Here is a 112,447-nt window from a genome sequence, read left to right on the forward strand (position 1 = left end):
CAACACAGGGAAGCGATGAAAGTAGTATACCGTCTCTCATTCGACCTGTCAAGGGGTGTAGACAAAAGTAATTCCAATACACATGGGGTGTTGGCAGGCAAGATGTGTCACTTGTAGCGCCGCCTTCCAGGCGGCTCAACGCTGGGCTGCTGGAACGTGGCAATGGAGGGCGGACGCTCGCTCTGGCGAATCGTTGGCCGCCAGGGACGGCGGTACACGCGGCAGCGGGGCTTTCAAGAAACCAGGAAAGCGCCGATGCAGATGATACACCCGATGAGCAGCGCAAACCCGCCGACAAGCGGGTCGCCCTGAGCCAGCGCAACGATGCCGATCAGCATCACCAGCGCGCCTCCCATGAAATAGCGCAGCGAGCCTTTCCCCAGGATGGACCCTTCGCGCCGGGGTCTTGGATGAGGCGGCAGTTGAGCTGGCGGTTGAGTAAGCGGTCGAGGGGCGGGAGGCGGGGTATCTGGTGGGGGAGGTTCGGCCAGGGCTGGCACTGCGGCAGGCAGCCTTGGCGGCAGGATAGCCTCTTCCAGCGCGGCAGCAAACGCCTGCACGCTGGGAAAGCGCGCGTGCGGATTTTTCTCCAGCGCCCGCAGAACGGCCCGCTCCACCTCTGGAGCCAGCGTCGGAACCCTGTCCCGTAAAGGCGGCGGTGGAGCCTGAATATGCTGGAGAGCGACGCTGAACGGATCATCCCCTGGAAAGGGCGGTTCGCCGCTGAGCCATTCATAGACCACCACCGCCAGCGAATATTGATCGCTCTCCTGGCACGCTCTCCCCTCACACTGTTCTGGAGCCATGTAGCGCGCGGTGCCGCTGATCCTCTGTGGTGTCCGCGAGACGGAACGATGGGATCTGACGGCGATACCAAAATCACTCAGCAAGATTTGCTGGCTATCCCCCACCAGCAAGTTCTCCGGCTTGATGTCTCGATGAATGACTCTGGCCTCGTGGGCATACTGCAATGCCTCGGCAACCTGCTTCACATAGCGCAAGATAGCCTCCAGCGGCGCTTGCGTCCCTTCCACGTGGCGCTGACGCAGCGTCCCGTTGGAAGCATAGTCCATAACCAGAAAGGGCGTGCGCCCTTCGACCCCAAAATCCAGCACGCGCACAATCAATGGGTGAACCAGGTGGAAAATCGTGCTGACCTCGTTACAGAAGCGTTCAAGCTCAACATCACTATATCGTTCGCTCAGCACTTTGATAGCAGCTTGTCTGCGCGGGACATATAAGTGTTCGCCTAGATAGACCTGGGCAAAGCCGCCTTGCCCTAACAAACGGACCAGCCGATAGTTCCCCATTCGCTGACCATCGAGATGAGTCATACCAAGTCTCCCTTCCTCTGGTGGCCTGGGTATGCCTGATTGTTCCCGCTCTGCCTGATTGTCCCCAAAGAGTGTACTCTTAAAGCAAGTGTTCGTCAAGTGGTACTTGCAAGGGTTACAATGGGCGCCACTTGTAGCGCCGCCATCTTGGCGGCCAACGTTGGCCTGCTGGTCCGCTGGCCTGGAGGGCGCACGCTCGCGCTGGCGCAGCGTTGGCCGCCTGGAAGGCGGCGCTACAAGTAACACGCTGCGCTGGCGCAGGGCCTCGGCTGTTGCCCCGTCCTCCCGCTCCCGTTGGTCGCTCGCGCGTCCCTCCTGGCGGCTCAACGTTGGCCTGCTGGTCCGCTGGCCTGGAGGGCGCACGCTCGCGCTGGCGCAGCGTTGGCCGCCAAGATGGCGGCGCTACAAGTAACACGCTGCGCTGGCGCAGGGCCGCTCACTCTGGTAGAATACGGGGGAGAGGAGGGAGCCAATGGAAACCAGCGAACCAACCAACCTGGAGATCACCCTGCGCCCCGCGACGGTTGATGACGCGCTGACCATCCTTGCCATTACCCGCGCTGCCTTCGAGCAGTTTCTTGATCGGCTGGACCCGCCCAGCGGCGCGCTCAAAGAGACCCTGGAAACTCTGGTGGGAAGCGCCTTTCAGCCCGATCACGGCGTCACCCTGGCCTTTGTGGATGGCAAGCCAGCAGGCGCGCTGCGCTGGTCCATCCATCCGCAGCGCGCCCATCTGTACGTCGGGCGCGTGGCCGTCCCGCCCCCCTATCGCCGCCAGGGCATTGCCTCGGCGCTGATGCATTGGGCCGATGACCACGCGCGCATCCTTGGGCTGCCCGCCGTCCAGTTTGGGGTGCGCCTGCAAGCTCCCGAAAACATCCGCTTCTATCAGCGCCTGGGCTATCAGATCATCGAGTACGCGCAGCACGCGGGCTACGACCATCCCACCTTCGTCTGGATGCGCAAAGACCTGCAATCTTCCTCGTAGCTCGTGCCGGACCCATCCTATGCAGCACATATTCCGCGATCCCTTGACGCTGGCCGTCCTGGCGCTGCTCGTCGGGCAAAGCCTGGTGTATATCGTCGGGGGCATCAACAAACAGCGACAACAGCGCCTCAGCGAGAGCGCGCGAGCGCCGCTCCGCCAGGAACTTGTCGCCTGGGGCGTCCTGTCCCCTGGGCAGGGCGTCAGCGCGCCCGCCGCCTCCCTCTTGCGCAGTTGGCAGGGCATCACTGCCTGGAGCCGCATCGGCATGGGCGTGGGCATACTGTTCGCCGCTGGCGCAATGCTCGTCGTCCTGGCGCTGCTCAGCGCCAGCGCGCAGTCCGGCCAGATCACGCCGCCGACCATCCAGGCGGTGACGCTGCTCCTGCAAGGCTATGCCTTTGGCATGTGCTGCGGGGCCATCCTGGGCCTGCTCATCGGAGCGCCCAGGGTTGGCGCGGCGTCTGCCCGGCAAACCGCGCCAGCGCAGGCGCCCCCTCGCCTGGCCGAGTACCGCGTTCGTCAGGTCGCTCTGCTGCCTGGCGCGCTCCTGTTGATCAATGTCGCGCTGGTTGGCGGCCTCGATCTGCTTTTCCTTCAGCAGTTCACCCAGGCGGAACTCTGGACCCTGGCGGTCTTTCCTGGCCTGATGCTGCTGATCTGCCTGCTGGGGGAATGGTTCACGCGCCGCCTGGCGCAGCTTCCCCTGCGCCCGACAGACGATCCACCGCTGGTCGCGCGCGCCAGCATCAGGTTCCGCGCGCGCCTGGTGGGGATGCTGCTGGAGCTAGAAATCTTCGCCCTCTTTATTCTGGTAATCTGCCAGTGGCTGCTCCAGACCTACTCGTCGGCGCATCCCGGCGGCTTCATCTACAATGGCGCGCTGCTCGTCTATGCCGTCGTTCTGCTCTCCATGCGTGGGCTGTTGGAGCGCGCCCAGCGGCAAATGGGCGATCAGCGCGCCGACCACAGCGCGCCTCTCCCGCAGCCAGCGCCAGAGGCTGAGGCATAACGCTACTGCCTGGCAACCGACTTCGCCATCAGAATATCTGGCTTGCCCAGGCCGTCGGCATCGGGTACCACACCCACGATCACGTAGCCCTGCTTTTGATAGAACTCGTAGGGATGATGGCCCGGATTCTGGATGCGCGCGATATGCTCCCAGACGTTCGGATACAGGTTGACGCCGGAGAGCGTCGTTCGATCAGCCTCATCATCGGTTCCCAGCGTAATCGTCAGCCCGCCGCGCGCCCGCACCTGCGTCTCAAAATCCGCCACCAGGGCGCGCCCGATGCCCTGCCCCTGAAGCGCGCCCGCGACTACCAGAGGATGCAGTTCCCAGACCCTTCCCCTGTACCGGCTGATACCGCCAATCCAGCCGATAGCCGCGCCGCGCGCATCAACAGCGACGCGGCTGATGCGCCCCTTGCCAAACGACTCGCGCACCTCTTCCAGCGCCGCTTCCAGGGTGGGCCAGGCTTCCGGCGCATGGGTCGCAAATCCCGCCACCAGCAGCGCCGCCACCTGCCGAATGGTCGGCTCATCATCGGGTTGAAGATCAAGAATCCGCATATTCATAACTTCGCTTCTCCTTGGAATGCCTCACAAAACCGACGGTTGGCCCCACCCCTGCCGCCTGGAAGGACGGCGCTACACCCCCGCCCCTGCCGCCTGGAAGGACGGCGCTACACCCCCGCCCCTGCTCGTGCGGAGGGTGTGTGAGGCGCTCTTAGAATCAGACTTACTTGTACCGCCGCCCGTAGCGCCGCCGTCTCGGCGGCCAGCCGCTGCGCCAGTGCCAACGTCCGTCCTCCAGCGCGAACGTTCCGGCGGTCCAACGTCGAGCCGCCTTCCAGGCGGCGCTACAAGTAAAAATACATGAATCGCCAGCGGGCTGTTTGCCAGCGAACGCCCCACTTGCTACAATACGCGCAGATGTAAAGCACAAGCCTGGCAGGGCAAACGCTCTGCGGCGGCAGTTGAACCAGTACAGGAAAGAGGTACAGAGGTATGGGCGCTGCTATCAGCACAGTCGAAGAACTCAAAGCACTGGTCGGCCAGGAAGTCAACCTCGGCCCCTGGTACGAAGTCACACAGGAGCGCGTCAACGCTTTTGCCGACGCCACCGGCGATCATCAATTTATCCACGTTGACCCTGAGCGCGCTGCGCAAACGCCTTTTGGCGGAACCATCGCGCATGGCTTCTTCACCCTCTCGTTGATCGTTTCGCTGGGGCAGGGCGGCGAAGGCGTGCGGATGCAGTTGCCGCTGCGCATGGGCGTCAACTACGGGCTGAATCGCGTGCGCTTTCCGGCGCCTGTGCACGTGGGCAAGCGCATCCGCCTGCATTCCAAACTGCAAAGCGTCGAGGAAGTCGCGCCGCAGATTCTCCAGTTGATTTACGAGCAGACGGTGGAGATTGAGGGCGAATCCAAGCCCGGCTGCGCCGCCGAATCTATCGTGCGGCTCTACCTGGCCTAGCAGCGCCCCTGGCGGCTGACCGCCTGCCACGTGTACGGTTCCACCACCTATCAGGGGGCCACTTGTAGCGCCGCCACCCCTTCGGGAAGGGCTTCGCCAGAGCCGCTTGACCGCGCTGGGCGCGGCCATGCTCGCTCGGCTGCGCCTCGCTCGCGCGTCTCTGCCGCTTGCGGAAACTGGGTTTCCGCACTCTCGCTCCCGTTGGTCGCTCGTGCGTCCCTCCAGGCGGCTGGCCGCTGGCCGCTGGTACGATGGCCTGGAGGGCGAACGCTCGCCCTGGCGGACGGCTGGCCGCCAGGATGGCGGCGCTACAGGTACCACGCCCCCGCAGCCCCCCTGCCGCCTGGAAGGCGGCGCTACAAGTACAGTCCTCAGCCTCTGCCTGTACCGCCGCCGTCCCTGGCGGCGCCGCTCTGGTATTAAATCGTGCTGACCACGCTGGCCTGGCGGCGCAGCCCCCAGACTGACAGCAGGAAGATCAGCAGCGTGCTGCCGACCACGATGCCAGCATCCAGCAGAATGCTTTCCAGCGTGGTCTGACTCCGCAGCGCCCTTGCAATTCCCTCCCCCAGCCAGTAGGTTGGCAAGACCTTGATCATCTGTGATACCAGATTGTTCCCCACCAACTCGATCTGATCTGAGAAAAAAATGGGTACAATAAAGAGAATCATCGCAATGCCGCTGAAGCCGCCCAACGCGCCTTGCGATTTGAAGATGCAGCCAGCCAGCGCGCCCAGCGCGACGCTGAAGAGCGAACCCAGCAGCACAAAGACCAGCAGCAGCGGTATCTGCCCCATAAATCCCCTGGCAATCCCCAGCGCAATAAGCGACAGCAGCAGTTGATAGCCGAGCGCCACCAGCAGCTTGGCCGAAATCACGTCCACCCAGGAGGCCGGAGAGACCATCAGCATGCGCAGCGTCTTCTTCTCTTTCTCCTCAATGATCAATCCTGGCACGACAGCCATCCCAACGAAGAAAGAAGAAAGCAGGGACGCCAGCGCATAAAACCCCACCAGAAAGTCGGCAATACTATGTGTGCTGGGCGGATTGATCGTGCTGGCGCTCAGGGTAATTGGCGCTGGACTGACCACCGCGCGGCTGTAATTGGCAAGCGCGCTCTGCAACAGTTGGCTCTGCTGGTTGTTAATATCATCCCCGTTGAGATAGAGGTGCAGCGCGGGCCGCTGCTCTGCGCGCAGGCTGGCCTCAAAGTCAGGTGGCACGACCAATCCCACCGCATACGACGCTTTCTTCTTAGCGCCGTTGGCCCCAAAAGCATCGGCCACCTGCTGCGCCGAACTGGCCTGCGTGATGTGAGAATTGGAAAAAGCCCCGGTCAATACCTGCTCTACGCCCCGGTTTGGCTGATAGCCAGGGTCATAGACCAGAATCTCGGTCGTGCTGGTGCCCAGCAAAATCCCAAACACCAGAAACAGGACGGCCAACATGATGGGTGACAGCAGCGTGAACAGGCTTTGCTTATTCAAGAGCAGGTCCAGCGCGTCTTTGCGCGCAATGGCGCGAATGATTCGTAGGCGCATGATACGTACTCCTCTAGAGAACCAGGACTATGCCGGGCGCACGCCCGCGACTTCAATAAAAACTTCCTCCAGCGTCGCCTCGCGCGAATGCACCGCCCGCACCCGGCCCGCCGCCATCCACCCCGCCAGCCGGGCCTGGTCGGCGGGGTTATCCATGCTCAGCGTCACCTCGTTCAGCGAATCGCCCCCACGCTCGCCCGGCTGCCCATCATCCAGCGTCACCACCAGCGCGCGCTGCCCATGCGTCAGCTTCAGCGTGCGCGGCGTGTCGTTGGCGACCAGACGCCCATTGACGATGAAGGCCACCTGCTGGCAAAGCTGATCGGCCTCTTCCATCAGATGCGTCGTCAGCAGAATCGTTGTCCCTTCCTGGCAAAGCTGCGCCACCGTCTCGCGCACCTCGCGCGCCGAGATGGGGTCCAGCCCCCGGCTCGGCTCATCCAGAAACAGCACCTGGGGCCGATGCAGCAGTGCGCGTGCAATCATCAGCCGCTGCTTCATGCCATTGGAAAACGTGCGCACTGGCTCTCTGGCCCTATCGCGCAAGTGTACCAGATTCAGCACCTCGTCTACCCGATTGGTCTGCACGCCATAGAGCCAGCAGGCGAACTCCAGGTTGAGCCGCGCCGACAGCCGCTCGTACAGATTCTGCTCCTCGAAAACCACGCCGATGCGCTCTTTCAACCGGGCGCGCTCTTTGATGACATCGCAGCCCGCCACGCGGGCGCTGCCGCCGTGAGGGTCGATCTGCCCGGTCAGCAGGCGAATCATCGTTGTCTTACCCGCGCCGTTGGGGCCGAGCAGCCCAAAGATTTCGCCGCGCCGGACGCTGAAACTGATGCCTGCTACCGCCTCATTCGCGCCAAAGCTGCGGCGCAGGTCGTTGGCCTCGATCATCACATCAGGTGTATCCATAAGCATCCTCTCTTTATTCAAGCTCCACAGAACGATGAGCGCCCTGTGTTGTTCTCATCTCAACTCTAACATCGGAAACAGCGGCTTTCTACAAAAATCGGCTGAGTGGAGCCAGGAGCGGGTCAAGAGGCGCAAATCGGGGAGTCACTGAACGGCCACTGCGCCGAATGGAGCAAAATCGCGGCTGAACGGCGCGGCGGAAACACAGCCATATGATGGGTAGCCCTGTGCTACAATACCCCTGGCATGGCAGGCACACTCACGTTCTGCTGAAACCGCTGGCTCCCTATGCTATATGAGGTTCCGGCAATGTTGCAGGTACGGCGGCTGGAAAAGATCATCGAACAACGCACTGTGCTTTCTATCGAGCAGCTTGATGTCGCGCCGGGCGAAGTCCTGGGCGTCATCGGCCCGGTGGGCAGTGGCAAAACGCTGCTCATCCGCCTGCTCTCTGGCATCGTCGTCCCCAGCGGCGGCAGCGTCATCTTCGATGGGCAGGATATTCACCACGCCCCGGCGCTGCGGGCGCGGATGGGCCTGCTCTTTGAGGAAGACCTGCTCTACGAGCGCCTTTCCGCGCAAACCAATCTGGAAACCTACTGCCAGTTACACGGCCTGCCAGGCAGCCGCGCCAGAGAGGCGCTGGCCCTGGTTGGGCTGAGCGACCAGATGAAGACCAGGGCAAACAAGCTCCCATCCCCCGCGCAGCGCCGCCTCGCCTTTGCGCGCGCCTTGCTGGCACAACCCGCCATCTTACTGCTTGATCAGCCTACGCTGCGCGTGGACCTGGATACCCAGGCACTCTTCGCCCGATTAATTACCCAGGCAGCCAGCGATGGCGCGATGGTGGTCCTGACCGACGAAGACCTCTCCTGGGCCGGAAAGTGCTGCACCCGTATAGTCGAACTGGAAGGCGGGCGCGCCACCAACAGCTACCAGATCGAAGCGGAACACGGACCAGCCGCGCCTGAGCGCCTCATCCCCTACAAAGTACCGGCCCGCAAAGATGACCGCATCGTCCTCTATGACCCTGGCGATCTGCTCTATGCCACCAGCCGCGACGGCAAAACGATCCTGCGCACCGCCAATGAAGAAGCCACGACCAACCTGACGCTCCAGGAACTGGAAAACCGCCTGGTTGGTCGTGGCTTCTTCAAGGCCCACCGCGCCTATCTCGTCAACCTGCAACACATCAAGTCCGTCATCCAATACACCCGCAACAGCTATACCCTGCAATTGGACGACAAGCAGGAAACGCTTGTCCCCCTGAGCAAACAATCCGAAAAAGAACTTCAGGAACTGCTCGGATATTAAGCCTCGCTCGCTTGCTCTGCGGCTGCATTGACCTCTTCAATGAACCCGGTGAGCAGCCCCGCGAAGCGATCTGGAATCTCAATCGGCCCCGAATGGCCTACCCCATGCCAGACCTCCAGCGCGCAGCGAGGGACGTTGGTAAAGACCTCCGCGACACCGGCAAAGGGGACCACCGTATCCTTGTCGCCCCAGGTAACGAGGGTGGGAACAGTGATCTCTGGCAGGCGCGCCGAAACGTTGAAGCGCGCCATGTCATCCATTGTGCCCAGATAGATGGCCTCATTCCAGCGGGCGGCGTCGTCTATAAGCTGCTCCAGGTACGTGCTGGTGGGCGGCGTGGCGAACGCGGCCAGCACAAGTGGGCGCAGCCCTTCGCGGTTGCCTTGCTGGGCGTTAATCATGGCGATAATGTCTGCCGGAAACTGCATGCCAAAGGGCGCGAGCGGATCGACCAACACCAGCGCCTTCAGTCGGTCTTGATGCCGCGTGGCATACTGCATAGCAACGCCGCCGCCCATCGAATGGCCCACCAGCGTAAAATGCTGCAAGCCCATCTGCTTCACAAACTCGTGGAGGTCATCGGCATACTGCGCCAGCGTATGGCCCGTCTCGATCTGCTCGGAGTCTCCGCAGGCGCGCAGATCAAGTGTGTAAGCATGGAAGCGCGGAGACAGCCGCTCCAGCGTTGGCAGCCACCAGCGGTGGGTACTGATGAAGCCATGTACAAAGACGATGGTTTCCGTACCAGTTCCCTGCTCCAGGTAGTGCATGCGGAAATCGGTCAGTTGCGCGTGTGCCATGAGAAGTCTCCTTGTGTAGAATAGTTGCTGTGCAGGACGATACGAAAAGAAGCCACTCCAGCGGCGGCGGTGGGCAGATGATACGCTCTTATCGCTTCTTTGGCAAGTCGGCTAACGCCCGCTCCCGTAGAGGACATCGTACAGCGCGTGCGCCTTGCTGATCGCCTGGCAAATGGCGAGGCGCGGGCCAAAGTTCGCTCGCGGCGTCCAGCGTTCCCTCTGTCCGTCGTGATAGAGCAGATCGAGCCAGACCTTCTTGCGAGCCGCGCTTTGATACTGGCCGGCAGCCTGATTTCTCCAGGTCTGCGTCTGGCCGCGTATCCTCAGATCGACCGTCGCAAGCTCAGCGTAAAGAATGCCGATGATGGGTTTGTGCCGACTCACATATTCCACAAAGCCGTTGGAAAGCAGCACAATCAGCGGGTCCGGGTCTCCGGCGTTTCTGATGGCAGCGGTCACGGTGACAACGATGCCCGCCAGCAAGGCGAGCGCCGCCACAGCGACTCCCACAACGATCAGCGCGGGATACCCGGCAATCTTCCCTGGGCCAGAAGCAAATACGCCGATCAGCATCGTGAACAGCGCCATACCAGCAAATGTCACTGCGGCGGCACTGACGCCAGCAGCGAAGGCCGAGCGCCGCTTGCCGCGAACGATCCTCCAGTCGGCAGGTACGATCCCCTGCCAGACCTGATTCACGATTGCCTCTGGACCGATCATCGAGGACACCTCCGTTCGCGCGCCTGGGTCTGCCTGGCTATTGTAGCCGGGCAGCATGCAACCGTCAAGCAGGGAAGAGAGACCTCGCGGAGTCTTTTCGCCCGCGACAACAAGAGCAGAAGTCGTATAATACCGAATCCGCGTGAAGAGGAGCGTTTTACTTGTAGCGCCGCCCCCTTCGGGAAGGGCCGCTTGCCTCGGCTGGGCCTCGGCACTCTCGCTCCCGTTGGTCGCTCGCGCGTCCCTTCCTGGCGGCCATCGCTGCGCCAGGGCGAACGCTCGCCCGCCAGGCCAGCGTAGCGGCGAGCCAACGTTGAGCCGCCTGGAAGGCGGCGCTACAAGTGGCGTTCGCCCTCCAGGCCAGCGGACCAGCAGGCCAGCGTCCAGCCGCCTGGAAGGCGGCGCTACAGGTAACACGCCACGCCCGCCAACACCTCCTGTGTGGTGGAAGTCAGGGCCGTTTCAGAGCCTTAGCTCGTTGTGCGACAATGGAGGCGCCAGGAGTCCGAGCACACCATAGAGAAAGCGAAGGCTGGATATGTCTGAAGCACGCGCCAGCGATCATAACACAATCCCTTCGGTTCATCACCCGTTCTTTAGCAGGTTCTTTCGCTGGTATGCCAGCACAGGTCCGGCGCGGCGATACCTGGAGCCAATGCGCAGTGAAGTGGCCGGGCTGGCGCGGGGCGTGACGCTGGAGATCGGCGTCGGGTCCGGGCTGAACTTTGCCCTGTATCCGCCGGGGCAGGTGGAGCGCGTCGAAGCGATTGAGCCTGACGCAACGATGCTGCGCTACGCGGAACAGAGCCGCCAGCGCGCGCCTGTCCCCATCACCCTGACCCAAGCCCCCGCCGAAGCGTTGCCCTTTGCCGATGAAACCTTCGACAGCGCCCTGGCAACGCTGGTCTTTTGCTCTGTCAGCGACCCGCAGCGCAGCCTCGCCGAAATCAAGCGCGTCCTCAAGCCAGGCGGCGCGCTGCTGCTTATGGAGCATGTACGCGCCGAAGGGGCCGTGACCGCGCGCGTTCAGGATATGCTGACGCCGTTCACGAAGCTTTTGTCTGGCGGCTGCCACTGGAACCGCGATACCGCGAAGGCGGTAGCCGAGGCTGGCTTTCGGATTACCAGCGTGCGCCGCATATGGGGCGGTTTGCAGCCTGGCATCATCATCCAGGCCGAGCGCCCATAAGCAGCGTCCGGCGCTGTTGTCGAGCCGCTATGACTCCCAGACGCCCAGCAGGTCCGTCACTTTCTGGTACGCCTGGTCGGCCTCAGCCGCGCGCCCCAGCGCCTGGAGCGCATTGCCTTTTTCCAGCCAGACTATGCCCCAGGCAGGGTCGCACTGAATCGCCTGCTCGTAGGCGGCCAGCGCCTCTTCGTAGCGCGCCAGACTCGCCAGCGTCTCGCCCTGCTTGAAATACGCCAGCTTATCATCCGGCCTGAGCGCCAGCGCCTGCTCGTAAGCGGCCAGCGCCTCTTCAGGGCGCGCCAGCCCCTTCAGCGCGTCACCCTTCCCGCGCCAGGCGTCGCCGCCAGCCGCGTCATAGGTAATCGCCTGCTCGCAGACGGCCAGCGCCTCCTCGTAACGATCCAGCGCAACCAGGGCCAGACCTTTCACCGTATAGCCGCCCGCCTTCATGGGATCCAGGCGCAGCGCCTCTTCAGCGGCGGCCAGCGCCTCTTCGGGGCGGTCCAGCGCCAGCAGGGTAATCCCCTGGCCCGCGTGACCTTCAGGCAGCGTGGGAACCAGTTGCAAGCTCTGCTCATAGGCGGCCAGCGCCTCTTCAGGGCGTTGCAGCTTCGTAAGCGCAAATGCCCTGGCAAGCCAACCGTTTACATCGGCTGGCTCCTGTTCACAGGCGCGCTCAGCGGCGGCCAGCGCCTCCTCAGCGCGCTGCAAGCCCCACAACGCTATCGCTTTGCGACCAGGGGCAAAGGTCAGCGGCGGATTCAGCGCCAGCGCCCGCTCGCAGGCTTCCAACGCCTCCTCGTAACGCTGAAGGACGAGCAGCATATCAATGGTATGACGCCAGGCCAGGCGGTGAGACCCGTCCAGCGCCAGCGCACGTTCGCAAGCTTCCAACGCCTCCTCGTAACGCTGAAGCTGCTCCAGCGCCATGCCCTTGTTACTCCAACACAGCGCCAGCTCCGGGTCGAGCGCCAGCGCCCGCTCGAACGCCGCCAGCGCCTCGTCGTAGCGTTGCAGCCCCATCAAGGCGCTGCCCTTGTTGTTCCAGGCAATCGCAAACTCGGTGTCCAGGGCCAGCGCGCGCTCCGAACAATCAAGGGCTTCAGCAAAGCGCCCCATCTCCACCAGCGCCTGGCTTTTGCTGTTCCAGGCAAACACAAAGTTGTCATCCAGGGCCAGCGCGCGATCATACGCCGCCAGCGCCTCTTCAGGCCGTTGGAGATTGGCGAGGGCCACGCCTTTGCCCGTCCAGAGTTCATAGTGATCGGGCGTCTCCTTCAGCGCCCGCTCGAAGACATCCAACGCTTCCTCATAGCGTTCATCCGCCAGGAGTTGCAGACCCTGATTCAGCCAGCGGTCAACGGCTTTTGCGCTCATACATATCCCCCTTTGGGAGCGCCGCCCTGCGCTCTCCGCAAAGATACTCTGCTACTTACAACGAGCGGTACGCCTATTTGGATCTGGCCGAAACTCGCTTCGGGGCGATGTGCAAACCGGCGGTTCATATTCTTTATACTTTTCACGGAGTACGCAAACCCGCCTGTAGCGGTACCCACTGGTAGCGCCGCCTTCCAGGCGGCTAGCGATTCGCCAGGGCGAGCGTGCGCCCGCCAGGCCAGCGTAGCGGCGGGCCAACGTTGAGCCGCCTGGAAGGCGGCGCTACAAGTGGCTGGCCGCCTGGAAGGCGGCGCTACAGGGAGAACACCCATTTACCGAACGAGAATAGTCGCCGTCTCCTTCCCCAGCGTGTACGTCCAGCGCACCGCGCCAGTGCTGGCGTCGCGGGCAGAGACAACGTTGTCGTTCGACCTGGGCGTGACGGGCGGCCCTACATCATCTGAACTGACATAGACCACGCCATTCACAACCCCATCTATAGAGAGCCGCTTACCAAGTGACTTCCACAGCGCCTTGCCGGTACTGGCTTTCAGCGCGTACAGGCCCACCCGCTTCACCGAGACTTGCTCACCCACATAAACCACCCCATCCGCCGCCATCTGGAGACTGGGGTTCTGTAGCTCTGTATTCCTCCAGAGGCGCGCGCCAGTGCTGGCGTTGTACGCGGCGAAGGGATCAATAAAGTTGCCCACATAGATTACCCCGCCGCTGAGCGCGGCAGCATCCCCGCCCAGGGAGATACTAATTTTCTCCCCAATGGGCAGCCGAATCGGCCCGGCTTGTATCTGTGTATGCCACTTGACTGAGCCATCGCTGGCGCTCAAAGCAGAGAGGGTATCGGGGCTTGACACTTGCTGCGGGCTGGTGAAAGGGACGAGTTCATTGTTGGAGAACAGATACACCAGGCCGTTCTCCACCCCTACCGGCGATAACTTGCTCGAAGGCTTCTTGGGATAGAACCAGTGCAGCTTGCCGGTGCTGGCATCCAGAACATACAGGGTAAAGTTTTGAGAGACGATGAAAACGCTTGTGGAGTTCGGTATCTGGTATCCGGTCACATAGACCTGGCCGTCGCCCACGCGCCAGGCCGAAAGGCTGCCCTGATGCTGGAAATGCCAGCGTTCCGCGCCAGTCCTGGCGTCCAGCGCGTAGACCGTTCCGGGCGACGACGCGGCTTCGCCGCGCGCGCTCACATTGGCGGCCAGCGCCGGAATCGTGCCAGGAAAGGGCGCAAAGCCGAAGTCGAAGCCGCCAGAACTGAGATAGACGGCGCCATCCGCGACCAGATCAAAGCTGGCTTTCTTCGTAAACTGCCAGAGCTGCTTGCCGCTCCTGGCATCCAGCGCGTAAAAACCCTGCGCTGACTTGCCCGTAGACGAAGCATAGACAATACCATCCGCCACCTGCTCAACCGTAGAGTATTGAAGCAGCTTGACGACCCAGAGCAGCGTGCCATCCCTCGTATCAAACGCAAAGATATTGCCATCGCTTGCGCCAACATAGAACACCGTATCCGCCACCACCTGCGACGTTCCAGCGCCGTCTGGAATCGTATATTGCCAGCGCACCGTTCCGTCTGCCGCGTTGAGCGCAAAGACCCTGCCCTTGTACTGTGGCCTGGGCGCGCTGGCGAATCCCTGTATGGGCGGCCCATCAAGCTCAAAACCGCCTGGCGGGGGGCTGACCTGCCGGGTGAACCCATAGACGCTCAGCACAGGCAGCGGCCTGGGGGTCGGCGTCGGGGTCGCATGCCTCTGGACCACCGGGCCAGCAGGAGATTGATGGCTGATAATCAGCGTCGTCGTAATCAACGCCACCACCAGTACAGCGGCAATCGCACCCCCCCAGGAAAAGAGGCGGCGCGATGGACCCCGGAACCGCCTCGCCGTCAGCGGCGCAGATGGGCTGTCGGAAGCAGAGCCAGACGCGGCGGCTTCTTCGGATGGAAGCGTCGCTTCTTGATCTTCATCAGGCGCAGGGATTCCCGAAGCAGAGCCAGCCGGTTCTTCTTCGGGCGGAAGCGTTGCTTCTTGATCTTCATCAGGCTTCATGGTGTCCTCCATGCCATTGACAACTCTACCATAGACTACACCTAATATACGGCATAGGGAGAGAAATCTTCTCTGAGGGTTTTCGGGCGTCACTTGTAGCGCCGCCATCCTGGCGGCTAGCGATTCGCCAGGGCGCGCGTTCGCCCTCCAGGCCACCGGACCAGCAGGCCAGCGTTGAGCCGCCTGGAAGGCGGCGCTACAGGTACCACACCCCCGCAGCCCCCCAGCCGCCAGGATGGCGGCGGTACTAGTAACACCTCTCGCTTGCCAACACCTCATGTTTGGGAGAACTGGTGTGCCGCCAGCCCCACTGTGCTATAATAGCCTGGCGCGCATGCCTGGTCTGTAAGCGCGCCGACGCGCATCAGAAGAGAGGAACAAGACACCGATGCCTCATCACACAGCACAGCTTGACCCCTTTGCCTCTGCGCGGGCCATGCTTGACGCGCTGGAAGTGCGCCAGATTTCCGCGACAGAACTGCTGGAGCAGCACCTGACGCGCATCGCGCGCCACAATCCGACGCTCAACGCCATCGTCATCCCCAACGAGGAGCAGGCGCGGCGGCAGGCGGCCCAGGCCGACGCAGCCTACGAGCGCGGGCAGTGGCTGGGGCCGCTGCATGGGCTGCCGCTGACCATCAAAGACTGTATCGAGGTCGCGGGCCTGCGCACCACAGCGGGCGCGCGGGAGTTTGCCGAAAACGTCTCCAAAGAGAGCGGGCCGGTAGCCCGGCGCGTGCTGGACGCTGGCGCGGTGCTGATCGGCAAGACCAACGTGCCACCCTATGCGGGCGACTGGCAGGCGAACAATCCCATCTTTGGGCGCACCAATAACCCCTGGGACTTGAGCCGCAGCCCCGGCGGCAGCACTGGCGGCGGCGCGGCGGCCCTGGCCGCTGGCCTGACCCCACTGGAGTTTGGCAGCGACATCGGCGGCTCCATTCGCGTGCCTGCTGCCTTCTGCGGCCTCTACGGCCACCGGCCCAGCGACAGCGCCGTCCCGCGCAATGGGCATATCCCCGGCTCGCCCATTCCGAATCCGGCGCTGGTAATGGCGGTGCAGGGGCCGCTGGCGCGCAGCGCCGCCGACCTGGAACTGGCGCTCGATGTGATTGCTGGCCCCGTCATCGGCGAGGATGTAGCCTGGCGGCTGGAACTGCCCCCGGCGCGGCATACCTCGCTGGCCGATTTTCGCGTGGCTGTCTTGCCGCGCGCCGACTGGTTGCCGGTGGATGGGGAGATCGGCGCGGCGCTGGATGACCTGGTCTCGCGGCTCAGCCGTCTGGGCGCAAAGGTTGGCGAGGCGCAGCCGGAGGGCTACGATCTGCGCAAGCACGAAGAAACCTATGCCGCGCTGCTGAGCCTGTATATCTTCTCCGACGTACCCGATGAGGCGCGCCCGCAGATCGCGGCGGGGCTGGAACGCTCGGCGGACCCGTTCGCCCAGGCGCAGCTTCTCGGCCTGACGGCCACCACGCCGCAGTTCCTGCGCCTGCTGCAACGCCGCGAGCGCGAGCGCGCCCAGTTCCGCGCCTTCTTCCGCGACTGGGACGTGCTGCTGACACCCGTGACGATCACGCCCGCCTTCGCGCACGTTGATCCCGACCTCTCGTTCCCGGCGCGCACGCTGACGATCAACGGGGAAACGGTCTCCTACCAGCGCATGCAGGTCTATCCAGGCGTGGCAACGCTCATCGGGCATCCTGCGACGGCTTTTCCCTGCGGGCGCACCAGAGGCGGCCTGCCCATTGGCTTGCAGGCTATCGGCCCCTATCTGGAAGACCGCACGCCCATCGCCTTTGCCGCGCTGCTGGAAAAAGCCTTCGGCGGTTTCACGCCGCCACCAGGCTATAGCGAATAAGTTCTTTTCATAGAAGTGAGGGTCGTTCACCTATGGCTCCCAAACTGAATCAGATTATCGCCGTTGAAAAGGGCATCAAGAGCCGGTCATTTCAAGACCTGACCGAAGCGCACCACCAGTTGCAAAAGCAGACGCTGCTGTCGGGCATCTCACGAACCTATAGGCCAAAAGATGAGGAAGGTGAGCAGCTTCCGCCCGAATCCACCAAAGTGCAGGTGAAAGCCCAGGACATCATCCGCCAGACGGTGGACGTGATGACCAAACTCTTTGACGCCACCGCCACCAAAGACTGGGCCAACTGCAAGGCCAAAGCGGATGTGGTCGTTGATGGGCAGACCTTGATAAGCCAGGTTCCGGCCACCTATCTGCTCTTTCTGGAAAAGCAATTGACCGATCTGCATACCTTCATCAAGAAGCTGCCCGTACTGGATGCTGCCGAGTCGTGGACGTTCGACGCTTCCGCCGACTGCTGGGCCACCGAGCCGGTGCAGACGCTGCGCACCAAAAAGGTGCCGCGCAACCATGTGAAGGCCGAAGCCACCGAAAAGCATCCGGCCCAGGTCGAAGTGTATTATGAGGACGTGACCGTCGGCTTCTGGCGCACCGTCAAGTTTTCCGGCGCGCTGCCCGCTCAGCGCGTCAACGAACTGCTGGAGCGCGTGGAGCGGCTGCAAGAAGCGGTGAAGTTCGCCCGCGAAGAAGCGAATAACCTGGAAGTCGAAGAACAAAAGGTGGGCGAAAAGTTCTTCAAGTACCTCTTCGGCTAGCCTTGACACGCGCCGCAGCGGCATGGTAGAGTTGGAGGGCGATAAACAACTACCCATCGAGGAAAGCAACGATGTCTGTGAGTATGGCGAGCGCCCTTGTCGAGCGGCTTCAGCAAAGCTGCCGCTTTTGCGCGCAGAAGCTTGGGAAAATTGCTCCTGATCACCAGGGCCATACTCTGCCCATTTTCAGGAGGGCTTCCTCAAGCTAAGACATCGCAGATGCGAGAGTAAGAAGATCAGCCGTGGGCAAAGATGGCCGTAAGGAGGCCAGACGCTCACGGCTTTTTTTTACCTGTTCCCATCCCTCTTCTCTGACACCGCGAGGCTGTCTGGCGCACCAGACGGCCTCTTCGTGTCCGCGAGTACTCCATTTGAGAACAGCGAAGGATGGAGACATATGGGAGAGCAGGTAATCCTCGAAGGACATATCTCGGTCAGCGCCGCGCTCAGGTCGGGCAATCGCCCCATTCAGATCATCTACGCGCAAAGAAACGTGGCCGACGAGGCGCTCCAGTCGCTGGCATCGCTCGCCAGAGCCGCCGGAGTCAAGATACAACTGGTTGGCAACGATAGGATTGAGGCGTATGCCACCGGCAGGAGTCACGGAGGTATCATTGCCCTGGCCGGGCCAAGAAGAATGCTCGCGCTGGAGGAATTATTGGGGAAGCAGGGCGCGCCGTTCATCGTCATGGTGGATGGTGTGGAAGACCCGTTTAACTTCGGGGCAGCCATCCGGTCCTTGTACGCGGCGGGCGCTGATGGGCTGGTCGTGCGCCCGCGCAACTGGACTTCGGCGGGAATCGTCGCCAGGGCGTCGGCTGGAGCCTCAGAACTTATCCCTACCGCCCTTGCCAGGACGCCGCACGAAGCCGCCGCCTTTTTCCGCCAACGCGGCCTGCTCATCGCCTGCGCTACCCATCATAACAACGCGGCGTCTCTCTATACTGCCGACCTTTCGGTCCCGCTCTTCTTACTGATCGGTGGGGAAAAACGCGGCATCACCCGTTCATTTGTGGAGCGCGCAGACCTGCATCTCTCCATCCCCTATACGCGAACCGATGCGCACTCCCTGGGCGCCGCCGCCGCCACGTCAATCATCGCCTTCGAGATCATGCGCCAGCGCCGCCAGGAGCGGGCAAGGGGGTAGGATGCATGGCATATGAAGGGTGCGCAAGCCCTGGGCGATGCTGGCCTATAACTTGCCGCGCCCACATAGCGAGAAGCGGAGAGACGCTCACACGTACCCTGGCAAGGAGCATAGTGATGCAACTCGTCTACCGTCTCATCGTCTGGGCGCTTGGTGTGATTGGCGCAGCAGCAGCCCTGGGGATCAACACCTTCTACTCCATCTCCACGCGGTTCCAGGATCTCGTAGGTCTTCACCCCGACGCTTCGCATGGCTGGCTCGGCCTGGGCTGTGCCATCCTGGGCTTTATGGGGGCGTGTTTCGTCTTGTTCAGAGTCAGCCTCCCGCTTGGCGCGATTCTGCTGATCATCGCGGGCATCGGGTTCTTTTTCGTCGTCAACTGGTGGGCGCTGCTGGCAAGCCCGCAGATGCTGCTCGCCGCCTTTTTCGCCATCTACTACTACCTGGACACCAGGCACGATCTCGCGCTCGAACGAGCCGCGCAGCAGGCCAGAGAGCAGCCCAGGCCGGAACGCCCTCCCCCGGAGAGCGGCACAGCAGCCGTGAGCTGACGACGCGCCCGCCTGTCCATTGCCCAGGTTTTCACAACGATGGCATAGAACTTGCCGCCTTCTCGGGCGTGCGCCTTCACGGCTTCGTCAGGCGCAGTCGAGCAAAGAGCCTTTGCGCTCTGTAGAAAGGGAAAACACCACCAATGAATGAACTGATTAACCAGATCACCCAGCGGGTCGGCATCTCACAGCAGCAGGCGCAGCAGACCGTCCAGGTCGTTATAGGCTTCTTGAAGCAGAAGCTGCCCGGACCAATGGCCTCCCAGTTGGATAACTTCGTCAGCCAGCAGGGGACGCCAGGCGGCCAGCAAAGCATGGGCGGCCAACCCCATCAGGACATTGGCGGCATGTTCGGAGGAGACCGGCCCTAAACGCATCTCAGCAGTGTTTGCAGCAACCATCGCCAGCAATGGCCGAGAGGAGATGGTATGGCACACAAAATAAGCGAGATTAAAGACCTTGACCCTGGCATTCAGGCCAGGTTAGAGCAGGGAAAGATTCACACCGTCGAAGATTTGCTGAACGCAACCAGCACTCCCCTGCAGCGCGCCGCGCTGGCAAAGCAGTTGAATGTCAACCCAAACCAACTGACCGAGTGGATCAACCGCGCCGACCTCATGCGGTTGAAAGGGGTTGGCAAGGAAATGGCGAATCTGCTTGAGGAGAGCGGCGTGGATTCCTGCAAAGAACTTCAGCACCGCAAATCCGACAAACTCCAGGCGAAGCTGAAGGAGATCAACGACAGCAAACATATCACGCACCACGCGCCAACTCTGGCGCAAGTGGAAGAGTGGATTACGGAGTCGTCGGCTTACGCGCAGCATGCGTAATCTCCCCCTGCATGTTCGTCAGCGATCAGGCTGCCGTCGGGCGTTCTCCCCGATGGTGGCCTGATCACTTGTGCAGTGGCTTGCAAAGTGCTCACCCGCCACAGCTTTGTCTCGCCGGTTCCACCCAACCTGAAGTGTTAGCAGGCGGGGCGTCTTACTTGTAGCGCCGCCTTCCAGGCGGCTAGCGATTCGCCAGGGCGAGCGTTCGTCCTCCAGGCTAACGGACCGGCAGGCCAGCGTTGAGCCGCCAGGATGGCGGCGCTACAGGTACCACCCCTCCGCAGCCCCCTGCCGCCGGGATGGCGGCGCTACAGGTACCACACCTCCGCAGCCCCCCTGCCGCCAGGATGGCGGTGCTACAAGTGGCCTCCCTACCCTTGACAAAAAACATACATGCGTGTTAGTATGTTTGTGGAGGAGGGGAGAGATGGCTCGCAAAACCAAAGAAGAGGCTGCCGCCACGCGCCAGGCGCTGCTGGACGCCGCGCTGATCGTCTTCAGCCAGAAAGGCTACGCGGCGGCGCGCCTGGAAGAGATAGCCGAAAACGCGGGTGTCTCGCGCGGCGCCATTTACTGGCACTTTGGCTCGAAGGCCGAACTCTATAGCATCCTGGTAGATGAGACGATGGGGCGCATTCAGGGTGTAGTGGATCGCGCCGTCAGCGGGGGAGGCAGTTGGCTGGATATTCAGCGCCGCGTGATGATCTACATTATTACCCTGCTCGAAGAGGATGAAACCTATCGCGCTGTGCAGGAACTGACCATACTCAAAACCGGCCTTGCTCCAGAGTTGGGTGAGGGCATGCGCAAAAAACAGGAAGCTATGCGCCAGCTTGAAGAAGAGATCGCTGGATACTATCGAGAGGGCATCGCGCTCGGCGAAGTGCGCGCCAACCTTGACCCGGTGATTGCCGCGCGCGCGATGCTCGCTTATCTCAACGGCGTCAGCCTGAACTGGCTGCTCGACCAGCAGGCATTCTCCCTGCGCGAGAGCGCCCCCGCGCTGGTAGATGTGTTCATGTACGATATTGCTGCCCGGCCAGCATAGCTGCTTTTTTTTGCAACTTTTTACAAACCAACACGTATGTATGTTTACCTCAACAAAAAGAACAAAGATCAGAACTTAATAATCTTAATATTACCTGATGGTACTATTGACTTTTTCAATGTCATCTGTTATAAGATTAAAGAGAGAGCGACAAACCCACCACAAGGACTGTGAAACGATAGACGGACAGGCACGTCACAACCAACAGAACGAACAGGAGGAACCATCTCTTATGGAGATGATCGAGACGCAGAAGCTGGCGAAGACCTTTAAGTCGCGCAAAGGCGCTGTCGAAGCGGTGCGCGGCGTGGATCTGCGCGTGAACCAGGGCGAAATCTTTGGCTTCCTGGGGCCAAACGGCGCGGGCAAGACCACCACCATGCGTATGCTCTCAACGCTGCTGGACCCAACGGGCGGGCAGGCGAAAGTCTGCGGCTATGACCTACGGCGCGAACCAAAGCGCGTGCGCATGCAGATCGGCTATGTCGGCCAGAAGGGCGGCGCGGAGCCAAAAGAAACCGGGCGCGAGAACATGGTGCTGCAAGCGCGGCTCTATGGCATGAGCAAAGCCAATGCCCGCCAGCGCGCCGCCGAACTGATTACCAGGCTCGATCTGGAGCCATACGCTGACCGGCTTGTCAGCACCTACTCTGGTGGGCAGCGCCGCCGCCTGGATATTGCTATGGGCATGATGCACCGGCCACGTCTGCTCATTCTGGATGAACCCACCACCGGCCTGGACCCACAGAGCCGCATGCGCATTTGGGACGAGATACGCAGCCTGCGCTCCGAGGGCATGACGATCTTCCTGACCACTCACTACATGGATGAAGCCGACATTCTCTGTGATCGCCTGGCAATTATTGACAACGGCAAGATCGTCGGCGAAGACACGCCCAACGCCCTCAAGCAGCAGATTGCCGGAGACATTATCTCGCTCGGCCTGAATATCCAGAACGGCGCCAGCGCGCAGGTGAAAGAGAAGTTGAGCGCCCAATCGTTCCTGCGCGAACTTCAGGAAACCGAAGTCGGCCTGCAACTCTACGTGGAGCGCGGCGAAGAGGTGCTGCCCGAAGTCCTGCGCCTGCTCGACCACAACGGTACGTCCATCCGCACGGTGACGCTGGCGCGTCCGACGCTGGAAGATGTCTTCCTGCGCCTGACCGGGCGCTCGCTGCGTGAAGAGCGAACCGCTTAAGAGAGAAGGAGAACCCCCGATGACAAAACTCATCCGCGATACCTGGCTGATCTTTGGCTCTGCGCTGCGCGTCATGCTGCGCAACCCGGCCTGGGTCTTTTTCGGCCTGTTTCAGCCCATCTGTTATATGCTCTTGTTCGCCCCGCTGCTCAAAAATCTGGTTGGCGTGCCGGGCTTTCCCAGCGGCGGCGCGTACAACGTCTTCACGCCTGGGCTGATGATGATGATGGCGATCTTCGGCACCGGCTTTGCTGGCTTCACCGTCATTGGGCAACTGCGCGAAGGCACCATCGAGCGCCTGCGCGTCACGCCGGTCAGCCGACTGTCGTTGATGCTCGGCATGATATTGGTTAGCCTGCTGAACCTGCTGGTCCAGACCGCCTTGCTGATCATCCTTGGGGTGATTCTAGGCTTCCGGCCCGACGCGGGCGGGCTGGCGCTGCTGGTTGCCCTGATATTGATCGGCGGCTTGATGATGGCCTCTTGCTCCTACGCGGTAGGCTTGCTGGTGAAAGACGAAGGGGCGCTGGCCGCCGCCGTCAATCTGGTCGCGCTGCCGCTCTTGCTGCTCTCCGGCATCATGCTGCCGCTCTCCTTTGCGCCCGACATTTTGCAGAAGATTGCCAAAGGCAACCCTTTCGCCTACGCGGTTGACGCCTCGCGGGCGCTGGTTGATGGCAGCCTGACCAACGTAGCCGTGATACAAGGCTTCATCATCTTTGGCGTGCTGGCGGTGCTGGGTGTGTATTGGGTCACGCGCTCCATTCGCAAAGCCGCCATGTGAACAGATTCACTCCCTCACCCCCCGACAACCCCCTCTGGCACGAGAGGCCAGGAGGGGGTTGTCACCTGTAGCTGGTGGAACTACCGCTCATCCTGGCGGCATACGAATTGCAACAGCGGCTCAAGCGCGGCTTACGTCGCTGTGCAAGGCATCGCATCCAGTTTCCGTTGCTCATGTCCCGATAGCCTATACCCTACAATGATCTAGAAAAGAGCCTCTGGCAATGAAGCCCCCCGTCTTCTCTCTAAAAAATGCCCCGCTCTCGGCAGCCTGGCGAACCTCCCAACGGCGCCTGGGCGTCCTTGGAGCCAGCCTGCTTCTGCTCCTGAGCGCCTGCGTCAGCAGCCAGCCGACAGCGCCAACCGTGATCAGCCCCAAGACGGTGCAGGCCAAGGCAACCAGCCAGGCGCTGCTGAACCAGTATGAGGTATCAATTTTCCAGGCCCAGGGATATGGCCTGGATCTGACCCCCTATCAGCAGCAGCTCAAGAAAGATCGCAAGAACTTCCAGCGCGCCCAAACCGAAAAGGCGTATAAAAACCTCGCGGCGACGCTTCAGGCGCAGGTGAGCACCTTGCAGCACATCGCTATAGTCACGAAGACCAGATACCACCTGCAACAACTACAGCTTTTGATAAACCAGACGGACAGTAACAACGACTACGAATATATCAACGCCGACGACGCCTATTTGCAAGAGCAGGCGCGCTTCGAGAAGGCGGTCACGATAGATGACTATCAGAAGATTGATACGCAGGCGCAGGTTCTGGTTACGAACCTGACCGCCCTGCTGGCGAACCTGAACGATCAGACACCACACGATCAGCCACACGCGGCGGACCTGCAACTGATTCAGACGTATCGGTTGACGGGCAAAGTCATCATCGTTTCGCTGACCGAACAGACTCTGCGCATGTACGAGAACGGCCTGCTAGCCGGATGGATGTATGTTGTGACCGGCCAGCGCGCCGCCCAAACGCCGCCCGGGTTGTGGCATGTCATGTCGAGGCAGACCCATATCGTCTTCAAGTCTTCCGAGCCGCCAGGCTCGCCGCTCTGGTATCCACCGACGCCCATCAACTACGCGATGGCCTATCATACCGGCGGCTACTACCTGCATGACGCAACGTGGCGCTCATACTTTGGGCCGGGCGCGAACCTGCCGCATCACGATTACACCTCTGGCAAATATTCCCTGAATGGCACGCATGGCTGCATCAACATGACCCTGAGAAACACCATCACCCTCTATGATTGGGCCAGAGTCGGCATCCCTGTGATCGTCTACTAAACTTGGACACAGCGAGAGGGCAGCAACGTGCTGCCCTCTCTGCTAAGGGAAAACGGCTGGTGGAGCTTACCCCTGCCAGAGCCGATCTCAAGCCGATGGCTTTTGCTCGACGATCTCACCCTCGATCAAGATTTGCACTTCGTCGGCGACGATCCATTTGCCATCAAACATCATGTTGAACGTCATGCCGAAGTCCTTGCGGTTGATCTGGCCCTCGGCGCTGTAGCCGATGCGATGGCCCATCCTGGGGTCATTGATTGCCCCATAGACCACCCCGTTGAGGGTGACTGGCCGGGTGTTGCCCTTGATGGTCAGGTCGCCGGTCAGGGCATAGCGATCCTCTCCAAGTGAATCAACCCTGGTGCTCTTGAAGGTAATCGTTGGGTAGTTCTCGGTGTCCAGAAAATTAGACGCCCGCAGATCGTCATCCCGTTTGGGGTGGTTGGTGTGGATACTTGCCGTCTGGATAGTGGCTTCAATCGCTAACGTTTCGGGGTGGTCGGGGTCAATGTGGCCGGTCACGCTGACCTCGGCAAAGTGGCCGCGCACCGTCATCATGCCCAGATGCTTGGCAGTGAACTCAACCTGCGTGTGGAACGGGTCAGCTTGCCAGAGGGTACCAGTTCCGGCTTCTGTCTTACCGGGGATAGTCATGTCATGTCCTCCATCAAAATGATGTGTACTGCACCGCACGAAAAGATGGATCAATTCTGATTGTTCCCTTCGTGCCGTTATTTTCCATACGGAAATAAATATACTCAAGAAAGCTCCTCTTGTCAAGGATGCGTTTGGAAGCAAAGTATGGTATACTTCTGATATGACTTCCTCAGATTACGCGCCGCCAACAGAGCAAGCAGCCATCTGCGCGACCCAGCCCCTGGGCCGCGCCCTGCGTTTGCTTGGCGACGTGTGGACCCTCATGATCATCCACACGCTGCTGGGGGGGACCAGGCGCTTTGGCGAACTGCTGGAGACGCTCGGCAATGTCAGCCCCAAAACGCTCTCGCATCGGCTCAAGATGCTGGAAGAGCTTGGCTTTGTGCAGCGTCACGCCTTCCTTGAGATTCCCCCAAGGGTCGAGTACTGCCTGACCGAGAAAGGGTTGGCGCTGGTTGACATCATGGAGGCGATCAAGCAGTTTGGCGAACGCTACCTTTCCGACGCGCCGCCTGCCCCGCTCGCTGCTTCTTCTGCCCTCCCAACCTTCGATTGACACTCTCCCGCCTTTTAAGCGGGAGATTCTTCCTTCATCCAGCCGACTTGGCTGGGAGCCAGCTTACCCCACCTATCGCTCCGGCCTGAGCCTCTAAACCAGACCCGTTAGATCACTTGTAGCGCCGCCTTCCAGGCGGCCAGACGATTAGCCGCCTGGAAGGCGGCGCTACAGGTAAAGCGCCTCTCCCCAAGCGGAGTTGGTATTACGGGCTTCCCAGGTTCAATCTCAGCGTATTCTAATCTCTGCCTGGTATACTAGCGGCACATGTAAGCATCTTTTTTTCAGGGAGCGCGAAATGGACGCACAAAGCCGCCTCTCTCCCCGGCCCTATCGAGCGCCGAAGCGCCGCTGGCGCGTGCGCCTGGGGGCCGGGCTGCTCAGCCTGGCCGGTTTGCTGGGGCTGTGGCAGATCGTGTCGCGCGCGCCAGCGGCAGCCGCGCAGCAAGCGCCGACCCTCCAGAACGCCGAGCAGCAATTGCAGCTTGGCAACGGCACACAGGGCTGGTTTTCGCCCGCAGGCGCGCCGCGCCCGCCAGATACCGTCAGCGGCGTCTCATGAAACATGGCTGTGCCAGAGCGCCGCTGCTCCTCGGCATCCTTCTCGGCTGTATCCTGACGCTGGGGATCGCGCTGCGCCCATCAACCGCGCTGGCGAGCGCCAACCCATCAACGGCGCCGGTGATCGCCTATCAGGCGCGGCTTGATGGGCAAATCCTCGACGATACAGCCCTGGGAACGGACAGTTCTGGCGCTTATCTCATTCACCATCTGCTGATAACGGCTTTGCTGCATCCCATCGGCGCTGGCCCGGCGCTGGCGCTGCGCCTCGATCTTTCGGAGGCGATTCTGCCCGACGCGGGCATTGTGCAGGGGCCGGATGTCTTCCCAGGCGGCGGTACCGTGAACGCTGCGGGGCTGCTGCGGGGCAGCGCCAGAGTCACGGACCCCGGCGGCACGATCAGCGTCTACGTGGCCGACGTGCGCGGCCTCTATCTGGCAGATGGCAGCAGCCATCTCGACCTGGAGGGGGCAGGCGTCGGCCAGGCGCAGGGCGGCACAGCGTCGTTATTCGTCACTATCGCGCCCCACCTGGGCAGCGCGATCAGCGGGCAGGTCTCCGGCTCGCTGAATCTGCCGCAGGCTGCGCTGGACCTGCTCAACGACAGCGGCCCGCTGGCCGGACCGACCCTCTGGTATCTGGTGCGCGCCTCCGGGCTGGCCTCGCTGGGGCTGCTCTGCGTCACGGTCCTGATCGGCCTGGCGCTGCGCGTGCGCCTCTGGCAGCCGACTCTGGAACGCTGGCGCGTCTACGACCTGCACCTCACCTGCTCCATCCTCACCGCCGTGTCGCTGGCGCTGCATCTGCTCGCCGTCTTCGTTGATCGCGTCGTGCCTTTCAGCCTGGCAGATATGCTCATCCCGCTGCACGCCAGCTATCAGCCGCTCTGGATCGCGGCGGGCATGTTCGGCTTGTATCTGCTGCTGATCGTCTGGGGCAGTTCGCTCATCCGCAGCCGCATCAGCTACAGCTTCTGGCGCAGGCTGCACCCGCTGGCGCTGGCCGCGCTGGGGCTGGTCATGCTCCACGCGCTTTTTGCCGGAACCGACGGCCTCGCGCTCTGGCTGCGCGCCGCGCTTGCCCTCATCGCCTTCGCCGTCATCTGGTTGTTCATCCTCTGGATGCGCCTCAAAGCCGCCGCGCCAAAGAAACCGCGCCACCCTATCTCCAGCCAGAGCTAGTTGAGGTTCCACCACCTGTACCGCCGCCGTCCCTGGCGGCCACCGCTGCGCCAGCGCAAGCGCCGCCCTTGCCACCAACGCCGCGCCTATTGGGCGGGGAGTCCACCTGTAGCGCCGCCGTCCCCGGCGGCTCACCGCTGCGCCAGGGCGCGCGTTCGCCCTCCAGGCCAACCTACCAGCAGACCAGCGTTGGCCGCCTGGAAGGCGGCGCTACAAGTAACATATCTCGCTTGCCAACACCTCATGATTCGCTGCGGTTTTCTGGCAAGGGTCTCTGGCATAGGAACTTTTTCCGTCATCGCATGGAATACTTGACTTTTTTGGTTTATAAGGGCTATACTTTAGCTAAATATTGCAGCAGAGGGACGGCAAGGCATGAAAACATTCAAGCGTCTGAGACAAGAAGCCATGCTAACGCAGGGTGGGCTTGCTGCTGCCTGTGGCGTGAGCAAGCAGGCTGTATGGGAATGGGAACATGCGTATGCCCGCCCTAACCCGGAAAACCTGAAGAAGCTGGTTGTTATTCTGGGAAAGGAGGTTTCAGAAATATTAGATGCGCTTGAGGCGACCGCAGAGCAATATAAAGAACGCGCCGCCGCCTAGAGAGTAACCAGGCAGCGGCAAGGTACCAGCCACAGGAACCGTCAAGAACCCACGCGCCGGTATGGCTATTGTACCCTATGGCGCGTGGGCATGGCAAGTCGGAAAGGAGCCATGTTCATGTCGTCCACCACGACGTTTGATTTCACCCTGCGCTACCAGCGCACGCCTGGCGCGAAGTATCACGTGCGTCCGTTCTCTCTCTTGCAGCAAGAGATCCTCTATCGCTGCGACGGCAAAGTCACCGTGGCTGATCTGGCCGACGCGACGCGCTGCACGCATCGGGAGATACGGGCAGCGTTAGTCTTCCTGAGCCAGCATGGCTGTGTCAGAACGCTGCTGCCAGACCCCGCGCTCCTGACGCCCAGGCCGCAAGCATCCGCTCAACACGCTTCATCGCCGGTACAGGGCGGCACGTGGCGCTGGTTTGCTGCCCTGAAGCGCAAGCGGATCAGCTATGAAGCCGCCAGGAGGTGATGTCTTGGCGCCGGGTGGCGCGCCCCACGACCAGCCCGGCGCAAAAAAAACGGGCATGACGGCTGCCCGCAGTCATCGCTCTTGCAGAAAAGGCCACCAGAGAAGATAATAGGTGGAGAGATACCATCACAGGAGGGTCTGATGATCGAGACACTTCAGCGCGTGCTTGAACAAGTTGAGCAGCTTCATCCCGACGACCAGGCCATTATTGCTGAGCGGCTTCAGCAGCTGTTAGAGGAACTGGCCGACGATCAGCGTTGGCATGCACTCTTTGCCGATCCTCGCAGCCCTGAGCTACTTGATCGCCTGGCCGATAAAGCCCAGGCCGAATACGACGCGGGCGAAACCGAAGAGGGCGGCTGGGGCGAGAAGTGAAATCTGCCCGCACTCGCCAGTTCAACAAGCTGTTTGACGCGCTGCCTCTCGATGTGCAGCGCGATGCCACCGAAGCCTACAAGCAGTTCGCCAGTGACCCCACGTACCCCGGCCTGCACCTGGAACCGGTACACGGCAAGCGGGGCCAAATCTACTACTCAGCGCGGGTCGGCTCCCATTACCGCGCCCTCGCCAAGCGTTTGCCGGATACCTGGCTCTGGTTCTGGATTGGCCCCCACGCCGAATACGACAAGTTGCTGCAATAAGCAGCCTACCTTGAAGCGCCACCCACAAGCGGAGGGAGTGTTATGGACATTCGCTTTATACAGTCTCAGCACCACCGTATTGCGACGGTGGTCACGCGCAAGGATGGCGTGCGCCTGAGTGTGCCGGTCTATGGACCGCTCGACCCCATCCCGCATGACCTGGCGCACTACGTTCTTGAGTTGGAACTGGGGCTTGAGGATGGCTTCTGGGGGAGCGTGGCCGCTGGCGCGCTATTTGAGGGCATACATATCCTTGCGGGCCGCCAGGGTCCACACGCGACGGATCGCTCGCGCGCGGTGCTGGCGGCGCATCGGCAGGGAATTGGGATTTCTGAGGTGCTGGTTGGCTGGATAATGGACGTAGTGAAGGGAACGAGCCTGGGCAACGAACCGCTGCCTATCGCCTCCCCACTCGTGCGCACACGGGCCGACCAGGCCGCCCTGCTCGCGCGGCTGCGTCCCGCCATCGAAGCGATGTGTACGCGCTGGGGCGCTGTTCCACCGGGCGGCACGCTCCTGGTCGTGTGGCCTGATCGCCCGGCGCGTCTTGAGCGAGCTTCACATAGGCGAGCCGCCCGCCAGCACTGAGAATCCAGGCAGCCAGCAGATACGAGCACTGCCGGGCTACCCCTCCTCCTCAGCCGAGCCAATGCCTGGCAGTGTGATGATCTCGGTTAGCGCCGCGTCGTCATACTGCCAGGGTGAATACCCTTTGCCGCGCCCAAAGTAGACAAAGAACTCCGAGACGCCAAGACGCGGGCGCAGGGCCAGCTTCGCCGTGCCCAGCGTGGTCAGGCCAGCCGCCGCGCCCGCCTCCAAGACCTGACGCAGCGCCTCCATCAACAGCGCCGGATCATCCACCTGCCCGCTGCGGCGCGCCTGGGCGCTCTCCACCTCGAAGAGGGGCTTCAACAGAGCCAGAACTTCACCCTCCGGCGCGAGCATCTTTGCGGCTATAGGAAGCGCCCTCGTGAGTGAGAGGTAGGAGAGATCGAGGGTGATGAGTGTGGGGCGCGGCTCCAGCGCCAGCAGAGAAGCATCGCCCAGGTTGGTGCGCTCCAGATTGCGTACCCTGGGGTGGGCGCGCAGACGGCCCACCAATTGACCGTACCCGGCCTCAACCGCGTAGACCAGCGCCGCGCCATGCTGCAATAAACAATCTGTGAAGCCGCCGGTTGACGCGCCGCTGTCCAGCGCCACGCGCCCGGCAGCGGAGACAGCAAAGTGATCGAGCGTGGCCTCCAGCTTCAAGCCGCCGCGACTGGCGTAGCGGCGGCGTCCGCGCACGCGCAAAAGGGCATCAGACGGCGCGGGCATGCCCGGCTTATCCATCGGCTGACCATTGACCAGCACCTGCCCGGCCATCACCCAGCGCCGCGCTTCCGCTTCGCTCTCAAAGATGCCACGTTCGACCAGCAGCGCCGCCAGCGGGCGCTTGCGCGCTGATCGTGCAACTCAAGCAATCTACGTCAAGAGAGACGCCGCTTTCTAGCATACGTTTTGAGGGATTCACGCACCAGCGCCTATGCTGGCGCTTCTGGAGCAAGTATAGCATAGCTTTTTCCTCTTCGCCGGGCGCGTGGTAGAATGTCATCGAGAGGCGTTTTCAACCCTGGAAAGGGGGCGCGCAATGGCAGCCACGCTGCACTATAAGATTATCAAAGAGCCTGGCATCCTGCTCAGCGCCGAAGAATATAGTCAGCTTCCCGATGCGCCCGGCTGGTACACGGAGCTTGACAAGGGGAGAGTGGTCTACATGCCCGCCGTCAAGGATCATCGGCATGGCTGGATTCTGGATAATCTGGTCGGCGAGTTTTCGCCGTATGTGAAGCGACAGCAGCTAGGGCGGCTCACCTACCAGCAAGAGGGCTACGATATTAGCCGGCCAGGCGATGAAGGCGAAACGGTCTGGATGCCTGATCTTGGCTTCGTCTCCAAAGAGCGGCTGCCCATCGTCGAAGCTGCAAGAGCGCAGAAGAAGTACGCGCCTCTCGCGCCCGATCTGGCCGTTGAGATCGTTTCACCGAGCCAGACGCGCTCTGAGCTTGCCGAGCGGGTGCAGCGATGGCTGGCCGCCGGGACGCGGCTGATGTGGGTGATCTGGCCCGACGAGCAGAAAGTGGACGTGTGGACCTCCGATGAAGCCCTGCGCACGCTCAATGCGAGCGATCTACTGGATGGGCTGGATGCAGCGCCGGGGTTCACAATGCCAGTAGCTGATTTGTTCGTGTTTGTATAGCCGTGTTTGTACCACCAGAAACGGCAAATCTTTTTCGCTACCTCGCCTGCGCGTAAGTCGCGTTTCCAACGTCCTGCACCATGCCTTTTAGCTGCATCAGCAGCAGCGCGCTGGTGACTTCCGCCGCAGGCATGCTGGAAGCCCGGCAGAGTTCGTCAATATGCAGAGGCTCTGGCGCGGCGGCCAGCAGCGCCAGCAGCGCGCCCTCCACGCCGGTAGCAGGCAGCAGCGCCCGCATCTCCTGCTGCGGAGCCTGCTGGAGCTTTAGCTCCTCCAGAATATCCTTGACGCTCATGACCAGCTTCGCGCCCGCCTGAATAAGCGCATTCGTCCCCTCGCTGGCCTTGCTGTAGATGTGGCCGGGAACAGCAAAGACCTGGCGATTCTGATCCAGCGCAAAGCGCGTCGTAATCAGCGCGCCGCTGGACCGGGGCGCTTCCACCACGACCACCCCCAGGGATAGCCCGCTGATCACCCGGTTGCGGATAGGGAAGTTCGTCGGTTCGGGCTGTGTACCCAGCGGAAACTCCGAAACCAGCGCGCCCTGCTCGCAGATGCGCGCCGCCAGTTTCGCGTTTTCGGGCGGATAGATCACGTCCAGGCCACAGCCCAGCACCGCGATAGTTCGCCCGTCAGTCGCAGCCAGCGCCGCCTTATGCGCGGCAGTATCAATACCGCGCGCCAGCCCGCTGATAACCGTCACTTTATTGCTGGCAAGCCCGCGCGCCAGATGCTCCGCCACCTGAAAGCCATAGGAGGTCGCCTTGCGCGTACCCACCATAGCAACTGCCCAGGCGTCTTCAGGGGCAAGCGTGCCGCGCACGTAGAGCAGGATCGGGGGCAGATAGATTTCGCGCAGCAGTTCGGGGTAATCCGGGTCGGCCTGCGAGACCGCCCGGATGCCGCGCCGGGCCAGCGCCTCCAGTTCGGCCTCTGGCGCTGGTCCCTTCGCCCGCTGCGCCAGCAGCGCCTCGGTGGCGCGGGCATCCAGCCTGGCGGCCAGCAGATCAGCGCGCCCGGCGCGCCAGGCAGCGGCGGCGGAGCCAAAGAAGCTGAGCAAATCGCCAAACCGCTTCGGCCCGATGCCGCGCACCCGTGTGAAAGCCACCCAGCAGGCCAGTTCCTCCGCGCTCAGCCCTCCTGCGCGGGTGGGCAGACCATCCGTTGGCGCGGCCTCATCCTCGCGCTCAGCCTCAGCCCCTGGCAGGGAAGGCTGGCGCGCGGGCGGCTCCGTTTCAGGCATTCCGGCTGGCTCCTTTAAGAGAGGGGATAGATCGTCAAGTTGCTGAACAGCACCGTGGCAGGCGGCAGGTCGTTCCTGACGACGCTGAAGAGGGCAAAAACCGACGCGTCGGAATAGTCAGGCGAAAAGGGCGCGATGGCGATGAAGGTGTGATCGAGAAAGATAGCAAACTGGTTGCCCTGAATGATGACTTCCAGGGCAGCGGGTGCATCAGGAGTCAGCGCCAGACGCGCGTCTGGCGTCTCATCCTGGGCCTGGCTCGTATTATTCGGGTCGGCCACCATCACCGCATAGCCTCCGGCAGCGTTGAGAAGCAAGGCGTATCCTGCGGCATTAGGGGGGAAAAAGCCCAGTCCATAGATCACGCTGGCGCTGCTGACACTAATCGTCACCTCCACAGCGCAAAAAGCCAGCCGCTGCTCAGTCGTCGCGGGCACGGTGTTATTATTGTTATCCCGCTTGAAAAGGGCGCGGGTAGGCAGGCGCAGGCCATCGTTCGCAAATGATCCCGGCGAAGAGACGTGCCAGCCTTTATGATCGTTTCTGTGCAGACTCTGCTGGAGGATGGGGTCGTTGCTCTCGGCAGCCGCCAACAGGCGGGTATATCGCTCGGCGTCGGTTGGCGTCGCCGTTGGTGTAGGCGATTGCGCCGTCGCGGTGTTCGTCTGGGAAATGCGGGTGTTGGCGCCCTGGCCCAGCCTGCTCAATCCGGCCAGCGCCACCACGCACACCAGCATCGCCACCAGCCCGATAAAGAGGGCGGGTATCCACCAGTTGCGGCGGCGCGGCGGGCCGGGCGGCTGATAGGGCGGCGCGCCCCATCCTCCAGGCGCGGCCCGCAGGATCGTCGCCGCCTGGGTTGGAAGCTCGCCGCGCAGATCATCAGCAAAGGGGTGATCGTCGTCCTGCTCATCGTCACGCTCGAAGGGCGGGGGCGGCGCAACCGGCAGCGTGACGCGCGCCCTGGCCGACCTGACGCTCTGCGCCGTTGGCGCTCCGCTCAGCGTTGCCTCGAACGCCTCAGCCAGCGCCCCCACCGTCGGGAAACGCTCTTCCGGCTGTTTCTCCAGCGCGCGCATCACCACCGCATCAACCCCACGCGGCAGGCCGGGCGCGTGTTCGCTCGGCAGCGGCGGTGTGGCGCTGACCTGCTGAATAATCAGCCCATAACTGTCCGACGCCTCGAAAGGCAGCGCGCCCACCAGCAGTTCATAGAGCAGCACACCCGCGCTGTATTGATCGCTGGCCGGAACCGCGTGCCCGTTGATCTGTTCCGGGGCCATATACGACAGGCTGCCCATCACAATGCCTGTGCGTGTCAGGTGGGCCGCCTCGCCCGACTCTGAACCCGCGACGACCCGCGCAATGCCGAAATCGGCCAGGCACAGCCGACCATCCTCGTGAAAGAGCAGGTTGCTGGGCTTCACATCGCGGTGAACAATCGGCTGAGGGCGCTGGTGCGCGAAATCCAGCGCGGCGGCGATCTGATGGAGCCAGGCAGCCGCCACGACAGGATCAGCGGGCTGCTTCGGGCGCATACGTCTGCCAAGCGTGCCACCCGTCAGCAGCGGCATCACCAGATAAGCCAGCGGGCCATCAATATCGAAGTGCAGCACCGGCACGATATTGGGGTGGTCAAGCTGGGCCGCCAGCCGCGCCTCGCGGAAGAAACGCGCGCGCAGTTCCTTCGGCGCGTCGCCCGCCAGCCCCGCGTTGGGGGCCAGCACCTTGAGCGCCACCAGACGCCCCAGCGCCAGATCGCTGGCGCGATACACCGCGCCCATGCCGCCGCGCCCCAGCAGCGCCTCTATGCGAAAACGCTCACTGAGCAGCGCGCCCTTCGGCAGCGCGCCACAGGTCAGGCATTGCTGCACAGGCGTGGCAAAGGTCGTCTGGCAAGCAGGATTACTGCATTGCCAGGCAGGCGCTTGAGGAGCGCCAGTCTGTTCTTGCTGATTCATAACGTGCAGAGCTTACCCCACAGCGCGGCAGGGCGTCAAGAGGACACTTCCTCTTAGTTCCACCAACTATCGGGGGGCGCCACTTGTAGCGCCGCCCCCCTTCGGGAAGGGCCGCTTGCCTCGCCTGGGCCTCGGCAGTCTCGCTCCCGTTGGTCGCTCGCGCGTCCCTCCTGGCGGCTCAACGCTGGCCTGCTGGTACGGTGGTCTGGAGGGCGAACGCTCGCCCTGGCGCAGCGTTGGCCGCCTGGAAGGCGGCGCTACCAGTACCATGCCTCGCTTGCCAACACCTCATTTTTGCTAGAACACTTCCTCTTCTTCGCCCGCCGAACCCTCCAGCACCTTCATGCTGACAAGTTGGATGCTGAATGGCCCCTCTTTTTGATACGCAGCAACGCCAAGCTCGATGACGCGCCGGGCAATCTCTGTCGCCAGCCTGGCATAGTCGTGGGCTGGCTCGTCTTCGCCTTCAATCGTGAGGCGCACAGCCACATCTGCCGCCTTCAGCATGACCCCTGGTCCTTTCCGGCTGGCTCACATGTCGTGAGCCTGAGCATCAGTTATCAACGCTAACCCAGTTTCCCCCGCCTTGATCGAGATCAATGTGCATAATCGGGTGAATCTCCCAGAGCGTCTTGCGCGTCTTGCCAAGCTGCTCCGGGTGTTCCTGATCAAACAGGAGCCAGCCGCTAATGCGCACATGCTGGCCCTTCAGATCCTTCAGAGCATCCACCCAGCCTGGGCGCTGCGCCTGCATACGCGGCGTAATTTCAATGACGATAGATTCCGCCCTCGAATCGGAGGCATTCACCGCCAGCCACATATGATAATCGCGGTAATCGGAGGCGTGGCAGTTCGTTGATTCCGTACCCTCGTGCTTATAATCCAGCAGATAGCCCGTCGTCTCGACTGGCGCGCCCTCGTATTTGGCAATTTCAGCCCGCTCGCTGTCGGACCAATTGCCATGCGACACCCGCTCCGTATCCTGCGGCCAGGTCAGGGCCAGCAGATCAGCGAGCGAGACGCTGACATAATTGCCCTCATCGGTGCGGTTCTTGAACGTATTTAAGATCGTATCGCCGCCATCGCCGGTCCCAGGGCAGCCATGAAAACTGGGATCGTCGGGAGTGATATTGGCGCTGGCAATGGGGCCGGTGGGCGCATTGCCTCCTGGCCCGGTCGAAATATCACAGGCCGCGAATACCAGCAGGGAGAGCGCCAGGAAGAAGGAAAATGCTCTGTTCCGCATAGCCAACACCATCCTTTTTGCTACAAGACACATCTGCATCGCCTGGAAGGTTTCTTACCTATGCCCGCCTGCATGCAGTGTAGCAATCTTAAGGCCAGTGCACAAGAAGCAGGCGGATTTAACTCTCACCTCATCGCTGGCCGCGCGCTTCCAGCGTGCCACACGGCCTCAATTCGATAGACGGTATAGACGGTAAGGAAGCCGCAAGAAGCACTCGCCTGGCAAGCGCATTGCTATACAGGTTTATCGGGTAGGACAAAAGGGCCAGTGTTGGTTGAGCAGATCACCAGCAAAGCTTGACAGCATCGCACGAGACAGGTATACTCCCAATCATGAACGAGCAAAGGCAGCAGCACGAGCCACGACCAGAGCCAGCGGACCCGAATCGAGGGAGAGCGCCTGGCGGCTCTCGCAGCAAAACCACCAAAGAGCTAGAAGCGGTCTTCCAGCGGCTCATAGCGAACGCCGTGACGTTGACCGGCGCGCGCGAGGGAACGATGACCGTTCTCTCTCCAACCAGCAAGAGGTTGATACCTCTGGTGGCCTATTGTCCTGAAGGCCCCCAGCCTTCCCAGCGCGAATACGCCTCGATTGCCCGCTGGGTCGCCGCGCATCGCGCTCCAGTGATTGTCGATCAGGCAGCCACCGATCCACGCATGCAGACGCCAGGGGCCGCCCCGTCTGGCTCGCTGGTGAGCGTGCCGGTGCTGGCCGGTCAGGAAGTGCTGGGAACCCTGATGCTCTCTAACTCCATCAGACCTCTCGCGTTCAACCGCGCGCACCTGAAGCTGCTGGAAGCTCTGGCAGACCTGGCAGCAGCCACGATCCTCCAGGCGCGGCAGCGAGAAGCCGCCTCCAAACAGGCGCAGATACTCACAACCGTGGTGGAAGTCGGGCGGGCGCTGAGCAATACCAACGATGGGCGTCAGATCCTCAGCCTCACCACCACAGGGATTCGGAAGCTCATCCGCTGCGAGGAAGCCGTTCTCTTCAGCTATGAGGTGGATACCAACGAACTCAGGGGGGTAGCCGGACTGGGTACGCTGAGCGCCCGCCTGGCGGAGCAGCGCATCCACATGGACGACCCTCAATCGGTCACGGCCTGGGTGGCGCGCCAGCGCCGCCCCCTGCTGCACTCCGCTGGCTCGCGGGCCTTTGTCGGCCCGGTCACAGATACCCTGCTGACCAGAGAAGACCTCGCGCTGATGGCCGTGCCGCTGGTCGCGCAGGACCAGCTTTGGGGAGTCATCACCCTGGCGCGCCCGGAAGCATTCGACAAACATGACCTGGGTACCATGCTCAACCTGGGCAACTTTGTCGCCCCCGCCCTGGCGCAAGCCAACCGCGACGGACCCATCCTTTGAGCCAGCCACCCGTACCGCCGCTCCCTGGCAGGGCGGCTGCCTGTACCGCCAGCCTCCGTGCTGGCCCGGGCGGGGCGGCGGCCTGTACCGCCAGCCTCCGTGCTGGCCCAACGTTGGCCTGCTGGTCCGTTGCTCTGGGGGCGAGCGTCCGCGCTTTCGAGCGGCTCGCCGCCAGGGACGGCGGCGGTACAGGCAGGAGGCCATCGCCTGTACCGCCAGCCTCCGTGCTGGCGCGGGCGGGGCGGGGTGTGGCGCGCCATCTCCTCAGTATGGCTCGCTATTGCAGGCAGGGATCAGCGCCGCTCTCATCGCCGAAGCAGTGGCCGTTCTGGAGGAGAATCACCACCTTTTTGATGCCCGCAAACTGCTTCAGGGTCGCTGTGATCTCCGCCTTCACCCGCGCATCCGCTCCAACACCAGGGCTGCTGGTTGGGCGGCAGAACTGCACCGTCGCCGTCCCCTGCTCCGCGCTGTTCCCCTTCATATTAAGCTTCAACTGAAAGTCTGGCCCGCCTGTCGGGTTGGGGGCCGCGCAAGCCGCGCTCGATGGCCCCGTGAACAGGCTGTTGAGTTCCGAGAAGTAGCCCTCGCTGCGCTCCTCCGGCGTCGGCCCCGCGATCAACAATTGGACGGAAAACGCCTCGATGTCTGTGGTTGATGCCGCGAAGCGATCAACAGCATACACGGCATCCGGTGTCGTGAGCGGGAACTTCGAGAAATAGACCGTGACGGGTATCCCGCCCGCAGGGATACTCGCGGTCCCTGAAGCCGTAGCGACCGGCGTCGTCGTCGTCCCGCCCGGCGTGGCGGTTTGCCCGTTGGACGAGTTATGTATGCGGCTTGCCAGCAGCGCGGCGCTCACCAGAGCGATCACCAGCACGGCAGCCACAGTCGTCAACACTGGGATCAGACGGCGCGTTGAGCGGCGCGGCTCCGGGCGCTCCGGGAAAATAGGCGTTGGCTCGGTATCGGCGGTGTACGACGGGCGCATAGGTAGCTCCCTTCTAGGGAGGGGAACGGGCGCGGCCTCGTTCCGCCTCTGGCGGTCCTCGGCGGCCCACAGGGCCAGCAGTTTTGGCGGTAAACCCTCCAGCGGCGCAGGGCCGGGTAAACGCTCAACAGCGGCGTCCAGGCGCGCATAAGCGGCATAGACCGCCGCGCACGCCGCGCACGTAGCAAGATGCGCTTCAAGGGCAGCACGCTCAGTTGGCTCCAGGTCGGCTGGGTGCGTGGCAGCCAGCTTCAGTCGCCATTGCTGGCAAGGCTGGGGCAGGGGCGGCGTCAACGTGCGAACCCTCCTTTCATGGGGTGAGAGGATTCATCCTCCAATCGCTGATAGGCCCGACGAAACTCCTCGCGGCCCCGGCTCACATAGACGCTGACGCTCTTTTCGGTCAGGTGCAGCAGGCGCGCGATCTCGCGCTGGCTAAAGCCGCCCTCCAACTGCAAGAGCAAACACATCCGATATTTCGGCGTTAGCTGCTCCAGGGCCGCCCTCACCTGCTGGGCCTCGCCCACCTGGGCCTCTGGTCCGGCAGTGGTCGGATAGTGGGCCGCCTGTGGATCGCCCGGTTCGGCCCAGGGCAGCCAGCGCGCCAGCCGTCCCTGGCGCAGATACGAGCGAGCCTGATTCGTGGCAATCCGATAGAGCCAGGGACCAAAACGACTGGGATCGCGGAGGTCTGGTAAGGAGCGCCAGGCTGCAAAGAACGTCTCCTGGGCCAGATCGCGCCCCGCTTCGTCGTTGCCCACCACATGCGCCAGATAGCGACAGATGGGAGCGTTATACAGATGAAAGAGCGCGGTAAAGGCAGCGCGATCTCCAACCCGCGCCCGCTCCACCATCGCCGTCACCGACGCATCAGGATCAGGCAGCGGGGGCGGGATCGCGCTCAGCGCGAACGGAAACATCTCGCTCCTCCCGCATCTATGCCTTCCGCATAGATGTCTTCTGGCTATTCTCCTTGACGCAAGAAAGCAACGAAACCCTACAAACCAACTGATACGCTACGTGCAGCGCCGCCGTCTCGGCGGCCAATCCGTAGCGCCGCCGTCTCGGCGGTGCTACAAGTGGCAGCCGCCTATACCGCCGCGTCTAGCGGCATCGCCGGAGGAGCATAGTGGAGGGGGAAGTTAGCTCGCCAGGAAAGCCAGCACATCGCGGTTATACTCGTCGGCGCGCTCGATAATGGGGATATGCCCCGTATCGGGATAGAGGATGAGCCGCGCGCCGGGGATATGCTGCGCCAGATACTTCCCGTTCTCCACCGGAACCAGCGGGTCCACTTCGCCATGCGCCACCAGCGTCGGGACGTGAATCTGGCCCAGCCGATCAGAGGCATTATGTGCCGTACACGCCTGTAACTGGCGCATATACGCCTCGGCGGGCTGCGGGCGATAGCGCGCGTTTTCGACAATGCGCTCCATGACCTCCGGGTGACTCTCGGCGTAGCCCGGAGCCATGATCATAGTATAGCTCTGGCGGCTCACTTCGCCAGGGTCCATCCCCCGCCGATCCCGCCCCAACATCGCCAGCATCTCCGGCCCAGGCTGCACATGGGTTGGCCCACCGGCAGAAGTAGCGGTCAGCACCAGCTTTTCCACCAGCGCCGGATGACGCAGCGTCAGTTCCAGCGAGATGAAGCCCCCCATCGAAATGCCCACGATATGGGCGCGCTCCACGCCCAGCGCCTTCAGCACCGCCGCAGCGTCATCCGCCTGATCCGCAGTGCTGTATGGGCCGGACGCCAGATCGCTATCACCAGTATCGCGGTGGTCCAGCGCAATCGTGCGGTACGTCTGCCCAAAGACCTTCAACTGCTTAAACCACCCCAGCCGCTTCGAGCCAAGGCCCGTCAGCAATAAGACCGTCCCTTTGGGGTCAGGCGGGCTGACCTCATCATAGGCCATCGCGCGCCCAGCAAGCATCACTTTCGAGGGGGTTTGGACCTGCATGGTTACTCCTTCTTGTGGAAACGCCCGGTCAACGTCCAGATTTTGGCGTCCGCGCGGGCAGCAGAGGACGCCGAATAAGGCTCGGAATGCTGGGAACATCTACATCGTCGGGAAGATTCCTGGCCTCTTCGGCGGCGCGCGCGCTCTCTTCGCCCGCCTGAATACATTGCTGCGCCAGTTCCAGCAAGCCGTTGGCAATCTCTTCCGCGCGGGATGCGGCCATGCCCAGCCGACGCGCCACGCGCTCGTGCGCCTGACCATCCAGCGGGCCTGACGATAGGTTCCCCGTTCCCGCCCTGGTTGCATCCGCCGATGCAGGCGCGGCGGCAGGCATCCTGGGCGTCGTATCGCCCGCGCGCAGCCCCGCGAGCCGCTCCAGCATCTGCAAGGCGCTCAGCCCCGTCTTCTGCTCCGCCGCTGGCTGAGGCGCAGCGGGCGGCTGGGGCGCAGCCGAAGCGGGCGCCTGGCCCGCGCCCTGGATTTCTGGCAGAGCAGCCGTCTCCTGAATGGTGCGCGCCAGGCGCTGAGCAACCTCAGCCGCCGTCTGGATCGTCGCCGCCGCTGTGTGCAGCCGCTCAGCCTGCCTGGTAAACTGGCTGATCAGCAGATCGCTGTGCTGGCGCACCTGGGCTAGCTGGGCCGGATCGGCCCTGGGCGCGCTGCGCAGCCGTTCCTCCAGCCCCTCGCGCTCGGCCTGCAAACGCTGCTCGTGCATCTGGCGCTCGGTGAGCAACCGCTGTTCGACGGTATGCAGCGCAGCCTCAGCCGCCGCCACACGCGCCTCAGCGGCTTGCGCCTGCTCCTGCAATCGCTGGCGTTCGCGCTTCCATTGTTCCTCAGTCGCCTGCGCCACCTGGCGCTCCGAGTGCAGGTGCCCTTCCAGCGTCTGCGTCATCTCCTGCGCGGCCTGGCGCTGCAACTGCGCCTCTTGCTCCAGTTCCTGGCGGGCAGCCTCCAACTGCTGCTGCGCCTGGTAATGTTCTTCCTCATATTGTTGGACCGTCATTTGCAAACCGATCAGCCGCGTGCGCACCTGCACGACGCTCATCATCAGCCCATCCAACGGAGAGCCGCCGGGCGTGGGCAGTTCCGGCAAATCGTGCATTTCGCCCAGCGCCAATCGCCCCAGCGCATCCGTCAAAACGCGAATCAGGCGCGTCTCGCGGCCACGATCACGGTCATTGAGTTGACGGTCCATTCCCTCCAGTAAGCCGTTCAGGCGATCAGCCAGCGGCGTCAGTTCGCGGTCCAAAGCGCCTACCCGCGCTTGATAGTCGCCGTAGCCAAAGCGCGCCAGCGTCTCCATCACGTAGTTCAGACTCTCCTGGCGCGCGCGCGCCTGAATAAGCTGACTGGAGCGCAGCTGATCGACTCGCTCCTCTGCCAGCGCCACATCGCGCTCCAGCGCGCGGCGCTGCTCTGCCACCTGGCGCGACTCAAAGAGGCTCACCAGATGGCGCGCGCCAATCAGCGCCACCAGCAGGCTGGCGCACACCAGCGCCACCAGCATCTCTGTGGGGCTGCTGGCCCTGGTCAGCGCGTGCGCCAGAATAACGCCCACCACCACAACGGTCAGCGCAAAAGGCAAGGCCATCCAGATGCCAGAGCCTTCCTCATCGAGCGCAGACTCCTCTTCATCGGCTGACTTGCGGCCCCCGCCGCGCAGACGCAGCAGCGCGCCCAGGCCAACAGCCAGGTAGCCAGCGTTCCAGACAGCCTGAAGGGGCGAGTTGGAAGGCGCGAGTTGACCAGGCGTCTGGACTATGCTGACAAAATCAGCGCCGACCAGCAGCAGCATCGCCAGCCCCAGGATACCCAGCGCGCTAGAGAGGGGGCTGTGTCCCGCGCCCACCGAGCGCAGGGCAAAGGTCAGCCCGCCCAGCAGGAGCAGGTCACTGACACAGATAGCCAGCGTCGTCAACTGCCCGGCGCTCAGCGGGCCATCCGTCACCAGAGCGAGCGGAACCAGCACAAAGTAGATTACCGCCGCCATCCCCGTGCCAACCACCAGCAGGCCATCGAAGAACCGCCCCAGCCGCGTCAGCGCCTTCGTACCCTGCGTGGGCGGGGGAAAGAGCAGAAATGCCAGGAAAAATCCGATGCTCTGGACGATCAGCGCCAGGCTCGCCACCGAAGGATAGCTTCCCGCCAGGCTTACGGGGAGATTGGTATTGGATGAAGCCGGAACAAAGCGGGTTCCTTGCGCCACCAGCACCCCCAGGCAGGCCAGGCCCAGCAGCACCCACGCGCCGCGCTCACGCCCCTGCAACGCCACGCTGACCAGTAAGCAGCTTCCCAGCGCAAAAAGCCCGCTAATCATGGGAACGCCTAGCTCCACCAGCCCTAAATGCGTGCCGCTGGAGAGCGCCAGGGCCAGCGCCAGAAAGCCTTCGGCCACCACAGCGAGCAGCACGCCTCCGGCCAGGGGCAGCCGACTGGCCGGAGAGGATACAGCGGAGGGCCGCGCATCATCGGGCGGTTCCCCTGTCTCAGCGAACATATCTGATCTACCAGGAAAAATAGACATGAGGTCGCCTCTTCTGAGTGCGGTATTCCCTTTCCATCTGAGCGGTTGGCGCTATTCTAGCTACTCAGCCCTCTTCCGTCAAGCATCTAGTACCTATCGGGGATTGCCACTTGTACCGCCGCCTTCCAGGCGGCTCAACGCTGCGCCAGGGCGAGCGTGCGCCCTCCAGGCCACCGTACCAGCAAGCCAGCGTCCAGCCGCCAGGATGGCGGCTGTCACTTGTAGCGCCGCCATCCTGGCGGCTAGTCGCTTACCGCCTATACCGCCAGCCCCCTGCGCTCAGGCGGCCCGTTCCGTCTGCACAGCCTGACGCCAGACCCGCGCCAGCGCCCCCTTGAAGCGCCGCTGCGCCGCCTCCACTCCCTCTCGCTGCTCCAGCGCGCCATACCCCTGCCCGATGCGCACCAGGCTCACCGCCAGCGCCCAGTAGCGCACCTCCCACGCCAGCCAGCCGGGCCGCCGCATTGCCGCCTCTGGCGCTGCGGTCAACTGCACCAGCCGCCGCAGTTCCCCCACCAGCAGCCACCCCAGCCAGGCGTCACTGCGCCACGCCTCCTGCCGCTCGAAGGGCTGCCTCCGCGTCTCGGCGGCGAACACCTCCGCCACTTCCTGCTCGTCCTCGGCGCTCAGCGCCGCCAGCCCGCGCCCCTGGCGCGCCGCCAGCAATGCCGCCAGCCAGGGGCCAAGCGCCTCTGCCACCTGCCGCGCCAGGGGCAGCATGGCCCACACCGGCCCCACCGTCCGCCGCACTTCCTCGGGCCGAATGCCCGACACGCCCGACCCCAGCCAGGCGACATACACCTGCCACCGCTCCCGAAAGGCTCCACGCCTGGGTCGTTCTCCTTCTGCCTTTGCCTACGCATCACCAACACACCGCCTCCCAGGCACAAGCGGCCACCCCCACACAGGCCCACGCCCGGCCAGCGCGCGGAGGGAAAGCGCCGCGTGGGAGCTTTGCCCCCACACAGCGCAGGCGCTGTGTGGGAGCTTTGCCCCCACACAGCGCCTGCGCTCGCACACCCGGCACCGTGGCGTCCCAACCCGCCAGGAGATGGCCGCTCAGGAAGATTGACCCATCATACCAGGATGGTACAATCCCACACAGCCCCATCTCCTGGTCTTCCCAGGTCTGGGGTATGATGCGGCAGCGATATGACGCTGACCGCATCAGCCGTTCTCATGCTGGAAATGTGCTGCAACGCTCCCATCAGGGAGCGTCTGCTGCTATCCTACCGTACCGCGTTCGCGCCTGTCAAGCGTTTAGGACGTTTGGGTTTCCACCACCTATCGGGGCCGCGCCTGTACCGCCGCCGTCCCGGCGGCCCACCGCTGCGCCAGGGCGAGCGTGCGCCCTCCAGGCCACCGTCACTTGTAGCGCCGCCGTCCCGGCGGCCACCGCTGCGCCAGGGCGAACGTGCGCCCTCCAGGCCACCGTCACTTGTACCGCCGCCATCCTGGCGGCTCAACGCTGCGCCAGGGCGAACATGCGCCCTCCAGGCCACCGTACCAGCAAGCCAGCGTCCAGCCGCCAGGATGGCGGCGCTACCAGTGAAGGCCGCGCGCGCTGCGGGCGGGGAGTCCCTGAAGAGGGACTTGGTGGCGGCGTGCCGCCTCCAGGCGCGGTTTTAACCGCCAGCCTCTTATCAGAGCAGCGTATCTAACCAGGCGGCAATGCCCGCGCCTACCTCCTGTTCATGCCCGCTGTACGGGTGATTCGCGCCCACGAACAGTCGGGTATCAACGCGGCTGGCAGCCGTCGCCTGGCTCCGAATGCGTTCTAGCTCTTGCGCGCCGCCAACATCTCCCCCGGTCCCATAGAACAGCAGCAGCGGGCAGCGAATCTGCCCAATCAGCGGCTCCGGTGTCGTCACGCCAAACATACCAAGCGCCGCGCGAGCTTCAGGGGTCCAATCGAGCAGCGTTCGGGCGCTGAGCGTGCCATCCGGGCCAAACGATCCCCAGGGCAGCAGTTCGCTGCCGCGCCCTTGCTCAACCAGCCGCTGCGCTGTCGCACGTACCTCAGCGGCGATAGGCGGGAATGTGATCGGCGCAGGTGAAGCGCAGACCAGCCCCGCAACCTGTGGATGCTGGCGCTGCGCTTGATAGGCGACGATTTTCGCGCTGCCCAGGCTATGCCCCAGCAGCGCGACACCCCGAAACCCAAGGCCCAGCGCGAAATCTACCCACGCCCCAATATCCAGCGGGCAATCTTGAAAGCGTTCCCAGCCAGCCCCAATGACCGTGTAGCCGCCGTGTTGCTCGACGATCTCGCCAAAGGCCCAGCCGCGATTATTGCCCGTCACAGACGCATAACCCTGACCAGCCAGCGCCCGGCTGACCAGCAGGTGCAGCGGATGCGCGAAACTGATGTCCCAGCCGGGGACATGCACCACCACGACAGGCTTGCTGGGTCCGATGGGCCGGATAACCGCCCCGTTGAGCCGTATGCCATCTTCACTCTGAATCCAGACTAACTCTTCGCTATAGGTCTTCTCCATAAATGGCCCCTTCTTATGGTACACTCTCTACTAGAGAGATAGAGGCGCAAACGCGCCAGCATGTTTGCCCATCCCCTTGCCCGAAGAGAGGAAGCAGGCGCCGCAATGTTCAATCACGCTTCAATCAGCGCCGTCAACGGTTCGACCTTCTCTGAACGATTTGTCAAACCCCTCTACGACTCCTATTGCTTCTCCAACCTGCCCGCAGCCATTGCCCGGCTCCTCACCGGCCAGGGGCCATCTCCTCTGCCGCCCGATGTTTTCGGTGATCTGCCCACCCGCTATGACACGGTGATTTTTCTCTTTGCTGACGCCTTTGGCTGGCGCTTCTTCGAGCGTTACGCCGACCAGTACAGCATCCTCAAGACGATGATCACAGACGGCGTGGTTTCCAAACTCACCTCCCAATTCCCCTCCACCACCTCCGCGCATATGACCACCATTCATACCGGCCTGAACGTGGGGCAGAGCGGAGTCTATGAATGGTACTATTACGAGCCGCTCGTTGATACGATCATTTCGCCGCTGCGCTTCGCCTATGGCAGCGATAGAAATACGCCCGACACCCTCCGGCGCTCTGCCGTCCCGCCGCCTGCTTTTTTCCCTGAGCAGACGCTGTACCAATCGCTCCAGGCGCAGGGGGTCGCCTCCCATGTCTTCCAATGGCATCACTACGCCCACTCGACCTACAGCGAGATCGTTGGCCGGGGCGCGGCGCTCCACGCCTACACGTCGCTTCAAGAAGCGTTCTCCAGCCTGGCCGAACTCGTAACGGCCAGAGTCGCAGGCCCGACCTATTATTTTCTCTACTTTGACCGCATTGACAGCATCGGCCACGCTGCCGGACCAACCTCAAAGCGTTTCGACGAAACCGTCGAAAGCTATCTCACCGCCCTTGACCAGTGCTTGTACCAGCGGGTGCGCGGCAAAGCGGGCAAAGCCCTGTTGATCCTGACCGCCGATCATGGGCAGGTGGATGTGGACCCGCTGGCAACCTGCTACCTCAATCTCCAGATCCCGGAACTGGCGCGCGCCTTCAGAACGAACGCGCAAGGCGCGCCAATCGTCCCGGCAGGCTCCCCACGCGACATGTTTCTCTATATACAGGAAGAGCAGCTTGCAGAATCGCTTGCCCTGCTCCAGCAGCGCCTGGCAGGCAAGGCCGAAGTCTATCCGGTTCAGGAATTGCTCGCGCAGGGCTTCTTCGGGCCACAGGCACCATCGCCAGCGTTGTCAGGCCGCCTGGGCAACGTCGTCATTCTGCCCTACGCGGGGGAAACGGTCTGGTGGTTGGAGCCAGGCGTCTATGACATGACCTTCTTTGGGCATCATGGCGGGCTGACGCCCCACGAAATGGAGATACCGCTGCTGCTCTTGCCGCTCTGACACGCGAGCATACGCGTGTAGCGCCGCCGTCCCTGGCGGCGAACAGCTACGCTCTAGTTCCCCCAAACATGCGGTGTTGCCAGGCGAGGCGTGGTACTTGTAGCGCCGCCTCCCTTCGGGAAGGGCCGCTTGCCTCGGCTGGGCCTCGGCAGTCTCGCTCCCGGTGGTCGCTCGCGCGTCCCTCCTGGCGGCTCAACGCTGGCCTACTGGTGTGTTGGCCCGCAGGGCGAAAGCTCGCCCTGGCGCAGCGGTGGCCTGCTGGTCCGGTGGCCTGGAGGGCGAACGCTCGCCAGGCGCAGCGTTGGCCGCCAAGATGGCGGCGCTACAAGTACCATGCCTCGCTTGCCAACACCTCAGATTTGGTAGAACCCCCTTACTCCTGCCTACTGGACAAGCACTCCCTGGCCCCCATATAATACTCTAAACAACATCAGCATTACGCGCGCAAAAGACCCTATGCCTATGGCCCCCTGCCAGCAACGCTGCTGCTGAATCTTGGTGAACTATGAAGACGCGACAAGCTACCCCAGGAGAATGTAATGAGCAACGCAACGCAGCCTGCTCCCGCGCTGAAGCGTACACCACTCTACGACCTGCACCTGGAATCGGGCGGGCGCATGGTCGAGTTCGGCGGCTGGGAAATGCCGGTACAGTATCGCGGCATTATCGAAGAACACCAGGCCGTTCGCACCCGCGCCGGGTTGTTCGATGTCAGCCACATGGGCGAGTTCCGCATCGAAGGGCCGGGCGCGCTGGACTTCTTGCAGCATCTCGTGCCGAACAACGTCGCAAGGCTGGCAATCAATCAGACGCTCTATACCCAGCTTTGCCTGCCCAGTGGTGGGACTATTGACGATTGCACCCTCTATCGCCTGGCTGAGCAGCGTTTTCTGCTCGTCGTCAACGCTTCCACCTGCGACAAAGACTGGGCCTGGGTCAACCAGCACGCCACCAGCTTTGATCTGACCACGCTGGAAAACGCCACCGACGAAATCGCCCTCTTTGCCTTCCAGGGACCGCAGGCCGAGGCCATCCTGCAACCTCTCGCAGACACCGACCTGGCTGCCATTCCGTATTATCATTGCCTCCCCGGAGCCATCGCTGGCATCCCCGCGCTGATCTCGCGCACCGGCTATACCGGCGAAGACGGCTTCGAGTTGTATCACCATGCCACAGATGCCCCGGAGCTATGGCGCGTCATTCTGGAGGCCGGACAGGCCAGCGGCGCGCTGCCGATTGGCCTGGGCGCGCGCGATACCCTGCGGCTGGAAGCGGGCTTTTGCCTTTATGGACACGAACTGACCGAAGAGATCACCCCGCTGGAGGCCGCGCTGGGCTGGAGCGTGAAGCTGGACAAAGGCGTTGATTTTATCGGGTGCGAAGCACTGGCACGCCAGAAGCAGGAAGGGCTGAAGCGCAAGAGGATCGGTATCGAGATGACGGATCGCAGCGTGCCACGCGCAGGCTATGCCCTGCTGGCAGACGGCCAGCCGGTGGGCGAACTGACCAGCGGCACACTTGGCCCCAGCCTGAATAAGACGATTGGCATGGGCTACGTCCCGCCTGACTATGCGAAAGCAGGAACGGCGCTGGAAGTCGAGATTCGCGGCAAGAGGGTCGGCGCAGCGGTCGTCTCCCTGCCATTTTATAAACGCCCTCGATAATCAGACCAAATGATACGCCTGTTTCTGACGGGCGAAAGGAGCGACAAGCAGCATGGCAAAACTCATCCATCCCGCTACCCTGCGCTACGCCGACACCCACGAATGGGTGCGTGTCGAAGGCGATGAGGCGGTGATCGGCATCTCGGATTACGCCCAGGACTCGCTGGGCGATGTCGTCTATCTGGACTTGCAGAGCAAAGTCGGCCAGCAGGTGAAGCAGAGCGGGCATTTCGGCGACATCGAGTCGGTGAAAGCAACCTCTGAACTCTTCGCCCCCGTCGGCGGCGAGGTCGTGCGCGTCAACGACAAGCTCTCTGAACAGTCCGAACTGGTGAATACGGACCCCTATGGCGACGGCTGGATGCTGGTCATCAAAATGAGCGATCCCGCCGAAGTGGACAGGCTCATGACCGCCGAGCAATACGAAGAATTTCTCAAGAGCGGGCATTAGGCTGGCGTGGGTTTCCGACGGAGTAGATCATATGAACACCTATGTTCCCAACACCACTGCCGATCAGCAGGTCATGTTACGCAGCCTGGGCGCAGACAGCATCGAAGACCTGCTGCAAAGCATCCCCAAAAGCCTGCGGCTCAACCGCCCGCTGAACCTGCCGCCGGGCGCGAGCGAACTGGAACTGCGCCGCATTCTTGGCAGGATGGCCGCCAAAAACAGCGACCTGGACCGCGCGCCCGGCTTCCTGGGCGCGGGCATCTACGACCACTACATCCCGGCGGTCGTCCCCCATCTGGTCAAACGCTCCGAGTTTTACACCTCCTACACGCCCTACCAACCGGAAGTTAGCCAGGGTATCCTCCAGGCTATCTACGAGTTCCAGACGTTGATGTGCCAGTTGACCGGCCTGGACATCGCCAACGCCTCCCTCTACGACGGCTCAACCGCCGTTGCCGAAGCTGCCCAGCTTGCTGTCGGCCCCACAGGCCGGGGTACGGTGGTTATCTCTCGCGCCGTTGATCCGCAGTATCGCGCCCTGGCGCACACCTACGCGCACGCGCGCGGCTACGAGATCAAAGAGGTTGGCTTCGATCAACAGACCGGCGCTACCGATCTGAAGGCGCTGGACGCTGCGGTCGAAAGAGACACCGCCGCCGTGATCATCCAGCAGCCCAACTTCTTTGGCGCGCTGGAAGACACACAGGCCATCGAAGCGATCACCCACAAAGGCAAGGCGCTCTTTGTCGTCGCCATCAGCGAGCCGTTCTCGCTGGGCGTGCTGGAAGCGCCGGGCCATTACGGCGCTGATCTGGCGGTGGGCGAAGGCATGGCGCTGGGCAATCCCGTCAGCTACGGCGGCCCCGGCGTGGGCTTCTTCGCCGCCAGGAACGAATATATGCGCCGCATGCCGGGCCGCCTGGCGGGCAAGACGGTTGATACTCACGGCCAGACCGGCTATGTCCTCACGCTTCAGACACGCGAGCAGCACATCCGCCGCGAGCGCGCCACATCGAATATCTGCACGAATCAGGCGCTGGTGGCGCTGGCCGCGACGGTCTATCTGGCCTCGGTGGGCAAAGCGGGCTTTCAGGACGCGGCCAGGCAATCGCTCCAGAAAGCGCACTACGCCTATCAGCGCATCAGCGAGGTTCCGGGGTTCCAACCGGCTTTTACCAGTCCTTTCTTCGATGAGTTTGCCATGCGCTGCCCGATGCCCGTCCGCGACCTGAATCGGCGGCTCATCGAGCAGGGCTTCATCGGCGGCTATGGGCTGGACAAAGCCTATCCAGAACTGGAGAACGTAGCCCTCTTCTGCGTGACCGAGACACGCACCAGAGACGAGATCGATCAATTTGTGGATGCCCTGGCGAGGATCACGCAGACGGCGGGGGTTGCTGGCGGTTAAAATCGCGCCTACGGGCGGCCAGCCACTTGTAGCGCCGCCTTCCAGGCGGCCAACGACTCGCCGCCAGGGACGGCGGCGGTACAGGCAGAGGTCGCCTGTACCGCCAGCCTCCGTGCTGGCGCGGGCGGGGGAGGGTGCGGCGCTGCACGCGAACGCCGCGCTCGCGCCTGTTATTGAGGGCTTGCTATTGCTTATTATCAAGGAGTCTCTCTCATGAGTACCGAACCGCTCATTTTCGAGATCGGCGCGCTGGGTCGGCGCGGCGCAACCCTGCCCGCCCTGGACGTACCCGAACAGCCCATAGATGATCTCATTCCGGCGGCCCTCCAGCGCAAGACGCCCGCCCCACTGCCCGAAGTCAGCGAGATCGAACTGGTGCGCCACTACACCCACCTCTCGCAGCGCAACGTCGGCGTAGACTCGATCTTCTATCCCCTCGGCTCCTGCACCATGAAATACAACCCCAAGATCAACGAAGAGATGCAGGCGCTGCCCGGCTTTGCCCGCATCCATCCTGCCCAGGATGAATCTACAGCGCAGGGAGCCATCCAACTGCTCTACGAGCTAGAACAGTACCTCTGCGAGATCGCGGGCATGACGCGCTTCACGCTCCAGCCCGCTGCCGGCGCGCATGGCGAAATCACCGGCCTGATGGTCATCAAAGCCTATCACCAGAGTCGCGGCGACACCAGGCGCAATATCATCCTCATTCCCGACAACGCGCATGGCACCAATCCCGCCAGCGCCACCCTGGCAGACTACCTGACCGTCGAAGTCCCCTCTGACCGGCGCGGCAATATGGACATAGCCGCGCTCAAAGCCGTCCTGGCCGAGCGCGGCAGCGAAGTGGCCGGCATCATGATGACCAACCCGAACACCCTGGGCGTCTTCGACGAGAACATCGAGACGATTGCTCGCATGGTGCATGAAGCGGGCGGTCAGCTCTATTATGACGGCGCGAACGCGAACGCCATCCTGGGCATCACGCGCCCCGGCGACATGGGCTTCGATGTCGTCCACCTCAACCTGCACAAGACGTGCAGCGTGCCGCATGGCGGCGGCGGCCCTGGCGCTGGCCCCATCGGCGTCAAAGCGCATCTCGTCCCCTTCCTGCCCGGCCCGCTGCCCGCAAAGAACGAACAGGGCTATTATTGGGAAGAAGCTGGCGCGCCATCCATTGGCCGCGTGCGCGCCAACTACGGCAACTTCCTGGCGCTCGTGCGCGCCTACACCTATATTCGCTTTCATGGCCCCGACGGCCTGCGGCATGTCAGCGACAGCGCCGTCCTCAACGCCAACTACATCATGCACGCGCTCAAGGATGTCTACGAACTGCCCTATGATCGCGCCTGCATGCACGAATGCGTGCTGTCGTCCCGCCGCCAGCGCGAGGAGTACGATGTCCACGCGACAGACGTTGCCAAGCGGCTCATAGACTTCAACATCCATCCGCCGACCATCTACTTCCCCCTGATCGTTCCCGAAGCCCTGATGATCGAGCCGACGGAGACAGAGACCAAAGAAACGCTGGACAACTTTATCGCGGTCATGCGCCAGATCGCAGAGGAGGCACAGACCAACCCCGCCATCCTCCGCGAAGCGCCGCACCACACCCCCGTTGGCCGTCTCGACCAAACGCAGGCCGCCCGCAAGCCCGACCTGTGCTGGCTAGGAGCCTGACATGCCACTGGTAGCGCCGCCTTCCAGGCGGCCTCTGCCTGTACCGCCGCCGTCCCTGGCGGCCAACCCGCTGCGCCAGGGCCAACGTTCGCCCTCCAGACCACCTGACCAGCCGGCCAACGTTGCGCCAGCACGGAGGCTGGCGGTACAGGCGCTCCCCACCCCGCCTGTACCGCCGCCGTCCCTGGCGGCGCTGCCAGTAAAACGCCCTTCTTCAAGGGGGTCCTGGATAACGGCCCTGAATCGGCACGAGAATTGCTGACGGACTCCCAGAGAAGCCATACTTCCAGGCAGGAGCCTGGAGGCATGCTGTACTGATGAGGCTGACCAGAAAAAAAGCTTCCGGGTTCTGGTCTTTGTCAACGCGCAGCGGAGACAGGACACCTCCGAGAGATTCTCATGAACATCGTGCGCCAATCCGAATCGAACTCCCCGCCTCCCCTGGACAACAAAAAGGGCATGCCAGACAAACCCACGCGGCGCTTTTGGCTGGCAGTGGCGCGCTGGTTCCGCGTGAACACCTTTGCCCCGGCCTGGCTGGGCGAACGCTGGGGGCATCCCCTTTGGGGCATCCTGGCGGCTCTTCTCTTGCAAGGGGCTGCCATTACCCTCACGCTGCTGCTGGAGAAAGTCTTCCCCGCCTATGTTTTCCAGAGCGTCCTCTCCATGCTGGGCGTTGCAGTGATCGCGCTTTCCTGGGGCGCGGGTCCAAGCGTGGTAGCAACCATCATTGGCGCTCTCCTCATAGAGTTCGTCGTTTTGCCTCCGTCGCTCAACTGGATTCTCCATACTGGCAGCGAAGTGATTGGCGTCGCGCTTTACCTCCTGGCCGGTTCGGTCATCAGCGCCCTGGCGAGCCAGACCGAACGGGCGCGCCGGAACGCGCAAACCCTGGCCGCCTCGCTGGAGAAAGAACGCGCCCGACTGGAGACGGTTCTGGAAGCCATGCCCGATGGGGTCTCCCTCCACGATGCGCAGGGAAACATCGTCTGGCTCAATCGCAAGGGGCGGCTGAATATTGGATCGGCGGACGAACAGCCTCCCATGGCGCACATGCCACAGGTCTACGCAGTACGTACCTCTTCAGGCGCCCCTTTAACCGTTGAAGAACTGCCTCTCGCCAGGGCGCTCAAGGGCGAAACCATCGAAAGCGTGGAATTGTCTTATCGCGGCAAGGGCCAAGAGCATCCGTGTACGATGAGCGCCGCGCCCTTATTCGACGACCAGGGCCGGGTGGAGAACGTCGTAATCGTTGTCCATGACATCTCTGCCCTGCGGCATGCCGAAAGCGAGGCGGCAAAACGGGCCAGCGAACTTGAAGCCATCTTCGAGGCTATTGCCGATGGCGTGATGGTTTACGACACCGAAGGGCGGATTCTGCGTATGAACCCGGCTGGACAGGCCATGCTCGCCCGCATCACGCCGCTTGATACAGCTACCCTGACCCTGCCGGAACGCCTCGAAAGGGCAGGCGGGCTGCGCGATGAGCGCGGCGCTCCGCTGCCCCAGGCTGACTGGCCCCAGTTCCGCGCCTTGCGCAGCGAGGTTTTGACCGGCTCCAATGCGCCCGACATCCTCGTGCGGCTGCTCGATGGAAATGAGATGGAACTCAATGTGAGTGGTGCGCCCATCCGCACGCAAAACGGGCAGGTGGCCGGAATCGTTTGCCTCTACAGCGACGTGACCGAGCGACGGCGGCTGGAACGACGGACACAAGAAGCATTGGAATCGCTGCTGCTCATGGCAGAGGCGCTGGCACAGGTTCCGCCTGCCTTCCTCCCTGGTGAACAAAACGCCACGCCGCCGCCCAACGAGGCAGCCCAACGCCTGGTTGAACTCACCCGTCGCGTCCTGGGCTGCCAGCGCGTGGGCATCCTGGCGATTGAACCGGAGACCGAACTCGAACGCCCTATTGCCGCTGTCGGGCTAAACCCGGAAGAGGAACTGCGCTTGTGGACCGAGCAGCAGAAAATACCGCTCAGCGCAGCCCGCGACCCAACCCCCTCGTCGCGCCTGCATGCCGGAGAGATCGTCATCGTCAATAGGTCGGAGCCTCCCTACCAGGGCAAGCCCAATCCTTACAACACCCAAACGGTGCTGGTCGCGCCAATACGCATCGGCGAGCGATTAATCGGCATCCTGGGTCTGGATTACGGCAGCGTCCCGCATTCCTTTACCAGCGAAGAGATCGCTCTGGCGGGCGCTGTCAGCCAACTGGGCGCGCTGGTTCTGGAGCGCGAGCGGCTGATGCGCGAGCGGGGAGAGGCGCAGGTGAAAGTGCTGGCCTTGCAAGAAGCAACCCAGCGGATGGACGAATTCCTCAGCGTCATCAGCCACGAACTCCGCACCCCCGTCACCTCCATTAAGATCGGCATCCAACTGCTGCTCAAGCGCATCGAGCGCCCGGCCTCCGACGACCAGATCAGCCCGGATCGCCTCCAGAGCCTCCTCCAGCGCCAGGAGCGCGGCCTCCAGGTCACTGATCAACAAATCCGGCGGCTGACTCACCTGCTCGATGACCTGATCGATCTGTCGCGCATTCGCACCGGCAAGCTGGAGATGCACGTCGAAGTGTGCAACCTGAGCGCGCTGGTGCGCGAGATGGTTGAGGAGGAGCAGCTAGCCCACCCGGACCGCATCATCAAGCTAGAGCTACCCCCGGACGCGCCTCTCCAGGCGCTGGCGGACCCGAACCGGATTGCGCAAGTCCTCACCAACTACCTGACCAATGCCCTGAAATACTCTCAATCTGACCAACCTGTCGAGGTTGGGCTGCGTATCGAAGGGCGGCAGGCATGCGTCTGGGTGCGTGACCACGGGCAAGGCATCTCTCCGGCGGAACAGGCGCGTGTCTGGGAACTCTTTCATCGCGTCCCCGGCATCGAGGTGAAAAGCGGATCGGGCATCGGGCTGGGGCTGGGGCTGTACATTAGTAAGATGATGATCGCGCGCCATCACGGAAAGGTGGGAGTCAAGAGCATCCCAGGCCAGGGGTCCACCTTCTGGTTTACCCTGCCGCTGGCGCCTGTGCCAGCACAGGCGCTGGGAGACGCCCCAACAGCCGTGAATCAACAGCCGTGAATATGATAAGCAATCTGCGCCGTTCCGTCTTTTCCAGAGGCGTTCGTCGTAATCGTGATCGTGCCATCAATATTGCCCACACTTGCCGTCACCTTGACAGTCACCTCATCTGTTCCGCTGTTCGGTGGCCCAAAGAGGCTGCCGTTGGAGTGGTCCAGCGACACTGGTTTCGCAGAATTGCCCACCGGATTCACCCTGGCCGACCAGGCAAGCGTCTTCCCGCCAACATTTTTGAGGATAAAGCCGCTGCTCCCCTTACCGGGGCAGGGAACGATGAGCGGGTTCCCTGTTACTCGTAATTGAGGAGGGTCGGCGCTGAGCGTCGCTGTGGGCTGCGGCGTGATCGTTGGCAGCGTAAGCGAAAACGTGGGAATAGCCGATGGCTCGATGCCAGAGCTTTCCTGTGGGCTGGAACTCAGCCCCAGATAAATGACCCCCCCCGCCATAATCCCCAGGATCACAAACACCATCACAAAGCTCACAACTACTCGTGGCCGAGGTGCTTCACCGTCCGACATCCGGCCCGGTCCATTGAGGCTGCCCAGGCCCAACTCGTCCAACAGCCGGTCCGCTACCCTCTGGCGCGCGGGCGGCGCTGATGGGCGTTCAACCGGCGCTCGCCCGCGCCCTGGCGGGTCCACAGCCATCTCCTGCTTTGGAGGCGGCAAACCCATCTCATCAAAAAAGTCGTTCCTCTCTGGCCTGGCCGCTTCCCTCCTTGGGGGCATCGCAACAGGGGTAGAAGCTACGGCGGGAGCAGCCTTAGCAGGAGCAGGCTGGCTTGGCGCTGAAGAGGCGATCTCCTGCCACTGGCGGCGAATGCTGGCGAGCGCGCTGTGCAGCCGGAAAAGACCGGCAACCGGGCTATCTGGTTCCGGTTTACTGGGCGGAGGCGCTCCACCCAGCAGCGCCCCGGCCAGCCCCTCTATCTGCCCAATATGATCGCCGCTGCTCAGCAGGTGGCTGAAGAACCGTTCCAGAAGCTCAGAACGCGGACCCTCCTCACGGTCAAACTCAGCCTCCAGTCCCGTCAAGTCTGACCAGACGACGCTCCGCAGGCTCTCCACCTCTTCCTGGCCCGCCGGATCGACTGCCTTTGCCGTATCGAGCGTGCGCAGCGCCTCTGTGACCGCCATCTGGACCTGTCGAGAAAGCTGCTGAACAGACACCTCTGACGCCCTGCCTGGCTGATTAGATCCCATCGCCCGATGTTCCTTTCCGCATCAGGGGTCTTTGCCAGACCTCTGATCTCCCCTGAAGAATGCTGCCCTATTTTATAACGACTGAGCAAAACAGGCAAGTCCGGCGGCGAACCTGATTCCACCAACTATCGGAGGGCGCCACTGGTAGCGCCGCCATCTTGGCGGCTCGCCACTGGTAGCGCCGCCGTCCCGGCGGCTCGCCACTGGCTTGCCTGTACATGGCGCTGGAGGGCAGACGCCACTTGTAGCGCCGCCATCCTGGCAGCTCAACGCTGGCCTGCTGGCACGTTGGCCTGAAAGGCGAGCGCTCGCCCTGGCGCAGCGGGGGCCGCCTGGAAGGCGGCGCTACAAGTACCATGCCTCGCTTGCCAACATCTCCTGTGTGGTGGAACCGGCGAAACTCTGCCCATTGCCCCACGTAGACAATATTGGTATGATGGGTTCAGGTCGTAGCACAACAGGAAGAGGCAGGTCAAACCTATGTCGCTCTTTAACAAAGAGACGCCGGAACAGCAAGCCGCACGCGAGGCTGCCGAAGCGCGCGACGCCGCCAGTGTCGCCTCGCTGGAACGCGGCGGGCTGCCCATCCGGGCGCAGGAACGGCTGAGGCAAGAGCGCGGGCCGGATGGTCGCCCTAAAATCTGGACCAGCGACCTGTCCGTCAGCGAATTGCTCGCCAGCCGCTCGGTCAACTTCGAGCCGATCAGCCAGGTCTTCGGCTCCTCCATCTACCGCATGGCTTATCAGGTCGGCTCGTGGTCCTATAACAGCACCGGCGAAATCACCTCCTTCTCGCAGGCGCTGTACCACGCCCGCAGCCTGGCGTTGGGGCGGCTCTTGCAGGAGGCCAGCGCCCTGGGCGCGCATGGCGTCATCGGCGTCCGGCTGGAACACAAAGAATACGAGTGGGGCGCGAACCTGCTGGAGTTTAGCGCGCTCGGCACAGCGGTGCGCCTGCGCAACTGGCAGGGCGAACTGCCCCTCCCCTTTACCAGCGACCTTTCCGGCCAGGAGTTCCTCAAGGTGCTGCACGCGGGCTATGTCCCGGTTACGCTGGCGATGGGCTGTGTCGCCTATTACATCGCCACCACCTGGAACGATGAATATGCCAAACGCAGTTGGACAAACCAGGAGATGGGAGCCTACACCCAGGGCGTCTATCGCGCCCGCCACCTGGCTTTTTCGCGCATGGCCGACGACGCGCGCCGGGTTCACGCCGATGGCGTCATCGGCTCCGATATTCACATGAAAGTGAAAGAAGTAACCGCCTATCGCAGAAGACCCTATAGCAACGAATCTGAGGCCATTGAAGATTACATTATCGAGTTCTTTGCCTTCGGCACCACTGTCGCCGCCATCAGCGAGCGCCACGAAGTCCCCAGGCCACGTCTGGTCGTTGATCTCGAAGATTATCCCCCAAGCATCGAATAAGGTACGGGATACGTAACGAAGGAGCAGCACTATGGCAGATGAGGTAGAAATACAGGCAGCGCAGCCCGGCGGTCCAATGGAGGGATTGCCCAAGCACGCGCTGGAACGCTTGCAGCGCATGCGCAGCGCCCCTGGTAAGGGCGGCCTCTTTACCAGCGACCTTTCGATCAACGAGTTTCTGCTGGTCAAGGCAGCGGGCTTCGATCCAGTGGGGCTGGTCGTCGGCTCCAGCATCTATCATATCGGCTATCAATTCGCCAACATGATGCGCAACCAGGAGATGACCGTGTTGTCGCAGGCCATGTACCACGCCCGCGAACTGGCGATGACGCGCATGGAGGAAGAGGCCAACACCCTGGGCGCGGATGGCATCGTGGGGGTGCGCCTGGAAGTGGGCCGCTACGAGTGGGGCCAGCACCTGGCCGAGTTCCTCGCCATTGGCACCGCGGTGCGCAGCCACGACGGCAAAAATCACCGCACCATCAAGGGCATGCCCTTCACCAGCGACCTGTCCGGCCAGGACTTTTACACGCTCATCCAGGCTGGCTATATGCCCGTCGGCCTCGTGATGGGATCATGCGTCTATCACGTCGCGCATCAGGGGCTGGGCCAGTGGTTCAAGACGGTGGGCAACAACGTCGAGATGACCAACTACACCCAGGCGCTCTACGACGCCCGCGAACTGGCAATGGAGCGCATGCAGGCCGAGGCCACCGCGCTGCGCGCCGAAGGCATCGTGGGCGCGCAGATTCACGAAAAGTCACACGGCTGGGGTAGCCATGTCATTGAATACTTCGCCGTCGGTACCGGCGTCATCCAGACCCGCGCCGATCACATCATCGCGCCACCGCAGCTCGTCCTCAGCCTGGACGATTAACGAAGGCGGACCCCTGGCATACACCCTGAAGGGAGCAACAAATGACCGCATCTACCGCTCCTGATCTGAAAGATCAGCTTGTTCAGGCAGCACGCCTGCTCTTCCAAACGGGGGTCATGTCGCACAGCGGGCATGGCAACATGAGCGCGCGCTTGCCAGGAACCGAGCAGATGCTGCTCACCTCGGGAGGCACGATTGCCCAGTTGACAGCGGAAGAGTTGGCGGTTGTCTCCTTCGATGGCGACGTGGTGGAAGGCGCGCTGCTTCCGGTCACGCGCGAGATCGTTGCCATGCACGCTGGCATTTACCGCGAGCGCCCCGATGCGCTCGCGGTCATCCACACCCATTCGCCCCATGTCACCAGCTTTGCTCTGGCGGCCAAACCGCTGCCCTGCGCCTACGAAGCGATGCTGCGCTTCGGCATTACCGAAGATATTCCGGTGGCCGACTGGGCGCCCAGGGGATCGCCTGAATCCGTCGCCAACATTGCCGAGCAGCTTCGGCGCCACCCAACCGTCTCAGCAGTGCTGCTCGCCAATCATGGCCTGCTGGCATTCAGCCGCGATCCCCTCGCGGCGGCGCAGCTCGTGGTGGTCATGGAAGAGGCGGCAGAAATGACCCTGCGCGCCCGCGCGCTTGGCGGCGAACATCCCTTTCCTGCCGACGCGCTGGATCAGGAACGGCAGCACATGCAGCGTTTCGGCTCGGCGCGCTAATAAATCAGCCCCCCTGCTGCCTGACGCCTCGTTTGGTCTCAGTATTGCTGACGAACAAAGCTGGCAAATGAGAAGCAATTCCGGCATCCTGTCAGGTTTTTGCCTTTTTGGTGGTCATAGCTTCAGAGAAGCTTCTTAACGGAGAGTGGTGAGCCGATGCCGTCTTACCGGACATGGGAGACCTCTTCATCTACATCAGGCGTCTCATCTGAAGAGAGCCGCCTTGTGGCGCGCGCCCAGGGTGGAAATCAGGCTGCCTTTGAGGCCCTCTATGAACACTATAATAACCAGATTTGTCGCTACTTAATCCGCATGGTCGGCAACGACGGCGTTGGCTGCGAACTGGCGCAGGAAACCTTCTTGAAGGCATGGGAAGCCCTGCCCGGCTTGCGCGAGCCAGCCCGTTTTGCAAGCTGGCTCTATCGTATCGCCACCAACTGCGCCTATACCTATCAACACCGCGCCGGGCGGCTGCACCTTGTCTCCTGGGATGTGTACGAAAGCGGCGGCGAAGAATTGAGTGTCGCCGGGCCAGAGAAACGAGTTGAGGAAACGGAACTGCTCAAACTCGCCCTGGCGCGCGTCTCGCCAACCTATCGCCCATGCCTCATCTTATACGTCGTCGAAGACCTGCCACAACGCAAGATCGCTGACCTGCTGAAGATAAAGGAATCATCCGTGAGCAAATATGTCAGCCGGGGAAAAGAGGAACTGCGCCAGATCTATCATCGCCTGCTGAGAGAGCAGCTTACCCCCGCGAAAGGAGGGCGGTAAGCGCCATGCTCCACCAGCCTCCCTGCATAGACTGGGCAGAAAAACTGACCCTCAGATACGAAGACCTGACGCCCGACGATCAAGTCGCCCTGGATGCCCATATCAAAAGCTGTTCCGTATGCCAGGCAGCCCAGGCCGACTATCATTTTCTTGACGCGCGCCTGCGCGCCTTACCACCCCCTGGCATCAAGCCGTTTCCGCGCCTTTCCTTTCCCGCCTCTCTGAAACAGGAAGCGAACGAAGCGGGCAGCCGCGTATTGCCTGCGCGCCAATCTTCCAGCGCCCGACAACACGCCCTGCACACCGGCCCGTTTATCGCCTTCATCAAAAGAGCCGGAACAGGCGCTTTGATCGCCAGCCTCGTGCTGACCCTGCTGATCCTGTTCAGCGGGCGCGGCGTCTTCAACCCCGCCGACGCCTATCCGCTGGGAGCTACGCTCTTCAGCTATCAACGACATACCTTTTTTGTCACTGCCGTCGCCTGGTCGCCTGATGGCCGCTATCTCGCCTCCGGCAGTTGGGACCACAGCGTCCAGGTCTGGAACGCCCGGACCGGCGCGCTCGTCTTTTCCTACCAGCAGAATGACAACGTGGATGCCCTTGCCTGGTCGCCCGATAGCCGCTATCTCGCCTCTGGCAGTTGGGATTTCAGCATCGAGGTGTGGAACATCGCAGAGCAGCGTCTCACCCAGGTGTATCAGGGGCATAACGGCATCGTCTCCGCCCTGGCCTGGTCGCCTGATGGTCGCTATCTCGCCTCTGGTAGTTGGGATGACACCATGCAGGTCTGGGATGCCAGAACGGGCGCCACCCTTTTTACCTATCAGTATAACGAGATCGTGGATACGGTGGCCTGGTCGCCCGATGGCCGCTATCTGGCTGTCGGCGGGAGAGATGATTACGTCCATATCTTGAGCGCCCAAAGACCCTGGCCCCAACTTTACGTCTACGCAGGCTATCCCTACCAATGCGCTGAATGCGTGGTAAATGCCGTGGCCTGGTCGCCAGACAGCCGCTATATCGCCTCTGGAGATAGGGCTGGCATCGTGCAGGTCTGGGACACGACAACCGGACGGCCTGTTATCACCTATAAAGGCCATACCGCTGACGTGTACGCGTTGGCCTGGTCGCCTGATGGCCGCTATATCGCTTCCGGCAGTGTAGACCGCACAGTCCAGGTCTGGCAGGCCATGACGGGCCTCTTGCTCGTCACCCACACCGGCCACAGCCAGACTGTCGCTGCCGTCGCCTGGTCGCCTGATGGCCGCTATATCGCTTCTGGCAGTTGGGACAACACCGTACAGGTATGGCAGGCAACCTACGATGGGTGAGCATGAAGCAAGAAAGGAGGGGTGAGATAGCTGTTATTTTTGTAGGCAAACCCCATCTTCTGTGTGTAGCGTGAACACATTCAGGAAGGTAGCGCACTCCTGAACGAGTCGGCTGACTGGGCAGCCGGAACCAAAGCCGCGAGACCCTTAAAACGCTGGCTGAAAGAGCCGCAACAGGGGTTCGCCCCTGCGGGTGCGTTCACACCCGATGAATCCATCTTTGGGACTCTGATTCGGAACCGTCCGGTCCCTTGCCCGGCTAGGGCCACACACTCAGGTGTGCTGAGTGCGGTGTGTTGCAGGAGGCTGTCTGGTCGTAAGACCACTGAGGTCTATCAGGCAGGCAAGTGCAAGAATCAACATGTATAATACATTTTGAAAGGCAGGGTATTATGCCAATCTATGAGCGCCAGCAGCGCGAAGAGCTGGATCAGTTAGTGGAGGGCTACACCAACGGCAGCCTCAGCCGCCGCGCCTTCTTGCAGCGGGCTACCGCGCTGGGCCTCTCGCTGAGCTTTGCTGGCTCGATCCTGGCCGCCTGCGGCCCCAGCTCCAGTCCTTCCAATCCCACATCGGTGGATGTCCTCAACGTCTGGAGCGGCCCGGAGCAGGAGTCATTCAAGGCGGTGGTCAAGCCCTTTACCGATCAATCTGGCATTACCGTCAAACTTGAGTCCACGCGCGACCTGAACGCCACGCTGACTACCCGCATTCAGGGCCGCAACCCGCCCGACATTGCCATCCTGCCCAACCCCGGCAAGATGCAGCAGTTAGCGGCTCAGGGCCATCTCATCTCCCTGGACAACTTCCTGGACATGGGCCAGATTCAGAGCCAGTATTCCCAAGGCTGGATTGACCTGGGCAGCTACAACAACAAGCTCTACGCCCTGTTCTACAAGGCCGCGAACAAAGGCACCGTCTGGTACAGCCCCAAGCAGTTCCAGGCCAACAATTATCAGATTCCCAAGACCTGGGACGAGATGATCGCTCTCTCCGATTCGATTGCCACCAGCGGTAAGTTCCCCTGGGCAATGGGCGTCTCCAGCGGCTCGGCCAGCGGCTGGCCCGCCACCGACTGGATCGCGGAGATTTATCTGAACACCAGCGGCCCGGACCTGTACGACCAGTGGGTCGCCCACAAGATTAGCTGGACCGACGACTCCATCAAGAACGCCTGGAAGATGTTCGGGCAGATCGCCGGCGGCAAGCACTACATCAACGGCGCGCCGCAGTCCATTCTGGCGACTGGCTTCCAGGAGGCCAGCTATAAGCCGTTCGATACGCCGCCCACCGCCTACATGTATTACCTGGGCGACTTCACCGAAACCTTCATCAAAGACCAGTTCAAGGACAAGGTAGTGGCCGGAACGGATTTCGACTTCTTCCCCTTCCCCACCATCAACCAGCAGTTTGCCAACTCGCTGACCGGCGGCGCCGATGTCGTCACGGCGCTGACCAATAACAGCGCCGTCAAACAACTGGTCCAGTACATGGCAACCCCCGCCGCCCAGGCCATCTGGGTCAAGCGCGGCGGCTTCACCGCCACCAACAAATCGGTGGACGCCAGTTCCTATCCCGATCAGGTAGCCGCGAAGTCGGCAAGCTCGCTGGCCTCGGCGGCCCACTTCCGCTTTGGCGCGGGCGATCTGATGCCATCTCAGGTACAGAACGCCTTCTGGGCGGGCGTTCTCAAGTTCATCGGCGACCAGAGCCAGCTTGACAGCGTCCTGGGCGAGATTGAAGGCATTGCGCAACAGGCGTATACTGGCTAGTAATCCATAGTTTCCCAGACAAGTGGTTTGGATGTGTCTCCAGGAGCCGGAGGCGTCGCGCAGACGCCCTCCGGCTCCTGGCTGGCTCACAAAAGGAGCAAGCTATGGCCGTAGCAGTCCCTCAGCCCGCCGCGCCGCCTGCGCAGAAAAGCGGCAGAAAACCCATCGCCAGGCAGGATAAGTTCATCGCCTGGTTTTGGATCGCCCCGGCGGTCGTGTTTGCCGCTATCTTTCTGGTCTACCCGGTGATCAACACCATCATAACCAGCTTCCAGGACGCCAACTCTATTAATTACGTCGGCTTCCAAAACTACCAACGCATCTTCACCAATTCCGTCCTGCTGAGCGTGGTACGCAATAACCTGCTGTGGCTGGTGCTGGCGACGGCAGGCACCGTGTTCCTGGGGCTGATCATCGCGGTGCTGGTGGATCGAGTGCGCATCGAAAGCTTTGCCAAATCCACCATCTTCATCCCTATGGCGCTCTCCATGACCGCCGCCGCTGTCATCTGGCGCTTCGTCTACGCCTATGCCGCGCCTGGGGAAAAGCAGATTGGTCTGCTCAACGCCATCTGGACCTCCTTTGGCGCGCAGCCCCAGGCATGGACAAATGACCCCAAGAACCTCTTGCTCAACAACGTCCTGCTCATCGTCGCCTACGTCTGGATGTGGACCGGCTTCTGCATGGTCATCCTCTCGGCAGCCCTCAAGGGCATCCCCACCGAAATCTTAGAGGCTGCCCGCGTTGATGGAGCCAGCGAACTCTCCATCTTCTTTCGCATCACCATGCCAATGATCAGCCCCACCATCGCTGTCGTGGCGACCACCATGCTCATCAACGTCCTCAAAATCTTCGACATCGTATACGTCATGACAGGCGGAACCGCTGGCACCAACGTCGTTGCCGTCAGCTACTACCAGCAGTTCTTCGACTTCAGCAACTTTGGCGTCGGCAGCGCGCTCGCCGTCGTGCTGCTCGTTGCGATCATTCCCATCATGATCTTCAACATTCGGCGCTTCCGCATTCAGGAGGCCCAGCGATGAGAACAACACCACAGACATCCTCTGGCGCCGACTCCAGCGCCGAACTGGCTTTACGGCCCTCTGGCGCAGCCCTGGCCGTTGGGCAGCGCCGCTCCCTGGGCGGCCACCTGGCCCATGCCTTCAGCGGCAGCGCCCTGACCATCATCGTCGTCCTGATCGCGCTGCTCTGGTCGGTGCCGACCATCGGCCTGCTCATCAGTTCGTTCCGCCCCCCAGCAGATATTCACAGCAGCGGCTGGTGGACTGGCCTGTTCCCCCCCTGGCACTTCACCATCGAAAACTATCAAAACGTGCTGCAATCGCAGGGCCTGGGAACCGCCTTTGTCAACAGCCTGTTTATCGCCATCCCTGGCACGATCCTGCCCGTCTTGATCGCTGCCTTCGCGGCCTACGCCTTCGCCTGGATGAAGTTTCCGGGGCGCGATTGGATCTTTCTCATCATCGTCGCTCTGCTGATCGTACCGGCTCAGACTATCCTGATCCCCATCCTCAATCTGCTCGCCAGCCTCACCGATTCTACGGGCGTGAAACTGACAGGCAACTATATAAGCGTCTGGCTGGTGCATACCGCGCTGGGGCTGCCGTTCGCCATCTATCTGCTGCGCAGCTTTTTCAGCGCCTTGCCCGGCGATCTGTTTGAGTCTGCCGCCATAGATGGCGCGTCACACATACGCGTCTTCTTCTCGATTCTCATGCCACTCTCAGTCCCATCGCTGGCGTCGCTGGTCATCTTCCAGTTCATGTGGGTCTGGAACGACCTGCTCGTCGCGCAGATTTTCCTGGGCGGCAACCCGGACAGAGCGCCAATGACCGTGACTATTTCCAATCTGGTCAACAGCTTCGGCACCAACTACGAAGTGTTGACCTCCGCCGCCTTCCTCTCGATGGCCTTGCCCCTGGCGATCTTCTTTGGCTTGCAACGCTATTTCGTGCGCGGTATTCTGGCCGGTTCGGTCAAGGGATAAAGGTCAAGGGATCAAGTCAAGGGACTTAATAAGGAGGACTCATGGCTTCAGTTCAATTCGAGCATGTCTACAAACGCTTCAACAAGGTGGAGGTGGTCCACGACATCACCTTCAAGATCAGGGACCAGGAGTTTCTGGTGCTGGTCGGTCCCTCCGGCTGCGGCAAATCCACCTGCCTGCGCATGATCGCCGGGCTGGAAGAGGCCAGCGAGGGCTTGATCCGTATTGGAGATCGCGTCGTCAACAACCTGCCGCCCAAGGACCGCGACATTGCGATGGTCTTCCAGAACTACGCGCTCTACCCCCACATGAACGTCTTCGACAACATGGCCTTTGGCCTCAAGCTGCGCAGCACCCCCAAAGCCGAGATCAGCCGCCGGGTGCAGACAGCCGCCGAGATTCTCGGCTTGCAGCCGCTCTTGAAACGCAAGCCCAAAGAGCTTTCCGGCGGCCAGCGCCAGCGCGTGGCCCTGGGACGCGCCATCGTGCGCGACCCGCAGGTCTTCCTCATGGACGAACCGCTCTCCAACCTCGACGCCAAGCTGCGCGTGCAGATGCGCGCGGAGATCGCCCGCATCCATCAGCGCGTGCAGACCACCTTCGTCTATGTGACCCACGACCAGACCGAGGCCATGACGATGGGGGACCGTATCGCCGTCCTCAATGCCGGGGTGATTCAACAGTTGGGCGCGCCCAGCGACCTATATGACTATCCGGCCAACCAGTTTGTGGCTGGCTTCATTGGCAGCCCCGCGATGAACTTCTTCGAGGGGGCCAGGTTGGAGCAGAACGGCGGCGTGATGCTGCATCTGGCCGAAGGCATGGCGCTGAAGGTGCCAGAGGACGTAGCGGTGCGCGCGGAAGGCTATATCGGGCGACAGGTCACGCTGGGCATTCGGCCTGAGCATCTGGAGGAGGCGCAGGCGGCCCGCAGACGACACGAAGGGCAGGCAGACCTGGCGGGGCAAACGGTTCCCGTCAAAGTGGAGGTGGTCGAGAACCTGGGCAATGAGCAGATGCTCTATGGGCTGCTCTCTGGCAAGCAGGTGCTGGCGCGGGTGGACGCGCGGGCCTCTGTGCGGCCTGGGGATGAGGTGGAACTGTCCTTTGACATGTCGCGCATCCATCTCTTTGACCCCACCGATCAGCACTGCATCACCTCGCGCCCGCCAGAAGCGGCCCCCGAACTGGTGATAGAAACCGAAGCAGCCTCGTCCGGCGAAGTGGTCAGTGAGGTAGTTGAGGAAACCATCACGGAAACTGAGATGGTGGAAGTCAAAGAAACCAGAAGCACGGAAGAAGAAGCGTAAAGCGCGCTGAATACCACTTGCAGCGCCGCCACTTGTAGCGCCGCCATCTTGGCGGCTCAACGCTGGCCTGCTGGTCCGTCGGCCTGGAGGGCGCACGCCACTTGTAGCGCCGCCATCTTGGCGGCTCAACGCTGGCCTGCTGGTCCGTCGGCCTGGAGGGCGAGCGTTCGCCCTGGCGAACTGCTGGCCGCCAGGGACGGCGGCGGTACAGGCCCCGCAGCCCCCTGCCGCCAAGATGGCGGCGCTACAAGTGGTAGCCGCAACCATGCGAGCGGCGCAGCCCCTAGCCGCGATTGTAATCGCCAGGGCGGGGCGCGCCGCGCCGCCCTACTTCTTGAGCAGCGGCAGCCCGTTGCTGTCTGTGAAACTGCCGGTAATGATCGTCACCAGATCAATGATCGTCCAGACACCGCAGCCGCCGATGGTCAGCAGCATAGCGACACCTGTGCCGGTCTTCCCCACGTAGAAACGGTGAACACCAAAAGAACCGACAAACAGGCAGAGCAGCAGGGTGGTCAACCAATCCTTCTGCATTCCCGCGTACTGCATCGGCACACCCGGCTGCTGATAGCCTGCCTGGGGCGGATAGGGCTGCTGGTAGGGTTGCGACGGCTGCTGGTAGGGCTGCGATGGCTGCTGATAAGGCCCCGACGGCTGTTGGTAGGGCGGTTGCTGCATTGGCTCTCTCCTTTATTTTTCAGGGCTAGCTTGGTGTGTCTGGCCGGCGCGTCTCGGCGCCAAATCTCGATACCAAAACCTCAATCTCACAAACAACCCCTGAGCCGGATACATCACTCACAAGCAGCCGGGCCTGTATGAAGATTGAGCCAGAGCTAGCTCCTATACTACGGGCAAAACCTCAGCTTGTCAAGCCCCCTACCAGCTTTGGTTCTAGCAAAAATGAGGTGTTGGCAAGCGAGGCATGGTACTGGTAGCGCCGCCTTCCAGGCGGCCAACGCTGCGCCAGGGCGAGCGTTCGCCCTACGGACCAGCACACCAGCAGGCCAGCGTCCAGCCGCCAAGATGGCGGCGCTACAAGTGGCAACCCCGATAGGTGGTGGAACTACCAGCTTTGACACAGACAGCAGAGCAGGCAGAAAAGCTTTTCTGCCTGCTCTGCTGTCTGTGTCCCTTACTTTTTGACGAGCGGGAAGCCATTGGCATCCCTATAGTTGTCGGTGACAATCATAATCAAATCAACAATCGTCCAGATGCCACAGCCGCCAAACGTCAGTAGCTGAATTACCCCGATGAGCATATGCCCCGTATAGAAGCGGTGGATGCCAAGCACACCCACGAACAGGCACAACAGCAGCGTCGTCAGCCAGTCTTTCCGCCCGGCCATTGGATACGCCCCCGCGTAGCCCGGAGGATACGCGGGCGCATAGGGCTGTTGATAGCCCGGCTGCGCTGGCTGGTATGGATAGGGCTGCTGATAGCCCGGCTGCGCTTGTTGGGGTGGCTGGTACGTCCCTTCTGGTGGCTGATACCCTCTGCCAGCCTGCTCTTGTGGCGCTTGAGATGGCCCCTGCGGTTGGTCCTGTGACCGCTGCTGAGACTCTGGATAGGACTGCATGGCTGCTATTCCTTTCATCGCTTGCGTTTCGGTGGTGGCGTCTACCCCGCCTGTTTCTGCACAAGCAATGCCAGCGCATCCGCTGATCTCGCCTGAGCGCCCTCTAGCCACGTTCCACCCAAAAAAATGAGTCTGGCAAGCGAGGCATGGTACTTGTAGCGCCGCCATCCTGGCGGCTCAACGCTGACCTGCTGGTCCGTCGGCCTGGAGGGCGCACGCTCGCCCTGGCGAAGCGTTGGCCGCCAGGATGGCGGCGCTACAAGTGACGCCCTCGATAGGTGGTGGAACCTTCTAGCCAGCAGGCATTGCCGCTGCAAGAGCAGGTATGATATGCTTGGAAGAGGAGGTAGCATAATGTCTTCAGCAGATGAACCACACACCCGCGAAGCGCCCGACACCCCTCTGGACGGGCGCTTCGCCTTTGCCGTCGGCACGATTGGCACAACCATCCTCAGCGATGGCAGCGCCCATATGGATGGCGGGGCCATCTTCGGGCGCGTCCCCCGCGTCCTCTGGGAGCGCCTGCTGCCACCCGATCACCTCAACCGCGTCCCCCTCTCGCTCAATTCCGTCCTGCTGGAGACCGAGGCCGGATTGATGCTCATCGAAACCGGCTATGGCAACAAGCTCAGCGAAAAAATGACGCGCAATGTCGCGCTGGAGCGCCCCAGCGGATCGCTGCTGGACCAACTGGCAGCACTGGGCATCGCGCCCGAAGACATCAAGATCGTCGTCAACACCCATCTGCACGCCGACCACTGCGGCTGGAACACGCGCCGCCTGGAGGATGGCCGCCACGCGCCCACCTTCCCCAACGCGCGCTACATCCTCCAGAAAACCGAGTGGGAAGCCGCCGTTCATCCCAACGAACTGGTCGCCGCGACCTACCTGGAGGAGAATATCCAGCCGCTCAAAGACGCGGGCGTGCTTGACTTGATTGATGGCGACCTGACCATCACCCCTCACGTGCGCGTCGTGCTGACGCCAGGCCACACTGCCGCGCACCAGAGCGTCTGGATTGAGTCCGGGCCGTCGGGGCGCGAAAGCGCCGCCCTCTTCAGCGGCGACGCCATCGTACACGGCATCCATCTGGAGCGCCTGGCCTGGATACCGGCGGTAGATGACCTGCCGCTCGTCTCGCTGCAAACCAAGAAGCAGATCATCGAAGAAAGCCTGCGCCGCCAGGCTGCCCTGATCGTCACCCATCATCCCTTCCCTGGCCTGGGCATTCTGGCCCGCGACGACCAGGGCAAGCTGCACTTTCACCCGCATCACGAGCATCAGTAAGGCCGTCCACGTAGCTGCATCAGCAGGCGAGCGCGCTCAAGCGCCTGGCCCCTGGCTGGCATGGTTCCTGCATCCTCTGGAATACTAGAGCCAGGCGTGGGCGTCAAGATCGCTCGCCAGACACCGCGCCGACCCGTCATGGAGGAGCTGATGTCGCTCTCACAACCGCGATCAAATCAACCTGGGCCGTCACGCTGGCAGAAGCGCCCCAGGGCCAGCCCCCAGGGCCAGAAGCCGGACCAGCAGACCAGGCCCCGCAAATGGGCGCCTGGGTTCAGGCAGGCGTTCAGAAAAATGTTCGCGGGTCTGCGCGCCTTCTGGACCAAACTCAACAACGATTGGGTGTTTAATCTGGCGGCCATGCTCGCCTATAACCTGCTGATGTCCATTGTCCCCATTCTGGCGATGCTGCTCAGCTTCCTGGGCCTCTTCCTGAGCGGGTTGGCCCCCGGAGCGGAACAGCGTTTCATCGATCAGATCACCAGCGCGCTCCCTGGAGCCAGGGATTTCATCGATCCAGCGTTGAAACGGCTGGCAGCCAGTTCAGGCGTGTTTGTCGTCCTCACCATCCTCCTGAGTATCTGGTTTGGTTCGCGGCTCTTCGTTGCCATCGAGCAATGTTTTGGCATCATCTACCGCCTGCCCTCGCGTGGCTTTCTGCTCCAGAACAGCATCGCCCTGCTCATGATGCTCATCTTCGCCGCCCTCATGCCTGTGCTGCTGGCCGTTTCGGCAGTGCCATCGTTTCTCACCACCACCATTGTTGATAAGTTTCTCGGCAATTCCCCAGCCACCCGTCTCTTGCTGACGATTGGAACGATCATCGCGGGCTTTCTTATCGCCACCATCCTCTTCCTGGTGATCTACATGGTCATCCCCAACCGGCCACTCCGCATAAAAGACGCGTGGAGGGGCGCGCTGATCGCCGGGGCGCTGCTGGAAGTCTACGTGATCGCCTTCCCTTTCTACGCAACGCTCCTGCTGAAACCCAGCAGCTACGGCTCAACCGCAGGCTTTGCCATACTGACGCTGGTCTTCTTCTACTACTTCGGCATCATCTTGCTCCTGGGGGCCGAATTCAACTCGTTTTGGGCAGGCCAGCGCCAGACGGCTGCCGGTCTGTCGGGCATCCTCTATCAACTTCAGGCGCGTAAAAGCGTGGAAGGCGCGGCTGGCCCCACCGCCGGGGAACGTCAGGAAGACTTGCAGGCGAATCGCGCCGGCCTGGGTATCACCATGACCCCGGCTTCAGCCACCATCAATCCGCCCTCAAACGAAGAAGAGTCGCCGCACACCCAACAGCGCGACGAGCAGGCGCCCGATGGCTCCTGAACGCAGCAAAAGCAGAGGGCGGCAGGCTGCGCTGCCGCCCTCCGTACTTACCGCTCCCTCCACCGATCTGCCGATGGCCTGTGCCGCTGTGAGCGGCGCGGCGGCATGAACGGCGTCGGAGCGCCAGGAGCCGCGCCGCTCTGTGGATACCCCGGCCCGCCCGGCCCCTGTTCTGGAGCGATCTCCTCATCCGGCTCTGGCTCCGGGGGAGCAGGCGGAACAACCCGTTCGTCCCAGGGGTAATCGTCGGCGCTGCTCAGTTTGGCCGACTGTCGCCCGCTGAGCGCAGGCAGCGGCTCCGCGCCTACTGGCCCCTCTTTGCCCTGATGGCCCTTTGGAAGCGTCAGCATCCCCTGCTGCGGGCGAGCGCCAGGGGCAGCAGCGCGCAGCGCGTACTGCCCTGCTCGCCCACTCTCTCCTGGTCGAGTGTCGGCTGGCTCGCCCTCTTTTCTCGCCCTGGCGGTGGTTGGCGCCTCCGCCCCATGTGAGCGCCCGATAAAGAACGCCAGACCGCCAACCAGCGCGAGCAGCGCCACCACCCCCAATACCGCCGCCAGCACGGCATCTTTGAGAGTGGATTTGGTCGCACCAAGCGAGGGAGTATTCGTCGTTGACGAATCACCCGAACCCTGCGTCGTGCGTGTGGCCGTCGTCGTCGGGCTAATGCCCGGCACAGGTGTCCCTGAAGACGCTGCCTGGGCGGTCACTGGGATCGGCCCGGCAGTGGCAGAAAGGGTGGTTGTAGAGTTCACCGCCTGGGCATAATAGTTCCCGCTTGCCGCCCCTCCTGAAATAGTCAACGTCTGGCGAAACGACCCATCCTTCTCCGTGACAACATCCGTCTGCGCTACCGGCGGCGCGTTGCAGACGGCGCTGCAAGGCACGATCACCAGATTCAGCGTCTGCGGTCCAGGCACCCAATTCGTGCCGATAATCGTCAAGGTCTCACCGGCAACGATAGTGTCCGGCGAAAAAGCCAGCGCAGCCGGTTGGCTGGTAAGCAGCGAAAAGCTGTTCGCCGAAAGAGCCGTTCCAAAGCCCGGCTGAACCACGCAGGCATAATACTTTCCAACCTTGTTCACTTCCAACGGCCACAAAAAACCGGCGACAAAATCGCCATACTGATCTGTCTGATAGGAGCCGAGCGTCTTTGCTCCACCGCAGCTCGTACTGGAGAGGCCCAGGCTCAACGTTACAGAAGAATAGGGCCGCCAGGAGGCGCCCTGGATACTCACCTGCGCGCCAGGCGGCCCGGCAATCACCCCCCGGTAATTCGGCGTCTTAAAACCGACAGACCCGCCGCTTGCAAACGCAGGAGCCGCTTCCCACGCCTGCGCGACACCTCCGGCCAGGCACAGCGCCAGCGCCAGCAGCAGCGCCCCAGCCGCCCGTCGCTGCCAGCCAGCCAGCCTCGCCGTCCGGCGCGGGCCGGTCCTTTTCCAGACAACCCTGAAGGTTCTCATCAACAACGCTCCAATTCTGGCCGCCAGGCACACGCGCCCAACCAGCGCAGCCAGCGTATCCGTTGCAAGATCAGCAGGCAATCCTTCTCAAAAAGAGCAGAGACTCACTCTATAATAACGCGCCAGCTATCCCCTCTATAACCCGAATTGCGCCGCCAGCTATTCTATCAAATCTTCTTGAATGCTTGCGGATGCTACTGGCAGTATCCCTCTTCCTTTCTGGCCCCCTTGCCAGCTTCCCCGCAAGCGGCTATAATTACGAAAAGGCGAGGAGGCAGCAAGCCCGATTCGCAAGGAGGCTTCGTCACACCATGCGCGTAACACCTGCCCGGCGATCTCTGCTCTTTGCGCTTGCCAGGCGCCTGAGCCTGGCTTTTGTGTTTGGGGCACTCATCAGCCTCCTCGGCGGGCTATGGCAAAGTTCTCTCAGCTATGCCGTCCTGGCGGATGCGCTGCTGCTGCGCTTCCTGCTGGACCGCCGAGAATGGGCGACCAAATCCTTTTGGGATCAAGCGCCCTGCCTCCTGTTTCTTCCTTTGTACGCCATTGTAGCCACATATAATCTGAATTTTGGCCTGAACAAAACGCTGGGGCTGACAGCCCCCTGCTTTAGCATCGCGCTGATCGCCGCGATGATCTTCTGGGCGAAAACGCCTTTGCCGCGCGCCTTTCCACTGTCGCCAGCCTATGGGCTGGCGGCTGCATCCGGCGCGCTCGTCATGTTCCAGATCGTCTTTCACTTTCGCGCGCTAGACAGCGGCATCGTCCTCCTCGCACTCCTTCTGGCCGTCATAGGGAGCCTGCTTGGCGGACTCTTACACGTCTTCGCCGCATTTATTCGCACACTTCCCAGGCACTACATCTGGAAATATCACTTCTGGAAATATTACTCCTGGGTGAGAAGTGTAAGAGGCGTTGCGACTCCAGCCCTGGAGAAGCCGACCCGGGAGGAGCCACCACCGCCCGCCAGAAGCACCCTATCGCGGCGCACCGTCCTGGCGGGCCTGGTCGGTGCAGGTGGATTACTCGCCACCGGAGCCGGAGTAGCCTGGCTGACGCGCTACGTTGCTCCTCATTCTCTTGCGCTCGTCACCTACAAGGGGCATGAAGATGGCGTCTTCATACTTGCCTGGTCGCCCGATGGCTCACGCATCGCCACCGCAGGCGGGGACATAGATAAAACCATCCAAATCTGGGAAGCCACCTCTGGCAAAACACTGCTGACGTATCGCGGGCATGCCGACGGCCTTCTTATATCAAGCCTCGCCTGGTCGCCGGATGGCCGTCAGATCGCCTCAGCAGATTTTAAGGAAAACCTCCATATCTGGGACACCGCTACTGGTGGTCATATGGTCACATATACCAAGCGCGGCTTCATTGCGCAGTGGTCGCCCGATGGCAGGCGCATCGCTTCGTCGGACTTCCACAGTATTCAGATTCGGGATGCCCTCACCGATACCCTGCTGCTTACCTATCAACCACAGCAGTTTGCGCCATGCGCTCTGGCCTGGTCCCCTGGTGGCACGCGCATTGTCGCTGGAAGTTCTGCTGGTGACGAGTTCCCGCCAGGCGTGCATGTTTTCAATGCTGTCACCGGCGAAACAATTGCTCTCTATAACAGCCATATCAGCAGCGTGAGAACAGCAATCTGGTCGCCCGATGGCAAGCGTATCGCCTCAGCCAGCATCGATCTTGTCATAGACACACCCCCGAACCAGATAGTCCAAAAAGACCCAACAGTCCACATCTGGGATGCCAGCACTGGCAAGCAGTTCTTCAGATACCGGGGACATACTGATACCGTCAATGGCGCGGCCTGGTCGCCTGATGGCAGGCGCATCGCCTCAGCCAGCGACGATGAAACTGTGCAGGTCTGGGACGCTGATACCGGCAGCCATGTCTTCACCTATCACAACAGTTTTCTGCCGGATATTCATCCGTCACAGGTCGCCTGGTCGCCCGATGGGCGATTGATCGCTTCGGCCAGCTACGACTTTGGTGGGGACGCGCAAGTCTGGGTACCAGAAAAGACATGAACCAGGCGAACCTATTCGCCCGGCTCATATCAAACGAGATTCGCCTGGAGCGCCGCCTCCCTGGCGGCGAATCGTCACACCTGAAGCACGTTGAACCACAGCCCCACACCAACCAGAATCACCAGAATCCAGACCACAACCGGCTCGGCCCAGCTTCCCGCGCGGAAGCGAAGCTGACGTATCGGCGGAAAACCCAGGTGAAAATGCAGCGGCCAGAAAATAGGAATGCCTTCTTCAGTCAGCGAATCGCCAAAGAGATGCAGGATATAGCCCAGCACGAGCGCCAGCCAGAGCGTCTCAGAGCCGTTGATAAAGTTGAGTTGCTGGCCGCCCATATGCCCCGCCAGCAAATGCACCGCCAGTTGCTGCGCCCCATAGCCCAGCGCCGCCCAGATACCAACCCCAAGCAAACTGTGCATAACCGTGCGGTGGCCGAAATGATGATTGATCTCGAAACTGAGAAAAGGAAACCACTGACCCATCGTGCTGGCCGTATTATCAATATCGGGGGCCAGTCCACCGATGGCAACCCCACCATAAAAGATACCTTTCACAGCCAGCATACTCAGGGTTGGCTCCTGGCTCCCCAGGATCAACGGCGGCCCGGAAAGATGCAGAAAACTATCAACAGCTACCGCGCCCGCCAGCGCAACAATAACGTGTGAATGACCTTCCAAAAAACGAACCCTCCTTCAGCGTCGGGTAGGCGCGCTCTACACCCCCGGCATGGCGCTTCCACTGCCCATTGTAGAGGCGGATGCCCCCGTCGTCAAGTCGGATAACGCTCAGAGTTCCACCCCCTATCGGGGGTTGCCACTTGTAGCGCCGCCATCTTGGCGGCTCAACGCTGGCCTGCCGGTCCGTTGGCCTGGTGGGCGAACGCTCGCCCTGGCGCAGCGTTGGCCGCCTGGAAGGCGGCGCTACAAGTACCATGCCTCGCTTGCCAACACCTCATGTTTGCTAGAACCAACGCTCAGGTCAGGGCTTCTCCTTCTGAGCAGGGATGCAGGCGGTCTTTCAGACGCTGACAGATACGTCGTATGAAGCGCGGCTTGATGGCTCTGCTGGACAACGGGCGGGGAGGTATGTGGCTCACCTGGGAACCTGTAGCGGGCTGAAACAACCAGGCTTCAGGCATCAAGGTTTTCACCAGGCCATGCTTGACGAGAAAGCACAGCACGCTGCGTATCTCAGGGTGGGTATACAGGGTCGCATCGGCCAGGTCGGCAATCGTGACCGTCCCGTCACAGCGATACAGCACATGTTGCTGCAAGAGCGAGAGGGGGCGCACATGGTACTTCGCACAGGGCGTGCGCTGATAGCGCAAAGTGACATCAAACGTGACAGCGGTCTGCATAGACATGGCTCCTTTCATCACTTGCCATGCCCACGCGCCAGCGAGTACAATAGCCTTACCGGCGCGTGGGTTCTTAATGGGGGCTTGCGAGTTGGTACTGCTGCCGTTGTAGGAATTGACTACGCGGCAGCCCGTTCTTTTTCTTCCTCTGCCGTTGCTTTGATAGCCGCTATAATTTCTTCTGGCTCCTTCTTGTAGATTTCAACGAGCTTACGACGGTACACTGGGCGTGGCCGGGCATGCGCATGTTCCCAATCTGATACTGTTTGTCGGCTCACCTGAAGCATAGCTGCCAATTCTTGTTGTGACAGCAGAGCTGCTTCTCGTAAATCTCTCAATGTCGGCATGTCCAGACGACTCCTTTATAGAACCTGATACCTCCATAGTGGATTGTAAACAATTGGCAGAAAAATGTCAAGTCTATGGCGTACCTAGGTCCACCAATGATCGGGGGTCACTTGTAGCGCCGCCATCTTGGCGGCCAACGCTGCGCCTTGGCGAGCGTTCGCCCTCCAGGCCAGCGGACCAGCAGGCCAACGCTGGCCGCCTGGAAGGCGGCGCTACAAGTAACAGGTCTCGCTTGCTAACACCTCATGTTTGGTGGAACCCACATCCTGTTGAATGCCCACAGTTTCGGCTTGTACCGCCTGCGGGGTGGGGCGACTTTTGCATAGCTCTGCATGGCTCCTTTCATCACTTGCCATGCCCACGCGCCAGCGAGTACAATAGCCTTACCGGCGCGTGGGTTCTTAACGGGGTTCACGGGTTGGTGTTTCTGAGTCCGCCGTCCTAGTGAGCATCTAGGCGGCGGGCCGTTCTATTTCTGTACTCCTTTCTTTTGTCTCCTTGATAGCCGCGAGAAGTTCATCTTGCTATAGTGCGCAAGCCCTCTATGCCTTTTGGTTTAGAGCGCCTCACACAACCTCCGCACGAGCAGGGGCGGGGTTGTAGCGCCGTCCTTCCAGGCGGCAGGGGTGGGGCCAACCGTCGGTTGTGTGAGGCATTCTTAGGAGAGAACCTTTTTGTCTTCATTCTGAGCCAGCGCGGCTAAGCCTGCCTGTAATAGCGCATCCTGTTGAATGCCCACGGTTTCAACTGGTACCGTCGCCCCCGCCAGGCTCCGCGCCCTCCGCGACTTTTCCCCGCAGGCTCACGACCACCACCAGCAGACCGCAGATCAGTTCCAGCGCCAGCAGGGGCGCCCACGCGCGCGGCAGCAAGCCCACGCCGCCGCTGGCGCGATACGCCACGATAAAGGCCGCCGGTCCCAGCAGCCCCAGCGCCAGACCATAGATCGCCTGAAGCGCGCGGAAGAACTTTTGCAGCGCCGGACCCGCGAGCAGCGCGAAATAGCTCAGGCCAATAATCGCCAGCGGCAGCAGCGGCTCGGCCAGCGTATTGCCCAGCCATTGCAGCGCGACGGCGCTGGCGCTGCTGAGCGCCGCCAGATTGATGTCTTCCAGCACCCGCGCCACCCCCAGCCCCAGCAGCCCCAGGGCAACCACCAGTTCGGCGCTGTGCGGGCGGGCGCGCGGCCCGGCCCCCACATGCTGATGAGCCGCCGCGCGTACACCGGGGCGTCCGCTGCCCTCCAGCCCCAGCGCCACCCCCCCCACGATCAGCAGCAGGCCAGCCAGCGCCTCCAGAAAGAAAAACGGCGCGCTCGGCGCAGCCCGAAAAGCATGGGGCCAATCGCGCAGGAAAGCGATCTCCCCATAGGCCACATTGAGCGCGCCCGCCAACCCCAGCAAGAACGCGCCGCCCACAAAAAGACGCCCGCGTTTCGGCCAGCGTATGCCCGCCAGCAGCAGGCCCAGCCCCAGCGTCAGCACGCAGAGCGCCGCCAGATCGAGTACCCCGCTGATCGCAAGGGGCTGGCGTCTGAACAAGGTGATGCCCACCTGCGCCACGATCAGCGCGGGCGTCAGTGGCAAAGCGGCCCAGGCCGCGACATCCACGCGCCGCGCCCCTGGCTCTGGTCCCTGGGCAGGCGCGGACGTATTCAGCAGCACCGCGCCCCCCGAACGGGGCAGCGGCAGCAGCCCGCGCTGCGCCCGCAAGAGCGACGCAGCCCACAGGCCCAGCAGCACCCGATGCAGCGAGATGGCTGGCTGCGCCGGTTTGGGAGTTCGCCTGCGCGGCGCTGTCTCCCCCGCGCTCAGGGGGAGAGAAGCGGCGTCCGGCCTGTCGGCTGCCGTCTCGAACCAGCCAGTTTCTAGCCGAAAGCAAGCCGAACCCTGGCGGCGCGTAAAAGGGGCCAGGCTGAACAGCCAGCTATAGCCCCTGTCGGGAAGGCGCGCGTAGCACGTAACGCGCAGCCGCAAGCGCGGCCCCGCCGCCCGCGCGCGCGCCTGGAACGGCGAACGAACCAACGGCCTGGCTTCAGACGATTGGGACAGCCCGCGACCATGCACGAACATCCGGCGCAAGCGCGCCCACCGTCGCCAGGCCACTGTGCGCAGACGCGCGCGTCTGCCGGTGCGCGGGCCGACAGTCACATCCGTAACCGCCGCGATATGCCCCCAGGGCAGCAAGAACCAGCGGCCCATCTGCCCCGGCAGAAAAAAGAGCAGCCCCTGGCGTCCAATTGCCAGGTGCAGATGGTTCTGGCGGCGCAGCCAGGTCGCCCGCCACAGCAGCGCGGGCAGCGCGATCAGCCCAAGCGCCAGCGCCAGCAGCGGCCCGCCAATGCCAAGCGCCAGCGCCACGCCCGCCCAGGCAGGCCGCTGCGGGACAGCTTGATGGCTCACAGCAGGCAATGGACGCGCGATGATAGCCGGAGGCGAAGTCAGCGACTGATGTACCGTCGGGATCAAGAGCAGAAAGCCCAGCGCCACACCCACCGCCAGCGCCCACAACACAACCCGCGCGCGCCGCCAGTTGAGGTCTTGCAGGACGGCCAGACGCTCCTGATCGATCCGAAAAATCGAAGCCGATCCGCTTCCCGCTTGCGCCGACTGGCGCGCCTCCGGCTCAGGCGCGGCTTCCGCCGCTGGCAGCGTCTGGGACACTGCGGGCGGCGCGAGGGACGGCATCGGCCCCGTACTCACCACCGACACATCCTGTCCCTGCGCCTGTGCGTCTGAGGATCGCTCCATAAAGCCTCCCTGGTGGGAACCGGCAAAGTCCATACGCGCCTCCCAGCGAACACCTGCGTTCAATCAGCTATCTCACCGATTCTAGCACAGATGAAATCCACTTGTAGCGCCGCCTTCCAGGCGGCTGATCGTTCGCCGCCAGGGACGGCGGCGCTACACGCAACAGACGCTGCGCCTGCGAAGGGTGGGGAGTCCGTGCAGACACGGGTGCGCGAGCGACCAACGGGAACGAGCATGCCGAGGCATAGCAGCGGCCCGCCGCTCCCCACAGGGGAAGGCAAGCGCCCGTCGCCGGAGGCGGACTTGGCGGCGCAGCCTCCAGGCACAGCTTTCAACCGTCATACCCCCGCCTCTTCTGGTGGTTCGGTATGAATCAAGACCGCGCCAAGGGGCGGCAGTTCTGCCCGCAGCGCCCGCTCAATCTCTTCCGCCTGCACATGCACCTGCTGAATGGGCGCGGCCCCCGAAAAAGTGCAGTGCAGCACCAGATCATAGAGCGGCGCTTCCGGCGTCGGCGGCTGCTCCTCCGCGTGATTCATCACCCGATAGACATGGACCTCGTGGCAGCTTCCCCGTCCGGCCACCTCATCGGCAATCCGGCGCACCCGCGACACCAGGGCTGGCTGCTCCGCCGAAACATCGCGCCGATGCTCCACACTCACATCTGGCGCTTCCAGGTGCGTCGTCACGCGGCGCACCGCCGGATACGCCCGATAGATCGCGCGCTCCAGACGAGTTGCCGCATCATGCGCCGCCCGCAGGTCCAGATCGGGGTCCACCTCCAGATGCAAATCCGCTTCCAGCGCGTCAGTCCCACGCTCTTCTTCCAGAACGCGCACGCGCACATCATGCGCCCGCAAGTCCAACTCCAGCGCCAGATAGTGAATACCCTGGGCCGTCGTTTCCGCCGCCGTTTCCGCCGGTTCCACATGCACCACCACATCCACATCCGCCTGGGGCGCATCGGCGCACACAGCCTCGCGCGCCGCGCGCTCCACCGCCTCCGTTACCGCGTGGGCATGCTCGAACGTCGCTGTGCGCGGCGCGCCCACGACCAGATCGGCAAAAAGCTTGTTGCCTGCCCGGCGCGTTCGCACCCGCCGCACATCCACCACGCCTTCTACGCCCTGCGCGGCGTGTTCCAGCGCCGAAGGGAGCGTATCTGGCGCTCGGTCCAGCAGGGCATCCAGCGTCTGGCGCACCAGCCGAAAGCTGACCCAGATCACAATCAGCGAAACGCCCAGCGCCGCCACCGCGTCGGCCTGTCCCAGCCAGGGCACAGCAACCGCCTGACCGATGCGCACCGCCACCAGCCCTAGAATCACCACCACCGAACTCCAGATGTCGGTGCGAAAATGCAGCGCGTCAGCCTCCAGCGCCTGGCTTCCCTGCTCCTTTGCCACGCGCATCAGCGCCCGCGAGCGCGTAGCGTCCACCGCAATGGAAACGGCCATCACCAGAAACGTCCAGATACTGGGGTCCACCTGACCTTCATGCAAGAGCAAACGCCGCAGCGCCTCATAGATGATCCAGCCCGCCGTCAGCAGCAGCAGCCCGGCCTCCAGAAACGCCGAAAGGTTCTCGAACTTGCCATGCCCATAGTTATGCGTCTCATCTGGCGGGCGATCCGCCACGCGCACCGCCACCAGCGTCATCAGCGCGGCCACCAGATCAAGCCCCGAATGCGCCGCCTCGGCCAGAACGCCCAGGCTGCCGCTGAGCAGGCCCACAATCAGCTTCAGGCTGGTCAGCCCGACAGCCGCCAGCACCGACGAAAAGGCCACCAGCCGCTTCTCTTGCGCCCCCGTTCGACCAGTTCGGCCTGCTGCTCTGGCGCTGGCGGAGCTTGCGGCCCCTGGCGTCCAGTTCCGACGCCGTTTTGAGTTTTCAGAAGGGTCAGTCGCTGGCGTCCTCTGCCTCGCTGGCGGGGCAGATGGCATAACAACCTGCCTCCTTTACCCATAGCTCATAGCTTATCCGACACCTATTCCATCATCCATTGTAAGCCATCAGGAAAAGAAGCGCAAAGCGCGGCACGTGGATGAGGTTCTACCACCTGGCGGGGCGCCACCCGTACCGCCGCCATCCTGGCGGCTCACCGCTGGCCCGCCGCTCCGCTGGATTGGAGGGCGCACGCCACTGGTACCGCCGCCATCCTGGCGGCTCACCGCTGGCCCGCCACTACGCTGACCTGGAGGGCGCACGCCACTGGTAGCGCCGCCTTCCAGGCGGCTCACCGCTGGCCCGCCACTCCGCTGACCTGGAGGGCGCACGCCACTGGTAGCGCCGCCATCCTGGCGGCTCAACGTTGGCCCGCCACTACGCTGACCTGGAGGGCCACCGCTCGCCCTGGCGCAGCGTTGGCCGCCGGGGACGGCGGCGCTACACGCGGCTGACGCCCGCTTCCCCCAAAAAGTCCTATTGCCGCAAAAATACGCGCCCGATGCTTGACATAGGCGCATCAAGCAGGTATACTTCCTGCATCTTCACTTGCAGGAGGTTCCCCCGCACTACAGATCAGCAACCCGTGATCATCAACTGAAGTATGGCTAGTACGGCCAGTGTTAGACCGCTGACCGTACCAATAACCCCAGTCCTGGAGGGTATTCAGGAATGAGGCTAGAGGGTATTGTACCATCGCCACCCTCCAGCGGCTCCTCCTGGACCCTGCTCGCCAGCCACGCTGGCGCCAGTCCACTGGGGGAGCCGCTTTGCTGCGTCGCTCGCAGGCGGCGCAGCAGAAGGAGGGTAGCTTCGATGGCCTTACCGTTTCGTCGTCACCTGCGTCCCTGCCCCTGGAACCCTGCTGCTTTCGCTGGTCCCAGCCCTTCCCTCACCCTGCGCGAATGGCAGGTCGGTGTCCTGCTCTCGCGGCTCTCCCCCGTCGTGCGCGCGGCGCTCTGTGCCTGGCTGCTCGCTCCCACCGACCTGAACCGCTGGCCGCCACCAGAGCATTTTCACCACCAGCGCCTGCCTTTGCGTCCCGAAGAGCAGCGCGGTCAGCCGCGCTCCACCGCCTGCTACCTGCTCTACCAGGAACTGAAAGTGATTCGCCAGACGCTGGATATGCCGCCGCAGGTCTTGAGCGTCATGACGCACAACGAGCTGCTGGCGGTGCATGCCATCCGGCTCCAGCAGTTGGAGCGGTGGCTCTGGCCGCCCGACGCCGCCCGACAGATCCACCGCCTGATCGCCTGACGCCTGCCCTCCAGCGCCGCCTTCCAGGCAGCCACTGGTAGCGCCGCCTTCCAGGCGGCCACCGCTGCGCCAGGGCGAGCGGTCGCCCACCAGGCCACCGTACCAACAGGCCAACGTTGAGCCGCCAGGATGGCGGCGCTACAAGTGGCGTGCGCCCTCCAGACCACCTTACCGGCGGCCCACCCGTACCGCCGCCGTCTCGGCGGCTCAACGTTGGCCCGCCACTCCGATGGATCGGAGGGCGACCGCTCGCCCTGGCGCAGCGGTGGCCGCCTGGAAGGCGGCGCTACAAGTGACGTGTGCCCTTCAGGTCAGCGTACCGGCAGGCCAGCGTTGCGCCGCCCAGGCGCGCCAGGGGTGGGGAGCCTGTGCAGACAGGCTTGGCGGCGCAGCCTCCAGGCGCGGTTTTAACCGCCAGCCCCCTAGCGCGGCACAAACGTCAGCAAATAATGCCACTCGTGCAGCGAGCGTTGCTCATCCAGCGCCAGCCCCGCAGCGGCAGCGTCGGCAATAATCTCTTCCGCCGTAATGCGCACATCAACAGGCGGCCCCACCGGCGTCTCTCTCTTCTCCCATTCCAGCACCGCAACGCGCCCATCCTCGCGCAGCAGACGTTTGGCCGCCAGCAAAAACGACGAACGCTGATCAACTTCGTGCAGCACAAACGCCACCAGCGCCAGGTCCACCGAGCGCGGCGGAATCGAAGGCTCCAGTTCGCTGGAGCGCCGCACCGCCACATTCGTAATCCCCTGCTGCGCCAGGCGCGCCCGCAGATCATCCACCATCTCCTGCTGCACATCCACCGCGTACACCTTGCCCGTAGGGCCAACCAGTTCCGACGCTGGCAGCGTAAAAAACCCTGGCCCACAGCCCAGATCAGCCACCATTTTGCCCTCGCCAACCCTCAGCGAGCGCAGAAACTCATAGCGGTCAATCCGCTCCAGGCGATCTTCCGCCAATAACAAATGCTTCATAGCCGGGTCAAACTTGCGGCCCATACACACTCCTTCTACAACCAGCGGGCGCGCGCCAAATTGACACGCTGCTCCTGGCTCACGCCCCACGAAGATGCAGCAATGAATCACTGCCGCATCCCTCCCAAAAGATACCTTCCATAATGGTATCACAGGAGTGGCACTGTTTGCCGAGATCATATCCTTGACAAAAGCAAATAAATGGTTCACAATAGCAAATAAAAAGCAGCCCTTCCCGAATGGGAGAACACGCATGCTCACTGAAACCATCGAAGCCAGAATTAGCGCCGTCCGACACTTCAACCGCTCCTTCACCCGGCAAATCGGCGTGCTGCGCGAAGGACTCTTGCACAGCCCCTATCCATTGACCGAAGCCCGCATCATCTTCGAGCTTGCCCAGCGCCAGGGACTCACCGCCTCTGACCTGGGCCGCGAACTGGGGCTGGACGCGGGCTACCTCAGCCGTCTCCTCTCCCGGCTCGAACAACAGGGGCTGCTGGAAAAAGTTCGCTCGGAAACCGACGGACGCCAGCGCCTGCTCAGCCTCACCACCCAGGGCCAGCAAGCCTTCGCCCTCCTTGACCAGCGTTCGCGCGACGAAATCGCCGAAATGCTCAACGACCTCAGCGAAGAGGACCAGCAGCAGTTGCTCAAAGCTATGGACACCATCGAGCGCGTCTTCAGCAAGAGCTTCAAATATGCCCAGCCGTTCATCCTGCGCTCCCACGAGCCAGGCGACATGGGCTGGGTCACGCACCGACACGGCGTCCTCTATGCCCAGGAATACGGCTGGGACGAGCATTTTGAGGCGCTGGTCGCTCAGATCGTCTCCGACTTCATCACCCACTACAACCCCGAACGCGAACGCTGCTGGATCGCCGAAATGAACGGCGAAATCGTCGGCTCCGTCTTTTGCGTGCAGGCCAGCGACACCGTTGCCAAACTGCGGCTGCTGCTCGTCGAACCCAGGGCGCGCGGCCTGGGGCTGGGCAATCGCCTCGTCGAAGAGTGCCTCCGCTTTGCGCGGCGGCGTGGCTACCAGAAAATGGTTCTCTGGACCAACAGCGTCCTGGTCGCTGCCCGCCACATCTACGAGCAAAAGGGATTCACCCTCGTCGCCCAGGAAGCCCACCACAGCTACGGCCACGACCTCATCGGCGAAACCTGGGAACTGACCTTGTAGTGTCGCTGAGTCGGCAGCCCAACTTGCAGCGCCGCCTTCCAGGCGGCTGGGGGCTGTGGGGACGTGGTACTGGTAGCGCCGCCGTCCCGGCGGCTGGGGGCTGGCCTGCTGGGACAGTGGCCTGGAGAGCGCACGCTCGCCCTGGCGCAGCGGTGAGCCGCCTGGAAGGCGGCGCTACAAGTGGCCTCCCCCCGATAGTCAGGTGGACCCAACCGTCAGCTTCTCTGGCATAAAAATTGGTAATATGATAAAGAAGAGCGAGGGTTTGCCCGCATCTCATCCATTTGGAGGCGAAAGACGGAAAGACAGTAATGGAACGGACTACTATGAAAATCGCCTTGCTCGGGCCGGTCTGCTGGCGCACGCCGCCCGTCCACTATGGCCCCTGGGAGCAGGTCGTCAGCAACATCGCAGAAGGACTCGTCGCGCGCGGCGTCAATGTCACCCTCTTCGCCAGCGGCGATTCCGAAACGGCGGGCAGGCTCGACGCCATCTGCCCCGGCTCCATCTACGAGCATCCCGAACTGGACGGCAAAGTCTACGAATACCTGCACATCGCCCACTGCTACGAGCGCGCCCGCGAGTTCGACCTGATCCACAACAATTATGACTATATGGGCCATGCCTGGGCGCGGCTGGTCCCCACGCCCGTACTCACCACCATTCACGGCTTCAGTTCGCCGCGCATCCATCCGGCCTACCGCGCGTACAATGGCTATGTGAAATACGTCAGCATCAGCGACGCAGATCGGCTCGATGGCCTGGACTACCTCGCCACCGTCTACAACGGCATTGACACCACCCGCTTCACCTTCAGCGAACGCCCCGGCGACTCTCTCCTCTTCCTGGGGCGCATCTCCCCCGAAAAGGGGACGCACCTCGCCATCGAGATCGCCCGGCAGAGCGGCATGCGGCTCATCATCGCCGGAATCATCCAAGACCAGGAATATTTTGACACCCTGGTGCAGCCCTTCGTGGACGGTCGGCAGATTGACTATATCGGCCCTGTCGGCCCCCAGGACCGCAACAAACTGCTCAGCAGCGCCTATGCCCTGCTGCACCTCGTCACCTTCCGCGAACCCTTTGGCCTCACCATGATCGAAGCGGGCGCGTGCGGCCTGCCGGTCATTGCCACGCCGCTGGGGTCCGTCCCCGAAATCATCAAGGATGACCTCAACGGCCTCATCGTTCCCGACGCCGAAACCGCCGTCGCCAGGCTGCCCGACATCCTGAAGATTGATCGCGCCACCTGTCGCCGCCACGTCGAGCAGCACTTCAGTCTGGACGCCATGATAGACGGCTATCTGAGCGTCTACGAGCGGATGCTCTCTGAGCGGGGGTAGCAGCCATTATCGGAACAAACGCGCCACCGGATACGTAAAGCCAGGCACAACATCCAACCCATCCAGCATATCGTTCACGCCCAGCGTCTGCACCGGCTTTTCCGCGCCGGGCCGCCAGACTTCAACCTGCTTCGATTTCGGCCAGATCAGCCAGACCAACGGCACCCCAACCGCCAGCCACTGGCGCGCCCGCGCCTCCATCTTTGGCCGCGACTCGCTGGGGGAAACCACCTCAACCACCAGATCAGGCGCAAGCTGCCAGAACTCATCCCAGGCCGCCGTTCCCGGCTGGGGCAGGCGATCCGTCCGCACAAACGCCAGATCAGGCGCAAGCACCGTGTCGCGCTTGCCAGGCGGGTTCACCTTGTAACCTGCCTGAGAAAGTGTACATTCACCCAGGTTATGCGCCTCTACAAAAGCCCCAAGCCCTACATGCAGCCGCGAGGCAATCGTATCATGGCCGCCTCCAGTCGGTGGCATCTTCGCCAATCTCCCTTCGACCAGCTCATATTTCCACCCGTCATTGGGCAGGCGTGCCAGATCCTCCGCTGTCATAAAGACCCCGGTTTCCGCGATAGTCTCTGAGTCTTGCGCCATAGGGAGCGCCTCCCTTCAGCCTTGCGTGCAGAGCAGACAGTACAGTCTACCACCAGCATATCACAACGTCCGCCGCGAGCGAAGCGCATCAACTAAAGAAGCGTCCTGGCAAGTTGCCTCAACAGTGCCGCCGGGAGGGCAGATCGCGCTTATCAGGCACATCATCAATGAAGGTCTGGGCAAACTCCATAAAGCGATAGACATCTGCAAACGTTGTCGCCAGCCCCAGCGAGACCCGCACCGCTCCACCGCTTTGCAGCCCCATCGCCGTCAGGAAATCATCATACGGTGGCCGCTCCTGGCGCGCGAAGTTTTGCACCACCGCATCTTTTGAGACGCCAAAGGCCATTTCCCCCGCCCCCGGATTACAGAAACAGCCGGTACGCAACGACAGGTGATAGCTGTTGGCCCGCCGATCCACCACGCGCTCATCCACCACCTTGCCGCTGGGGTCGAAGAAGTTCAGCGCAATCGTGCCGCCGCGCATCTGGCAATCACGCGGCCCGTAGACCTGCGCCAGCGGCGCGCCGTTGCTGTGGCGCAGCGCAAGCAGATGCTCGATCAGCCAGCCCGTCAGGCACAGCACGCGGGCATGAATCGTCTCGACGCCGATAGACTGAATGTGCTTCAGCCCGATCTCGATAGCCGGAAGACTGAGATAATTGATCGTACCATCCTCAAAAGCCGCCTCGTCATCCGCCATGAACAGCCGCTCGCTCTCCACCGAAACCGCCCAGATGCTGCCACCGGCAAACCAGGGGCGTTGCAGTTTCGCCACCGCCGCCTTGCGCGCAATCAAACAGCCAATGCCGGTAGGATAGCCAAAGATTTTATAGAAAGAGAGCGGCACAAAATCAGGATGGCGCCTGCTCAAATCAAACGTATTGGTCGGGACGAAAGCCGCGCCATCCACCAGTACATCCCAGCCGCGCTCATGCGCCCGCTCAATCCATTCCAGCGGATGCTGGACGCCAGAGAAATTGGACTGAGCCGGATACGCAAAGAGGCGCGGACCGCCGCCTGCGGGCTGGTCGAGCGCCGCAAAGAGTTCAGCCTCATCCACCCGCAGTTCCGGCGGCACAACCGACACATAGGTGACAGCCGCGCCGCGCGCCCGCGCAAACTCCCGAATGCCATTGACCGAATTATGGTTGTCGTAGGTGAGCAGGTACTGGCTCTCAGCCGTAAACGGGTAGGACTCGCCCACCAGCTTGAGCGCCCCGCTGGCGTTGGAAGTAAAGGCTACCAGATATTCTTCCGGCGAAGCGTGGAAATACTCCAGCACACAGGCGCGCGCCTGTTCGGCCAGTTCAGTCGCCGCGCGCGAGGTTGGATTATCCGAATGCGGGTTGCCAAAGACATGCTGGCTCAGCAACTCCAGATGCGCCCGCAGTTGGCGCTCAGCGTACAACCCACCGCCCGTATAGTCGAGGTAAATCTGCCCCTCTTTGTCCAGCCGGGCATACTCCGTCGCCCGCAGGTCATCCAGCAAGCGCGTGCTGTCATACGCCGGGTAGCGCCGACGGAACGCCTCCAGCGCAGCATCCATCTGCACCCTATTGGAGCGAAGTGAAGTCACGTTGCGAGCCATAGGCATCCTCCCATTCATCAAAAGTAGCTCTTTCCTCTAGTATGCCTGATAGCCGCCGTTTTGGCTAGGGGCAAGATGAGATGGAAGCTAAACTTAGGTTCTACCAAATCTGAGGTGTTGGCAAGCGAGGAGTGTTACTTGTAGCGCCGCCGTCCCTGGCGGCCACTTGTAGCGCCGCCATCTTGGCGGCCAGCGTTAGCCCGCCGGAACGCTGGCCCCAAGGGCGAACGCTCGCCCTGGCGCAGCGGTGGGCCGCCTGGAAGGCGGCGCTACAAGTGGGCGCTCGCCAGGGCGCAGCGGTGGCCGCCTGGAAGGCGGCGCTACAAGTGGCCCCGAACTTATAGATACTTGACGAAGTATCTGGTGAATGTTATAATCTCTCGTAGAATCATCCTAGCGAGGAGCCTTTCCGATGCCCACCTTACGAGACTTGCGTGAAGAAGCGTTTATGACGCAAGTAGACCTTGCGAAAGCGTGCGGCGTAAGCAGTGCCAGCATTAGCGACTGGGAAAATGCGAAGTCTGCCCCGTCCATGAAAAATCGTCGCAAGCTCATGGAGGCGCTGGGGAAGACGCCGCACGAGATTATGGAGGCAATCCGTGAAACCCAGAGAAAGGGGAGCCAAAGAGAAAGGCCCGCCGCCTAACTGAATCTTAGACGGCAGGCAAAAGTACCAGCCCGTAGGAAACCCGTTGAAAGGAACCCCATACGCCGGTAGGACCATTGTACTCGCTGGCGTATGGGCATGGCAAGTCACGAAAGGAGCCATGCTCATGTCGTCAACCACGCCCTTTGATGGCAGCCTCTTCGATTTCACCCTGCGCTATCAGCGCACCCCTGGCGCGCAATATCATGTACGCCCCCTCTCGCTCTTGCAGCAAGAAATGCTTTATCGCTGTGATGGGCGCGTCACCATCGCCGATTTGTCCGACGCGACGAAATACACCCACCCAGAAATCCGTAATATCCTCAGCTTTCTCAGCGCACACGGCCTCGTGCAAACCATCTTTGTGAAGCAGGATGCTTCACTCAAACCGGAAGCCTGGCTGTTCAAGCCGCCTGCTCAGCAGCAGATCGGTAACACGCCAACGCAGCCTCTCCCCCAACAACAGCCGCCTGCTCGCATCCGCGCTTCCTGAACAGCCTGAATTGGCAGCGCAAGCGCATACAGTAGCACAGGGCAAGATGGGTAATCTTGCGCATGACCACGCCGCGCCGATCAAGTATCATTGCTGCTGTGCGGCGACCACCACGGGCCGCGAGAGAGAAAGATAGGAAAGGAATACCTGTGCAGGAACAGCAACCACCAACCCAGACCTACGCCCTGGGACACGCCCCCAAAGAGATTCAGCGGTTACTCGTACAAGGTCAGATGATCAACCCATTCACACAGCACATGCTGAAAGAAGCTGGCATTACTACAGGGATGAACGTGCTGGACCTGGGCTGCGGCCCTGGCGAGGTCAGCCTGATCGCCGCTGAACTGGTAGGCGCAACCGGCAGCGTCCTGGGCATTGATACGAACCCTGACGTGCTGCAACTGGCACACGCCCGCGCTCAGGACGCTGGCTTCAAGCACGCCTCCTTCCTGGCCTCAGACATCCGCGAACTGGCCCTGGACCAGGAATATGATGCCATCGTGGGTCGGCTCATCTTGTTGTATCTGCCGGAACGTCTCGCCATCTTGCGCCGCCTCACGCAGCACCTGCGGCCCGGCGGAGTTGTCGCCTTCCAGGAATACGATATGGCTGGCGCCGCCGATACCACCCTGCCACACTCCCCCTTCTTTGAGCAAGTCTGGACCTGGATGACGCAAGCCTTCCAACGGGCTGGAGTAGAGATACGGATGGGGATGAAACTCCACAGCACATTCCTGGAGGCCGACTTACCTGCCCCACACCTGCGCCACGAGGCCGACATTGGCGCTGGACCAGACTGGCTGGGCTACGAGGTGCTCGCCAACGTGGTGCGCGCGCTCCTGCCGCTGATCGTGAAGTTTGGGATAGCGACCGCCGAGGAAGTGGACATCGAAACCCTGGCTGACCGCCTACGCGAGGAGATCGTCAGCCACAACGGCGTTGCCCGTTCCCCAGCCCTCATCTCGGCCTGGGTCCGCAAGAGCTAGCATGCCGCGCAACACCACTTGCCGCACCGCCTTCCTGGCGGCCACTTGTAGCGCCGCCATCCTGGCGGCTCAACGTTGGCCCGCCGGGACGCTGGCCTGGAGGGCGAACGCTCGCCAGGGCGCAGCGTTGGCCGCCAGGATGGCGGCGCTACAGGTGGGGTTTCAGTGTCTCCAAGTCGTCGCCTCAATCGCCGACATCTTGCCCTTATTCGCCAGCGCCAGCTTCAGCGCCGCCGCGTGCGCCGCCTCTTCGGCCTTGTTGTCCAGCGCGGACAGCGCGATTGGCCCGCCATAGCGATGCTCCAGCCCGACCTTGATCAGATAATCAGTAAACCAGGGGTTCTTCGGCAGCACCGGCCCATGCAGATACGTCCCATAAACGTGCTTATAGATCGCGCCCTCGTAGCCATCTCTGCCGTTATTCCCCCAGCCCGCCACCACCTTGCCCAGCGGCTTTGCGTCCGGCCCCAGGTACGTGCGCCCGCTGTGGTTCTCGAAGCCCACCATCACCTGCTGCTGCCCGCTGAAGTCGCACTCCATCGCCAGATGCGTCATAAATCGCTCGGAGCCGCCTTCCGTCTTCAGGTCCAGCAGACCAATCCCCGGCAGCGGATCGCCCCTGAACGGCCTGTACTCGTGGCCCAGCAATTGATAGGCGGCGCACACCGCCAGGAACACACTGCCAGCCTCAACTGCATCCTTCAGCGCCGCGCCCTTCTTCAGCAGATCGCGCGCAGCAAGCTGCATCTCGCGGTCAGCGCCGCCGTGTGACAGAATCAGATCATACTGGCTAAAATCGCTCATCTCACCCACCTCCACCTCGCGCACCTCCGTCTTGATGCCGCGCCAGTCGCAGCGCCGCTGAATCGAAAAGAGATTGCCGCGATCCCCCGCCACGCTCAGCAGCGACGGGTACAGATGGCAGATACGCAGCGTCATATCCTTGAGGTCGGCCATTCTTATTCCTTCCAGACGTGCGACACCCAGCCGCGCTCGGTCATCGCCCGTCGCAGTTCCAGCGTCGGCGTATAGCCAGCGAAGATAAAGAGCGAGCCTTGCGGCCCCGCCTTGCGCAAACCGGCCTTCAGCGCCGCCGGGCGATCATGAACCACCTCGATCTTCTCCTCCGGCACGCCCGCATACTTGAAGCGCATCGCCAGTTCCTCGCCCTTCGTGCCGCCGCATGTCACGCTCAGCAGATCGCGCGCGATCTCCTCAACCTCCACATCCCAGAACCAGGCAAAGTCCTCGCCATCCACCACTGTATTGCTCGCCGCCACCAGCACATGCTTCTGGCCCGGCCAGCCCTCAATCGTGCGCAGAATCGTATTATACGAAGTCGGATTCTTGACGAACGAAAGATAGACCGTCTGATCGCCCGCCTGAATCGGCTCCAGCCGCCCAAAGGCAGGCTTCACCTTTGCCAGCCCCAGCGCGGCCTTATTCAAATCCAGACTCAGCGCGTAGGCCCCGCCAATCGCGCCGGTCACGTTATAGACATTATGAATGCCCACCAGCGGCATCGTCAGCGCCGCCTCGCCCCCAGGCGTGCGAATGGTTACGGTCGTCGGCCCCTGCGGCCTCATCTCTGCCGCCGTCAGCGCCACATCCAGCCTGGGCCGCGCGTAGCCGCAGTTGGGGCAGCGATACGCCCCAAGGTGCGAAATATACACCGCCTCATACTCGAAATACTGCTGGCACTTCACACAGCGCACCGTATCCGCCGCGTGTTCGGGGACCGTCCCGCCCAGGCCACGCGCCTCCAGCCCAAAGTACAGACGCCGCGCTCGCATATCCGGGGCAAAGTTCGCCACCAGCGGATCATCTCCGTTCAGCAAGACTGTCGCGGCGGCGGGCAGTTCCCGAATGACGCGCTCCAGCCCGTTTGCCACCTTATACAGTTCACCATAGCGATCCAGTTGATCGCGGAAGATATTCGTGACCATGACCACATCCGGCTGAAGCTCCGGGATTGCCAGCGGGAATGTTCCCTCGTCCACCTCGAAGACCAGCAGATCGTCGTCCAGTTCGCCGCGCAGATTCGCCGCGTTGACTGCCACCGTCGTCACGCCTTGCAGCATATTCGCGCCTGTGCGATTCTGCGAGACGCGCAGCCCGTTCGCCAGGCCAGCAGCCCCGATCATCTGCGAAGTCGTCGTCTTGCCGTTGCTGCCCGTAATGGCAATCTTCTTCGCCTTGCTGGCCCCAATGACCTTGCGCAGCACATCGGGATCGATAGCGCGCGCAAGCATACCGGGCAGGCTGGTACCGCCGCCCACCTTCAGCAGACGCCCGGTTGAACCAGCCAGCTTACCCGCGCCCAGCGCCAGCGTCAGGCGCGGGCGCGGCCCGTTCCTCTTTTTTCCTGTTTCCCGCATCGTGTCTGGCCCTCATCTCTCTGCCAGGCGGGGATGAGTCGTTTCATCCCAAATCTGCATGTGGCGGAGCGTCTTACCTGTAGCGCCGCCATCTTGGCGGCCAACGCTGCGCCCTGGCGAGCGTGCGCCCTCCAGGCCAGCGGACCAGCAGGCCAACGCTGGCCGCCAAGAAGGGACGCGCGAGCGACCAACGGGAGCGAGGACCTCTCGCTCGACGAGGCATAGCCGAGGCAAGCGGCAGAGACGCGCGAGCGAGGCGCAGCCGAGCGAGAATGGCCGCGCCCAGCGCGGTCAAGCGGCTCTGGCGAAGCCCTTCCCGAAGGGGGCGGCGCTACAAGTCGAAACCCCAGGCATTCAACAGGATTTGGTATCATCCCCCGCCAAATTGGCAAGGTGAAGATAGCAAGAGCCAGACCAGAGATATACGGAAATCGTGAACGGCTCGATCCCCTCCGGCGATGAAAGCCTCCAGGGCAGAACTCAGGTATAGGCGGGCAGCACCCGATTGCGTCTCTGCCCCAGCAGCAGATAGAGCAGCGGGCCAACCACCGGTACCACCCAGACCAGCACCAGCCAGAGCGTCTTCTCACCACAATTCATTTCATCGCCCAGAATCATAAACGTCAGGACAATCGAGCCAATCACCGGCAAGAGCAGCACCAGCAGAAATAAACTGGTGATCGCGCAGCCGCCTGGGCCTTCTCGTGAGGTCGCCATTGCCTCCACTCCTTCTCTTCTCTAAGCGCACGCAAACCTGATGCACCCTGCGGGCAAGGACCATGCCAGGGGGACGACCAGGCTAAGAGCGCCTCACAAAACCTCCGCACGAGCAGGGGCGGGGTTGTAGCGCCGTCCTTCCAGGCGGCAGGGGTGGGGCCAACCGTCGGTTTGTGAGGCATTCTAAGAGCGATGGCAGGGCAGCGCGCGGGCCAGCAAAACAAAAGACGCAATTTGTTCCGGTACCATTGAGACAACAGTCCTATTTTTGCCCCAAATCCTACACAAGAAACCTGATTTATGGTATGTAATCACTCGGAGCAAATGGACGGACAAGCGCGTCTTCAATAGAGGGCTGGTCAAATTGGCATTAGAAATGCTTCACCCATGAACTGAAAGCCAGAAAGTCTGGTACATCAGCCTGATACGAAGACTACACGGACCCTGTACGGAGCAAGAACACCTGGCCGAACGCCCCACGTTGTTGCCAACTTGAAAGGAAAAAACCGTGAGCTATAAAGATGTGCCTCATGCTGCCGTCAACGAACTCATGAAGTGGGTGCGAAAACAAGGAAAACAGGTCGCCAGCCTGCAAACCTGGCCCCATCTGACGGGTTGGTCCTCGCTCCCTGACTGGTTTGCGCACATCAACGTACACCGTACAGCGCCGCTCCATGTTCGCATCAAGCGCAACGGCTACAGGTTTACCATCATCCACGAACCCGATGACACCCTCTGCCCAACCTGCTGCGCCAGCGCAGCCGTCACCGTTGTCTCCCAGGACGCCCCGACGCACGCCCCTGAGCGTGCGCTCGTCACCCAGCAAGGATAACAGCCTGCCTCTCTCAATGGCCGATTCGTCCGCTTCCACAAAATGCTCTCCTCACGCGCCGCAGCGGAATGCTGCGGCGCGTGGTATGCTGTATCCAGGGATGGCATTATCGTGCGTAATACGCATTTGGCACGCAGAAACGGAGCAGCAGGCAATGGCAACCGCAGTACATATCAAGACAACCGTTCTGCCAGGTGGCAAAATTGAAATCAGCGCCCCAGAACTCCCCCCAGGGAAGCAAGCCAATGTCTTCGTGGTCATCGAAGATGAGGAACCCAAAGAGAAGCGGCACGTACTCGATATTCTCTCAACAGTTCCTGGGCATCGTGTATTCCAAACGGCTGAAGAAGTGGATGCCTACATTCGGGAGGAACGTGACTCGTGGGAGCGCTAGCCCTTCCTAAACAAGGCTTGGTCTACCTGGATGCAAACAGCATCATCTATGCAGTTGAACTTATAGAACCATACCAAACCATACTTCGGCCCCTTTGGGAGGGAGCACGTACAGGAGTTCTCAGTGTCGCTACAAGCGATCTCACACTTCTGGAGATTCTGGTCAAGCCTCTAAAAATTGGGAATAAAGGTCTTGAAGCAGACTGTCGCGCGCTGCTAGATTCCCCAGATGTGCGGCTTATATCTATCTCCCATGCGGTGCTGGAGCATGCGGCTAGTCTCAGAGCAACCACAAGCGTCAAAACGCCTGACGCAATCCATGCAGCGACAGCCTTGATAGCTGGTTGTGAGTTATTTGTGACGAACGACAGTGCATTTAAGAAAATCCCCGGCTTGCCGGTGGCCTTGCTTAGTGAAATAATCTTGTCTCCATAGGCCATATAACATATAGCTGAAATCCGCCTGATAGCGCCTGGTAATGGCTCCGTAACAAACGCCAGCCACAAAAGACATATAAAAAGATAGAGAGATCAGCAGAAAGGAACAGCGATCACCATGTCAGAAACACTCTTGCAAAAGGCCACCTTTGGAGCCGGATGCTTCTGGGGCGTCGAAGCCGCGTACCGTCAGGTCAAAGGCGTCGTCTCTACCGAAGTCGGCTACGAAGGCGGCACATTCGATACACCCACCTATCGGGATGTCTGCACCGATCAAACCGGCCATGCTGAAGTCGTCGAAGTCACCTACGACCCCGCGCGGGTCTCCTATGAGGAGCTGCTTAACGTCTTTTGGGACAACCACAACCCCACCCAACTCAACCGCCAGGGGCCAGACACTGGCACACAATACCGCTCGGTCATCTTCTTCCACACCCCGGAGCAGCAGGCAGCGGCCACCGCCTCCAAAGAGGCGCTGGCGCGATCTGAACGCTACAAAAAGCCCATCGTCACCGAGATCACCCCGGCAGGCGCCTTCTACAAAGCCGAAGACTATCACCAGCAGTACCTGGAAAAGCGCGGCCTCTCAAGCTGCCACCTCGGCTGATACCACATCCCGCCGTCCCGGCGGCCAACTCGGCCAACTCGTAGCGCCGCCGTCCCGGCGGCCACTGCCGCGCCAGGGCGCGCGTGCGCCCTCCAGCGCGAACGTATCAGCAGGCCAACGGTGAGCCGCCAAGAGGGCGGCGCTACGGGTTGGCAGAAGCCAGGCGGGTTACTTGTAGCGCCGCCTTCCAGGCGGCCAACGCTGCGCCAGAGCGAGCGTGCGCCCTCCAGCGCGAACGTATCAGCAGGCCAACGCTGGCCGCCAAGATGGCGGCGCTACAAGTAACAGACCTCGCTTGCCAACACCTCAGATTTGGTGGAACTGCCAGGCGGCATATCCAGTTGCAGAAATCCGCGCCAGGGTGTAGAATTGGGTGAAAGCTTTATCGCAATCACCTGCCAGACGCAAGCGCACACCCGTTCGATCAATCCGCGCTCTGGCGGTTGGGTGTAATGCTGAGCGTATATGCAGTGTGAGGAAGAAATGATATGAAACGCACCTGGCAACCCAAACGTATACCTCGTAAAAGGGAACATGGTTTTCTCAAGCGCATGTCCACACGCGGAGGCCGCAAAGTGCTGCGCGCCCGGCGGCTCAAGGGCCGCTGGCGGCTGACCGTCGTGTAGCAGCGCGGGCGCGCAGCCCAGGCGCGGGCGCCAAGGCGGGAGGCGCGCGAGTGATCTGCGAGACGAGAAGGAGAGGCATGCAGGCGGAAACGCAGGAGATGCTCCGACCCAGGATTCTACAGAATGCGCACAAACCGGCTCGCTTGAAAAAAGCGCGCCAGTTTCAGCATGTCCGCCAGCAGGGGCGCTCAGTGGGCAGCGCCTTGCTGACACTGGGTTGGGCGCCCAACGCCCTCGCCTTTTGCCGCTGCGGCTATACGGTGGGCAAGCGCGTCGGCGGGGCCGTCACCCGCAATCGCGTCAAGCGCCGCCTGCGTGAAATCATCCGCCTGGCAATCAAGGCAGGCCATGTTGCCCCCGGCTACGATCTCGTCTTGATTGCGCGGACCGGCGCCGCGCAGGCAACCTACGAACAACTTGCCACCGATGTCACTCATCTGCTGCAACGCGCCCATCTCTGGCAGGCTGACTCGCCGGAAGGACTCGTTCTATCATGAAATATGTCGCGCTCGGCCTCATTCGTTTCTATCAAAAGTTCATCTCGCCCATGACACCGCCGAGTTGCCGGTTTGAGCCTACCTGCTCGCACTACGGCTACGAAGCCATCCAGAAACACGGCTTCTTTCGTGGTGGCTGGCTGACTATCAAACGCATCGGGCGCTGCCACCCATTTTATAACGGCAATTTGTATGATCCCGTACCCTGAGAAGGGTACGCCGATGGCGCAGCAAGGAGTTTGGGGTGAGCTATCAATCGCTCATAGTGTGGTATCATCAGCTAGCATTTATCCATCATCGTCCCGCTAGTGGCGCAGCGCCTCGGAAGCGCTCGGCCAGCGCAGGGGAGGGCTTCGCGTGGACTTGTTAACGATACTCAGAGATATTTTCTACTTACCTATCTTCAACGTTCTGATGTTCCTGTTCTGGCTGGTCCGCGACTTCGGGCTGTCCATCGTCTTGCTCACCATCATGGTCCGTATGGCCCTGGTGCCGCTGACCTTCAAGCAACTGCGCTCCCAGCGCAGGATGATGGAGCTTCAGCCGCAGTTGAACGCCCTGAAGGCCCAGTATGGCGACGACAAGCAGGGCTTTGCCAGGGCGCAAATGCAGTTCATGAAGGAAAATAACGTCAGCATGCTTGGCGGCTGCCTGCCCTTGCTCGTCCAGCTTCCTTTCCTGTATGGCCTGTTCTACGCCCTCAGCAGCGGCGTGAGATCAAACCCAGGGGAAACGATTGCGCAGCATGTCCAGCGCATGAATGGCGATCTCTATCCCTTCATGCACTTTGCCAGCGTCACCCTGCCGGGCGGCTTGCATCCGCTGAATACCCTGCTGGAGTGGTTTAGCTGGCTGCCGGGGCATCCGGTGCTTGATCTCAGCCTCGCCGACCCCACCCATATACTGCCGATTTTGGCCGCGCTCTTCACCTTCATTCAGGTGCGCATGATCCAGGGCGTGCGCAAGCCGCCGCAGCTTGAACCAGGGGCCGACCCCAAGAAAGTCGCTCAGGCAAACGTCCAGCAGCAGACGATGAGCCTGATGACCTACATCACCCCGTTCTTCACACTCTTCATCGCCTGGCAGTATGCCGCTGGCCTCTCGCTCTACTGGGTCGTTGGCACGTTGTTTGCCGTGGGACAGCAGTACGTCATCTACGGCTGGGGCAGCCTCTTCAAGGGCATTCCCCGCCTGGATGAATGGGCAGCGAAAAAGAACGCCGAACGCGAGGCGCGCCGCGAGGCAAAGCTCATCGCCAAAGGCGTCATCTCCGCGCCCACCGTCGTTGAAAGCAGCCTGGTGTCGAAAAACGGCGCGGCAAAGAACGCCGGGGGCGGCGGACGCCGCAAGGACTGGATTGACCAGGCCAAAGGAGAGACAGAACAGGCGTCCAGGGGAAAAGAGCGCGCCCAAAGCGCGCGCCCATTCCCCTCGCTGATGAAACCGAAAGAAAGTCCCGCAACGGCCAACCCGCCAAAGGCCGCGCCCCCGGCCCCCAATGGGGCAGCCAATGGCAGCAAAACCGATACAAAAACCAGCGCGGGTGTCGGAACAGCGCCCAAGGGCGGCGGCCCGACCACTCCCCCCAGGGCGGGCGGAGCGCCGCACAACCAGCGGAGGGGCCAGTCGCGCAGTGGCAATATACCCAGGCCAAAGGGAGGCAAAAAATAGGTGGACAGTGTCGAAGCCAGCGGCAAAACCATTGATGACGCCGTACTCCAGGCATTAGCGCGCCTGGGCAGACGCCGCGATGAGGTCAATATCGAAGTCCTGCAAGAACCCAGCCGAGGCTCGTTCGGCCTGGGCATCCGTGATGCGCGCGTTCGGGTCACGCTCAAACAGCGACGGCCATCATCCGGCGCGATCATCACCCCCGAAATGGCCGACGCGCTGCTTGGCTTCAGCGAACCCGCTCCTCCTCCGGCTGCGCCAGGACGCGCCCAGCAAACGCCAAAGCAGAGCCAGCCACGCCCGCCCATCGGCCCCCAGCCTGACGAAGAAGAAGAGGACGAGGAGGAAGAGTATCTGGAGGACGAGGAGGAAGAAGAGGAGTATCTGGAAGAAGGCGAAGAATATCTAGAGGACGAGGAGGAAGAAGAGGAAGAAGAGGAAGAAGTGTTCCCCGGCCTGCGCAGCCGCGCGGCTGTCGCTTCAGACCTCGAAACCTTCGAGGAAGAAGAAGAACTCCTCGAAGGCGAGACTGGCCCGGTCAGCCGCGAAGTCGTCTCCACCTCGGTAGAAGTGCTGCAAACCATCCTGCATCACATGGGCATTCGCGGGCAGGTCGAAGTGCGCAGCCGCGACCCGCTCACCCTCAACGTGCGCATGGAAGACGGCCTCGGCCTGCTCATCGGGCGGCGCGGCGAAACGCTCGCCTCGCTCCAGTTGCTCGTCAACCTTATCGTCAGCCACCAGATCAAACACCGCCAGCGCGTCATCGTAGACGTAGAAGACTACCGGCTGCGCCGCGAAGAAAACCTGCGCCAGCTTGCCTTCCGTATCGCCCAGCAGGTGCGCCAGTCGCGGCGGGCCATCCCCCTGGAAGCCATGCCCGCCAACGAGCGCCGCATCATCCACATGGCCCTTTCCGACAGCAACGACGTGATGACCCACAGCGAAGGCGAAGGCGACCAGCGCCGCGTCATCATCTCCCTGCGCCGCACCACCGGCAGATAAGCCGACCACATCACGCTACACAAAGCGGCGACCCGTTGGGGGTCGCCGCCTTCTCTTGCCCCTTGATGCACGCACCACACCCAAATCCTGCTGCGTGCTTGCGGCTACCACTTGTAGCGCCGCCTTCCAGGCGGCCAACGCTTCGCCAGCGCGAACGCTGCCCTCCAGGCCAACGTACCAGCAGGCCAGCGTTGAGCCGCCGGGAGGGACACGCGAGCGACCAACGGGAGCGAGACTGCCGAGGCCCAGCTGAGGCAAGCGGCCCTTCCCGAAGGGGAGCGGCGCTACGGCTGGCCGCCGGGACGGCGGCGCTACAGGTTCGCGCCTGGGCCAGGCACGCATCTTGCTGCGAAGCACCCGCTACTCCTGCCATCCGACGTTGATGCGCCGGGACCGCTGGAACCATCTCTAAGAATGCCTCACACAACCGACGGTTGGTCCCACCCCTGCCGCCTGGAAGGACGGCGCTACAACCCCGCCCCTGCTCGTGTGGAGGTTTTGTGAGGCGCTCTCAGCCGCCTCAACGACAAAAGAAGAAAGAAGAAAGAAGGGACACGCGATGCGGTACCGACCACTGCGTTCCACCAGGAAGGCGCAAACCTTCACGCGCCGATTGCGTCTTTCGGGCAGCGTCATCGTGCTGGTGATGCTAGCCCTGCTGACCGCCTCGTCCAGCGCCCAGGCAGGCGGCGCAGCCGCTTTTATCGGCAATGCGGCTGGCGTGAACGGCAACGTCAACGGCCAGGAGATTCTGGCCGCTTCTGTCACCCTGCCACCCGACGGCGCTCCTCAACAAGCCTCACAGGCAACCTTCAGTGTCGAAAACCTGCTCAGCTCGGCTGCGCTCAAGGCAAGCACCGCTCTGGAAGGGGGTACGGTGCGTGCTGACGCCTCCCTGGAGGACATCCAGGTCACGATTGCCGGGAATACGATCACCGCAGACGCGGGAAAGGCGGAGGCCACCGGAACCTGCGTGAATGGCAACGCCGACCTGAAAAACAGCTCCACCGTCACCAATCTGATCGTGAACGGGGTGTCAAATCCCTCCTCACCCGTCAACTTGCCCGGCTTTGGAACGCTGACGAAAGACTTTTCCTTCCAGGAAGGGACCGGAGCATCAGCCGGTATCCAGGCCAGCGCCTTACACATCGCTTCCACCGACAATACGCAGTTTCTCGATTTCGCCTTCACAAGCGTTCATGCCGACTGCGGCCTGGTCCCTGGCGCCCCTACCACCGGCGGCGGCCCCATCCCCCCAACCGGCGAAAGACCTCCCTGGATGCTCTGGGGGGCGCTGCTCACCACGCTCGCGCTGATTGGGCTGGTCTGCACGCTGGTCGAGCGCAAACGCTGGCTGCGCTAGCCTGGCAGCCAGGAGAGACCTATGCAAACGCGCATCCCACCACGAAGACCCCTACGGGTTCACTTGCTGAGCATCCTGGCTGGACTCTGGGCAGTGATCGCGCTGGCCGGTGTCCTGTTCATGGTCGAGCCGCTGGTATCACCCCCCACCAGCGCGCCGCCCGCGCAGGCGCGGCCTGCGGGCGCCACTCCTGCGGGCGCAGCGACCCTTCCCGAGCGTGGCGCGCAGCAGGGTACGGGATCGCCTCAGAAACCCGTACCCGTCTGGATCAACGCGCCCAAAGCCAATATCAACAGCAGCGTCGTTCCGGTGGGCATAGATGCTCAGGGCGCTATGGCAGCCCCGGAGGGAGCGAACAGCAGCCCGGTCTGGTTTCAGACCTTCTGGTGGCGCTATGGCGCGATGCCTGGGCAGATCGGCAATGCCGTCATTGCCGGGCATCTCGACCGCAAGGATGGCTCGCCTGCCATCTTCTGGAACCTGAGCAAGCTGGCTCCCGGTGATTCGGTGTTTGTTCGGACCGCGCTGGGCGTCACGCTCCATTTTGTGGTCACTGCCGTGACCACATTCGCAAACCCGACTGGCGGCGTCGCTGACCCGACGCTGCAACGCATCTTTGGCCCCGCACAGACCGCCAACCTGAATCTGATTACCTGCGCTGGCGACTGGACCGGCAGCGAGTACACCAAAAAGCTGGTGGTCTTCACCACCCTGGCCCCCTGAACCTCGCGCGCAAGCGCGGCCTGTTCCTTGTAGCGCCGCCGTCCCTGGCGGCCACTTGTAGCGCCGCCTTCCAGGAGGCAGGAGGGGCTGAGGGGGCGTGTACCGCCGCCTTCCAGGCGGCCAACGCTTCGCCAGCACGAGCGCCTGCCCTTCAGCGCAACGTTCCGGCAGGCCAGCGTTGAGCCGCCTGGAAGGCGGCGCTACAAGTGTACCCCCCGATAGGTGGTGGAACGCTTTCACGTCGAAAGCGGCCTGTTTTCAGGCGAATGTGCTATACTCGTCCATTATGACGAACGCACACATCGCCCACCAGCGACTCTTTCATCAACACCTTGCCCTGCCGAACTTCCAGAAGCCAGGCGATGTCGTCGCCTGGTTCGGCGCTGTCCAGGCCCAGGACTATCTGGGCGCGCTGTGGGCAGTCGGACTCCGCATGCCAGACGCCAGCGAAGCAGCGATAGAACAGGCCATCGCGGCTGGCGTCATCGTGCGCACGCATCCCATGCGCGGTACCTGGCATTTTGTCGCCGCCGCCGATATTCACTGGCTGCTTGCATTGATGGCCCCGCGCAATATCGCCAGGAATGCCGCCTGGTATCGTCAACTCGAACTCGATGACGCCACCCTGGCCGCCAGCAGCGCCGTCTTCGCCCGCGCCCTCCAGGGAGGGAAACAGCTTACCCGCCGGGAACTGGCCGCCGCGCTTGAGCAGACGGGCATCTCTACCGCCGGTCTGCGGCTCACCTTTCTCTTGAGTCGCGCCGAAATCGAAGGGATCATCTGTTCTGGCGCGCGGCGCGGCAAGCAATTTACCTATGCCCTGCTGGACGAAATGGTTCCGGCTCCCAGGACGTTGGCGCGCGAAGAAGCGGTAGCCGAACTCGTGCGCCGCTACTTCACCAGTCATGGCCCCGCCACCGTACAAGATTTTGTCTGGTGGTCAAGTCTCACCACCGCCGACGCCAGGGCCGGTCTGGACGTAGTGAAGTCGCATCTGACCCGGCAAGTGATTGACGGCCAGACCTACTGGCTGGCGCCGTCCACCCCCGCCGCGCCCGCCGATCCGCCTACAGCCTATTTGCTGCCGCCCTATGACGAATATACGGTAGCGTATACGGATCGCAGCGCCGTCCTTGACCCGGCCTATGCCGAACAGACGCGAAATGGCATCTTCAGCCCCATCATCGTCGTAGACGGGCAAATCGTTGGCGTCTGGAGCCGCGCCTTCAAGAAAAACGCGGTGGTCATTACAACCAACCGCTTTATTCCCTTGAGCGAGGTCCAGGAACAAGCTCTTGCCGCCGCCAGGAATCGTTACAGCCGCTTTATTGGCCTACCCGCTGAATAAAAATCTCTATCCGTTTCACCTGTACCGCTGCCGTCCCTGGCGGCGCAGCCTCACCATTCCAGCAGCCGTCGCTCCAGCAGCGCCTGCTCCGCGCGGTTGCGCGTCAGTTCCAGCGCCCGCAGCGCGGCGGCGCGCGCCTGCTCGCGGTGGCTGAGTTCCAGCAGCAGTTCCCCCCGGATGGCGTGGAAGAGGTGATAGTTTCCCAGGCTCCCAGCCAGCGCGTCCACCTCCGCCAGCGCCGCTTCTGGCCCCGCCACCTGGCGCAGCGCCACCGCCCGATTCAGCCGCACTACCGGCGAAGGGTTCATCTGGAGCAAGATGTCATAGAGGACCATAATCTGCCGCCAGTCCGTGGCTGCCCATGATTCCGCCTCAGCATGGCAGGCCACGATGGCTGCCTCCACCTGATACGGCCCAGGCCGCCGCGCCGCTGCCGCCTGCTCGATCAAACCGACGGCTTCCGCGATCATCGCCCGGTTCCACTGTGAGCGGTCCTGATCGGGCAGCAGCACCAGTTCCCCGGCGGGCGTAAAGCGCGCCTCGGCTCGCGCCAGATGCAGGCGCATCAGCGCCAGCAGGCCCAGCGGCTCCGGCTCCCCTGGCATCAGCCGCGTGAGCAGCGCCGCCAGCCAGCAGGCGTCTTCAGCAAGATCGCGGCGCGCCGGGGCCGCGCCGCCGCTGGCTAAATAGCCTTCGTTGAACATCAGATACAGGACCGCCAGCACTTCACCCAGGCGGTCTTCTAACTCGTCGTCGCTGGGGATACGATAGGGGATTTTGGCCGCAACGATCTTGCGTCGCGCCCGCACGATGCGCTGCGCCACTGTCGCTTCGGATGTGAGAAAGGCGCGCGCGATCTCCGTCGTCGTGAAGCCGCAGATCGCCCGCAGCGTCAGCGCCACCTGCGCCGCGCGCGAAAGCGCCGGGTGGCAGCAGGTGAACATCAGCCGCAGCCGATCATCCGGCTCGTGGGCAACCGGCTGGTCCAGTTCCGCCAGCTTCGCGCGATAGCGCGCGTCGCGGCTGAGTTGATTGAGCGCGCGACGCCGGGCCACCGTCAGCAGCCACGCGCCGGGCCGCTCAGGGATGCCATCCAGGGGCCAGTGTTCCAGCGCCACCACCAGCGCATCCTGAACGATCTCCTCCGCAACATCGAAATCGCCCAGAATGCGAACCAACAGGGCGGTGAGCCGCCCCGCCTCCTCTCGAAAGACGGCGGCAAGGGCGGCATGCGCCTCAATGCTCACTATGATCCACCGTCGGGCGGATTTCTACCGCGCCACCACCGGGCCAGCTTTTGGCAAGGCGCAGCGCCTCGTCCAGATCGGCCACGTTGATCTCAACATAGCCGCCAACCACCTCGTTGCCCTCAATGTACGGGCCGTCACGGACGATTGGCTCCTTCCTCCCCTCGAAGCGCACGGTGGTGGCAGTATGCGGCGGCTGAAGCTGATTACCGTCGCCCAGCTTCGCCGCGTGTTCCTCGAACCAGTGATACACCTTGCTGTATTGCTCGCTCCTCACTTCCTCGCTCGCCTGTTCCCATTCCCGCTGCAACTCCTGAGACCCACAGAACAACAGCACATACTTCATGGCCGATACCTCCTCTTTCTTGTTTCATCTGAAACAGAAGTAACTGCGCAACACTCATCAAATCAGTCACTTCTTTTTAACGACAAACAAGAAGGATGGGAAAACGACAACAACCGCGCCAATTGCTGAGAGTTGGTCTGGATAGTGCTTGATTTTCCGTCCGTGAGGGGCTATGCTGGGAGAACAAAAACTCCGCCCCTGGCGCCAGAGGTCGGCGTTGAACGATCAGCATGCGCAGAAAAAGCACGAGTGGACCTGGCAATAGCACAGAGAGCCGGATACAATAAGGCTGCTGCACTTGCATTTTTTCTGAAAATTGCTATGCTTGATAGAGAAGGTACACGGTTCCATTCCGGGGAGGAAGGCCAATGAGCCAGCGTCAGAGGCCGCCTGAGAGCGAGGCCGCTGCTACATTGGAATTGCTCGCGCTGCGCGGAGAGATAGACGACCTTGACCTCAGCGAAGGCCGTCTGAAGTTGCAGGTGCTGCAACTTCAGATTCAGATCGCCAACTCCGAGCGCCCAACATCCGGCCCCGCAAACGCGCCAGCCGCCGATGCCGCTTCGCTGGCGAACGCCTCCCAGGAGCGCCTGGCCGCTTTGCAGGCCCAGCTTGCCGACGCCCAGGAGCGCCTGGCGCGCCTGAGCGCCCAGAAAGAGGCGCTGACCGAGCGAAAGCAAGCGGCTCAGAGCCGACTGAACAGCCTCCGCGCCAACTTTCAGAGCGGCCCCATCGAGGCGGGCGCGCGCTCTCGCCACGAGAAAACGAGCAGCGCCAGACGCCAGCGAGGACACAGGCCGCTGATCGTCCTGCTTTGCGGGCTGCTGCTCATCGCGCTGCTGGGATCGCTCATTCGCATTGTGCATCTCTCTTCGCTGGGCCTCTCGCTGCTCTCTCCCTCCAACCACACCAGGAAGGCTGGCCTTCCCGAACAGCCGCCCTTCTTTACGCCAGCCCAAACCGCGCCAACCAACCAGGGCTGCCTGACCACCATCAAAGCCGCCTGCTACAGCCCTGAATACATTCAGCAAGCCTTTGGCCTGACCCAACTCTACAAAGACGGCTTCGATGGGCGCGGCCAGACCATCGTTCTGATCGGCGCGGGCAATACCACCACCCTGGAAGCAGACCTGCGCCAGTTCAATCTGGCCTGGGGCTTGCCCAACCTCCAACTCAACATCATCTATCCCGATGGCCCCCCGGCCCCCTACACCTGCCTCAACGGCGACAGCTTGCAATATATGAACACCCTCAATGTCGAATGGGCGCACGCCATCGCCCCCGCCGCGAAGATCGTGCTGCTCATCGGCTCCAACAAGGGCGGTCCGAAGCCGCAGGACAACTGTGTCCAGGCGTCCGTCCAGGACGACATCGCCTACGCGCTGGATCACTCCCTGGGGAACATCATCTCTGTCAACGCTGGCGGCAGCGAACTGGGCAATATCTCCGACACCGCCACAGAGAAAGCCAGCGAGCAGAAATATTTTGCCGCCGGGCACCAACTGCTCCAGCGCGCCGCTAAGGCCAGAGTCACGGTGCTGGCCGCCACAGGCGACAGCGGCGCGACCAACCCCAACGGCTACCCCAAGTTTGCCGCCTACTGGCTCAACCCCAACGTCTCCTGGCCCGCCTCCGATCCTGACGCGCTGGCGGTTGGCGGGACGGTGCTGAAGCTGGGCAATGACGATGCCGAAGACGCCTACGTTGGCGAAACTGCCTGGGGCAGCGCAGGCGCTGGCGCGACTGGCGGCGGCTTGAGCGCCATCTTTGCCGAGCCGGACTACCAGAGATCCGTCCCCAACCAGGACATCTTCCAGGGCAAGCGCGGCATTCCCGATGTCACTTTCCCGGCCACAAACCTGCTCATCTACGCATCCAGCTACTATGGCGCGCTCATCCAGGCCAACCCCCAATGGAAGCATTGGGATCTGGCGAACAGCACCAGCGCCGCTGCTGCCTGCTGGGCCGGGCTAATCGCCATCGCCAATCAGATGAGCCAGGAGCCGCTTGGCTTCATCCAGCCCGCCCTCTATGACCTGCAAGGCAAGAACATGCGCGACATCACCTCCGGCGATAACAGCTATGCCAACGTCCAGGGCTATCAGGCGCTGAAGGGCTACGATCTGGTCACCGGCTGGGGGACACCCATCGCCAACGTCTTTCTGCCCGCGCTGATCAAAGCCAGCGGGAACGCCGCTCTTGACTGTACCATTCACCTCTCGAACCCCTCTCAGCCCGCGCGCTGTTAAGCCCGCGCGGGAGAGCGCGCGCCTGTACCGCCGCTTCAGTCCCTATACACCTCGATCTCCTCGCCCGTATGCGTAAAGTCCATAATCACTTTGACGCCGGGCGCTCCGGCGATGTTCTGCGGATCGGCTGCAAGCAAATGCTCAAACAGACGCGGGGCAGCGTCATAAGCGGCCAGGTGCGAGATGACCCTGGCATAGTTTGCCGAGTCATTGAGCAGAAGCTGCATAGCCTGCTGGAGATAACTGGCTGAAGCGCCGCTGTGACCCGTGAGCCAGAGCTTCTTTCCTCCTCGTGTCACACACGCTTTTACCTCGTGTCCGAGGCCGCAGACGTTCGCTCGCCTGATCCCGTCCAGGTCCACCCCTGGAAGCTCAGGAAACTCCTCAGACGAGTCAGTACCAGCGGTCAGGCTGATCCCGCCGTCCTCGCGCACCACGCGCAGCGCCTGCTTGAGCGCGGAGCGGGTGGCGGAACGCGGGGTACACAAGTAGGCCACGTCAACGCCCTGTCCTGCGGTTCGCTCCAACAGGATGTCCACCAGTTGAGGCGAATTGAGCAGAGCCTCTGTATCCGCGACGATGCCGCGCTTGACGGCCCAGTCCAGCCGGGCTGCTGACGTATCAATGAGAAAGACCTGAGCGCACCCCTGCCCCCGCGCGTACAGCGCATTGAGCAACCCGATTGGACCCGCCCCCACAATGACCATGCGCTCAGGCGTGCAAACCTGTTCCAGCAGGCGTTGTCCATAGATCACCGTAGCAAACGGCTCAAGTAAGGGGCCGCAGACCAGGGGAATCCCTGCCTCATACGGGACCACCATGCCGCGCTCCAGTGCCGGTTGCTGTATCAGCAGATACTGTTGATACAGCCCCTCGGTACTGACTCCGAGTATATCTGCTGGATTGTTGGGGTTATTTGGCAAAAAGGTGACATACTGCCCAACGGAAAAATCGGCTGTTCCGGGGCCGACGGCTACGACCTCGGCCACCCCTTCGTGACCCAGGATGCGAGCGCCAAGCGGTCGGGTTCCGCGCAGCAGGTCTAAGTCGGAGCCGCAGATGCCGACATACAGGGGGGCAATCAGGATTTCCCCGGATCGTGGGCGTGGCGTCGGAACACGCTCGATGCCTATCTGGCCGGGAGCCGAAACAACCAGGGCTGCATGCGTTGACACAGTTTGCATCGCCTCTCCTCACGATGAGATCATACGAGATATAGTCCCGCGCCCTTTTGGAGCGATGGCCTGGATAGCTGGTTCTCCTGCTGAGCAGTATAGCCCATCACAGCGCCTAGTTCCACCACCTATCGGGGGTTGCCACTTGTAGCGCCGCCTTCCAGGCGGCTCAACGCTGGCCTGCTAGTGTGCTGGCCCGCAGGGCAAACGCTCGCCCTGGCGCAGCGGTGGCCGCCTGGAAGGCGGCGCTACAGGTGGCGCAGCGGTGGCCGCCTGGAAGGCGGCGCTACAGGTAACACGCCTCGCCTGCCAACCCCTCATGTTTGGCGTCCCTTAACCACCCGCCGCATTTGCCTTCCAACCTGGCAGCATGGTATACTGGGTGGCAAGCATTGGCCGAGTTCAGGAGGGGGAGACGCTCATGGACGACAACTACTTCGAGGTCGAGGACTCAACGCCGCTGCCGAAGCAGCAGCAGCACACCGATGACCTGCCGCAGATCGATCTGGAGCCGGAAGGACCGCGCCCGCCCTCCCGACGCAAGCGCCTGACGCAGATCGGCCTCGTACTTGGCGCGCTCGTCGTGGTCCTGGTGACATTTCAGAGCGCGCTCGCGCCATCTCATCCTGCGCCCAGCGCCCCCACCCCCCTGCCGACCATCCCGCCGCCTCTCGCGGTGATCAGCAGCAATATTAACTTCGGCGCCGTCACCATCAACGGCCTACGGCAGCGCGGCACGGTTCCCATGTTCTTCAGGCCACACGACACGACCTATACGGTCATCATCAACGCGTCCCCCTTCCGGCCAGTATCCTGCACCTTCACGTTTTTTCGCGGCGCGCCTGAACCTACCGGGCCGGGCTGCTCCATCAACTCCGACAGCTTCCAGACGATCACCGCCAACGGCATCACCGCTGCTCCCTCCTACTGGGTTGAGATTGATTTCACAGCGAGGGATTTGCCAGCCGACCAGCGCAGCCAGATCAACGCGCTGCTGGCCCATTCGGTCATCGCAGAGCAAACCACGACGGTTCCCGCAGGCTCTTATATCGCCACCAGCCTCAACGGAGGCGGCGCGATTACCAGTCGGCGCGCCGGCGCCGCGCTCAAGGGCACTGCATCCCTGGCCGCCAGCGACAACATCTGGCAGATCGGGTTCGATTGCATCGGGCTGATCTGCCAGGCCGTCGCTGACCCGCGAACCCTCAGCGCCTTCACCGGCATGGCCTGGGTAATCGGTGTGCCAGCCGCGCTGCGCTGGCGCTTTACCACGTCAGCCGGGCAGATGCTTGGGGATGTCTCCTTTCCGGTTTTTGAGACGCTGCCAGCCCTGCTGACCTACTCGCCCGACAACGGTTGGAGTTTCTTATACGAGCTAGACTTTAACCCGCCCAGCACTGCGGCTTCGATAGGCATTGTGGACTGCAATACCGGCGCCCAGGTGTTGCAGCAGCAAATCCAGTACATGAGCTTTGGCTTCGCCACGACCAGCGCCGACCAGGGAATCGAGGGCTGCCAGATCACCTTGCAGGACACTGGCGGGACTGGCCGGGGCAGCTTCATCTGGCGCTTTGGGGTGCTGCTGGCTGCCGACAGCGAGGCCCACCATCGGCTGCCCCAACTGCCTGTCGCCCCACCGGCAGAGATCGCCGCTGTGCAGGGCTAGGCATTCGCCCGCAGCCTTTGTCTCCTGGTTCCACCAATGATCGGGGGTTGCCGCTGGTAGCGCCGCCGTCTCGGCGGCTCAACGCTGGCCTGCTGGTGTGCTGGCCCGCAGGGCGAACGCTCGCGCTGGCGAATCGTTGGCCGCCGAGACGGCGGCGCTACAGGTGGCCCCCGCTTTTCGGTAGAACCTTGTCTCCTATTCCCCTTGACATATGCCTCTCCCTCGCTCTATGCTTGAGCAGCGAAAGCGCGCGAGTTGAAGCCGAAGGAGCAGGGCCATGCACGATGACCAGGGAGAGCGCCAAAGACTTCCTGCCTGCGCTGGTTGACGCGGCCAATCAACTGCCACAAACCAACGCGCAAGCAGGAGAACCAGTGCTATGACCTTTTCTTCAGAAGCGGGGCCAGGCAAGGACCAGACCGCGACGGACGCGCCGCTGGACGATTCGCCTGTTCAGGAGCAGCCCCCGGCAAAACCGAACACGCGCCTCTTGTTCCTCCTCCTGGGGGGACTGGCGCTCCTCGTCATCTTCACTCCGCTGGCCCTGACGCTCGCGCAGCGCCCCGCGCCAGCGCCCATCGCGCAGACAACGCCAGCCGCCAGCCCAACGCCAGCGCCCACCCCTACTGAAACGCCGCCAGCCTACACGCCCGCCGGAACCGCGCCCACCAGCGCGCAGTGCCAGAGCCTCATCCACGCGCCCTGCTACAGCCCGGAGCAGATGCAGCAGGCGTTCCGCCTGACCCCGCTCTATAGGCAAGGCTATGACGGGCGCGGCCAGACCATCGTGATCCTGGGGACAGGCAAGACCACCACCCTTGCAGCCGATCTGCACCAGTTCGATCTGGCCTGGGGCTTGCCCGATCCCACCTTCACCATCCTGCACCCCTTTGGCCCGCCCGCGCCCTATACCTGCGCCGGTGGCATGGACGATCTCCAGCTTGAAAATACGCTCGATGTCGAATGGTCGCACGCGATGGCCCCAGGAGCCAGCATCATCCTGCTCATCGGCTCCAACGACTCAGGCGGCCCGCGTTCGGCAAACTGCGCCTACGCCGGGCTGCTGGACGCCCTGGCTTATGCCGTTGATCAGCATCTCGGCAGTGTCATCTCAATCAGCTATGGCGGCAGCGAACTGGGCGACATCTCCGAAAGCGCCAGCGAAAAAGCGCAGGACCGGCGCTTTTTTAATCAAGCGCACGCCCTCTTCGAGCGAGCGGCAAAAGCAGGCATCACCGTCCTGGCCTCCAGCGGCGATGACGGCGCCACCAACTTCAACAGCTTCTCCAATCCCTCGTCCGTTTGGGACCACCCCAACATCTCCTGGCCCGCCTCTGATCCGGCTGTCCTGGCTGTGGGCGGCACCAGCCTGGCGCTGGCAGACGCCAACGGCCTCTATGGCTCCGAGACGGTCTGGAACGCCGGGGGCGGCTCAACCGGCGGCGGCCTGAGCGCCGTCTTTCAGGAGCCAGATTACCAGCATGCCATTCCCGATCAGACCGTGCTGCATGGCAAGCGCGGCATCCCCGATATTTCCTTCCCGGCAGCCGTCAATTACGCTCTCTATGGCTCATTCCTCATCGGAGAGCTTGGCGCGCATCGCTCGCAGTGGAGCCACTGGGACATCATCGGCGGGACCAGCGCCAGCGCCCCCTGCTGGGCCGGATTGATCGCCATCGCCAACCAGATGCGCGGCAAACCGCTGGGCTTGGTCCAGCCCGCCCTCTACAGCCTCATTGGCAGAGAGATGCACGACATTATTACCGGCGATAACAGCCTGCATGGCGTGACCGGCTACCAGGCCCGGCCCGGCTACGATCTGGCTTCAGGGTGGGGTACGCCCATTGCCGATACGTTTCTGCCCGCCCTGATTCAAGCCGCCGACCTGCTCGCCGCTGGCTGCCCCAACCGCTACCGCGCCTGCCCTTGAGATCGCCCGGCTTCTATTCGAGCGGCGCGGTAAGCTCCAGTTGGATGCCATCGGGGTCGTTGAAACTGAGGATGGTAATCCCGAAGGGCACGAGGTCTCTGATCTCCCCGTGTTCCACGCCGCGCTCCTCGAACAGCGCCAGCGCCTTCTCCAGTTCAGCGCGATTGGCAACGCCAAAGCTCAGGTGATCCAACCCTACGCGATGCGGGCTGAAACGGTCATTTTCGATAGCCAGGCTGGGATCCCAGGGCGGCGTCAGCCCCAGCAGCATTTTGCCATCGGTCATGACATAGCCTGGGGGCAGTTCCACCGCCAGCCTGAAGTTGAGCAGGCTGGTGTAGAAGGCCAGAGAACGAGCGGGGTCAGTGACGATCAGGCGCATGTGGTGGACACCAGTGGTGGTAATCTCTACGGACATCGCGTCATCCTTCCTTGAGGCGCATCTCGTCTTGCTCTCTCAGATGCCAATGGCCTCGATGAAAACCCGTAACTGTCTCTGCGCCTCTTTCTACCTATTACTGTAGTACGATACAGCGGGGACTGGCAGCGCCGCCATCCTGGCAGCTTTCGCGGGGGGGGTGCGGGGACTGGCAGCGCCGCCATCCTGGCAGCCTTCGCGGGGGAAGCGGGGACTGGTAGCGCCGCCTTCCAGGCGGCTCGACGTGGGCGTGCCGCAGCCATGCCCCTGAAGGAGCAGCGTTTGCAGCAGCGCCGCGTTGGCCGCCAGGGATGGCGGCGCTACAAGTGGCGGAGCTGCACGGTCTGAGATCGATCAGGCGCCCAGGTCTTTGTTGACCTGATCGAGCGCCGACTTGACGGCTTGCAGGTCATCAAAGACAGGCTGCATATCGTGGAGCGACTTCACCAGAGCAGCCACATCCGCTTTCAACTGGGTATCTGCCGGAGGCGGCGCGGCCTCTTTCGCGGCGGCCAGCGCGTTCATCAGGTCTACGCCAATCGCTCCATGCCAGACCCCCACGTTGCTGACCCAGCAGAGTTTACACTGCTTGAACACCTGCCCGTTGCCGTTCCCTTTGCCTGGCTGTCCAGCGTCGGCAGGCCAGTAGGCATGTTCGTCTTCCAACGGCCAGTTGTCCTGCTCCCACCCTTTTAGCACCTCCTGGCGGAAACCGCCGCGTACCTGCTTCCCGTTCGGAGCCGTAAGAATTGCCCCGTCATCCTTCCATCCTGCCGGAATAGTTGACACCGAAGAACCTCCCTGGAGAAATTGAAAGAGCGCAGCCCAGGGGTATGGCCCCGGACAGCGCGCCTTATTGGTCCCATCAATCGAATAATGTCCGGTGATCCCGCCATTCTTGTCAGCCGCGCGCGCCGGAATGTGCAGCCGCGAGGCCAGCCATTTGACTAGCTCAAAGCTCGCGTCTTGCTGCGCGGGTGTCAGCGGGTCGCCGTTGTCTGTGCGTGTCTTGCAATGTTCAATACTGACCGTGACAAAGTTGGGGTTCAGGCCGCCCAGGGTATTTCAGAAGGCATCGTGCTTCGCCCCCAGGATACCGTTGCCATAGGCCGCATCAGCCAGACTGACCATCTGAATGACCTGGCCGTTTTTCCCGATCACGAAATGGACCCCGTGATCGCGCTGCCCCTGAAACCATCTGGCTTGCTGCTCAGCCGTCCCGTCTCCAGAAGCGGTGCCATGCAAGATAATCCATTTTGGAGCATGTCCCTCGCGCCCATGCGAGCCGCGCGGATCATAGCCAAACCCAGGAATCGGCGCCCAGGACGCCCCTGGATATTCTGCGCTCATAACAAGCTGCTCCTTTTGCAAAAGACCCCACGTTCAGAAATCCACGTCTCCCACACTACAAAGCGGATCAGCGATCTATTTCAATGCGCAACAATGGATCGGCCCCTGCCTTCTTGCAGCGCAGCATGGGCCTGTGATCCGTTCGTTACGAACAACGGTACAAGTGGTGAAGATTCGCAGCCGAGCCGCCGACGGGCTGGCGGTTCATGATTTTGATTATCAAATTGGCTATTCGTCTTAGCCTGCTTCACACAACCGACGGTTGGCCCCACCCCTGCTGCCTGGAAGGACGGCGCTACAACCCCG

At 62.3% G+C, this 112,447-nt stretch carries 113 protein-coding genes and 1 pseudogene; 69 read left to right on the forward strand and 45 right to left on the reverse strand.

Going from position 1 to position 112,447, the window contains the following annotated elements; translation table 11 throughout:
- Window positions 1-233: 233 nt before the first annotated feature.
- Window positions 234-1,334 (reverse strand): serine/threonine-protein kinase, encoded by a 1,101-nt coding sequence (locus tag VH599_14055; protein HEY7349434.1) that lies wholly within the window; start codon window positions 1,332-1,334, stop codon window positions 234-236.
- Window positions 1,335-1,806: 472 nt separating this feature from the next.
- Between VH599_14055 and VH599_14060 the strand changes: the two genes are divergently transcribed.
- Both VH599_14060 and VH599_14065 read left to right on the forward strand, forming a co-directional pair.
- The gene (locus tag VH599_14060; protein HEY7349435.1) at window positions 1,807-2,322 is read left to right on the forward strand and encodes a GNAT family N-acetyltransferase; all 516 of its coding nucleotides are present in this window, start codon (window positions 1,807-1,809) and stop codon (window positions 2,320-2,322) included.
- A 19-nt stretch (window positions 2,323-2,341) separates the two neighbouring features.
- A complete protein-coding gene (locus VH599_14065; protein ID HEY7349436.1) occupies window positions 2,342-3,331 on the forward strand; it encodes a hypothetical protein in 990 nt (329 codons plus the stop codon).
- Window positions 3,332-3,333: 2 nt separating this feature from the next.
- Here the strand turns inward: VH599_14065 and VH599_14070 are convergent, their stop codons facing one another.
- Window positions 3,334-3,897, reverse strand: coding sequence for a GNAT family N-acetyltransferase (locus VH599_14070; protein HEY7349437.1), 564 nt, complete (start codon window positions 3,895-3,897; stop codon window positions 3,334-3,336).
- Between the two features lie 432 nt (window positions 3,898-4,329).
- Between VH599_14070 and VH599_14075 the strand changes: the two genes are divergently transcribed.
- Complete coding sequence (locus tag VH599_14075; protein HEY7349438.1) at window positions 4,330-4,800, forward strand: MaoC family dehydratase; 471 nt, start codon at window positions 4,330-4,332, stop codon at window positions 4,798-4,800.
- Window positions 4,801-4,906: 106 nt separating this feature from the next.
- Window positions 4,907-5,233 (forward strand): hypothetical protein, encoded by a 327-nt coding sequence (locus VH599_14080; protein HEY7349439.1) that lies wholly within the window; start codon window positions 4,907-4,909, stop codon window positions 5,231-5,233.
- Here VH599_14080 and VH599_14085 read toward each other — a convergent pair.
- Together VH599_14085 and VH599_14090 are read right to left on the reverse strand one after the other, a co-directional pair.
- Window positions 5,220-6,341: an ABC transporter permease gene (locus VH599_14085; protein HEY7349440.1), complete on the reverse strand. Its 1,122-nt coding sequence runs from the start codon at window positions 6,339-6,341 to the stop codon at window positions 5,220-5,222. The genes VH599_14080 and VH599_14085 overlap by 14 nt on opposite strands.
- A gap of 27 nt (window positions 6,342-6,368) precedes the next feature.
- Complete coding sequence (locus VH599_14090; protein ID HEY7349441.1) at window positions 6,369-7,256, reverse strand: ABC transporter ATP-binding protein; 888 nt, start codon at window positions 7,254-7,256, stop codon at window positions 6,369-6,371.
- A gap of 309 nt (window positions 7,257-7,565) precedes the next feature.
- Here VH599_14090 and VH599_14095 point away from each other — a divergent pair, with 309 nt between their 5' ends.
- On the forward strand, window positions 7,566-8,570 hold the full coding sequence (locus tag VH599_14095) for an ATP-binding cassette domain-containing protein (protein HEY7349442.1): 1,005 nt from the start codon (window positions 7,566-7,568) through the stop codon (window positions 8,568-8,570).
- Here the strand turns inward: VH599_14095 and VH599_14100 are convergent.
- Both VH599_14100 and VH599_14105 read right to left on the reverse strand, forming a co-directional pair.
- Window positions 8,567-9,370 carry an alpha/beta hydrolase gene (locus VH599_14100; protein HEY7349443.1) on the reverse strand — a complete coding sequence of 268 codons (804 nt, stop codon included), beginning with the start codon at window positions 9,368-9,370 and terminating at the stop codon, window positions 8,567-8,569. The two genes, VH599_14095 and VH599_14100, sit on opposite strands and share 4 nt — an antisense overlap.
- A 111-nt stretch (window positions 9,371-9,481) precedes the next feature.
- Complete coding sequence (locus tag VH599_14105) at window positions 9,482-10,507, reverse strand: hypothetical protein (GenBank protein HEY7349444.1); 1,026 nt, start codon at window positions 10,505-10,507, stop codon at window positions 9,482-9,484.
- 121 nt (window positions 10,508-10,628) lie between these two features.
- On the opposite strand from VH599_14105, the gene VH599_14110 reads away from it, so the two are divergent.
- Complete coding sequence (locus VH599_14110; protein HEY7349445.1) at window positions 10,629-11,279, forward strand: class I SAM-dependent methyltransferase; 651 nt, start codon at window positions 10,629-10,631, stop codon at window positions 11,277-11,279.
- A gap of 27 nt (window positions 11,280-11,306) precedes the next feature.
- Here the strand turns inward: VH599_14110 and VH599_14115 are convergent, their stop codons facing one another.
- Together VH599_14115 and VH599_14120 are read right to left on the reverse strand one after the other, a co-directional pair.
- Window positions 11,307-12,656: a tetratricopeptide repeat protein gene (locus VH599_14115; protein HEY7349446.1), complete on the reverse strand. Its 1,350-nt coding sequence runs from the start codon at window positions 12,654-12,656 to the stop codon at window positions 11,307-11,309.
- 332 nt (window positions 12,657-12,988) lie between these two features.
- Complete coding sequence (locus VH599_14120; GenBank protein HEY7349447.1) at window positions 12,989-14,728, reverse strand: PQQ-binding-like beta-propeller repeat protein; 1,740 nt, start codon at window positions 14,726-14,728, stop codon at window positions 12,989-12,991.
- A 388-nt stretch (window positions 14,729-15,116) separates the two neighbouring features.
- Here VH599_14120 and VH599_14125 point away from each other — a divergent pair, with 388 nt between their 5' ends.
- From VH599_14125 to VH599_14170, 10 genes are all read left to right on the forward strand, one after another.
- Window positions 15,117-16,589, forward strand: a complete 1,473-nt coding sequence (locus tag VH599_14125; protein ID HEY7349448.1) for an amidase — start codon at window positions 15,117-15,119, stop codon at window positions 16,587-16,589.
- 32 nt (window positions 16,590-16,621) lie between these two features.
- On the forward strand, window positions 16,622-17,356 hold the full coding sequence (locus VH599_14130) for a hypothetical protein (protein ID HEY7349449.1): 735 nt from the start codon (window positions 16,622-16,624) through the stop codon (window positions 17,354-17,356).
- Between the two features lie 397 nt (window positions 17,357-17,753).
- Complete coding sequence (locus tag VH599_14135) at window positions 17,754-18,503, forward strand: RNA methyltransferase (protein HEY7349450.1); 750 nt, start codon at window positions 17,754-17,756, stop codon at window positions 18,501-18,503.
- A gap of 116 nt (window positions 18,504-18,619) precedes the next feature.
- Window positions 18,620-19,054, forward strand: a complete 435-nt coding sequence (locus VH599_14140; protein HEY7349451.1) for a hypothetical protein — start codon at window positions 18,620-18,622, stop codon at window positions 19,052-19,054.
- 143 nt (window positions 19,055-19,197) lie between these two features.
- Window positions 19,198-19,425, forward strand: a complete 228-nt coding sequence (locus tag VH599_14145) for a hypothetical protein (GenBank protein ID HEY7349452.1) — start codon at window positions 19,198-19,200, stop codon at window positions 19,423-19,425.
- 57 nt (window positions 19,426-19,482) lie between these two features.
- Entirely contained in the window at window positions 19,483-19,884 is a 402-nt protein-coding gene (locus VH599_14150) for a DUF4332 domain-containing protein (protein ID HEY7349453.1), read from the forward strand.
- A 427-nt stretch (window positions 19,885-20,311) separates the two neighbouring features.
- Entirely contained in the window at window positions 20,312-20,932 is a 621-nt protein-coding gene (locus tag VH599_14155; protein ID HEY7349454.1) for a TetR family transcriptional regulator, read from the forward strand.
- Between the two features lie 232 nt (window positions 20,933-21,164).
- Window positions 21,165-22,130 (forward strand): ATP-binding cassette domain-containing protein, encoded by a 966-nt coding sequence (locus tag VH599_14160; GenBank protein ID HEY7349455.1) that lies wholly within the window; start codon window positions 21,165-21,167, stop codon window positions 22,128-22,130.
- Between the two features lie 19 nt (window positions 22,131-22,149).
- Window positions 22,150-22,914 (forward strand): ABC transporter permease, encoded by a 765-nt coding sequence (locus VH599_14165; GenBank protein HEY7349456.1) that lies wholly within the window; start codon window positions 22,150-22,152, stop codon window positions 22,912-22,914.
- Window positions 22,915-23,137: 223 nt separating this feature from the next.
- Window positions 23,138-24,205, forward strand: coding sequence for a L,D-transpeptidase (locus VH599_14170; GenBank protein HEY7349457.1), 1,068 nt, complete (start codon window positions 23,138-23,140; stop codon window positions 24,203-24,205).
- An 87-nt stretch (window positions 24,206-24,292) separates the two neighbouring features.
- Here VH599_14170 and VH599_14175 read toward each other — a convergent pair whose 3' ends face one another.
- A complete protein-coding gene (locus VH599_14175; protein ID HEY7349458.1) occupies window positions 24,293-24,859 on the reverse strand; it encodes a YceI family protein in 567 nt (188 codons plus the stop codon).
- A 163-nt stretch (window positions 24,860-25,022) separates the two neighbouring features.
- On the opposite strand from VH599_14175, the gene VH599_14180 reads away from it, so the two are divergent.
- From VH599_14180 to VH599_14215, 8 genes are all read left to right on the forward strand, one after another.
- On the forward strand, window positions 25,023-25,418 hold the full coding sequence (locus VH599_14180; protein HEY7349459.1) for a helix-turn-helix domain-containing protein: 396 nt from the start codon (window positions 25,023-25,025) through the stop codon (window positions 25,416-25,418).
- A gap of 298 nt (window positions 25,419-25,716) precedes the next feature.
- On the forward strand, window positions 25,717-25,980 hold the full coding sequence (locus tag VH599_14185) for a hypothetical protein (GenBank protein ID HEY7349460.1): 264 nt from the start codon (window positions 25,717-25,719) through the stop codon (window positions 25,978-25,980).
- Window positions 25,977-27,161: a ferric reductase-like transmembrane domain-containing protein gene (locus tag VH599_14190; protein ID HEY7349461.1), complete on the forward strand. Its 1,185-nt coding sequence runs from the start codon at window positions 25,977-25,979 to the stop codon at window positions 27,159-27,161. Before VH599_14185 ends, VH599_14190 begins: the two co-directional genes overlap by 4 nt.
- Window positions 27,162-27,536: 375 nt before the next feature.
- On the forward strand, window positions 27,537-27,764 hold the full coding sequence (locus VH599_14195; protein HEY7349462.1) for a helix-turn-helix transcriptional regulator: 228 nt from the start codon (window positions 27,537-27,539) through the stop codon (window positions 27,762-27,764).
- A gap of 117 nt (window positions 27,765-27,881) precedes the next feature.
- A complete protein-coding gene (locus tag VH599_14200) occupies window positions 27,882-28,238 on the forward strand; it encodes a hypothetical protein (GenBank protein ID HEY7349463.1) in 357 nt (118 codons plus the stop codon).
- A gap of 141 nt (window positions 28,239-28,379) precedes the next feature.
- Complete coding sequence (locus VH599_14205; GenBank protein ID HEY7349464.1) at window positions 28,380-28,613, forward strand: hypothetical protein; 234 nt, start codon at window positions 28,380-28,382, stop codon at window positions 28,611-28,613.
- Window positions 28,610-28,879 carry a hypothetical protein gene (locus VH599_14210; GenBank protein ID HEY7349465.1) on the forward strand — a complete coding sequence of 90 codons (270 nt, stop codon included), beginning with the start codon at window positions 28,610-28,612 and terminating at the stop codon, window positions 28,877-28,879. Before VH599_14205 ends, VH599_14210 begins: the two co-directional genes overlap by 4 nt.
- Before the next feature lie 42 nt (window positions 28,880-28,921).
- The gene (locus VH599_14215) at window positions 28,922-29,467 is read left to right on the forward strand and encodes a hypothetical protein (protein ID HEY7349466.1); all 546 of its coding nucleotides are present in this window, start codon (window positions 28,922-28,924) and stop codon (window positions 29,465-29,467) included.
- A gap of 36 nt (window positions 29,468-29,503) precedes the next feature.
- Here the strand turns inward: VH599_14215 and VH599_14220 are convergent, their stop codons facing one another.
- Window positions 29,504-30,307 carry a TlyA family RNA methyltransferase gene (locus VH599_14220; GenBank protein HEY7349467.1) on the reverse strand — a complete coding sequence of 268 codons (804 nt, stop codon included), beginning with the start codon at window positions 30,305-30,307 and terminating at the stop codon, window positions 29,504-29,506.
- 202 nt (window positions 30,308-30,509) lie between these two features.
- Here VH599_14220 and VH599_14225 point away from each other — a divergent pair, with 202 nt between their 5' ends.
- Complete coding sequence (locus VH599_14225) at window positions 30,510-31,118, forward strand: Uma2 family endonuclease (protein HEY7349468.1); 609 nt, start codon at window positions 30,510-30,512, stop codon at window positions 31,116-31,118.
- Window positions 31,119-31,155: 37 nt separating this feature from the next.
- On the opposite strand, the gene dprA is transcribed toward VH599_14225, so the two are convergent.
- The 4 genes from dprA to VH599_14245 all read right to left on the reverse strand — a co-directional run bounded on the left by dprA (window position 31,156) and on the right by VH599_14245 (window position 35,568).
- A complete protein-coding gene (dprA, locus tag VH599_14230; GenBank protein HEY7349469.1) occupies window positions 31,156-32,361 on the reverse strand; it encodes a DNA-processing protein DprA in 1,206 nt (401 codons plus the stop codon).
- A 14-nt stretch (window positions 32,362-32,375) separates the two neighbouring features.
- The gene (locus VH599_14235; protein HEY7349470.1) at window positions 32,376-34,322 is read right to left on the reverse strand and encodes a serine/threonine-protein kinase; all 1,947 of its coding nucleotides are present in this window, start codon (window positions 34,320-34,322) and stop codon (window positions 32,376-32,378) included.
- 297 nt (window positions 34,323-34,619) lie between these two features.
- On the reverse strand, window positions 34,620-34,829 hold the full coding sequence (locus VH599_14240; GenBank protein ID HEY7349471.1) for a hypothetical protein: 210 nt from the start codon (window positions 34,827-34,829) through the stop codon (window positions 34,620-34,622).
- A 46-nt stretch (window positions 34,830-34,875) separates the two neighbouring features.
- Window positions 34,876-35,568, reverse strand: a complete 693-nt coding sequence (locus VH599_14245; GenBank protein ID HEY7349472.1) for a hypothetical protein — start codon at window positions 35,566-35,568, stop codon at window positions 34,876-34,878.
- Between the two features lie 332 nt (window positions 35,569-35,900).
- On the opposite strand from VH599_14245, the gene VH599_14250 reads away from it, so the two are divergent.
- Window positions 35,901-36,932 (forward strand): GAF domain-containing protein, encoded by a 1,032-nt coding sequence (locus tag VH599_14250; GenBank protein HEY7349473.1) that lies wholly within the window; start codon window positions 35,901-35,903, stop codon window positions 36,930-36,932.
- 277 nt (window positions 36,933-37,209) lie between these two features.
- Here VH599_14250 and VH599_14255 read toward each other — a convergent pair whose 3' ends face one another.
- The 6 genes from VH599_14255 to VH599_14280 all read right to left on the reverse strand — a co-directional run bounded on the left by VH599_14255 (window position 37,210) and on the right by VH599_14280 (window position 43,582).
- Window positions 37,210-38,217 (reverse strand): hypothetical protein, encoded by a 1,008-nt coding sequence (locus VH599_14255; protein HEY7349474.1) that lies wholly within the window; start codon window positions 38,215-38,217, stop codon window positions 37,210-37,212.
- Window positions 38,214-38,843, reverse strand: a complete 630-nt coding sequence (locus VH599_14260; GenBank protein HEY7349475.1) for an RNA polymerase sigma factor — start codon at window positions 38,841-38,843, stop codon at window positions 38,214-38,216. The genes VH599_14255 and VH599_14260 overlap by 4 nt, the downstream gene beginning before the upstream one ends.
- A 222-nt stretch (window positions 38,844-39,065) precedes the next feature.
- Window positions 39,066-39,887: an alpha/beta fold hydrolase gene (locus VH599_14265; GenBank protein ID HEY7349476.1), complete on the reverse strand. Its 822-nt coding sequence runs from the start codon at window positions 39,885-39,887 to the stop codon at window positions 39,066-39,068.
- Between the two features lie 28 nt (window positions 39,888-39,915).
- Entirely contained in the window at window positions 39,916-42,414 is a 2,499-nt protein-coding gene (locus tag VH599_14270) for a hypothetical protein (protein HEY7349477.1), read from the reverse strand.
- A gap of 279 nt (window positions 42,415-42,693) precedes the next feature.
- Complete coding sequence (locus tag VH599_14275; protein HEY7349478.1) at window positions 42,694-43,215, reverse strand: hypothetical protein; 522 nt, start codon at window positions 43,213-43,215, stop codon at window positions 42,694-42,696.
- A 61-nt stretch (window positions 43,216-43,276) separates the two neighbouring features.
- On the reverse strand, window positions 43,277-43,582 hold the full coding sequence (locus VH599_14280) for a hypothetical protein (GenBank protein HEY7349479.1): 306 nt from the start codon (window positions 43,580-43,582) through the stop codon (window positions 43,277-43,279).
- Between VH599_14280 and VH599_14285 the strand changes: the two genes are divergently transcribed.
- Window positions 43,551-44,075 carry a hypothetical protein gene (locus tag VH599_14285; GenBank protein HEY7349480.1) on the forward strand — a complete coding sequence of 175 codons (525 nt, stop codon included), beginning with the start codon at window positions 43,551-43,553 and terminating at the stop codon, window positions 44,073-44,075. The genes VH599_14280 and VH599_14285 overlap by 32 nt on opposite strands.
- On the opposite strand, the gene VH599_14290 is transcribed toward VH599_14285, so the two are convergent.
- The gene (locus VH599_14290; protein ID HEY7349481.1) at window positions 44,058-44,912 is read right to left on the reverse strand and encodes an alpha/beta fold hydrolase; all 855 of its coding nucleotides are present in this window, start codon (window positions 44,910-44,912) and stop codon (window positions 44,058-44,060) included. The two genes, VH599_14285 and VH599_14290, sit on opposite strands and share 18 nt — an antisense overlap.
- Window positions 44,913-45,017: 105 nt before the next feature.
- On the opposite strand from VH599_14290, the gene VH599_14295 reads away from it, so the two are divergent.
- From VH599_14295 to VH599_14325, 7 genes are all read left to right on the forward strand, one after another.
- Window positions 45,018-46,298: an alkaline phosphatase family protein gene (locus VH599_14295; GenBank protein HEY7349482.1), complete on the forward strand. Its 1,281-nt coding sequence runs from the start codon at window positions 45,018-45,020 to the stop codon at window positions 46,296-46,298.
- Between the two features lie 539 nt (window positions 46,299-46,837).
- Window positions 46,838-47,962 carry a glycine cleavage system aminomethyltransferase GcvT gene (gene gcvT, locus VH599_14300; GenBank protein ID HEY7349483.1) on the forward strand — a complete coding sequence of 375 codons (1,125 nt, stop codon included), beginning with the start codon at window positions 46,838-46,840 and terminating at the stop codon, window positions 47,960-47,962.
- Window positions 47,963-48,014: 52 nt separating this feature from the next.
- Complete coding sequence (gene gcvH, locus VH599_14305) at window positions 48,015-48,413, forward strand: glycine cleavage system protein GcvH (GenBank protein HEY7349484.1); 399 nt, start codon at window positions 48,015-48,017, stop codon at window positions 48,411-48,413.
- A 31-nt stretch (window positions 48,414-48,444) separates the two neighbouring features.
- Entirely contained in the window at window positions 48,445-49,821 is a 1,377-nt protein-coding gene (gene gcvPA / locus VH599_14310) for an aminomethyl-transferring glycine dehydrogenase subunit GcvPA (protein ID HEY7349485.1), read from the forward strand.
- 213 nt (window positions 49,822-50,034) lie between these two features.
- Complete coding sequence (gene gcvPB, locus VH599_14315) at window positions 50,035-51,501, forward strand: aminomethyl-transferring glycine dehydrogenase subunit GcvPB (protein ID HEY7349486.1); 1,467 nt, start codon at window positions 50,035-50,037, stop codon at window positions 51,499-51,501.
- A gap of 1 nt (window position 51,502) precedes the next feature.
- Window positions 51,503-51,763, forward strand: coding sequence for a hypothetical protein (locus VH599_14320; protein ID HEY7349487.1), 261 nt, complete (start codon window positions 51,503-51,505; stop codon window positions 51,761-51,763).
- A gap of 137 nt (window positions 51,764-51,900) precedes the next feature.
- Window positions 51,901-54,582, forward strand: coding sequence for an ATP-binding protein (locus VH599_14325; protein ID HEY7349488.1), 2,682 nt, complete (start codon window positions 51,901-51,903; stop codon window positions 54,580-54,582).
- Here the strand turns inward: VH599_14325 and VH599_14330 are convergent.
- Window positions 54,570-55,784 carry a hypothetical protein gene (locus tag VH599_14330; protein ID HEY7349489.1) on the reverse strand — a complete coding sequence of 405 codons (1,215 nt, stop codon included), beginning with the start codon at window positions 55,782-55,784 and terminating at the stop codon, window positions 54,570-54,572. The genes VH599_14325 and VH599_14330 overlap by 13 nt on opposite strands.
- Window positions 55,785-56,264: 480 nt before the next feature.
- Here VH599_14330 and VH599_14335 point away from each other — a divergent pair, with 480 nt between their 5' ends.
- The 9 genes from VH599_14335 to ugpC all read left to right on the forward strand — a co-directional run bounded on the left by VH599_14335 (window position 56,265) and on the right by ugpC (window position 66,003).
- Complete coding sequence (locus VH599_14335; GenBank protein HEY7349490.1) at window positions 56,265-57,215, forward strand: heavy metal-binding domain-containing protein; 951 nt, start codon at window positions 56,265-56,267, stop codon at window positions 57,213-57,215.
- 31 nt (window positions 57,216-57,246) lie between these two features.
- Entirely contained in the window at window positions 57,247-58,092 is an 846-nt protein-coding gene (locus VH599_14340) for a heavy metal-binding domain-containing protein (protein HEY7349491.1), read from the forward strand.
- 41 nt (window positions 58,093-58,133) lie between these two features.
- Window positions 58,134-58,808 (forward strand): class II aldolase/adducin family protein, encoded by a 675-nt coding sequence (locus VH599_14345; protein HEY7349492.1) that lies wholly within the window; start codon window positions 58,134-58,136, stop codon window positions 58,806-58,808.
- A gap of 225 nt (window positions 58,809-59,033) precedes the next feature.
- Window positions 59,034-59,582, forward strand: coding sequence for an RNA polymerase sigma factor (locus VH599_14350; protein ID HEY7349493.1), 549 nt, complete (start codon window positions 59,034-59,036; stop codon window positions 59,580-59,582).
- 5 nt (window positions 59,583-59,587) lie between these two features.
- Window positions 59,588-60,913, forward strand: a complete 1,326-nt coding sequence (locus tag VH599_14355; protein HEY7349494.1) for a WD40 repeat domain-containing protein — start codon at window positions 59,588-59,590, stop codon at window positions 60,911-60,913.
- 392 nt (window positions 60,914-61,305) lie between these two features.
- On the forward strand, window positions 61,306-62,685 hold the full coding sequence (locus VH599_14360; protein ID HEY7349495.1) for an ABC transporter substrate-binding protein: 1,380 nt from the start codon (window positions 61,306-61,308) through the stop codon (window positions 62,683-62,685).
- Window positions 62,686-62,789: 104 nt separating this feature from the next.
- Window positions 62,790-63,728, forward strand: coding sequence for a sugar ABC transporter permease (locus tag VH599_14365; GenBank protein HEY7349496.1), 939 nt, complete (start codon window positions 62,790-62,792; stop codon window positions 63,726-63,728).
- Window positions 63,725-64,693: a carbohydrate ABC transporter permease gene (locus tag VH599_14370; GenBank protein ID HEY7349497.1), complete on the forward strand. Its 969-nt coding sequence runs from the start codon at window positions 63,725-63,727 to the stop codon at window positions 64,691-64,693. The genes VH599_14365 and VH599_14370 overlap by 4 nt, the downstream gene beginning before the upstream one ends.
- Before the next feature lie 41 nt (window positions 64,694-64,734).
- Complete coding sequence (gene ugpC / locus VH599_14375) at window positions 64,735-66,003, forward strand: sn-glycerol-3-phosphate ABC transporter ATP-binding protein UgpC (protein ID HEY7349498.1); 1,269 nt, start codon at window positions 64,735-64,737, stop codon at window positions 66,001-66,003.
- A 327-nt stretch (window positions 66,004-66,330) separates the two neighbouring features.
- Here the strand turns inward: ugpC and VH599_14380 are convergent, their stop codons facing one another.
- Window positions 66,331-66,681 carry a TM2 domain-containing protein gene (locus VH599_14380; GenBank protein HEY7349499.1) on the reverse strand — a complete coding sequence of 117 codons (351 nt, stop codon included), beginning with the start codon at window positions 66,679-66,681 and terminating at the stop codon, window positions 66,331-66,333.
- Window positions 66,682-67,135: 454 nt separating this feature from the next.
- On the reverse strand, window positions 67,136-67,579 hold the full coding sequence (locus VH599_14385; GenBank protein HEY7349500.1) for an NINE protein: 444 nt from the start codon (window positions 67,577-67,579) through the stop codon (window positions 67,136-67,138).
- A gap of 354 nt (window positions 67,580-67,933) precedes the next feature.
- On the opposite strand from VH599_14385, the gene VH599_14390 reads away from it, so the two are divergent.
- Both VH599_14390 and VH599_14395 read left to right on the forward strand, forming a co-directional pair.
- Complete coding sequence (locus VH599_14390; GenBank protein HEY7349501.1) at window positions 67,934-68,866, forward strand: MBL fold metallo-hydrolase; 933 nt, start codon at window positions 67,934-67,936, stop codon at window positions 68,864-68,866.
- A gap of 150 nt (window positions 68,867-69,016) precedes the next feature.
- Window positions 69,017-70,198 carry a YihY/virulence factor BrkB family protein gene (locus VH599_14395; protein ID HEY7349502.1) on the forward strand — a complete coding sequence of 394 codons (1,182 nt, stop codon included), beginning with the start codon at window positions 69,017-69,019 and terminating at the stop codon, window positions 70,196-70,198.
- Window positions 70,199-70,245: 47 nt separating this feature from the next.
- Here VH599_14395 and VH599_14400 read toward each other — a convergent pair whose 3' ends face one another.
- Window positions 70,246-71,742: a hypothetical protein gene (locus VH599_14400; GenBank protein ID HEY7349503.1), complete on the reverse strand. Its 1,497-nt coding sequence runs from the start codon at window positions 71,740-71,742 to the stop codon at window positions 70,246-70,248.
- Between the two features lie 230 nt (window positions 71,743-71,972).
- Between VH599_14400 and VH599_14405 the strand changes: the two genes are divergently transcribed.
- Window positions 71,973-73,697 (forward strand): WD40 repeat domain-containing protein, encoded by a 1,725-nt coding sequence (locus tag VH599_14405; protein HEY7349504.1) that lies wholly within the window; start codon window positions 71,973-71,975, stop codon window positions 73,695-73,697.
- Window positions 73,698-73,771: 74 nt separating this feature from the next.
- Here VH599_14405 and VH599_14410 read toward each other — a convergent pair whose 3' ends face one another.
- From VH599_14410 to VH599_14440, 7 genes are all read right to left on the reverse strand, one after another.
- A complete protein-coding gene (locus tag VH599_14410) occupies window positions 73,772-74,374 on the reverse strand; it encodes a metal-dependent hydrolase (protein HEY7349505.1) in 603 nt (200 codons plus the stop codon).
- Entirely contained in the window at window positions 74,322-74,630 is a 309-nt protein-coding gene (locus VH599_14415) for a hypothetical protein (GenBank protein ID HEY7349506.1), read from the reverse strand. The genes VH599_14410 and VH599_14415 overlap by 53 nt, the downstream gene beginning before the upstream one ends.
- Window positions 74,631-74,670: 40 nt before the next feature.
- Entirely contained in the window at window positions 74,671-75,054 is a 384-nt protein-coding gene (locus VH599_14420) for a hypothetical protein (GenBank protein ID HEY7349507.1), read from the reverse strand.
- A gap of 119 nt (window positions 75,055-75,173) precedes the next feature.
- Window positions 75,174-75,401, reverse strand: a complete 228-nt coding sequence (locus VH599_14425; GenBank protein HEY7349508.1) for a helix-turn-helix transcriptional regulator — start codon at window positions 75,399-75,401, stop codon at window positions 75,174-75,176.
- 744 nt (window positions 75,402-76,145) lie between these two features.
- Complete coding sequence (locus VH599_14430; GenBank protein ID HEY7349509.1) at window positions 76,146-78,152, reverse strand: hypothetical protein; 2,007 nt, start codon at window positions 78,150-78,152, stop codon at window positions 76,146-76,148.
- Window positions 78,153-78,490: 338 nt separating this feature from the next.
- Complete coding sequence (locus VH599_14435; protein ID HEY7349510.1) at window positions 78,491-80,092, reverse strand: cation diffusion facilitator family transporter; 1,602 nt, start codon at window positions 80,090-80,092, stop codon at window positions 78,491-78,493.
- Between the two features lie 69 nt (window positions 80,093-80,161).
- Entirely contained in the window at window positions 80,162-80,614 is a 453-nt protein-coding gene (locus VH599_14440) for a hypothetical protein (GenBank protein ID HEY7349511.1), read from the reverse strand.
- A gap of 295 nt (window positions 80,615-80,909) precedes the next feature.
- Between VH599_14440 and VH599_14445 the strand changes: the two genes are divergently transcribed.
- Complete coding sequence (locus tag VH599_14445) at window positions 80,910-81,350, forward strand: hypothetical protein (protein HEY7349512.1); 441 nt, start codon at window positions 80,910-80,912, stop codon at window positions 81,348-81,350.
- 422 nt (window positions 81,351-81,772) lie between these two features.
- Here VH599_14445 and VH599_14450 read toward each other — a convergent pair whose 3' ends face one another.
- The gene (locus tag VH599_14450) at window positions 81,773-82,348 is read right to left on the reverse strand and encodes a class I SAM-dependent methyltransferase (protein HEY7349513.1); all 576 of its coding nucleotides are present in this window, start codon (window positions 82,346-82,348) and stop codon (window positions 81,773-81,775) included.
- A gap of 229 nt (window positions 82,349-82,577) precedes the next feature.
- Here VH599_14450 and VH599_14455 point away from each other — a divergent pair, with 229 nt between their 5' ends.
- Both VH599_14455 and VH599_14460 read left to right on the forward strand, forming a co-directional pair.
- Complete coding sequence (locus VH599_14455; protein HEY7349514.1) at window positions 82,578-83,507, forward strand: bifunctional helix-turn-helix transcriptional regulator/GNAT family N-acetyltransferase; 930 nt, start codon at window positions 82,578-82,580, stop codon at window positions 83,505-83,507.
- 326 nt (window positions 83,508-83,833) lie between these two features.
- Complete coding sequence (locus tag VH599_14460; protein ID HEY7349515.1) at window positions 83,834-84,850, forward strand: glycosyltransferase family 4 protein; 1,017 nt, start codon at window positions 83,834-83,836, stop codon at window positions 84,848-84,850.
- Between the two features lie 6 nt (window positions 84,851-84,856).
- On the opposite strand, the gene VH599_14465 is transcribed toward VH599_14460, so the two are convergent.
- Both VH599_14465 and VH599_14470 read right to left on the reverse strand, forming a co-directional pair.
- A complete protein-coding gene (locus VH599_14465) occupies window positions 84,857-85,447 on the reverse strand; it encodes a Uma2 family endonuclease (GenBank protein ID HEY7349516.1) in 591 nt (196 codons plus the stop codon).
- 118 nt (window positions 85,448-85,565) lie between these two features.
- Complete coding sequence (locus tag VH599_14470; GenBank protein ID HEY7349517.1) at window positions 85,566-87,038, reverse strand: aminotransferase class V-fold PLP-dependent enzyme; 1,473 nt, start codon at window positions 87,036-87,038, stop codon at window positions 85,566-85,568.
- A 131-nt stretch (window positions 87,039-87,169) separates the two neighbouring features.
- Here VH599_14470 and VH599_14475 point away from each other — a divergent pair, with 131 nt between their 5' ends.
- The 4 genes from VH599_14475 (at window position 87,170) to VH599_14490 (ending at window position 89,163) form a co-directional block, all read left to right on the forward strand.
- Complete coding sequence (locus VH599_14475; protein HEY7349518.1) at window positions 87,170-87,382, forward strand: hypothetical protein; 213 nt, start codon at window positions 87,170-87,172, stop codon at window positions 87,380-87,382.
- A 68-nt stretch (window positions 87,383-87,450) separates the two neighbouring features.
- Window positions 87,451-87,684, forward strand: a complete 234-nt coding sequence (locus VH599_14480; protein HEY7349519.1) for a helix-turn-helix transcriptional regulator — start codon at window positions 87,451-87,453, stop codon at window positions 87,682-87,684.
- Window positions 87,685-87,811: 127 nt separating this feature from the next.
- Window positions 87,812-88,177 (forward strand): hypothetical protein, encoded by a 366-nt coding sequence (locus tag VH599_14485; protein ID HEY7349520.1) that lies wholly within the window; start codon window positions 87,812-87,814, stop codon window positions 88,175-88,177.
- Between the two features lie 149 nt (window positions 88,178-88,326).
- A complete protein-coding gene (locus VH599_14490) occupies window positions 88,327-89,163 on the forward strand; it encodes a class I SAM-dependent methyltransferase (protein HEY7349521.1) in 837 nt (278 codons plus the stop codon).
- A gap of 162 nt (window positions 89,164-89,325) precedes the next feature.
- Here the strand turns inward: VH599_14490 and VH599_14495 are convergent, their stop codons facing one another.
- Together VH599_14495 and VH599_14500 are read right to left on the reverse strand one after the other, a co-directional pair.
- A complete protein-coding gene (locus VH599_14495; GenBank protein ID HEY7349522.1) occupies window positions 89,326-90,120 on the reverse strand; it encodes a hypothetical protein in 795 nt (264 codons plus the stop codon).
- A 2-nt stretch (window positions 90,121-90,122) separates the two neighbouring features.
- Window positions 90,123-91,541: a MurT ligase domain-containing protein gene (locus VH599_14500; protein ID HEY7349523.1), complete on the reverse strand. Its 1,419-nt coding sequence runs from the start codon at window positions 91,539-91,541 to the stop codon at window positions 90,123-90,125.
- A 33-nt stretch (window positions 91,542-91,574) separates the two neighbouring features.
- Here VH599_14500 and VH599_14505 point away from each other — a divergent pair, with 33 nt between their 5' ends.
- On the forward strand, window positions 91,575-91,766 hold the full coding sequence (locus VH599_14505) for a hypothetical protein (GenBank protein HEY7349524.1): 192 nt from the start codon (window positions 91,575-91,577) through the stop codon (window positions 91,764-91,766).
- Between the two features lie 255 nt (window positions 91,767-92,021).
- On the opposite strand, the gene VH599_14510 is transcribed toward VH599_14505, so the two are convergent.
- On the reverse strand, window positions 92,022-92,258 hold the full coding sequence (locus tag VH599_14510; protein ID HEY7349525.1) for a PLDc N-terminal domain-containing protein: 237 nt from the start codon (window positions 92,256-92,258) through the stop codon (window positions 92,022-92,024).
- Window positions 92,259-92,766: 508 nt separating this feature from the next.
- Between VH599_14510 and VH599_14515 the strand changes: the two genes are divergently transcribed.
- From VH599_14515 to jag, 9 genes are all read left to right on the forward strand, one after another.
- The gene (locus VH599_14515) at window positions 92,767-93,090 is read left to right on the forward strand and encodes a hypothetical protein (protein ID HEY7349526.1); all 324 of its coding nucleotides are present in this window, start codon (window positions 92,767-92,769) and stop codon (window positions 93,088-93,090) included.
- A gap of 154 nt (window positions 93,091-93,244) precedes the next feature.
- Window positions 93,245-93,484 carry a hypothetical protein gene (locus VH599_14520; protein ID HEY7349527.1) on the forward strand — a complete coding sequence of 80 codons (240 nt, stop codon included), beginning with the start codon at window positions 93,245-93,247 and terminating at the stop codon, window positions 93,482-93,484.
- Complete coding sequence (locus tag VH599_14525) at window positions 93,472-93,918, forward strand: PIN domain-containing protein (GenBank protein ID HEY7349528.1); 447 nt, start codon at window positions 93,472-93,474, stop codon at window positions 93,916-93,918. The genes VH599_14520 and VH599_14525 overlap by 13 nt, the downstream gene beginning before the upstream one ends.
- A 120-nt stretch (window positions 93,919-94,038) precedes the next feature.
- Window positions 94,039-94,527: a peptide-methionine (S)-S-oxide reductase MsrA gene (gene msrA, locus VH599_14530; GenBank protein ID HEY7349529.1), complete on the forward strand. Its 489-nt coding sequence runs from the start codon at window positions 94,039-94,041 to the stop codon at window positions 94,525-94,527.
- 488 nt (window positions 94,528-95,015) lie between these two features.
- Window positions 95,016-95,153, forward strand: coding sequence for a 50S ribosomal protein L34 (rpmH, locus tag VH599_14535; protein ID HEY7349530.1), 138 nt, complete (start codon window positions 95,016-95,018; stop codon window positions 95,151-95,153).
- A gap of 77 nt (window positions 95,154-95,230) precedes the next feature.
- On the forward strand, window positions 95,231-95,650 hold the full coding sequence (rnpA, locus tag VH599_14540) for a ribonuclease P protein component (protein HEY7349531.1): 420 nt from the start codon (window positions 95,231-95,233) through the stop codon (window positions 95,648-95,650).
- Complete coding sequence (gene yidD / locus VH599_14545) at window positions 95,647-95,859, forward strand: membrane protein insertion efficiency factor YidD (GenBank protein HEY7349532.1); 213 nt, start codon at window positions 95,647-95,649, stop codon at window positions 95,857-95,859. Before rnpA ends, yidD begins: the two co-directional genes overlap by 4 nt.
- A gap of 148 nt (window positions 95,860-96,007) precedes the next feature.
- Window positions 96,008-97,321 carry a YidC/Oxa1 family membrane protein insertase gene (locus VH599_14550; protein ID HEY7349533.1) on the forward strand — a complete coding sequence of 438 codons (1,314 nt, stop codon included), beginning with the start codon at window positions 96,008-96,010 and terminating at the stop codon, window positions 97,319-97,321.
- On the forward strand, window positions 97,322-98,326 hold the full coding sequence (gene jag / locus VH599_14555; GenBank protein ID HEY7349534.1) for an RNA-binding cell elongation regulator Jag/EloR: 1,005 nt from the start codon (window positions 97,322-97,324) through the stop codon (window positions 98,324-98,326). It abuts the gene before it with no gap.
- Between the two features lie 15 nt (window positions 98,327-98,341).
- Here jag and VH599_14560 read toward each other — a convergent pair whose 3' ends face one another.
- The gene (locus VH599_14560; protein HEY7349535.1) at window positions 98,342-98,683 is read right to left on the reverse strand and encodes a hypothetical protein; all 342 of its coding nucleotides are present in this window, start codon (window positions 98,681-98,683) and stop codon (window positions 98,342-98,344) included.
- Window positions 98,684-98,885: 202 nt separating this feature from the next.
- Between VH599_14560 and VH599_14565 the strand changes: the two genes are divergently transcribed.
- From VH599_14565 to VH599_14575, 3 genes are all read left to right on the forward strand, one after another.
- Complete coding sequence (locus VH599_14565) at window positions 98,886-99,689, forward strand: hypothetical protein (GenBank protein ID HEY7349536.1); 804 nt, start codon at window positions 98,886-98,888, stop codon at window positions 99,687-99,689.
- Between the two features lie 21 nt (window positions 99,690-99,710).
- Window positions 99,711-100,412 carry a class F sortase gene (locus VH599_14570; protein HEY7349537.1) on the forward strand — a complete coding sequence of 234 codons (702 nt, stop codon included), beginning with the start codon at window positions 99,711-99,713 and terminating at the stop codon, window positions 100,410-100,412.
- 97 nt (window positions 100,413-100,509) lie between these two features.
- Window positions 100,510-101,760: a winged helix DNA-binding domain-containing protein gene (locus tag VH599_14575; protein HEY7349538.1), complete on the forward strand. Its 1,251-nt coding sequence runs from the start codon at window positions 100,510-100,512 to the stop codon at window positions 101,758-101,760.
- Between the two features lie 50 nt (window positions 101,761-101,810).
- On the opposite strand, the gene VH599_14580 is transcribed toward VH599_14575, so the two are convergent.
- Complete coding sequence (locus VH599_14580) at window positions 101,811-103,007, reverse strand: DUF6596 domain-containing protein (GenBank protein HEY7349539.1); 1,197 nt, start codon at window positions 103,005-103,007, stop codon at window positions 101,811-101,813.
- Window positions 102,997-103,353, reverse strand: a complete 357-nt coding sequence (locus tag VH599_14585; protein HEY7349540.1) for a YciI family protein — start codon at window positions 103,351-103,353, stop codon at window positions 102,997-102,999. The genes VH599_14580 and VH599_14585 overlap by 11 nt, the downstream gene beginning before the upstream one ends.
- A 368-nt stretch (window positions 103,354-103,721) precedes the next feature.
- Between VH599_14585 and VH599_14590 the strand changes: the two genes are divergently transcribed.
- Complete coding sequence (locus tag VH599_14590; GenBank protein HEY7349541.1) at window positions 103,722-105,602, forward strand: S53 family peptidase; 1,881 nt, start codon at window positions 103,722-103,724, stop codon at window positions 105,600-105,602.
- 35 nt (window positions 105,603-105,637) lie between these two features.
- Here the strand turns inward: VH599_14590 and VH599_14595 are convergent, their stop codons facing one another.
- The gene (locus VH599_14595; GenBank protein ID HEY7349542.1) at window positions 105,638-106,786 is read right to left on the reverse strand and encodes an alcohol dehydrogenase catalytic domain-containing protein; all 1,149 of its coding nucleotides are present in this window, start codon (window positions 106,784-106,786) and stop codon (window positions 105,638-105,640) included.
- Between the two features lie 412 nt (window positions 106,787-107,198).
- Here VH599_14595 and VH599_14600 point away from each other — a divergent pair, with 412 nt between their 5' ends.
- On the forward strand, window positions 107,199-108,443 hold the full coding sequence (locus VH599_14600) for a hypothetical protein (GenBank protein HEY7349543.1): 1,245 nt from the start codon (window positions 107,199-107,201) through the stop codon (window positions 108,441-108,443).
- A gap of 379 nt (window positions 108,444-108,822) precedes the next feature.
- Window positions 108,823-110,373: a S53 family peptidase gene (locus VH599_14605; protein ID HEY7349544.1), complete on the forward strand. Its 1,551-nt coding sequence runs from the start codon at window positions 108,823-108,825 to the stop codon at window positions 110,371-110,373.
- A 13-nt stretch (window positions 110,374-110,386) separates the two neighbouring features.
- Here the strand turns inward: VH599_14605 and VH599_14610 are convergent, their stop codons facing one another.
- The 3 genes and pseudogenes from VH599_14610 to VH599_14620 form a co-directional block, all read right to left on the reverse strand.
- Window positions 110,387-110,791: a VOC family protein gene (locus VH599_14610; protein HEY7349545.1), complete on the reverse strand. Its 405-nt coding sequence runs from the start codon at window positions 110,789-110,791 to the stop codon at window positions 110,387-110,389.
- Window positions 110,792-111,145: 354 nt separating this feature from the next.
- Window positions 111,146-111,580, reverse strand: a complete 435-nt coding sequence (locus tag VH599_14615; protein HEY7349546.1) for a hypothetical protein — start codon at window positions 111,578-111,580, stop codon at window positions 111,146-111,148.
- A gap of 57 nt (window positions 111,581-111,637) precedes the next feature.
- A pseudogene (locus VH599_14620) lies at window positions 111,638-112,141 on the reverse strand (peptidoglycan recognition family protein).
- Window positions 112,142-112,447 lie beyond the last annotated feature (306 nt).

This window comes from Ktedonobacterales bacterium (assembly GCA_036557285.1).
In the GTDB taxonomy this organism is placed as follows: Bacteria; Chloroflexota; Ktedonobacteria; order Ktedonobacterales; family DATBGS01; genus DATBHW01.

What these genes read in the sequence shown, in the direction of transcription:
- VH599_14460 (HEY7349515.1), top strand. Translation starts at nt 83,834, where the DNA reads ATGAAAATCGCCTTGCTCGGGCCGGTCTGCTGGCGCACGCCGCCCGTC.
- VH599_14330 (HEY7349489.1), bottom strand. Translation starts at nt 55,784, where the DNA reads ATGGGATCTAATCAGCCAGGCAGGGCGTCAGAGGTGTCTGTTCAGCAG.
- VH599_14215 (HEY7349466.1), top strand. Translation starts at nt 28,922, where the DNA reads ATGGACATTCGCTTTATACAGTCTCAGCACCACCGTATTGCGACGGTG.
- rnpA (HEY7349531.1), top strand. Translation starts at nt 95,231, where the DNA reads ATGCAGGCGGAAACGCAGGAGATGCTCCGACCCAGGATTCTACAGAAT.
- VH599_14090 (HEY7349441.1), bottom strand. Translation starts at nt 7,256, where the DNA reads ATGGATACACCTGATGTGATGATCGAGGCCAACGACCTGCGCCGCAGC.
- VH599_14150 (HEY7349453.1), top strand. Translation starts at nt 19,483, where the DNA reads ATGGCACACAAAATAAGCGAGATTAAAGACCTTGACCCTGGCATTCAG.
- gcvPA (HEY7349485.1), top strand. Translation starts at nt 48,445, where the DNA reads ATGAACACCTATGTTCCCAACACCACTGCCGATCAGCAGGTCATGTTA.
- gcvPB (HEY7349486.1), top strand. Translation starts at nt 50,035, where the DNA reads ATGAGTACCGAACCGCTCATTTTCGAGATCGGCGCGCTGGGTCGGCGC.
- VH599_14485 (HEY7349520.1), top strand. Translation starts at nt 87,812, where the DNA reads ATGTCGTCAACCACGCCCTTTGATGGCAGCCTCTTCGATTTCACCCTG.
- VH599_14435 (HEY7349510.1), bottom strand. Translation starts at nt 80,092, where the DNA reads ATGCCATCTGCCCCGCCAGCGAGGCAGAGGACGCCAGCGACTGACCCT.
- VH599_14425 (HEY7349508.1), bottom strand. Translation starts at nt 75,401, where the DNA reads ATGCCGACATTGAGAGATTTACGAGAAGCAGCTCTGCTGTCACAACAA.
- ugpC (HEY7349498.1), top strand. Translation starts at nt 64,735, where the DNA reads ATGGCTTCAGTTCAATTCGAGCATGTCTACAAACGCTTCAACAAGGTG.
- VH599_14250 (HEY7349473.1), top strand. Translation starts at nt 35,901, where the DNA reads ATGAACGAGCAAAGGCAGCAGCACGAGCCACGACCAGAGCCAGCGGAC.
- VH599_14185 (HEY7349460.1), top strand. Translation starts at nt 25,717, where the DNA reads ATGGACGCACAAAGCCGCCTCTCTCCCCGGCCCTATCGAGCGCCGAAG.
- VH599_14095 (HEY7349442.1), top strand. Translation starts at nt 7,566, where the DNA reads ATGTTGCAGGTACGGCGGCTGGAAAAGATCATCGAACAACGCACTGTG.
- VH599_14415 (HEY7349506.1), bottom strand. Translation starts at nt 74,630, where the DNA reads ATGGTACTTGTAGCGCCGCCTTCCAGGCGGCCAACGCTGCGCCAGGGC.
- rpmH (HEY7349530.1), top strand. Translation starts at nt 95,016, where the DNA reads ATGAAACGCACCTGGCAACCCAAACGTATACCTCGTAAAAGGGAACAT.
- VH599_14155 (HEY7349454.1), top strand. Translation starts at nt 20,312, where the DNA reads ATGGCTCGCAAAACCAAAGAAGAGGCTGCCGCCACGCGCCAGGCGCTG.
- VH599_14235 (HEY7349470.1), bottom strand. Translation starts at nt 34,322, where the DNA reads ATGAATCAGCAAGAACAGACTGGCGCTCCTCAAGCGCCTGCCTGGCAA.
- VH599_14245 (HEY7349472.1), bottom strand. Translation starts at nt 35,568, where the DNA reads ATGCGGAACAGAGCATTTTCCTTCTTCCTGGCGCTCTCCCTGCTGGTA.
- VH599_14170 (HEY7349457.1), top strand. Translation starts at nt 23,138, where the DNA reads ATGAAGCCCCCCGTCTTCTCTCTAAAAAATGCCCCGCTCTCGGCAGCC.
- VH599_14055 (HEY7349434.1), bottom strand. Translation starts at nt 1,334, where the DNA reads ATGACTCATCTCGATGGTCAGCGAATGGGGAACTATCGGCTGGTCCGT.
- VH599_14175 (HEY7349458.1), bottom strand. Translation starts at nt 24,859, where the DNA reads ATGACTATCCCCGGTAAGACAGAAGCCGGAACTGGTACCCTCTGGCAA.
- VH599_14190 (HEY7349461.1), top strand. Translation starts at nt 25,977, where the DNA reads ATGAAACATGGCTGTGCCAGAGCGCCGCTGCTCCTCGGCATCCTTCTC.
- VH599_14605 (HEY7349544.1), top strand. Translation starts at nt 108,823, where the DNA reads ATGACCTTTTCTTCAGAAGCGGGGCCAGGCAAGGACCAGACCGCGACG.
- VH599_14060 (HEY7349435.1), top strand. Translation starts at nt 1,807, where the DNA reads ATGGAAACCAGCGAACCAACCAACCTGGAGATCACCCTGCGCCCCGCG.
- VH599_14135 (HEY7349450.1), top strand. Translation starts at nt 17,754, where the DNA reads ATGGGAGAGCAGGTAATCCTCGAAGGACATATCTCGGTCAGCGCCGCG.
- VH599_14565 (HEY7349536.1), top strand. Translation starts at nt 98,886, where the DNA reads ATGCGGTACCGACCACTGCGTTCCACCAGGAAGGCGCAAACCTTCACG.
- VH599_14195 (HEY7349462.1), top strand. Translation starts at nt 27,537, where the DNA reads ATGAAAACATTCAAGCGTCTGAGACAAGAAGCCATGCTAACGCAGGGT.
- VH599_14165 (HEY7349456.1), top strand. Translation starts at nt 22,150, where the DNA reads ATGACAAAACTCATCCGCGATACCTGGCTGATCTTTGGCTCTGCGCTG.
- VH599_14610 (HEY7349545.1), bottom strand. Translation starts at nt 110,791, where the DNA reads ATGTCCGTAGAGATTACCACCACTGGTGTCCACCACATGCGCCTGATC.
- VH599_14110 (HEY7349445.1), top strand. Translation starts at nt 10,629, where the DNA reads ATGTCTGAAGCACGCGCCAGCGATCATAACACAATCCCTTCGGTTCAT.
- VH599_14320 (HEY7349487.1), top strand. Translation starts at nt 51,503, where the DNA reads ATGCCACTGGTAGCGCCGCCTTCCAGGCGGCCTCTGCCTGTACCGCCG.
- gcvH (HEY7349484.1), top strand. Translation starts at nt 48,015, where the DNA reads ATGGCAAAACTCATCCATCCCGCTACCCTGCGCTACGCCGACACCCAC.
- VH599_14270 (HEY7349477.1), bottom strand. Translation starts at nt 42,414, where the DNA reads ATGTCTATTTTTCCTGGTAGATCAGATATGTTCGCTGAGACAGGGGAA.
- VH599_14385 (HEY7349500.1), bottom strand. Translation starts at nt 67,579, where the DNA reads ATGCAGTCCTATCCAGAGTCTCAGCAGCGGTCACAGGACCAACCGCAG.
- VH599_14570 (HEY7349537.1), top strand. Translation starts at nt 99,711, where the DNA reads ATGCAAACGCGCATCCCACCACGAAGACCCCTACGGGTTCACTTGCTG.
- VH599_14130 (HEY7349449.1), top strand. Translation starts at nt 16,622, where the DNA reads ATGGCTCCCAAACTGAATCAGATTATCGCCGTTGAAAAGGGCATCAAG.
- VH599_14390 (HEY7349501.1), top strand. Translation starts at nt 67,934, where the DNA reads ATGTCTTCAGCAGATGAACCACACACCCGCGAAGCGCCCGACACCCCT.
- VH599_14595 (HEY7349542.1), bottom strand. Translation starts at nt 106,786, where the DNA reads ATGCAAACTGTGTCAACGCATGCAGCCCTGGTTGTTTCGGCTCCCGGC.
- VH599_14365 (HEY7349496.1), top strand. Translation starts at nt 62,790, where the DNA reads ATGGCCGTAGCAGTCCCTCAGCCCGCCGCGCCGCCTGCGCAGAAAAGC.
- VH599_14520 (HEY7349527.1), top strand. Translation starts at nt 93,245, where the DNA reads ATGGCAACCGCAGTACATATCAAGACAACCGTTCTGCCAGGTGGCAAA.
- VH599_14600 (HEY7349543.1), top strand. Translation starts at nt 107,199, where the DNA reads ATGGACGACAACTACTTCGAGGTCGAGGACTCAACGCCGCTGCCGAAG.
- VH599_14100 (HEY7349443.1), bottom strand. Translation starts at nt 9,370, where the DNA reads ATGGCACACGCGCAACTGACCGATTTCCGCATGCACTACCTGGAGCAG.
- VH599_14145 (HEY7349452.1), top strand. Translation starts at nt 19,198, where the DNA reads ATGAATGAACTGATTAACCAGATCACCCAGCGGGTCGGCATCTCACAG.
- VH599_14070 (HEY7349437.1), bottom strand. Translation starts at nt 3,897, where the DNA reads ATGAATATGCGGATTCTTGATCTTCAACCCGATGATGAGCCGACCATT.
- VH599_14340 (HEY7349491.1), top strand. Translation starts at nt 57,247, where the DNA reads ATGGCAGATGAGGTAGAAATACAGGCAGCGCAGCCCGGCGGTCCAATG.
- VH599_14260 (HEY7349475.1), bottom strand. Translation starts at nt 38,843, where the DNA reads ATGTTTCCGTTCGCGCTGAGCGCGATCCCGCCCCCGCTGCCTGATCCT.
- VH599_14440 (HEY7349511.1), bottom strand. Translation starts at nt 80,614, where the DNA reads ATGCGCCTATGTCAAGCATCGGGCGCGTATTTTTGCGGCAATAGGACT.
- VH599_14335 (HEY7349490.1), top strand. Translation starts at nt 56,265, where the DNA reads ATGTCGCTCTTTAACAAAGAGACGCCGGAACAGCAAGCCGCACGCGAG.
- yidD (HEY7349532.1), top strand. Translation starts at nt 95,647, where the DNA reads ATGAAATATGTCGCGCTCGGCCTCATTCGTTTCTATCAAAAGTTCATC.
- VH599_14510 (HEY7349525.1), bottom strand. Translation starts at nt 92,258, where the DNA reads ATGGCGACCTCACGAGAAGGCCCAGGCGGCTGCGCGATCACCAGTTTA.
- VH599_14465 (HEY7349516.1), bottom strand. Translation starts at nt 85,447, where the DNA reads ATGGCGCAAGACTCAGAGACTATCGCGGAAACCGGGGTCTTTATGACA.
- VH599_14065 (HEY7349436.1), top strand. Translation starts at nt 2,342, where the DNA reads ATGCAGCACATATTCCGCGATCCCTTGACGCTGGCCGTCCTGGCGCTG.
- msrA (HEY7349529.1), top strand. Translation starts at nt 94,039, where the DNA reads ATGTCAGAAACACTCTTGCAAAAGGCCACCTTTGGAGCCGGATGCTTC.
- VH599_14140 (HEY7349451.1), top strand. Translation starts at nt 18,620, where the DNA reads ATGCAACTCGTCTACCGTCTCATCGTCTGGGCGCTTGGTGTGATTGGC.
- VH599_14450 (HEY7349513.1), bottom strand. Translation starts at nt 82,348, where the DNA reads ATGGGCCGCAAGTTTGACCCGGCTATGAAGCATTTGTTATTGGCGGAA.
- VH599_14505 (HEY7349524.1), top strand. Translation starts at nt 91,575, where the DNA reads ATGAGTCGTTTCATCCCAAATCTGCATGTGGCGGAGCGTCTTACCTGT.
- VH599_14500 (HEY7349523.1), bottom strand. Translation starts at nt 91,541, where the DNA reads ATGCGGGAAACAGGAAAAAAGAGGAACGGGCCGCGCCCGCGCCTGACG.
- VH599_14495 (HEY7349522.1), bottom strand. Translation starts at nt 90,120, where the DNA reads ATGGCCGACCTCAAGGATATGACGCTGCGTATCTGCCATCTGTACCCG.
- VH599_14480 (HEY7349519.1), top strand. Translation starts at nt 87,451, where the DNA reads ATGCCCACCTTACGAGACTTGCGTGAAGAAGCGTTTATGACGCAAGTA.
- VH599_14325 (HEY7349488.1), top strand. Translation starts at nt 51,901, where the DNA reads ATGAACATCGTGCGCCAATCCGAATCGAACTCCCCGCCTCCCCTGGAC.
- VH599_14115 (HEY7349446.1), bottom strand. Translation starts at nt 12,656, where the DNA reads ATGAGCGCAAAAGCCGTTGACCGCTGGCTGAATCAGGGTCTGCAACTC.
- VH599_14295 (HEY7349482.1), top strand. Translation starts at nt 45,018, where the DNA reads ATGTTCAATCACGCTTCAATCAGCGCCGTCAACGGTTCGACCTTCTCT.
- VH599_14125 (HEY7349448.1), top strand. Translation starts at nt 15,117, where the DNA reads ATGCCTCATCACACAGCACAGCTTGACCCCTTTGCCTCTGCGCGGGCC.
- VH599_14585 (HEY7349540.1), bottom strand. Translation starts at nt 103,353, where the DNA reads ATGAAGTATGTGCTGTTGTTCTGTGGGTCTCAGGAGTTGCAGCGGGAA.
- VH599_14160 (HEY7349455.1), top strand. Translation starts at nt 21,165, where the DNA reads ATGGAGATGATCGAGACGCAGAAGCTGGCGAAGACCTTTAAGTCGCGC.
- VH599_14285 (HEY7349480.1), top strand. Translation starts at nt 43,551, where the DNA reads ATGATGCGGCAGCGATATGACGCTGACCGCATCAGCCGTTCTCATGCT.
- VH599_14395 (HEY7349502.1), top strand. Translation starts at nt 69,017, where the DNA reads ATGTCGCTCTCACAACCGCGATCAAATCAACCTGGGCCGTCACGCTGG.
- VH599_14370 (HEY7349497.1), top strand. Translation starts at nt 63,725, where the DNA reads ATGAGAACAACACCACAGACATCCTCTGGCGCCGACTCCAGCGCCGAA.
- VH599_14265 (HEY7349476.1), bottom strand. Translation starts at nt 39,887, where the DNA reads ATGCAGGTCCAAACCCCCTCGAAAGTGATGCTTGCTGGGCGCGCGATG.
- VH599_14380 (HEY7349499.1), bottom strand. Translation starts at nt 66,681, where the DNA reads ATGCAGCAACCGCCCTACCAACAGCCGTCGGGGCCTTATCAGCAGCCA.
- VH599_14470 (HEY7349517.1), bottom strand. Translation starts at nt 87,038, where the DNA reads ATGGCTCGCAACGTGACTTCACTTCGCTCCAATAGGGTGCAGATGGAT.
- dprA (HEY7349469.1), bottom strand. Translation starts at nt 32,361, where the DNA reads ATGCCTGAAACGGAGCCGCCCGCGCGCCAGCCTTCCCTGCCAGGGGCT.
- VH599_14120 (HEY7349447.1), bottom strand. Translation starts at nt 14,728, where the DNA reads ATGAAGCCTGATGAAGATCAAGAAGCAACGCTTCCGCCCGAAGAAGAA.
- gcvT (HEY7349483.1), top strand. Translation starts at nt 46,838, where the DNA reads ATGAGCAACGCAACGCAGCCTGCTCCCGCGCTGAAGCGTACACCACTC.
- VH599_14085 (HEY7349440.1), bottom strand. Translation starts at nt 6,341, where the DNA reads ATGCGCCTACGAATCATTCGCGCCATTGCGCGCAAAGACGCGCTGGAC.
- VH599_14225 (HEY7349468.1), top strand. Translation starts at nt 30,510, where the DNA reads ATGGCAGCCACGCTGCACTATAAGATTATCAAAGAGCCTGGCATCCTG.
- VH599_14445 (HEY7349512.1), top strand. Translation starts at nt 80,910, where the DNA reads ATGGCCTTACCGTTTCGTCGTCACCTGCGTCCCTGCCCCTGGAACCCT.
- VH599_14455 (HEY7349514.1), top strand. Translation starts at nt 82,578, where the DNA reads ATGCTCACTGAAACCATCGAAGCCAGAATTAGCGCCGTCCGACACTTC.
- VH599_14405 (HEY7349504.1), top strand. Translation starts at nt 71,973, where the DNA reads ATGCGCGTAACACCTGCCCGGCGATCTCTGCTCTTTGCGCTTGCCAGG.
- VH599_14290 (HEY7349481.1), bottom strand. Translation starts at nt 44,912, where the DNA reads ATGGAGAAGACCTATAGCGAAGAGTTAGTCTGGATTCAGAGTGAAGAT.
- VH599_14205 (HEY7349464.1), top strand. Translation starts at nt 28,380, where the DNA reads ATGATCGAGACACTTCAGCGCGTGCTTGAACAAGTTGAGCAGCTTCAT.
- VH599_14420 (HEY7349507.1), bottom strand. Translation starts at nt 75,054, where the DNA reads ATGCAGACCGCTGTCACGTTTGATGTCACTTTGCGCTATCAGCGCACG.
- VH599_14075 (HEY7349438.1), top strand. Translation starts at nt 4,330, where the DNA reads ATGGGCGCTGCTATCAGCACAGTCGAAGAACTCAAAGCACTGGTCGGC.
- VH599_14355 (HEY7349494.1), top strand. Translation starts at nt 59,588, where the DNA reads ATGCTCCACCAGCCTCCCTGCATAGACTGGGCAGAAAAACTGACCCTC.
- VH599_14200 (HEY7349463.1), top strand. Translation starts at nt 27,882, where the DNA reads ATGTCGTCCACCACGACGTTTGATTTCACCCTGCGCTACCAGCGCACG.
- VH599_14590 (HEY7349541.1), top strand. Translation starts at nt 103,722, where the DNA reads ATGAGCCAGCGTCAGAGGCCGCCTGAGAGCGAGGCCGCTGCTACATTG.
- VH599_14280 (HEY7349479.1), bottom strand. Translation starts at nt 43,582, where the DNA reads ATGCGGTCAGCGTCATATCGCTGCCGCATCATACCCCAGACCTGGGAA.
- VH599_14345 (HEY7349492.1), top strand. Translation starts at nt 58,134, where the DNA reads ATGACCGCATCTACCGCTCCTGATCTGAAAGATCAGCTTGTTCAGGCA.
- VH599_14360 (HEY7349495.1), top strand. Translation starts at nt 61,306, where the DNA reads ATGCCAATCTATGAGCGCCAGCAGCGCGAAGAGCTGGATCAGTTAGTG.
- VH599_14240 (HEY7349471.1), bottom strand. Translation starts at nt 34,829, where the DNA reads ATGCTGAAGGCGGCAGATGTGGCTGTGCGCCTCACGATTGAAGGCGAA.
- VH599_14180 (HEY7349459.1), top strand. Translation starts at nt 25,023, where the DNA reads ATGACTTCCTCAGATTACGCGCCGCCAACAGAGCAAGCAGCCATCTGC.
- VH599_14430 (HEY7349509.1), bottom strand. Translation starts at nt 78,152, where the DNA reads ATGGAGCGATCCTCAGACGCACAGGCGCAGGGACAGGATGTGTCGGTG.